General features: G+C 44.0%; 91 protein-coding genes (2 of these 91 running past the window's edge). 42 read left to right on the top strand and 49 right to left on the bottom strand.

Annotation, left to right across the window (positions count from 1 at the left end; genetic code table 11):
* The 8 genes from H6571_10615 to atpB form a co-directional block, all read right to left on the bottom strand.
* Positions 1–617, bottom strand: partial view of a S8 family serine peptidase gene (locus H6571_10615; protein ID MCB9324175.1) — the 5' portion only. 1,129 nt of this gene lie to the left of the window's left edge; only the first 617 of its 1,746 coding nucleotides appear in the window; the start codon lies at positions 615–617; its stop codon lies beyond the left edge, outside the window.
* Positions 618–1,063: 446 nt separating this feature from the next.
* Positions 1,064–1,324 (bottom strand): SemiSWEET transporter, encoded by a 261-nt coding sequence (locus H6571_10620; GenBank protein ID MCB9324176.1) that lies wholly within the window; start codon positions 1,322–1,324, stop codon positions 1,064–1,066.
* Between the two features lie 275 nt (positions 1,325–1,599).
* Positions 1,600–2,502, bottom strand: a complete 903-nt coding sequence (gene atpG / locus H6571_10625) for an ATP synthase F1 subunit gamma (GenBank protein MCB9324177.1) — start codon at positions 2,500–2,502, stop codon at positions 1,600–1,602.
* Positions 2,503–2,621: 119 nt separating this feature from the next.
* Complete coding sequence (locus tag H6571_10630; protein ID MCB9324178.1) at positions 2,622–4,223, bottom strand: F0F1 ATP synthase subunit alpha; 1,602 nt, start codon at positions 4,221–4,223, stop codon at positions 2,622–2,624.
* A 93-nt stretch (positions 4,224–4,316) separates the two neighbouring features.
* A complete protein-coding gene (gene atpH / locus H6571_10635; GenBank protein MCB9324179.1) occupies positions 4,317–4,853 on the bottom strand; it encodes an ATP synthase F1 subunit delta in 537 nt (178 codons plus the stop codon).
* 124 nt (positions 4,854–4,977) lie between these two features.
* Positions 4,978–5,499: a F0F1 ATP synthase subunit B gene (gene atpF, locus H6571_10640; GenBank protein ID MCB9324180.1), complete on the bottom strand. Its 522-nt coding sequence runs from the start codon at positions 5,497–5,499 to the stop codon at positions 4,978–4,980.
* A gap of 93 nt (positions 5,500–5,592) precedes the next feature.
* Complete coding sequence (gene atpE / locus H6571_10645) at positions 5,593–5,787, bottom strand: ATP synthase F0 subunit C (protein MCB9324181.1); 195 nt, start codon at positions 5,785–5,787, stop codon at positions 5,593–5,595.
* A gap of 209 nt (positions 5,788–5,996) precedes the next feature.
* Complete coding sequence (gene atpB, locus H6571_10650) at positions 5,997–7,166, bottom strand: F0F1 ATP synthase subunit A (GenBank protein ID MCB9324182.1); 1,170 nt, start codon at positions 7,164–7,166, stop codon at positions 5,997–5,999.
* A 196-nt stretch (positions 7,167–7,362) separates the two neighbouring features.
* Here atpB and H6571_10655 point away from each other — a divergent pair, with 196 nt between their 5' ends.
* Together H6571_10655 and H6571_10660 are read left to right on the top strand one after the other, a co-directional pair.
* Positions 7,363–7,872, top strand: coding sequence for a hypothetical protein (locus tag H6571_10655; protein ID MCB9324183.1), 510 nt, complete (start codon positions 7,363–7,365; stop codon positions 7,870–7,872).
* 1,106 nt (positions 7,873–8,978) lie between these two features.
* A complete protein-coding gene (locus H6571_10660; GenBank protein ID MCB9324184.1) occupies positions 8,979–9,662 on the top strand; it encodes a PorT family protein in 684 nt (227 codons plus the stop codon).
* Positions 9,663–9,769: 107 nt separating this feature from the next.
* Here the strand turns inward: H6571_10660 and H6571_10665 are convergent, their stop codons facing one another.
* Complete coding sequence (locus H6571_10665; protein MCB9324185.1) at positions 9,770–10,381, bottom strand: SCO family protein; 612 nt, start codon at positions 10,379–10,381, stop codon at positions 9,770–9,772.
* Positions 10,382–10,388: 7 nt separating this feature from the next.
* Positions 10,389–10,850, bottom strand: a complete 462-nt coding sequence (locus H6571_10670) for a hypothetical protein (GenBank protein MCB9324186.1) — start codon at positions 10,848–10,850, stop codon at positions 10,389–10,391.
* A gap of 296 nt (positions 10,851–11,146) precedes the next feature.
* Here H6571_10670 and H6571_10675 point away from each other — a divergent pair, with 296 nt between their 5' ends.
* Entirely contained in the window at positions 11,147–13,492 is a 2,346-nt protein-coding gene (locus H6571_10675) for a TonB-dependent receptor (GenBank protein MCB9324187.1), read from the top strand.
* Between the two features lie 60 nt (positions 13,493–13,552).
* Here the strand turns inward: H6571_10675 and H6571_10680 are convergent, their stop codons facing one another.
* Both H6571_10680 and H6571_10685 read right to left on the bottom strand, forming a co-directional pair.
* A complete protein-coding gene (locus H6571_10680; protein ID MCB9324188.1) occupies positions 13,553–14,413 on the bottom strand; it encodes a T9SS type A sorting domain-containing protein in 861 nt (286 codons plus the stop codon).
* A 155-nt stretch (positions 14,414–14,568) separates the two neighbouring features.
* Entirely contained in the window at positions 14,569–15,123 is a 555-nt protein-coding gene (locus H6571_10685; protein ID MCB9324189.1) for a 1-acyl-sn-glycerol-3-phosphate acyltransferase, read from the bottom strand.
* Between the two features lie 126 nt (positions 15,124–15,249).
* Between H6571_10685 and H6571_10690 the strand changes: the two genes are divergently transcribed.
* Positions 15,250–16,095, top strand: coding sequence for a sulfurtransferase (locus tag H6571_10690; GenBank protein MCB9324190.1), 846 nt, complete (start codon positions 15,250–15,252; stop codon positions 16,093–16,095).
* Positions 16,096–16,354: 259 nt separating this feature from the next.
* On the opposite strand, the gene H6571_10695 is transcribed toward H6571_10690, so the two are convergent.
* Both H6571_10695 and H6571_10700 read right to left on the bottom strand, forming a co-directional pair.
* The gene (locus tag H6571_10695) at positions 16,355–17,116 is read right to left on the bottom strand and encodes a N(G),N(G)-dimethylarginine dimethylaminohydrolase (protein MCB9324191.1); all 762 of its coding nucleotides are present in this window, start codon (positions 17,114–17,116) and stop codon (positions 16,355–16,357) included.
* 157 nt (positions 17,117–17,273) lie between these two features.
* Positions 17,274–18,512: a lytic transglycosylase domain-containing protein gene (locus tag H6571_10700; protein MCB9324192.1), complete on the bottom strand. Its 1,239-nt coding sequence runs from the start codon at positions 18,510–18,512 to the stop codon at positions 17,274–17,276.
* Positions 18,513–18,706: 194 nt separating this feature from the next.
* On the opposite strand from H6571_10700, the gene H6571_10705 reads away from it, so the two are divergent.
* Positions 18,707–19,711, top strand: coding sequence for an SRPBCC family protein (locus H6571_10705; protein ID MCB9324193.1), 1,005 nt, complete (start codon positions 18,707–18,709; stop codon positions 19,709–19,711).
* A 234-nt stretch (positions 19,712–19,945) separates the two neighbouring features.
* Here H6571_10705 and H6571_10710 read toward each other — a convergent pair whose 3' ends face one another.
* The 3 genes from H6571_10710 to H6571_10720 form a co-directional block, all read right to left on the bottom strand.
* Entirely contained in the window at positions 19,946–20,188 is a 243-nt protein-coding gene (locus H6571_10710; GenBank protein MCB9324194.1) for a MoaD/ThiS family protein, read from the bottom strand.
* Positions 20,189–20,286: 98 nt separating this feature from the next.
* Positions 20,287–21,372 (bottom strand): AAA family ATPase, encoded by a 1,086-nt coding sequence (locus H6571_10715; protein MCB9324195.1) that lies wholly within the window; start codon positions 21,370–21,372, stop codon positions 20,287–20,289.
* 95 nt (positions 21,373–21,467) lie between these two features.
* On the bottom strand, positions 21,468–23,390 hold the full coding sequence (locus H6571_10720; protein ID MCB9324196.1) for a metallophosphoesterase: 1,923 nt from the start codon (positions 23,388–23,390) through the stop codon (positions 21,468–21,470).
* A gap of 253 nt (positions 23,391–23,643) precedes the next feature.
* Between H6571_10720 and ade the strand changes: the two genes are divergently transcribed.
* Both ade and H6571_10730 read left to right on the top strand, forming a co-directional pair.
* On the top strand, positions 23,644–25,269 hold the full coding sequence (ade, locus tag H6571_10725) for an adenine deaminase (protein MCB9324197.1): 1,626 nt from the start codon (positions 23,644–23,646) through the stop codon (positions 25,267–25,269).
* A gap of 179 nt (positions 25,270–25,448) precedes the next feature.
* Positions 25,449–26,114, top strand: coding sequence for a hypothetical protein (locus tag H6571_10730; GenBank protein MCB9324198.1), 666 nt, complete (start codon positions 25,449–25,451; stop codon positions 26,112–26,114).
* Between the two features lie 420 nt (positions 26,115–26,534).
* Here H6571_10730 and H6571_10735 read toward each other — a convergent pair whose 3' ends face one another.
* Positions 26,535–30,179 carry a T9SS type A sorting domain-containing protein gene (locus H6571_10735; GenBank protein ID MCB9324199.1) on the bottom strand — a complete coding sequence of 1,215 codons (3,645 nt, stop codon included), beginning with the start codon at positions 30,177–30,179 and terminating at the stop codon, positions 26,535–26,537.
* 220 nt (positions 30,180–30,399) lie between these two features.
* Here H6571_10735 and H6571_10740 point away from each other — a divergent pair, with 220 nt between their 5' ends.
* Positions 30,400–34,032 (top strand): T9SS type A sorting domain-containing protein, encoded by a 3,633-nt coding sequence (locus H6571_10740; protein MCB9324200.1) that lies wholly within the window; start codon positions 30,400–30,402, stop codon positions 34,030–34,032.
* 82 nt (positions 34,033–34,114) lie between these two features.
* On the opposite strand, the gene H6571_10745 is transcribed toward H6571_10740, so the two are convergent.
* Entirely contained in the window at positions 34,115–36,784 is a 2,670-nt protein-coding gene (locus tag H6571_10745) for a carbohydrate binding family 9 domain-containing protein (protein MCB9324201.1), read from the bottom strand.
* Between the two features lie 160 nt (positions 36,785–36,944).
* Between H6571_10745 and H6571_10750 the strand changes: the two genes are divergently transcribed.
* Positions 36,945–39,674, top strand: a complete 2,730-nt coding sequence (locus H6571_10750) for a DNA gyrase/topoisomerase IV subunit A (GenBank protein ID MCB9324202.1) — start codon at positions 36,945–36,947, stop codon at positions 39,672–39,674.
* Positions 39,675–39,881: 207 nt separating this feature from the next.
* The gene (locus H6571_10755; protein ID MCB9324203.1) at positions 39,882–41,684 is read left to right on the top strand and encodes an excinuclease ABC subunit C; all 1,803 of its coding nucleotides are present in this window, start codon (positions 39,882–39,884) and stop codon (positions 41,682–41,684) included.
* A gap of 61 nt (positions 41,685–41,745) precedes the next feature.
* Here the strand turns inward: H6571_10755 and H6571_10760 are convergent, their stop codons facing one another.
* On the bottom strand, positions 41,746–43,197 hold the full coding sequence (locus H6571_10760; GenBank protein MCB9324204.1) for a hypothetical protein: 1,452 nt from the start codon (positions 43,195–43,197) through the stop codon (positions 41,746–41,748).
* Positions 43,198–43,386: 189 nt separating this feature from the next.
* Here H6571_10760 and H6571_10765 point away from each other — a divergent pair, with 189 nt between their 5' ends.
* From H6571_10765 to H6571_10780, 4 genes are all read left to right on the top strand, one after another.
* A complete protein-coding gene (locus H6571_10765; protein MCB9324205.1) occupies positions 43,387–45,069 on the top strand; it encodes a T9SS type A sorting domain-containing protein in 1,683 nt (560 codons plus the stop codon).
* Between the two features lie 98 nt (positions 45,070–45,167).
* Positions 45,168–47,114 (top strand): gliding motility-associated C-terminal domain-containing protein, encoded by a 1,947-nt coding sequence (locus H6571_10770; protein MCB9324206.1) that lies wholly within the window; start codon positions 45,168–45,170, stop codon positions 47,112–47,114.
* A 93-nt stretch (positions 47,115–47,207) separates the two neighbouring features.
* On the top strand, positions 47,208–52,085 hold the full coding sequence (locus tag H6571_10775) for a T9SS type A sorting domain-containing protein (protein ID MCB9324207.1): 4,878 nt from the start codon (positions 47,208–47,210) through the stop codon (positions 52,083–52,085).
* Positions 52,086–52,376: 291 nt separating this feature from the next.
* Positions 52,377–54,320, top strand: a complete 1,944-nt coding sequence (locus tag H6571_10780; protein MCB9324208.1) for a T9SS type A sorting domain-containing protein — start codon at positions 52,377–52,379, stop codon at positions 54,318–54,320.
* Between the two features lie 155 nt (positions 54,321–54,475).
* Here the strand turns inward: H6571_10780 and H6571_10785 are convergent, their stop codons facing one another.
* The 5 genes from H6571_10785 to H6571_10805 all read right to left on the bottom strand — a co-directional run bounded on the left by H6571_10785 (position 54,476) and on the right by H6571_10805 (position 62,333).
* Positions 54,476–55,087 carry a TIGR04282 family arsenosugar biosynthesis glycosyltransferase gene (locus H6571_10785; GenBank protein ID MCB9324209.1) on the bottom strand — a complete coding sequence of 204 codons (612 nt, stop codon included), beginning with the start codon at positions 55,085–55,087 and terminating at the stop codon, positions 54,476–54,478.
* Between the two features lie 114 nt (positions 55,088–55,201).
* The gene (locus H6571_10790; GenBank protein ID MCB9324210.1) at positions 55,202–57,589 is read right to left on the bottom strand and encodes a penicillin acylase family protein; all 2,388 of its coding nucleotides are present in this window, start codon (positions 57,587–57,589) and stop codon (positions 55,202–55,204) included.
* 408 nt (positions 57,590–57,997) lie between these two features.
* On the bottom strand, positions 57,998–58,789 hold the full coding sequence (locus H6571_10795; protein MCB9324211.1) for a nucleotidyl transferase AbiEii/AbiGii toxin family protein: 792 nt from the start codon (positions 58,787–58,789) through the stop codon (positions 57,998–58,000).
* Positions 58,786–59,577 carry a type IV toxin-antitoxin system AbiEi family antitoxin gene (locus H6571_10800; protein MCB9324212.1) on the bottom strand — a complete coding sequence of 264 codons (792 nt, stop codon included), beginning with the start codon at positions 59,575–59,577 and terminating at the stop codon, positions 58,786–58,788. Before H6571_10800 ends, H6571_10795 begins: the two co-directional genes overlap by 4 nt.
* A gap of 215 nt (positions 59,578–59,792) precedes the next feature.
* Complete coding sequence (locus tag H6571_10805) at positions 59,793–62,333, bottom strand: hypothetical protein (protein ID MCB9324213.1); 2,541 nt, start codon at positions 62,331–62,333, stop codon at positions 59,793–59,795.
* A gap of 184 nt (positions 62,334–62,517) precedes the next feature.
* Here H6571_10805 and H6571_10810 point away from each other — a divergent pair, with 184 nt between their 5' ends.
* Positions 62,518–63,063, top strand: coding sequence for a hypothetical protein (locus H6571_10810; GenBank protein MCB9324214.1), 546 nt, complete (start codon positions 62,518–62,520; stop codon positions 63,061–63,063).
* A gap of 217 nt (positions 63,064–63,280) precedes the next feature.
* Here H6571_10810 and H6571_10815 read toward each other — a convergent pair whose 3' ends face one another.
* Positions 63,281–63,778: a DUF1648 domain-containing protein gene (locus H6571_10815; protein MCB9324215.1), complete on the bottom strand. Its 498-nt coding sequence runs from the start codon at positions 63,776–63,778 to the stop codon at positions 63,281–63,283.
* A gap of 202 nt (positions 63,779–63,980) precedes the next feature.
* Between H6571_10815 and H6571_10820 the strand changes: the two genes are divergently transcribed.
* Complete coding sequence (locus H6571_10820) at positions 63,981–64,124, top strand: hypothetical protein (protein ID MCB9324216.1); 144 nt, start codon at positions 63,981–63,983, stop codon at positions 64,122–64,124.
* 118 nt (positions 64,125–64,242) lie between these two features.
* Positions 64,243–64,698: a DinB family protein gene (locus H6571_10825; GenBank protein MCB9324217.1), complete on the top strand. Its 456-nt coding sequence runs from the start codon at positions 64,243–64,245 to the stop codon at positions 64,696–64,698.
* Positions 64,699–64,745: 47 nt separating this feature from the next.
* On the opposite strand, the gene H6571_10830 is transcribed toward H6571_10825, so the two are convergent.
* Together H6571_10830 and H6571_10835 are read right to left on the bottom strand one after the other, a co-directional pair.
* Positions 64,746–65,129, bottom strand: coding sequence for a hypothetical protein (locus H6571_10830; GenBank protein MCB9324218.1), 384 nt, complete (start codon positions 65,127–65,129; stop codon positions 64,746–64,748).
* 127 nt (positions 65,130–65,256) lie between these two features.
* Positions 65,257–65,994 carry a hypothetical protein gene (locus tag H6571_10835; protein ID MCB9324219.1) on the bottom strand — a complete coding sequence of 246 codons (738 nt, stop codon included), beginning with the start codon at positions 65,992–65,994 and terminating at the stop codon, positions 65,257–65,259.
* Positions 65,995–66,241: 247 nt separating this feature from the next.
* Here H6571_10835 and H6571_10840 point away from each other — a divergent pair, with 247 nt between their 5' ends.
* Positions 66,242–66,973 carry an esterase family protein gene (locus H6571_10840; GenBank protein MCB9324220.1) on the top strand — a complete coding sequence of 244 codons (732 nt, stop codon included), beginning with the start codon at positions 66,242–66,244 and terminating at the stop codon, positions 66,971–66,973.
* A gap of 196 nt (positions 66,974–67,169) precedes the next feature.
* On the opposite strand, the gene paaC is transcribed toward H6571_10840, so the two are convergent.
* The 5 genes from paaC to metF all read right to left on the bottom strand — a co-directional run bounded on the left by paaC (position 67,170) and on the right by metF (position 71,872).
* On the bottom strand, positions 67,170–67,928 hold the full coding sequence (gene paaC / locus H6571_10845; protein MCB9324221.1) for a phenylacetate-CoA oxygenase subunit PaaC: 759 nt from the start codon (positions 67,926–67,928) through the stop codon (positions 67,170–67,172).
* A 3-nt stretch (positions 67,929–67,931) separates the two neighbouring features.
* Complete coding sequence (gene paaB, locus H6571_10850; protein ID MCB9324222.1) at positions 67,932–68,216, bottom strand: 1,2-phenylacetyl-CoA epoxidase subunit B; 285 nt, start codon at positions 68,214–68,216, stop codon at positions 67,932–67,934.
* Between the two features lie 136 nt (positions 68,217–68,352).
* A complete protein-coding gene (paaA, locus tag H6571_10855; GenBank protein ID MCB9324223.1) occupies positions 68,353–69,303 on the bottom strand; it encodes a 1,2-phenylacetyl-CoA epoxidase subunit A in 951 nt (316 codons plus the stop codon).
* Between the two features lie 457 nt (positions 69,304–69,760).
* The gene (murQ, locus tag H6571_10860; GenBank protein MCB9324224.1) at positions 69,761–70,564 is read right to left on the bottom strand and encodes an N-acetylmuramic acid 6-phosphate etherase; all 804 of its coding nucleotides are present in this window, start codon (positions 70,562–70,564) and stop codon (positions 69,761–69,763) included.
* Positions 70,565–70,915: 351 nt separating this feature from the next.
* The gene (gene metF / locus H6571_10865; GenBank protein ID MCB9324225.1) at positions 70,916–71,872 is read right to left on the bottom strand and encodes a methylenetetrahydrofolate reductase [NAD(P)H]; all 957 of its coding nucleotides are present in this window, start codon (positions 71,870–71,872) and stop codon (positions 70,916–70,918) included.
* A gap of 299 nt (positions 71,873–72,171) precedes the next feature.
* Here metF and H6571_10870 point away from each other — a divergent pair, with 299 nt between their 5' ends.
* The 6 genes from H6571_10870 to H6571_10895 all read left to right on the top strand — a co-directional run bounded on the left by H6571_10870 (position 72,172) and on the right by H6571_10895 (position 78,066).
* Positions 72,172–72,756: a TetR/AcrR family transcriptional regulator gene (locus tag H6571_10870; GenBank protein ID MCB9324226.1), complete on the top strand. Its 585-nt coding sequence runs from the start codon at positions 72,172–72,174 to the stop codon at positions 72,754–72,756.
* A gap of 9 nt (positions 72,757–72,765) precedes the next feature.
* On the top strand, positions 72,766–73,530 hold the full coding sequence (locus H6571_10875; protein MCB9324227.1) for an outer membrane lipoprotein-sorting protein: 765 nt from the start codon (positions 72,766–72,768) through the stop codon (positions 73,528–73,530).
* Between the two features lie 96 nt (positions 73,531–73,626).
* A complete protein-coding gene (locus tag H6571_10880) occupies positions 73,627–74,856 on the top strand; it encodes an ABC transporter permease (protein ID MCB9324228.1) in 1,230 nt (409 codons plus the stop codon).
* Between the two features lie 64 nt (positions 74,857–74,920).
* A complete protein-coding gene (locus H6571_10885; protein ID MCB9324229.1) occupies positions 74,921–76,138 on the top strand; it encodes an ABC transporter permease in 1,218 nt (405 codons plus the stop codon).
* Between the two features lie 49 nt (positions 76,139–76,187).
* Positions 76,188–76,871 carry an ABC transporter ATP-binding protein gene (locus tag H6571_10890; GenBank protein MCB9324230.1) on the top strand — a complete coding sequence of 228 codons (684 nt, stop codon included), beginning with the start codon at positions 76,188–76,190 and terminating at the stop codon, positions 76,869–76,871.
* A 13-nt stretch (positions 76,872–76,884) separates the two neighbouring features.
* Positions 76,885–78,066 carry a hypothetical protein gene (locus H6571_10895; GenBank protein ID MCB9324231.1) on the top strand — a complete coding sequence of 394 codons (1,182 nt, stop codon included), beginning with the start codon at positions 76,885–76,887 and terminating at the stop codon, positions 78,064–78,066.
* A 160-nt stretch (positions 78,067–78,226) separates the two neighbouring features.
* Here the strand turns inward: H6571_10895 and H6571_10900 are convergent, their stop codons facing one another.
* The 3 genes from H6571_10900 to H6571_10910 are packed head-to-tail and all read right to left on the bottom strand — an operon-like array spanning position 78,227 to position 80,777.
* Positions 78,227–79,489 carry a hypothetical protein gene (locus H6571_10900; GenBank protein ID MCB9324232.1) on the bottom strand — a complete coding sequence of 421 codons (1,263 nt, stop codon included), beginning with the start codon at positions 79,487–79,489 and terminating at the stop codon, positions 78,227–78,229.
* Positions 79,486–80,040, bottom strand: a complete 555-nt coding sequence (locus H6571_10905) for a sigma-70 family RNA polymerase sigma factor (GenBank protein ID MCB9324233.1) — start codon at positions 80,038–80,040, stop codon at positions 79,486–79,488. Before H6571_10905 ends, H6571_10900 begins: the two co-directional genes overlap by 4 nt.
* Before the next feature lie 26 nt (positions 80,041–80,066).
* The gene (locus H6571_10910; protein ID MCB9324234.1) at positions 80,067–80,777 is read right to left on the bottom strand and encodes a hypothetical protein; all 711 of its coding nucleotides are present in this window, start codon (positions 80,775–80,777) and stop codon (positions 80,067–80,069) included.
* A gap of 344 nt (positions 80,778–81,121) precedes the next feature.
* Here H6571_10910 and H6571_10915 point away from each other — a divergent pair, with 344 nt between their 5' ends.
* From H6571_10915 to apaG, 3 genes are all read left to right on the top strand, one after another.
* Positions 81,122–81,985, top strand: coding sequence for a YicC family protein (locus H6571_10915; protein ID MCB9324235.1), 864 nt, complete (start codon positions 81,122–81,124; stop codon positions 81,983–81,985).
* Positions 81,986–82,056: 71 nt separating this feature from the next.
* The gene (gene gmk / locus H6571_10920; protein MCB9324236.1) at positions 82,057–82,623 is read left to right on the top strand and encodes a guanylate kinase; all 567 of its coding nucleotides are present in this window, start codon (positions 82,057–82,059) and stop codon (positions 82,621–82,623) included.
* Positions 82,624–82,696: 73 nt separating this feature from the next.
* Positions 82,697–83,083, top strand: a complete 387-nt coding sequence (gene apaG, locus H6571_10925; protein ID MCB9324237.1) for a Co2+/Mg2+ efflux protein ApaG — start codon at positions 82,697–82,699, stop codon at positions 83,081–83,083.
* Between the two features lie 339 nt (positions 83,084–83,422).
* On the opposite strand, the gene H6571_10930 is transcribed toward apaG, so the two are convergent.
* Positions 83,423–83,842: a RidA family protein gene (locus H6571_10930; GenBank protein ID MCB9324238.1), complete on the bottom strand. Its 420-nt coding sequence runs from the start codon at positions 83,840–83,842 to the stop codon at positions 83,423–83,425.
* A gap of 241 nt (positions 83,843–84,083) precedes the next feature.
* Between H6571_10930 and lpxK the strand changes: the two genes are divergently transcribed.
* From lpxK to H6571_10950, 4 genes are all read left to right on the top strand, one after another.
* On the top strand, positions 84,084–85,151 hold the full coding sequence (gene lpxK / locus H6571_10935) for a tetraacyldisaccharide 4'-kinase (GenBank protein MCB9324239.1): 1,068 nt from the start codon (positions 84,084–84,086) through the stop codon (positions 85,149–85,151).
* A 140-nt stretch (positions 85,152–85,291) separates the two neighbouring features.
* A complete protein-coding gene (locus H6571_10940; protein MCB9324240.1) occupies positions 85,292–86,578 on the top strand; it encodes a 1-acyl-sn-glycerol-3-phosphate acyltransferase in 1,287 nt (428 codons plus the stop codon).
* 38 nt (positions 86,579–86,616) lie between these two features.
* Positions 86,617–87,735 carry a glycosyltransferase gene (locus H6571_10945; protein MCB9324241.1) on the top strand — a complete coding sequence of 373 codons (1,119 nt, stop codon included), beginning with the start codon at positions 86,617–86,619 and terminating at the stop codon, positions 87,733–87,735.
* Positions 87,726–88,370, top strand: coding sequence for a sigma-70 family RNA polymerase sigma factor (locus H6571_10950; protein ID MCB9324242.1), 645 nt, complete (start codon positions 87,726–87,728; stop codon positions 88,368–88,370). The genes H6571_10945 and H6571_10950 overlap by 10 nt, the downstream gene beginning before the upstream one ends.
* A 110-nt stretch (positions 88,371–88,480) precedes the next feature.
* Here the strand turns inward: H6571_10950 and H6571_10955 are convergent, their stop codons facing one another.
* Both H6571_10955 and H6571_10960 read right to left on the bottom strand, forming a co-directional pair.
* Positions 88,481–89,890, bottom strand: a complete 1,410-nt coding sequence (locus H6571_10955; protein MCB9324243.1) for a T9SS type A sorting domain-containing protein — start codon at positions 89,888–89,890, stop codon at positions 88,481–88,483.
* Between the two features lie 218 nt (positions 89,891–90,108).
* Positions 90,109–90,678 carry a hypothetical protein gene (locus H6571_10960; protein MCB9324244.1) on the bottom strand — a complete coding sequence of 190 codons (570 nt, stop codon included), beginning with the start codon at positions 90,676–90,678 and terminating at the stop codon, positions 90,109–90,111.
* Between the two features lie 226 nt (positions 90,679–90,904).
* On the opposite strand from H6571_10960, the gene H6571_10965 reads away from it, so the two are divergent.
* Positions 90,905–91,711: a sigma-70 family RNA polymerase sigma factor gene (locus tag H6571_10965; GenBank protein MCB9324245.1), complete on the top strand. Its 807-nt coding sequence runs from the start codon at positions 90,905–90,907 to the stop codon at positions 91,709–91,711.
* 3 nt (positions 91,712–91,714) lie between these two features.
* Positions 91,715–92,410: a hypothetical protein gene (locus H6571_10970; GenBank protein ID MCB9324246.1), complete on the top strand. Its 696-nt coding sequence runs from the start codon at positions 91,715–91,717 to the stop codon at positions 92,408–92,410.
* A 19-nt stretch (positions 92,411–92,429) separates the two neighbouring features.
* Here the strand turns inward: H6571_10970 and H6571_10975 are convergent, their stop codons facing one another.
* The 4 genes from H6571_10975 to H6571_10990 form a co-directional block, all read right to left on the bottom strand.
* A complete protein-coding gene (locus tag H6571_10975; protein MCB9324247.1) occupies positions 92,430–94,094 on the bottom strand; it encodes a hypothetical protein in 1,665 nt (554 codons plus the stop codon).
* 81 nt (positions 94,095–94,175) lie between these two features.
* The gene (locus H6571_10980) at positions 94,176–94,562 is read right to left on the bottom strand and encodes a hypothetical protein (protein ID MCB9324248.1); all 387 of its coding nucleotides are present in this window, start codon (positions 94,560–94,562) and stop codon (positions 94,176–94,178) included.
* Positions 94,563–94,720: 158 nt separating this feature from the next.
* Positions 94,721–96,241 (bottom strand): hypothetical protein, encoded by a 1,521-nt coding sequence (locus H6571_10985; GenBank protein ID MCB9324249.1) that lies wholly within the window; start codon positions 96,239–96,241, stop codon positions 94,721–94,723.
* 36 nt (positions 96,242–96,277) lie between these two features.
* A complete protein-coding gene (locus H6571_10990; protein ID MCB9324250.1) occupies positions 96,278–96,817 on the bottom strand; it encodes an RNA polymerase sigma factor in 540 nt (179 codons plus the stop codon).
* 154 nt (positions 96,818–96,971) lie between these two features.
* On the opposite strand from H6571_10990, the gene H6571_10995 reads away from it, so the two are divergent.
* The 4 genes from H6571_10995 (at position 96,972) to H6571_11010 (ending at position 102,195) form a co-directional block, all read left to right on the top strand.
* Positions 96,972–97,844, top strand: coding sequence for a bile acid:sodium symporter family protein (locus H6571_10995; GenBank protein MCB9324251.1), 873 nt, complete (start codon positions 96,972–96,974; stop codon positions 97,842–97,844).
* Positions 97,845–98,242: 398 nt separating this feature from the next.
* On the top strand, positions 98,243–98,635 hold the full coding sequence (locus tag H6571_11000; protein ID MCB9324252.1) for an Hsp20/alpha crystallin family protein: 393 nt from the start codon (positions 98,243–98,245) through the stop codon (positions 98,633–98,635).
* A gap of 163 nt (positions 98,636–98,798) precedes the next feature.
* Positions 98,799–99,245 carry an Hsp20/alpha crystallin family protein gene (locus tag H6571_11005; GenBank protein MCB9324253.1) on the top strand — a complete coding sequence of 149 codons (447 nt, stop codon included), beginning with the start codon at positions 98,799–98,801 and terminating at the stop codon, positions 99,243–99,245.
* A gap of 118 nt (positions 99,246–99,363) precedes the next feature.
* On the top strand, positions 99,364–102,195 hold the full coding sequence (locus H6571_11010; protein MCB9324254.1) for a CHAT domain-containing protein: 2,832 nt from the start codon (positions 99,364–99,366) through the stop codon (positions 102,193–102,195).
* Positions 102,196–102,253: 58 nt separating this feature from the next.
* Here H6571_11010 and dnaB read toward each other — a convergent pair whose 3' ends face one another.
* Positions 102,254–103,774, bottom strand: coding sequence for a replicative DNA helicase (gene dnaB, locus H6571_11015; protein ID MCB9324255.1), 1,521 nt, complete (start codon positions 103,772–103,774; stop codon positions 102,254–102,256).
* 331 nt (positions 103,775–104,105) lie between these two features.
* On the opposite strand from dnaB, the gene H6571_11020 reads away from it, so the two are divergent.
* Complete coding sequence (locus H6571_11020; protein MCB9324256.1) at positions 104,106–105,866, top strand: S8 family serine peptidase; 1,761 nt, start codon at positions 104,106–104,108, stop codon at positions 105,864–105,866.
* 153 nt (positions 105,867–106,019) lie between these two features.
* On the opposite strand, the gene H6571_11025 is transcribed toward H6571_11020, so the two are convergent.
* Entirely contained in the window at positions 106,020–106,544 is a 525-nt protein-coding gene (locus H6571_11025) for an RNA polymerase sigma factor (protein MCB9324257.1), read from the bottom strand.
* A gap of 246 nt (positions 106,545–106,790) precedes the next feature.
* On the opposite strand from H6571_11025, the gene H6571_11030 reads away from it, so the two are divergent.
* Positions 106,791–107,309 carry a helix-turn-helix transcriptional regulator gene (locus H6571_11030; protein MCB9324258.1) on the top strand — a complete coding sequence of 173 codons (519 nt, stop codon included), beginning with the start codon at positions 106,791–106,793 and terminating at the stop codon, positions 107,307–107,309.
* A 91-nt stretch (positions 107,310–107,400) separates the two neighbouring features.
* On the opposite strand, the gene H6571_11035 is transcribed toward H6571_11030, so the two are convergent.
* The gene (locus tag H6571_11035; GenBank protein ID MCB9324259.1) at positions 107,401–108,135 is read right to left on the bottom strand and encodes a DUF1963 domain-containing protein; all 735 of its coding nucleotides are present in this window, start codon (positions 108,133–108,135) and stop codon (positions 107,401–107,403) included.
* A 325-nt stretch (positions 108,136–108,460) separates the two neighbouring features.
* Between H6571_11035 and H6571_11040 the strand changes: the two genes are divergently transcribed.
* On the top strand, positions 108,461–108,871 hold the full coding sequence (locus tag H6571_11040) for a 6-carboxytetrahydropterin synthase (GenBank protein MCB9324260.1): 411 nt from the start codon (positions 108,461–108,463) through the stop codon (positions 108,869–108,871).
* 84 nt (positions 108,872–108,955) lie between these two features.
* Here H6571_11040 and H6571_11045 read toward each other — a convergent pair whose 3' ends face one another.
* Both H6571_11045 and H6571_11050 read right to left on the bottom strand, forming a co-directional pair.
* Positions 108,956–109,675: a T9SS type A sorting domain-containing protein gene (locus tag H6571_11045; GenBank protein ID MCB9324261.1), complete on the bottom strand. Its 720-nt coding sequence runs from the start codon at positions 109,673–109,675 to the stop codon at positions 108,956–108,958.
* Positions 109,676–109,749: 74 nt separating this feature from the next.
* Positions 109,750–111,570 (bottom strand): Omp28-related outer membrane protein, encoded by a 1,821-nt coding sequence (locus H6571_11050; protein ID MCB9324262.1) that lies wholly within the window; start codon positions 111,568–111,570, stop codon positions 109,750–109,752.
* A 236-nt stretch (positions 111,571–111,806) separates the two neighbouring features.
* On the opposite strand from H6571_11050, the gene H6571_11055 reads away from it, so the two are divergent.
* On the top strand, positions 111,807–113,144 hold the full coding sequence (locus tag H6571_11055) for an NAD(P)/FAD-dependent oxidoreductase (GenBank protein MCB9324263.1): 1,338 nt from the start codon (positions 111,807–111,809) through the stop codon (positions 113,142–113,144).
* A 27-nt stretch (positions 113,145–113,171) separates the two neighbouring features.
* Positions 113,172–114,569, top strand: coding sequence for a 4Fe-4S binding protein (locus H6571_11060; protein ID MCB9324264.1), 1,398 nt, complete (start codon positions 113,172–113,174; stop codon positions 114,567–114,569).
* 426 nt (positions 114,570–114,995) lie between these two features.
* On the opposite strand, the gene tnpA is transcribed toward H6571_11060, so the two are convergent.
* Positions 114,996–115,343: the 3' portion of an IS200/IS605 family transposase gene (gene tnpA, locus H6571_11065; protein ID MCB9324265.1), read on the bottom strand. The gene runs 84 nt beyond the window's last position; only the last 348 of its 432 coding nucleotides appear in the window; the start codon falls outside the window, past its right edge; its stop codon occupies positions 114,996–114,998.

Below are 115,343 nucleotides of genomic sequence, written 5' to 3' on the forward strand. Positions count from 1 at the left end.
TGGGCTAAGCCTGCTATAATACCCGCCACACTAGTTCCATGGCCATGGTCATCAATAGCTGTAAAATCATTATTGTAAACATTATTTTCATATATAATATAATCAGTTATAAAGCTATGGTAATGATCAATACCTGTATCAATTATCCCTACTTTTACTTTTTGATTTTGTGAAATGGAAGAACAATTCAAAAGTCCTGGATAATCATCGACATACCCCGGAATAGGGGTATAATTATCTGTTGGCAAACTTTCAACTATTTGCCCCAAATCCATTGGTATGCTTGAAACATAATAGTTGAGATCAGTGTCATCAATTTCACTATTACTCTGATGATTCTCTATAATATCCACCACATTATACAAAACAACCTCCACCCCATTAAAATCCGTATACTCAATAGGAAATGATTCAACCTCGACCAAAAAAATGTCATCCCCGATTTGGTCAATAATTACACCATTGATTAGATCCAGGTAATCATCAATGTCCTGCTGGGTAGCTTCATCAGCAAAATCGATGATGATCTGGTTTGGATTGTAGGTGCCCTGGCCTGTTAAAATGGTGACAAAAGAGAATGCCATACACATCGTCAGAAAAAATAGAAGCTTCTTCATAATTTTAATTTTAATTTCATTTGATAAAATCACCTGAATTTTGAGTTAAAAACTAAACGTATCCCTTATATAAGCCGCGAGATGGCCCCATGTGACAAAAAAAGACATACTTTTTTCAATATTTCTGCTTTTTTATGGATTTTATGCACAAAACGGATGTAAAAACGTCGGGAGAGGTCAAAATCGGGAGATCGGCCTAAAGTTAAAAAAAGGAATTGTTTCTCAAAAAGAAAGGAGGGGAATTTTAATTCGATTGGAAAGCAAATAGAGTTATATGCTTCTGACTTAAAGGTACGAAGCGAAATATTACTAAGAAAAAGGATAAAACACGGATGCCCGCAGGACAACGAAATCCCAAAAGAAAAAAAGAAGTGTTTTGAGTGCGATACACCTCCTTGCCCACCCCGGGAAAGCGATCAAAAAAACAAGCAACCGGCAACCCGCCCCTACTTATGCTTTATCTTCAACACCAGAATGGTTCCGATAAAAAAGAAAGTCACCGCATTGGCGATGATCACGGGCAGGTCATGCATCAGAATGCCGTAAAGGAGCCACAGGATGATGCCGACCACCAGCAAAATATAGGTGGGCAGCGACAGGTCCTTGGTGTTCCTGGTTTTGATGGTCTTGAGCGCCTGCGGGATGAAGGCGACCGTGGTGCAGGTAGCTGCGACGAGGCCGAGGACAGTGGTTGCGGTGAATACCATGGTATGTATTAAAAGGTGTTACAAAATTTTGTGCAAGGTAGTACATTTGGCGAGAGTATGGTTTACCGGAAAGGGAAAGATTTTTACCCTGATTAGTAATTTTCCAAACGCCCCCATCTTGCCATCAGCCTGTTATCCGATGAGGAGAGATGGCCATCCACTCACCTATTCCTGCCCCGGCAGGATTTCAGGTAAAATGATTCGGTGCCCACAAAAAAAGGGAGCGAAAAAATCGCCCCCTTTTAGTTGGTGTATGCTTAAATCTGTATCGGTACTTAACCATTGGATAAGGCAGCCGCTCCCCCGACAATCTCGAGGATCTCGTTGGTGATGGCTTCCTGACGGGCTTTGTTGTAGGAAAGTCTCAAATTTCCCAACAATTCCTGGGCATTTTCCGTAGCGGCATCCATGGCGGTCATCCTCGCACCGTGCTCGGAAGCATGGGTGTCGAGTACAAATTTCTGGAATTGCGTCTGGATAATACTTGGGACAAGATGCTCCAATAATGCCTTCTTGTCCGGCTCAAAAATATAATCTGCCTTCATTCCACTTTCTTCTCCGTCTGCCGTTTTTTCAATCTTGGCCACCGGCAGGAATTGTTCTGCCACGGGAATCTGTACTGCTGCATTTTTGAACTGGCCGTAGGCAACGGTTACGGAATCATAAAGTTCTCTGGAAAAACAATCCATGATTCTTTTGGACACTACGGCAACATTATCAAAGCTGAGATCATGGAACAATTCCACGTAATCATTAAAAACGCGGCAATCCTTATAGGCCGGTTTTTTGAAAAATTCGTAGCCTTTTTTACCAATCGTGATAATATCCAGGTGCCCCTTTGCACGTACGTCGGCATATTTATTGTCGATCGTTAAAACAGCTTCTTTGATGATGTTGGCGTTGAAGGCACCGCAAAGTCCCCTGCTGGAAGTAATCACCACCACACAGGCTCTTTCGATGGGTCTTTCTTGCCCAAAAGAAGTATCGATGTCTCCCTCGAGGTTGGAAAGAATATTACGCAACATCTCATTCAGCTTATTAGCATAGGGACGCATTTGCACTATTGCATCCTGTGCTCTGCGCAATTTGGAAGCAGATACCATTTTCATGGCCTTCGTGATCTGCTGGGTATTGATAACGGACTGGATCCGGTCACGTACTTCCTTTAAATTTGCCATATCAGTTTTTAAATTGCTGGTTGTTTACCCGCTGCCCAAGAAATTGCGGAGGTCGTCAAAATCAATGTTATCCAACACCGGACGCCTCCTTCCTCAAGCTCACTATTCAATGATCAATTTTATTTAAACTGTGGAGCGATCTCTTCAGCCACTTTTGTCATGGCAGCGAGATCCGCCTCTTCCAGTTTACCGGCTCTAAAGTTGGCCAGGATATCTGCGTGGGACTTTTCCATCTTCAGGAGGAAAATCTTTTCAAAATCTTTCACCTTTTCTACCGCAACATTTTTCAACAATCCCTTTGTACCGAGGTAGATGATAGCGATTTGCTTCTCTACGGGCAGTGGGGAATATTGAGGTTGTTTGAGGATTTCCACGTTTCTGGCACCTTTATCGAGTACGGCCGACGTGGCGGCGTCGAGGTCGGAACCGAATTTGGAGAAAGCCTCCAACTCGCGGTACTGGGCCTGGTCGAGCTTCAGTGTTCCGGCCACTTTCTTCATCGATTTGATCTGTGCATTACCTCCTACACGAGATACGGAGATCCCTACGTTGATCGCAGGACGAATCCCTGCGTTAAACAGGTTCGACTCGAGGAAGATCTGTCCGTCGGTGATAGAAATTACGTTGGTTGGAATATAAGCAGAAACGTCTCCCGCCTGTGTTTCGATAATAGGCAAAGCAGTTAAAGAACCTCCACCTTTTACCAACGGTTCGCCGTTTTGATCTTTGGCATTGGCCAATGACTCCGGAAGGTCATTCATCTGGCGTGCGATATCATCATCGTTGATGATTTTTGCGGCACGTTCCAATAAGCGTGAGTGCAGGTAGAATACATCCCCTGGATAAGCCTCACGTCCCGGAGGGCGACGCAACAGCAAGGAAACCTCGCGATAAGCCACGGCCTGCTTAGACAAATCATCATAGATGATCAGTGCAGGGCGACCAGTATCCCGGAAAAACTCACCGATGGCAGCCCCCGCAAACGGTGCGAAATACTGAAGCGGTGCAGGGTCAGAAGCAGAAGACGCAACAATAACGGTATAAGCCATTGCTCCGTTTTCTTCCAGGGTCTTGGCCACGTTGGCCACCGTAGAAGCTTTCTGACCTGAAGCCACGTAGATACAAAATACAGGCTCTCCTTTGTCGTAAAATTCCTTTTGGTTGATGATGGTATCAATAGCAATAGCCGTTTTACCTGTCTGGCGGTCACCGATGATCAACTCCCGCTGTCCTCTACCGATTGGAATCATCGCATCGATGGCCATGATACCGGTCTGGAGTGGTTCACTTACAGGCTCACGGTAAATTACCCCTGGAGCTTTACGTTCCAAAGGCATTTCGTATTTAACACCGCCAATTTCTCCTTTGCCATCAATAGGTTGACCCAAAGGATCCACTACACGGCCGAGGTAGCCTTCTCCAACCTGGATAGACGCGATAAGTCCGGTGCGATGTACTCTTGACCCCTCGCGAATCCCATCGCCAGGGCCCATCAATACGACCCCAACGTTATCTTCCTCGAGGTTCAGTACAACAGCACGAACGCCGCTGTCAAATTCTACGAGCTCACCTGCCTGTGCATTTGTCAAACCGTAAACACGTGCAATTCCATCCCCCACCTGGAGAACCGTTCCGTACTCTTCCAATTCTGCTTCAGTGCTAAAACCGGAAAGTTGCTGTTTCAATATTGCTGATATTTCATCAGGTTTCACGTCAACCATATTATTAAAAGTTTAAAGGCTAAAGACTTAAGGCTAAAAATTAAAGTCTTATGATTTACAATTATTTTTCAACACCTTCAACACCTAAGTATTTCAGATGAATTCTTTTTTCAATGCTTCAAGGTTATGGGCAATACTGGCATCATAGATCTTATCCTGAAATTCAATGACAAAGCCCCCGATAAGAGCGGGATCTACTTCTGTGGAAATTTCCACGGACTGGTCGGTTTCAGCACTTGCCATCAATTTAGCTTCAATGGATTTGAGCATTTCCGCGCTGACAGCACTGGCCGTGATCAGTTTTACGGAAGAAATTCCTTTCATTTCACGATACTGAGCGACAAATTCGTCAGCAATTTCAGGCAAATAGGGCTCACGTCCTTTATTGATAATAATATTCAAAAAAGCCATGGTCAGCTCGTCATACTTAGCTCCAAAAAGTAACTTCAGAATATTTACCTTTTTAGTGGCATGAACGATGGGGCTTTTGAGTAAAAGATGAAAATCACGCACCTTTGTGGTAGCCCGAAATGACTGCACATCCTCGAGTACACGCTCAAGTTTGTTCTGCTCTACGGCTAAATCCATCAGTGATTTTGCGTAACGCGATGCTATTCTTTGTACAGACATACTAAAAATATAAAAACCCCAGGCGATTTCCGAAAAAAAGGAGGCGACCGGGACGAGTTTTAAAATAAAAACGGACAGTACTAAATACGGCCCCTTAAATTGAGTATATTTTAAAAAGCGACGGTTAGTTCAATTTCAACTCGTCGGTCATTTTCTTCATGAAAGCATCCTGCTCGGCATCGCCTTTCAATTCTTTGCGGATCAGTTTTTCAGCCATTTCAATCGCCAGTAATCCTGCCTGATTTTTCAAATCAGTAATGGCAGCTTTACGCTGATTATCTATTTCTATCTTCGCGTTGGCTACAATTTTTTGTGCATCTTCCTTGGCTTTTTCCCTGGCTTCTTTGATGATGGCATCCTTAACGGCACTTGCTTCTTTCAAAATAGCTGATCTCTCTTCACGAGCCTCAGCCAGCACACGATCATTGGAGGCCTGAACATTGGCTACGTCCTGGCGGGCTTTTTTAGCTTCATCCAAGGCGTGCTGAATGTCATGCTCACGTTTTTTGAGGGCTTCCTGGATAGGACGAAAAGCTTTCTTACCCACAAACCACCAAATGGCAATAAATATAAGGGATGTCCAGAAGATCAATCCCGGATCCGGCTTGATCACATCAAATCCCGCTAAAAAAATAAACTCAGTCATCGTTTATGATTGTTTTGTTTTTTCATTTTTGATTTTATCCGGACTGACAGCCAACCGCTGCAGCCCGGATAAAGGTCAATTTTTTTGTGCAAATTATCCAGCCAAAAGACCAACAACGATCGCAAACAATGCTGCACCCTCAACGAGGGCCGCTGTTAAGATCATGTTGTTACGGATATCACCTACAGCCTCTGGCTGACGGGCGATAGCTTCCATGGCTTTGCTACCGATCAAACCGATACCAATACCTGCACCAATTGCTGCAATACCAGCTCCAATTGCTCCCATTATTTTGAGATTTTTATTTATAAAAAAAATGTTTACCAAATGTGTACGGCAAATTTTAAACCCACAAAATCCGAAAATCTGTTGAATCAAAAACCCTGCCTAAATATTATCAACAATGTAAATTCAAATTCAAAGAATAACTTTCACTAACCCCAAATCCTCACACTCACTTTATCATTTAAAATTTTACATTTATCATTTAAAATTTCCTAGTGTGCCTCTTCATGGTGGTGTTCTTCAACCGCCGCACCAATATAAGAAGCGGTCAGCATGGCAAAAATGAACGCCTGTAGGAATGCCACCAGCAATTCTATGAGGTTCATAAAAGCGGTAAATGCTCCACCGATCAAAACGCCGGTAGGTGCACCACCCAACTGACCTGTATCTTTAAACAGGAAGATCAACCCAATCAAACTCAGGATGATAATGTGTCCTGCAGAAATGTTCGCAAACAAACGTATCATCAAGGAGAATGGCTTGATGAACAGTCCAAGTATTTCAACCGGAGTAAGTATGATCTTAACCCAGGCCGGAATACCGGGCATCCACAATACGTGTTGCCAATAATCCTTTTTACCGCTGAGATTGACTACCAAAAAGGTAATTACCGCAAGGGTCAGCGTCACCGCCAGGTTACCGGTAATATTAGCTCCTCCAGGGAAAAAAGGAATCAACCCCATCAAATCACAAAACAAAATAAAGAAGAACAAACTCATGATAAACGGCTGATAACGTTCGTAATGTTTTTCGCCAATCATGGGCTTCGTGACTTCGTCCCTGATAAAAACAAAAAAGACTTCCATCAGACTTTGTATGCCTTTGGGAGCCTTTCCTTCATTTACTTTATATCCTTTAGCTACAGCCATGAATAACCAGACCAGTAAAAATGCCGCAAGCAACATTGTAGCTACATTCTTTGTAATAGAGAAGTCATAAAAAGAAGTAATCCCGCCGCCGACAAATCCTCCGTCCACAGTGCTTGGCGGATCCAATTGAAATTCTTTTCCCTCATAAGTGATGAAATAAACTTCTTTTTCTTTTCCGCCTTCTGTACTTTCCATCCGGGATTCGATATGACTTTCGTGCAATGCCACCTCACCTTTTGGGAAGGAAGGATCGGCAATTCTGTTCACCCGGCCATGGTTTAATACGTAACCATCAATAGCCTTATGGCCGTGCTCGAATTTATTGGACATAAAAACAGACCATCCGCTACCGGGAGTATAAAGAAAACAAGGGAGTGGAATATGCACGTTTTCCCATATGTGGAATTCATTCTTATCGGAGATATGATCCAGTACGGTTCCGACAGGATCATAAGCCGCCGCTTCATGGTGCTCTTGTGATGAACCTTTTTCGTGTGACTCCTCCTGTGCCATAATGGGCGCTGCAAAAAAACTCAAAATTAGCCCCAGAAACAGCCCGGAAAATATGTTAAATTTAACCTTCACGATACCCAACTTTATACTGCTTAATGAATAGCTTTTTAAATATCGCCGCAAAGGTAGAGCTTTTGGATAGATAAAAAAATCAAATTTTATCTTTTTTTCGGGGATTTTGTAATTTTGCTCCCCTATGCAAGAGATAAAAGATACACAACCCAAAAAGGGTTTTACGGAATTTATCGGAATATTTCCGGAAATAGAACTTCCCGTGTCGTTGACGGAGGAAGCGCGCCATTTGTTCAGCCTCAAGAACAAGCCGATTCCTGATGAATTAATTGACAGCTTTATCCTCCCTCATGACGATGAGCCCGTAGACGAGTTCACCGAATTCATGGCATGCTTCCGGATTCCGGGAACTGGGGCTTTCCATGCCTTGGTTTATTGGCGTGCCGGGTTATTGAATTATCAGTTCCACCTCATCACTTTTGATAAAAAAGGGGAGTTCATCGACAAGCGGGTAATCGCTGGCACCTACTCCGATGGAGAAACCGTCACCCAATCCATTGCAACCATAGGGGATAATTTGAAGATCATCATCGCCTCAGGACAAAGTGCTGTATCCGAAGATTTGTTTGAAGCGGCCACCAGCACCACTTATATCCTGGAAATCCTTTTGGACGGTGGCATACGTAACGCGTGACCTACTTTTTTTAAACACATAGAAACATAGGACATAAAGCAATGTACTCTCAATGCAGAATCTTTATGTCCTTTATGACTTTGTGGTGAATCTGTTTAACACATAGAAACATAGGGCATAAAGCAATGTACTCTCAATGCAGAATCTTTATGTCCTTTATGACTTTGTGGTGGATCTGTTTAACACATAGAAACATAGGCCATAAAGCAATTTACTCTCAATGCAGAATCTTTATGTCCTTTATGACTTTGTGGTGAATCTGTTTAACACATAGAAACATAGGGCATAAAGCAATGTACTCTCAATGCAGAATCTTTATGTCCTTTATGAATTTGTGGTGAATCTGTTTAACACATAGAAACATAGAGCATAAAGCAATTTACTCTCAATGCAGAATCTTTATGTCCTTTATGACTTTGTGGTGGATCTGTTTAACACATAGAAACATAGGGCATAAAGCAATGTACTCTCAATGCAGAATCTTTATGTCCTTTATGACTTTGTGGTGAATCTGTTTAACACATAGAAACATAGGGCATAAAGCAATGTACTCTCAATGCAGAATCTTTATGTCCTTTATGACTTTGTGGTGGATCTGTTTAACACATAGAAACATTGGGCATAAAGCAATGTACTCTCAATGCAGAATCTTTATGTCCTTTATGACTTTGTGGTGGATCTGTTTAACACATAGAAACATAGGGCATAAAGCAATGTACTCTCAATGCAGAATCTTTATGTCCTTTATGACTTTGTGGTGAATCTGTTTAACACATAGAAACATAGGGCATAAAGCAATGTACTCTCAATGCAGAATCTTTATGTCCTTTATGAATTTGTGGTGGATCGTTTAACACATAGAAACATAGAGCATAAAGCAATGTACTCTCAATGCAGAATCTTTATGTCCTTTATGACTTTGTGGTGAATCCAGCCTGTTCATTCACTATATTTAACTTCCGACAACAGCTTTTAATGCTTTTTCACTATTGGGTAAAAAAGATTCGTTTTTTTATCATTACCATAACAAGTGTTTAACGCCTCTTAACAATTCAACCCCGCATATTGACCTTCGAATTCAATCTATAACTTAAAATAAGGACAAAATGAGAAAAGCAGTTGTTTTAATGACCGTTATGTTGGGGTTTGCTAGCCAGGGAGCTTTTGCCCAATTCTCTGCAGGAATTAAGGGAGGCGTTAATTTCGCCAATGTTTATACTACTGAAGTGCTGGGAAATTTAACGCCAGATTTCAAATACATCGACGAATTCAACTTTGGAATCGTTGGCGAGTTAGGCCTTACAGATCATTTCGCGCTGCAGACTGAAGTGAATGTCATCAAAAAGGGACTAAAATTCAGTGACGGTTTTAATGCCAATGTATTCAACACATCAATCCCATTAGGTGTAACCTCTGAAGCCCGTTTCACCTATTTGGAACTACCTGTCCTGGCAAAGGTGAAATTCGGTGACGGCCCATTGCAGGCCTATGCTATCGCCGGACCTACTTTTGGATACGCTACAGGCGGAAGATTGGACAATAAAGCCAATGTTTTGGTGGAAATAGACCTCGGTTCTATAGATATAAACCTGGATCAGATCAATTATGAAAGATTTGAAGTGGGAGCCCAGGCTGGAATTGGAGCTACATTGAGATTAGGGCAAACCCAGCTTTTCGCAGATGCACGTTATTCCATGGGCTTCACAGAATTATATAACATTCCGGTGGTGGAAGAAAAAGTAAAAAATAAAGGCGTGGCCCTCAGCGCCGGTATTCTGTTCAATTTATAAACCTCTTGTATACCTAAAACCACAAACTAAGGGAAAACTCTTTTCAAATTTAAGAGCCATGAACGCATCACTTTGAGAACGTTCATGGCTTCTTTTTTTGACAAGATTTACATATGCTCCAGCAACCAATCGATATCCTTCATGAACCCATCAACGGATTCCGGATCAGTTCCTTTACAAAAGGATCGGATATGCCTGTTTTTATCCACGAGAATGAACCAGCCACTATGATCAAAACCTCCCGGTGCATCCGGATCTTCAATAGCAATGCTCATGTAGTCGTCGGCAATTTCGTAAATTTCAGATTTGTCGCCTGTCACAAAATGCCATTTGGGCGCACTTACTTCCAGGTTATTAGCGTATGCCTTTAACCTTCCAACGGTATCTCTTTGAGTATCGATGGAATGAGAAAGCAATTCAACCCTGTCATCATCCTTATACCTTTCGTATAGGCGCAACATCTGCTGTGCTGTTTTCGGACAAATCGTTGGACATGAGGTAAAAAAGAAATCTGCCACATAAATCTTCCCTTCAAAAGTAGCATTATTCACGACCATGCTGTCCTGGTTGACGAATTCAAAATCAGGAATACGATGATAAGTGGTATCTCCTGTGACTTTATCGACCTGATGTTGGCCTAAAAATGGCAAAGGTTCTGATACTGAGGGGCCACAAGCCTGGATTGAAAAAGCCAGGCAAAGCATCCAAAAATATTTCATTGAGTTATTATTTTTGTTCCTCTTCTTTAATAAGTGTCCTAACCTGTTTTCCACTAGCCACACTTGCCTTTATTTGTTCTTTTACGTTTGAAACAACCTCTTTTTGTGTCGTAAGGTAAGCCATAATTTCAGCATGGGTTTTGTCCTTTTGAAGATCCTCCAACTTAACCAGATCATGCATCCAGTCCCACATTCCTTTCTCAGCTTCGTCTAATTTTGCTATAGCCATTTCGGCTATTTTTTTTGAATTATCATCCGTCAGTTTATCCTGATTTCCGCTAAGATATTTCTTTAAAGCTGCAATATCTTTCATTTCTGACATTCCTTGATCATGAAATGACATAACCTCGTCCCACAATGCTTGCTCTTCAGCCATTTCGGCTTTAGGATCAGCTTTTGCCTGTTGATTAGCACAAGAGCCAAGAATCATTATGGCCATAGACAAAAAGAAAACATTTATTAATTTCATAACAATCAATTTAATTGTGAATAAAAAGGAAGGCAAAGGTAGGAATTACCCTTTCATTTTTATGTGAATCCCATCACTATTTTAAGAAACCCCCTGTCTGAAGGTTAATTATTCCGAACAATCCCCCCCCAATCAAAAGTCCTCACAACGATTCACCGATTAAATCCTATCATTCATAGGAAAATCAGTTTTCAAAAAAGAGGAATATTGCATATTTGCTTCCTAATATTGATCCAAAACACCTGACACTAAAAATTTGTTAATCCATAGAACTACCCAACTCAATACTTAGAATAATGAAAAAAATCACGCTGCTCTTATTTACCTTATTTCTGGCCGGACAGATATTCGGACAGGAACTCACCCAAACTATTAGAGGGGTCGTCCTCGACAAACAATCTCAATTCCCGCTTTTAGGGGTGAACCTCATCGTATTGGAAAGTGATCCATTGATCGGAGCATCAACAGATGCGGATGGTCGTTTCAGACTCGAAAACGTGCCCATCGGCCGGCACACCGTCCAGGTATCATACCTGGGCTACGAATCCGTTACCATTTCCAACCTGATGATTACTTCAGCCAAAGAACTGGAGGTGATCATCGAACTTGAAGAGAGCATCGCCCAACTCAATACCGTCGTTATCAAAGCCAGCGATAATAAACGGGAGGCCATCAACCAGCTGGCCACGGTGAGTGCCCGGACGTTCTCCGTTGAGGAGGCTGGCCGGTATTCCGGAAGTCTCAACGATCCTTCCCGAATAGCGCAAAATTATGCAGGCGTCAGCGGCGCATCGGATGACAGGAATGACATCATCATCCGGGGCAACTCTCCCACCGGCGTACTCTGGCGCATGGAAGGCATCGATATTCCCAGCCCCAACCACTTTTCAACCATCGGTACCACAGGCGGGCCCATCAGCATGTTAAATATCAATAACCTGAGTAACTCTGATTTCATGACGAGCGCATGGAGTGCTGATTACGGTAATGCGCTCTCCGGGGTTTTTGACCTGAGATTGAGAAACGGGAACAGCGACAAAAGGGAATACCTCGGCCAGGTGGGCTTCAATGGCCTTGAATTGGGAGCCGAAGGTCCATTTAAAAAAGGAGCCCGAGCCTCATATCTCGTGAATTACCGCTACTCTACCCTCGGCGTTTTTAAAAGCCTGGGCATTGACCTCGGCACAGGAGAGTCGGTGCCGGAATACCAGGACGTTACTTTTAAGGTAGATTTGCCCACCGAAAAAGCCGGACATTTTGCCGTATGGGGCATTGGAGGGCTCAGTTACATCAAACTGGATCCTGCCAGTGATCAGGATACGACCAACCTGTTTTCGGAGTTTGAAAATTCGACCTTCAACGCCAATACCGGGATCCTGGGAGCCTCCCATACTTATTTTTTCAACAACTCCACTTACACCAAATTCACCCTCGCGGCAACAGGGGTCCAGACCATCGGAAAAATTGATTCCCTGAGCCAGGAAACCGGACAATACATTCCTACGGTAAAATTCGACAGGAAACAATTGAGATATGCTGCCCATCTTAGATTCAATAAAAAATTCAGCGCCAAAAGCACCCTCAGCGCCGGAGTGATGTATAATTTTTCTGATATAAATTTTATCGATACCGTTTTGTTTAATGGCCAGTTTTTGCCGATCGCCAATTTCCAGGGAACGGCTTCCCTGCTACAGGCTTACGCCAACTGGCAAAATCGCCCTAACGATCAACTGGTCATCAATTTAGGGCTCCATCAGCAATATTTTGGATTGAACGGATCATATACCCTGGAACCACGACTGGGTATAAAATATCAACTAAATGAGCAGCATTCCTTCAGTTTCGGGGCAGGTTTACACAGCCAGCTGCAACCTATTGTCGTTTATTTTAGCCGGGATGATTTTGAAGGAGAGTCGCCCAATATTAACCTCGATTTTTCAAAAAGCATACACACGGTGATCGGTTATGATTATTTCTTCGGGGACAATATGAGGTTGAAAACAGAGGTTTATTACCAGCATCTCTTTAATATTCCGGTGGATATTGAACCTTCTTCATTTAGCATGTTGAATGCCGGCGCGGATTTCACCTTGCCTTCCAGAACTGGAATTAAAAATGCAGGAACAGCCCGGAATTATGGGTTGGAATTAACCCTTGAAAAATTCTTCAGCCAGGGTTATTACTTCCTGGTGACCGCTTCTCTCTTTGATTCCAAATACAAAGGAAGTGATGGGGTTTTGCGCAATACCCTGTACAATGGCCACTACGTTTTCAATGCGCTGGGCGGAAAGGAATTTAAACTGGGAACCAATAAAACGCTGTCGCTCGATTCCAAAATCACCTATGCCGGCGGACGCAGGTATTCTCCTATTGATCTGGAGGCCTCCCGTTATTATGGCAAAGAAATCGTGGTGGATGAAGATGCTTTCTCTGAGCAACTGGAAGATTATTTCAGATTTGATTTCAAAGTCACCTTCCGACTGAATGGCAATAAAACAGCACAGGAATGGTCCATAGACCTGATGAATCTAACCAATCATCGGAATGTTTTTCAACGTCTTTACAGCAAAAAAGCAGAGGATATACAAACCACTTATCAGAGGGGATTTTTCCCAAATGTCCAGTATAAAATTTATTTTTAAACCCGGTGCCTGGTTGCCGGTTATTGAATTTTTCAAACCAGCAACGAGCTACCAGCAAGCCTATTTCACCACCTTTACCACCCTTTCTTTTTTACCGTCCGTAATTTGGAGCAGGTAAATACCGGAAGGTAAATGGCTGATGTTTTCTGAAAACTGATTCCCTCCGTTATGAACTTCTACATGCCTTGACAAAACACTTTTCCCGGTGAGGTCGAGCAATTTCATGGAGAGTGTTCCTGAAAGGTCACTTTCAATAGCTACGTTCATTTTATCCACTACAGGATTTGGAGCAATCGTTACCTTAACGGGCAATAAAGTAGTGGGATCTATTGTGCTAACGTCAAGCGTTTCCGTAAGGATCAAAGTATTGGCCGCGCCATTATCGCCTCCGTTCGTACCATTTCCATTGGCAGCAACACCGCCGGCATAAACAGTCAATTCGCCTACTCCTGCTGCCGGGGCGATCCATTCAATTTCAAAAGTATCGGAAGCAGAAGGCGTTGTGTGTTCAAAATATTGCCTGGAGGAAATGGAGGCCACCCTCGTTCCGGCAGGAGCCGTTCCAAAAGTTCCTACATTGGTATCGTCATTATTTTCCAGCACTATGGATTGGATCCCAAATTTAGATGGCGTGCCCGAATTGGCCATCACCCTGTATCTAAGCGTATAGGTTTCTTCAGGCACGTATTCAACTACCGGGTTACCATCCTGCAACAATTCGATGATTACTCCTGGGTTAAAAGAACCATTATTATGACAAGCGGCGCAGGTAGGTCCTTGGGCTATGGCGTAAGGGCTTCCCGAACGATCCTGCATCCGGGGACCACTGCCTCCTTCCCCGCCGGCCGGTCCGTCCTTAAAGCTGAAGATAAAAACAGTTAAAAGTAAAAAAGGTATAAGGTGTAAAAATTTAAAATTCATAAAAAAGAATTCAATTTTCCGACTATGTTTTCAGAGAAAAGCCGAAGGATTATAAAATAGAATGAATGGAAGGCAGGAAGACCTACGCTTCAATAACGCCCCCTATAAGACCTTATTAATTCAAAATTGTTTAAACGCCCGGTAACGGTAATTTGTCACTCCCCGTACAAATAACTGTTTTCGGGTATCTTGCCCAGTGTTCCTCTGAAATAGTCGTCAATGAATTTGAAATCGGCTTTCGTATCATCGGTAGGATAAAACGGATCGGAAAACGATACCAGTTTGTGGGCATAATCAAATTTGCAAAGGAGGATGGGAACACCCGCCCCTTTGGCAATATAGTAAAATCCGGTTTTGAGTTGGTCCACTTTTTTTCGGGTGCCTTCGGGAGCAATGGCAGTACTGAATTTTTCTTCCCGTTTAAAAATATCGATAACGGTATCTACAAAATTATTGTTCTTGCTGCGGTCGACAGGATAGCCACCCAGCCAGCGAAACAAACCGCCAAAAGGACCTTTGAACAACGAATCCTTTCCTAGATACTTGACATCGATATCCATCACACTCCGTACCAGTAAACCCAGTGGAAAATCCCAGCTCGAAGTATGAGGAATGACCGCAATAACGAATTTATCCGGAATAGGATCAATATCGAATTTCACTTTCCATCCCAATAGTTTCAGTAAAAAACTGCTCAATTTCTTTCCCATTTCAATATTTTTTTAGAAGAATCCTTATTTTTGGCCAGCCCCTCTCTCTCACCTCCCTCCGGCACGCCGAAGGAGGGACTGGCTGAGGCGCGAAATTAGCCTTATTCATACAAATTTAACATTTTAATGTACACAAATATCATCAATGCCTCCGATCTCAAGGCCAACCTTGACCACCCTGACTGGGTGATTGTCGATTGTCGCTTTTCTCTTGCCGATACGGAAGAAGGCCGAAGAAATTATGCTAAAAGCCATATCCCCGGTGCTTTTTATGCTCACCTGGATGACGATCTTTCCAGCCCGATCATCCAGGGCGATACCGGACGGCACCCTTTGCCGGATGTGCAGACTTTTGTTGAACTGCTTTCTTCCTGGGGCGTGGGCGAAGGGGTTCAGGTAGTCGCTTATGATGACAGAGGTGGGGGCATTGCCTCCAGGCTTTGGTGGATGCTGCGTTGGCTGGGTCATGAAAATGCAGCCGTTTTGAACGGAGGATGGCAGGAATGGGTGAAAAATGATTTCCCCACAGATAGTGCAGTCCCTGAAAAAACAAGAAAATCCTTCCACCCGACCCTGAATCCCGATATGGCCGTGCCCTTCGAAAAAGTAGATATCCTCCGGGCCGAACCCGCCTACAGCCTGGTCGATTCCCGCACAGCCCCACGCTACCGAGGCGAAGAGGAACCCATCGATCCCATTGCCGGTCATATCCCGGGAGCGATAAACCTTCCGTTCCCGGAAAATATCGGCGCGGATGGATTGTTCAAATCCCCGGAATGGCTGAAGGCCAGATTCCAGCATGCTTTTGAGGACAAACCCGCTGATCATATTATCTTTTACTGCGGTTCCGGCGTAACGGCATGCCATAACATTTTAGCCTATCATTATGCAGGGCTGGGCGATGCATTGTTGTACCCGGGATCCTGGAGTGAGTGGATCAATAAAGGGGAAATTGCGGAGAAATATTACTAAAGGCTAAAGGGGAAAGACTAAAGGCTAAGGACTAAAAAAATGATGATCTGTAGCATTGTGTTACTAATAGGTGAAGCAATCTTTTTCCGAAATTTAAATATTAAAAAATTAAGTGAAAAAAATAATTCCCGCCTTAGGAGTATCCCTTTGAAGAGAATTGAGTGAAAAATTTTAGTCACTCAAAATATTTCAATATACGCTTCCGATCCTCACTTGCCTTATCATTTTTATGGTACAATTCAATAAAGCCAAAAAACCATCAAAATCGCAGAGAAAGGCAACTCAATCCCCCGTCGAGTTTTTGAAATTCAGACATGTCGAGAGCAAGAACAGGATAACCGGCATGCTCAATCATTTTGCGGGCTTTGGGATAGCCTTCGGGAACGATAACCGTGCCGTTCACCCAAATGGCATTGGCCGCATAAGCTTCGTCAGGTTCAATTTCGAGGATATGGAATGGTTGGAAGACAGCTTTGGCGAGGAATTCACCCGTTGCCAGTAAATTGTTGTTTTCAAGATAAGTCACCCCTGTTTTCAGGTGCAATACTTCTTCAAGGGAAACGACGGATTCCCTCATCCCGTATTTTTCAAGGATGGAGATCACCTGCCGGGCGCCTGCTTCATTCGTACGGCCGCTAAGCCCGATATAAAAATGCGACCCGACCATCATGATATCTCCGGCTTCGACGGTTCCGGGGGCTTCTATGATTTCAATATTATCGTAAAAATGCTCCAGCAGTTTGCTGATTCCGTCGGTTTCGCCCCTTCGGGAAGGGGCACCGGGGCGGGTGATGATGGCACAATGCGGAGTCAGCAAGGCAACATCTTCCACAAAAGTTGAATCCGGGAAATTTTCGTCAGCTTCCAAAACCGATACTTCCAGCCCGCAGGCTTCAAGTGCTTTTATGTATGCTGCATGCTGGGAAAGGGCCCGTTGATAATCAGGAATCCCCAAATTTGCTTCGGTCAATCCGTTTACCAAACTCTTTCCCGGCGTTCTAACGATGGCTCTTTTGAACATAAAACAGGGTCTGGTTAAAGGCTGAATAAATTGAGTACAGGTGGTTATCCCTTAGGGATGGTTCAAAAATAAAATTACATTTTTCTGCGCTGACTCCACTTAAGGGCCGGGGCGGAGGTGTGCAAAAGTGTAAATTTATTTCTACCGCATTATAATACTACTTTCCTTCTTCAGCCCCTAAAGAAAAGACTTCCGAAAGCCCTAAAGTCGGCAGCGGTTCAATTAATTCCGCAGTTCTTTCTACATTATTGACCTGGAAGGATTCGTACACCTTTAATTGTTTTTGATTGGCCAGCTCATTGAATCCCATTTCGTTCCAAACCGAGAGGTTGGTGACCGAACAGTTAAGGAGAGTAGCCAGTTGTTCCGGAGCTTCATCCTCCCCAAGATGATAATATGAATAGGCATAAGGCTTTTCAGAATCATCCTGGCCTTTCATGTGTACAGGGGTCGTCAGGGCCATAGGAAGGGCATCACCATCCTTTTGCGCCAGCAGGTATGCCTCAAAGGCAGGCATGACTCTCCTGGGAAGAATCAGGTAATTGCCTTTTTCATTAGCCGGAATAAAATCTTTTGTGTAAAGCGGGTTCAAGGTGCGAATCACTTCCATAGAAACGCCGGTGACCTGCGCTATTCTGAAAAAACTTACAAAATCATTCAATTCCACGGTCTCGGTCAGTTGAAAATCCAGGGAAGGAAATTCGGGTTCGAGATTGTGTTGGTCATAATATTGTGCGAGGTAAACTGCAGCGATAAAGGCAGGTACATAGTTTCTGGTTTCACGGGGCAGATATTGCCTTAGAGCCCAGAAATCCGTGGTGCCGCTCCTCCTTATGGCAGAATTGACCCGACCGGCTCCTGAATTATACGCCGCCAAAGCCAACGCCCAATCTTCATAACGCTCATAAAGGCTCGCCAAATGCTGCATCGCCGCCATCGTAGATTTGATGATATCTGTTCGCTCGTCAATCTGATCGTTGATGACCAAACCGTAACTTTTTCCCGTCTCCGGCATGAACTGCCACAGTCCGCCGGCCCCTACAACAGAAACTGCCCTTGGATTAAGGGCAGATTCGACAACCGCCAGGTATTTTAATACATCGGGGAGGTTGTTTTCTTTGAGATATTTTTCAAAAATGGGAAAGTACATTGCCGATCGGCCGAGGATGATTTCTGCATTCCGACGGTGTCGAACTACATAACCTTTAATATATCCTTCGACTACAGATTCATATTTTGTTTTGATAAAAGTCTGATCCATGGACTCAATCCTTGCCATGATCTCTTCCTCGTCGTATGCCGGAATTTCCTTATCCGGATTGCCCGCAATCAACTGGGACGAGGCCGTAAAAAGCAATAATAACAAGGGTAACAGGTGGTATTTTTTATAATTCATTTTTCAATTTACTATGCTTGAGTTTTCAAAAGTAGGAAATAAACTTCATACCGCAAAAAGGAAATTTTCATTTTATCGTTTAATTATTTGTTTAAATTTATTGTATTTTAAATCAATTTGTTTAAATTTGCAGTTATTTAACACCACCCGGGTTCGGTTTTTTTAGGGCCGGATCTTAAAAAATGCTAACTGTTATGAAAATTTTAAAAACTTTAGGACTGATCCTGGCAGCCCTTATCGGGCTGATTTTAGTAATTGCCATTTTTGTACCCAAAAGTGTAAAAACTGAACAGGCTATTGACATCAACGCTCCGATAGATGTCGTTTTCAACGCGGTAAATGACCTTTCCCAGTGGGAAAACTGGTCGGCATGGAAAGCCTCCGACTCCACCATGGTCACCACTCTTGGAGAAACCTACATAGGGGAAACGGGCTCTTACAGCTGGAAGGGAGAAGTAATCGGGGAAGGAAATTTAACCATTCTTTCCAGTACCCCAAACGAAGAAATAAAAACAGAAATTCATTTCGGCCCACAGGGGTCGGCCAATGGCCATTGGGTTTTTTCAGCGGCCCAACAAGGCACACATGTGGATTGGGACGTCACGTCACATTTCAAATACCCTTTCAACATCATGTTGCTGTTTATGGATTTTGGAGAAATGATGTCTAAAGAATTCAACAAAGGGCTGGCAATGTTAAAAGACCATGCTGAAAAAAAAGCAGCTGAAATGAAACCCACTTTTGAAATCAAAGAAATGGATTTGCCGGCAAGGTATTATATCGGTATCCGTGAAACGATTAAAATGGAAGACATAACCGCCCACCTTGCCGAAAACTTCCCGAAAGTATTCGGTGCGGTAGCCCAAAAAGGATTGGAAATGGCAGGAATGCCGAGTGGTTTATACTACACCTGGGATGAGGCTACCTCTACTACAGAGCTCCTCCAGGCAGCACCCTTAAAGGAAAATGCCACTATTGAAGGTTTTGAAACGGTTGAATTGCCGGCTTCCAAAGCATTGGTTATTGATTACTACGGAGCCTATGAAGGCATTGGAGCGGCCCATGAGGCCATGGAGGCTTACCTAAAGAAAAAAGGATATACGTCAAGACCTCCAGCCATTGAGGAATATGTCACCGATCCGGGGCAGGAACCCGATCCCGCTAAATGGCTGACCCAATTGGTTTATTATATTAACTAATCCGCTTTTGGGGGCGTTTACTTCAATCATCATGCTGCCGTCCAACACAGGATTGTTAGACTATCGCAGGTTTTAAAACTCAAAATCGTTAATTTTAATTCGATAGGCTGAGCCGTTTTGTTCAGCCTATCGAATCAGGATTTTATGTTACGAGCCAAATCTATAAAGGGAGAAATTGTCTGATAAAAATAAAGCGATATTTTAGTCTCCTTGCGTTTACCGTTCCCTTTAAAATTATCCCCCGCTCACCGGCGGAACGATAACAATTTCACTGCCTTCGCTCAAAATATACTCATCATCCCTGTAGGCTTCATTGACGGCAATGGCAAAAGAAGCCAGCCGTTCGAATTCAGGATACAGATTAAACAGTAAAGCCTTCAGGTCTGCAACATTAGCGCCTTCACGCAGTTCAACTTCTATTTCCTTTCCTTCCACGATATCCCTTGCGATTCCAAAGGTGAGAATTTTCAGCTTCATATAGTTAAGTAAGTACACTCTTTTAAGTGGCCGGTAAAATGATGGATTTTAGTCATCACAAAGGTATAACATTAATTCAAAACTTGCCATAAAAACAATTACATCAAGGCTTTACATGCTTTGTACAAGTCTTTCCATTCATCTCTTTCCCGCAGCACCGTCTCCAGGTATTCCTGCCAGACGGCCTTATCCTGTGAAGCATCCTTTATTATTGCCCCCGAAAGTCCCGCCGCAACATCATCCGCCCCGAGCTGGCCGTTGCCGAAGTGCAACGCCAGTGCCTGCCCATTGTGAATGACAGAGATCGCCTCTGCAGTACTCAGAGTACTCGAAGGTGATTTTATGCGCATCCGGCCATCCTGAGTTTTTCCTTCCCGCAATTCACGGAAAATAATCACCAGTCGACGAATCTCTTCGATAGGAGCGGTAGAAACCGGAAGCTTTAAGGGTTCCCCCAATTTCTCTATCCTGTGTTTCACAATGGTCACTTCTTCTTCCAGAGTGGCCGGCAAAGGCATGACGATAGTATTAAACCTTCGCCGAAGGGCACTGGATAATTCATTGACCCCTCTGTCCCGGTCATTGGCTGTAGCGATGATATTAAAGCCCTGAAGTGCAAGTACCTCTGAATTCAACTCAGGAACCGGCAGGGTTTTTTCGGAAAGAATGGTGATCAGCGCATCCTGTACATCAGAAGGTATTCTCGTAAGTTCCTCTATCCGGGCAATCTTGCCCAGCTCCATGGCGGTCATCACAGGACTCGGCACCAAAGCTTTCTCGGAAGGGCCTTCCGCCAACAGGCGGGCGTAGTTCCAGCCATATCGCAGGGCCTCTTCACTCATTCCGGCTGTTCCCTGTACCATCAGTTTGGAATTTCCGGAAATGGCCGCGGCCAGGTGCTCCGAAACCCAGGTCTTGGCAGTGCCCGGAATGCCCGTAAGCAACAACGCCCGGTCCGTAACGAGCGTGGCCACCGCCATCTCTATCAAACGGCGCGGACCAAAATATTTGGGCTCGATTTCCGTCCCGTCGTCCAGTTTGCCCCCAAGCAAATAGGTGACTACTGCCTGCGGGGACAATAGCCACTGCGGCGGGCATTGCCCCTTGTCTTGCTTGATAAGGGCCTCCAGTTCTTTTTCATAAGCCTGCTCGGCATGCGGCCGCAGGATGGTTAGTTTTGACATATGTGCTGGTTGCTGGCTACTGGTTACTTGTTGCTGGTTGCTTGTTACTTGTTGCTTGTTACTGGGTGCCCGGTTTGAGTTCCACTCGTTAAACATCACCTGATTTTCATCTCATCCACTTCTTCCAGGGTGTCCGGATTCAGTACCTGCATCTGAAGCGACGGGCCATCTACTTTGATGATTACCAACGCATTTTGGGTGGTGAACCCTGATGTTTTGGCAGTCCATGGAGTCTCTTCCTGAGCATAATACGGTGCCCCGGCAGCGCCGTTATTGATCTGGTAAATGGTTCTTGACAGTTTTAGCCTTTTTTCTTCCGGATAATCATCCTTATAAATTGGCGTATCCGGCCCGATTTCAGTACGACAGTAATTGTGTTCATCCCCGGTGAGCATGGCGACCACTTTGGTACTTTTATTGACCAATATATCAAGGTATTCATCTCTTCTTTCAATAATGCCTTTTTCGACTGACTTACCGGCCAGATAGGGTCGCTTATTGTTATTGCCCCCGTACCACATATCATCCCCGACGTGGCCTCCATTGGGGAAAGCCGGAGTATGTTGCGTGACAAAAATGTGATCAATATCCTCATCCTTTTCCAGCATCGCAATGGTATTTTTCAGCCATTCCATCTGGTTATCCATCAGATATCCGTGCATATTGCCACTCGATTCGGGATAAGAAGAAACAGAGGGAGCATAAAAATAATCTGAATTGAGGACAATCATGGCTACATTGTCATAGGTGTAATAATAAACCGTTTCATCATAGGGCGGAAAATCGATTTTAGTCCGATCGGGGTCATACGCTGAATTGTCTTCACTTATAGGGCCGTTATGCGGATTGACAAAATGATCGGCGAAAGCCGCCTCTGCCGATTTTGTTTCAAAAGGAAACTGATCCACCCGAAATTTTTTGGTCGTTCCCTTTTTTTCAAAGTAATAAATCAGGGCCTCATGGTTTCCCATAGTAGCCACCACTGGCAAATAATGTGCGAAAGGAGAAACGGCCTGCTTCCAGTTGGCATACTCAAGGTCTATTTCCTCCCTTTCGGTGGCATACCCGCTGATCAGGTCACCGGTGTACTGACAAAAAGCCACTCCTTGCTGACTGGCAAGAGCCATTATTTTTTTTACGATATAAAAATTGGTGCCTTGCATACTACGCTCGCCGCCGCCATTACCGGCCCTGGAGTCACTGGCATATCCAAAGGAAAATGCGGTTCGGCTTCCCGGTTTTGGCGCTGTTTTAAAATGATATTGCTGTTGATTGCTTCCAAACAATACCTGGTAATCATACCTACTGTTCGGTTTCAACCCCGACACTTCTATTTCATGTTGAAAAACAGGCTTGTCGTCCGAAAAAACATGGCCGCCTACTTTAACATGGCAAACGGTTTCCACATTGGTCTTAAAGGAAATGGTAGCTCCTTCGGAATGCAGTAAATTCACAAAGGGCCCTTCCATCACCGTCGTATCCACCTGAAAAACAGGACCCGCAATAAAAGATACTTTACCATCATAAAAATAATGGCCAAATTTACTGACCACCCTGTACCCCAGCGTACCTTTCCCTGTGTCTTCCCAGCCAACCATATCATACCTGCCGCTAAGTTCCCCTGCAATATCGACGAAACATTTGCCCTTTTCAATGGACGCAGAGGTATTGAAATAAACAGGATAAGGGTGTTTGGAATCGCCATAGGGAATTAATCCATAAACGAGTTTGCCCTCAAATTTAGGATCTTTAAAATCGAAAGCAATGCCAGAAGCTTTGCCCGTCGGTTCGCCCGTCATCCTGGTGAGGGTATAATCAGGAGCCGTTTCTCTTTTGTAATACCTCTCCCCGTCATCTTCAATGTATAATCGTCCTTCCGCATCGGTATGCATGTTGGAATAAACGGAAGGAATCATGACAGAATTATTTATAATGCTTTTCGTAACTTCCTGGCCCTGGAGGAATGTTGCAGGAAGGGAAACGAAAATAATAAACATCAAAAACAAAGTAATTCTCATAAGCGCGTTAATATTTATTTGTGTTTAAAGTTTTTCATAGATTTACAAAAATACAACTATGTTATCAATACAAAGGGGTAATTCACCGGGTTGTTTCTGGAAATTACAGGAAAGTCCGGGCAAAAAAGCCGAAGAACAACCTAAGTCAGAGCTTGTTTAAAAAATTAATTTACACACCTGGAAAAGTACTATATTTGGCTAACGAATATTTACTTTTCTTTTTTTCGGTTATTATTGCTATAAAATCAAATTCATGTCAATCATCAAGGCTCAAATCGTAGATATCCATCAGCGCAAAATTTATGCGGGCGAAGTGCATTTTGAAAATGGCAGGATTACCGCCATCCGGGAATCCGATCACGATGAATCCACTTACATCATGCCCGGATTCGTCGATGCTCACGTTCATATTGAAAGCTCCATGCTGATTCCTTCAGAATTCGCCCGTATGGCTGTGCTCCACGGGACCGTGGCCACGGTTTCCGACCCACATGAAATCGGGAACGTCATGGGCATCGAAGGCGTGCGTTACATGATAGAGAATGGCAATAAAGTGCCTTTGAAATTCTTCTTCGGAGCCCCTTCCTGTGTGCCTGCCACCAGTTTTGAAACTGCCGGCGCCATCATAGATGCCGAAGGCATCAAGCAATTACTGGCCATGGAGGAAATTCTCTACCTGGCAGAGATGATGAATTACCCGGGCGTCATTTTCCAGGATGAAGAGGTCGTGAAAAAGATCAGGTACGCCCACGAAGCCGGCAAACCGGTGGATGGTCACGCCCCCGGTGTCCGGGGAGAAGACCTCAAAAAATATATTTCCGCCGGCATCAGCACCGACCACGAATGTTTCACCCGCGAAGAAGCCCTGGAAAAAATAAATATGGGCATGAAAGTGCTCATCCGTGAAGGAAGTGCCGCCCGCAACTTCGAGGCCCTGATCTCCTTGCTGCCCGAATACCCGGAACGGATCATGTTCTGCTCCGATGATAAACATCCCGATGACCTGATGATAGGCCACCTCAACGAACTGGCCGCCAGGGCCATCGCCAAAGGCAATGACCTCTTCGACGTGCTCAGAGCAGCATCAAAAAATCCCGTCGAGCACTATAACCTGCCCGTAGGCCTGCTCCAGGAAGGCGACCCTGCCGACTTCATCCTGACCAGGGATCTGAAAAATTTTAAAATTGATGCCACTTACATCAATGGTGAAAAAGTAATGGAAAACGGCACCAGTTTCGTCAAAAGAGTCGAGGCGACCATCATCAATAATTTCCATACCAGCGAAAAAACACCCGATGCTTTCGGACTGGAAGCCAAATCCGACAACATCCGGGTCATTCGTGCCATTGACGGGGAACTCGTCACACAAAGTTTCATCACTCCGGCAAAAATCCACCAAGGCAAAGCCCTCGCCGACCCGGACCGCGACCTCCTCAAAATGGCCGTCGTAAACCGTTACTCGGACGTCAGCCCCGCCCTGTGCTTCATCAATGGCTTCAACCTCAAAAAAGGTGCCATTGCTTCCTGCGTCGGGCACGACTCTCACAACATCATCGCCGTAGGCTGCGATGACGAATCCCTATGCCAGGCCGTCAACCTCATCATACAAAACAAGGGAGGAATTTCCGCCGTTTTTGACGGACAATCCCATGTATTGCCCCTCCCTGTCGCAGGTATCATGACCAACGAAGACGGCTACAAAACCGGCCAACTTTACGGAACCATCGATGCCCTCGTAAAAGCTGAAATGGGCTGCAACCTCCGGGCACCATTTATGACCCTTTCCTTCATGGCCCTGCTGGTCATCCCCGAACTAAAACTCAGCGACCTCGGTTTGTTCGACGGAAAGAAATTTGAATTCGCAGCCTTGTTTGTGTAACGGGTTGCTGGTTACTGGTTACTGGTTACTTGTTACTTGTTACTTGTTGCTGGTTGCTTGTTTGCTGGTTTGCTGGTTGCTGGTTGCTGGTTGCTTGTTGCTGGTTAGATCCGCATTCTCACATTCCCCCATTGTTTCCTAATATCATTTTCCTACCTTTGTAGCTTAAATAAAAAGCAATGCTAAAAACCGCCGCACAATTCATATCCATCCTGTTTCACCCGCTGCTAATCCCCACTTACATGCTGGTGTTATTGATGATTGTCAACCCATACCTCTTTGGAGTACACGACATTTCGGAGCAAAACAGCATGCTGCTCATCATTCATACCATAATGAACACCCTGGTGATTCCAGCCTTTGCCATCCTCGTCATGAAACTTCTCGGACTCATCAAAACCTTCGAGATGCAGGACAAGAGTGAACGCACCGGTCCCTATATCATCGCCGGTATATTTTACCTGTGGCTCTTCCGCAATTTCCTCGACAATACCAATGTCCCCCTCGCCTTCACCTCCTTTTTGCTGGGCGCCACCATCGCATTATTCCTCGCCTTCCTGCTCAACATTTTCACCAAAATAAGCGCCCACGCAGTAGGCATGGGCGGGTTGCTGGCCATGGTCATCATCACCATGTTCCAGTTCAGCTACGATACTTTCAACCTTAATCTGTGGTTTGGCACCATCCAGATGAATATGGTCACCGTACTCATGATCACCATCCTCATCGCCGGCATGGTAGGTTCCGCCCGACTGATCCTAAAGGCCCATATCCCCTCCGACCTTTACGGCGGGTACCTCATCGGGTTCGCCAGCCAGATCTTCGCCCTCAGGTTCCTGTTCTAAAAAAAGGATTGCCCCAAAAATACTTTAGTCTTTAACCTTTAGTCTTTAACCTTTTCACCTCCCCGGGGCCATGTCTGCGCTGCGCTGGCCACCGGGCTATCCACTGCGTTACTATCCCTTGTCCTCCTCGCCAGCTGCGGCGACCTCCACTATACGTTCCGGCCAACTGCGGCGCAAAGCTAAAAGCAGGAGTTTTTCCATATTTCATATTCCGGAAGAAGACAGTCTTAAACGACCAAACCCACACACTCCATTGCGCTGAACTAATTGGTTTTGAATGAATAACCACCAAATCCGGGAAAGGTGCAGCGCACCTGTTTGTGATCGGAGATTAAATTTTGATCCAATTATTTAGGATGAAGTCAGAGAATTTCCTCCTTCCTTATTTAAAATCCGCAAATCCTTATCCTGACAGTTCCCCTATCGGCTCACCACAATCTTCTTCGTCACAACCCCCTTTGTCGTTTGCACATTCAAAAAATAGATTCCCGGCACAAGATGTTCTACGCCAAGGCTAAACTGGCGAAGGCTGGCCGATTCTTTTTCCAAAAGCATCCTTCCATCGACATCAAACAAATTCAACTTCACCATTCCCTCCAGGGCAGTATCGAGATGGACAAAAACCACATGCTCAGCCGGGTTGGGGAAAACCGTCACCCCAAAATCCGGAACCAACTCCGCTATTCCAACTGTCGCATTTTCATCGATCTTAATGTTGAATACCTGGGTCGGCGACAAACCGCCCTGACCATCCCGGACCAGGAAATTGAAATGGTCATAAACCTCCTCACCGCCATCATGTACATAAGTAATATAATTGGCATTCACCGCCGTCTGCCGAAACACATCGCCCACGCCAAGGGGTTCATCGATGTAATACAAAGTGCCTTCCGCCGGCAACGAAAGGATCGTATATTCCAGGAAGAACAAATTATCACTGTCCGGATCGTCTACCTCCAGTTCATTCTGGGTAATGTAGTTAAACCCGGCCGGCGGTACGTAAAGCGTATCATTGGTCACCACATAGGGCGACTCGGTTGAATTGCCGGCCGCACAAAATTCAATACTCCATTCCTCCAGGGCTCCTGATGCCCCGAAACCGGATTCTACAACCTTCACCCGCATCGTCCATTCTCCCTGGATATCTTCCCCCTCAAAGGCCGACAAAGACTCAACGGGTCTGAAAACAATACCATCGTCCGGAGGACAGGTGATGTTAAAAGGAGAATCATCGTCAAAGCCAATGCGTAAATTCAGGGTATTACCGCAGTTTTGATCGAACAGGACAACCTCTGTACCCGCCGGACTGATGAGGGTTATTCTCAAACTATTCACAGGCTGATAAACGGCCTGCATATAAGGAATATTCACGTCACTGATGATCCCGGAGGATTCGATAAAAAGCTTGGATTCAATCGTCGGCAATCCAGAACCACTGATATTTTTGGGCAGATCATCCGGTGTATAAGTTTCGCAACTGGTGGTGACAGTCTGGAACGCAAAAGGATCCAGCCAGGGCCCCGGGCCGCATGTGTTTATGGCCCGGATACGCCAAAAAAACAGGTGGTTGGGTTCAAAAAATTCAGCCGGGGTAAGAAGGGTATCCATTAGGCCGAAAGCACTGATGATCACGCTGTCACCAAATAAGGGGGACGTAGATATCTCCAGGTCATAGGTGTCGGCATCTTCAATCGGATTCCAGGAAAAATCAGCCCCCAGAATGATGCCGTTTTCACCATTTACAGGAGTGGCCATGGCCAGGTCACTGAAATCGCTTCTGGTGATTTCAAGGATAAAACTGCGGTAAGTGGTATCTGCCCCTGCTGCCGTCGCCTGAAGGATCACCTCATACGATCCGGAAGGCACTTCAGTCCCCAAATCCAGAGAGAAAGTGCCTGACTGGCCTGGAATAACCGGGTTTTGCTCGTATGTCGCCACCTCATCAGGCAACCCGGCCACCAGTTCAAAATGGACTTCATTGGTAAACCCTACCAGGGAGTCCGTTTCAAAATGGATGTCCACAAGGGCCGGCGTGCACACTTGTTGGATGAATGGCCCCACCTCGACAGTAAAACCAGGCACTGTGGCCGGAACAATCGCAAAATTCTGGTTCGAGATGTCAAAGAATACGTTTTCAAAACTTTCTACCTTAACCCTGGCCTGGTTGGTCAGCACATTCGGGATGGTCACCATGGTACTGCCGTTATTGGGTTGATGATAAGCCAGCAAATACGGATAGGTAAACCCTCCATCTACCGAAAGTTTTACATTGACAAAAGCACAATTGATGGGCGCCACAGTAGTATTCGCCACATCCCAGGTCACCTCTACCGATTCATTCACTTCGTAACTCAATCCGCCTGTATTGGGTGCCGTGACCAGGAATGGTCCGCCGGCATCCGATACCGTGACCACCATATCATCATCCGCCGTACAGCCGTGCAGCAGTTGATTGTCCCGCACGGAAAAAGTAAATTTCATGGTGCGTGCCACCTGCGGCAACACTTCCCAGGTGGGATTTTGGTTGTTGACAATGTCAAATAGCCTTGGAAAGACCCGGCTGGGCGATGCGGTCAAATTCACGGACCTGAAAAGCGGACCACCCGCACTATTACCTGAAGGCGGCATGGTCGCTACCTGGCTATCCATCTGTTCCCAGGTGGAGGTCAGCGATCCAGGGTCTTCCTCGTCATCCGCTGTTCCAATTAGCTCAAAAGGCGTTCCGACCGGGATGGTGTAGTCAAGGCCCGCATAGGCAGTGGGTGGGGTATTTTCACTCACCAGGCTTTCATAACAGGTACTGCTGGTACCAAAAGTCACATTTTGTGCAATTTCGCGCAAGTTAATGATATGGAAAAGGTCATCGCTATTGGGCTGAACATTGGGCGGGCAAATCCCCGCATACCCCATGATGGAAGAGGCACTACCCGGTTCAACAGCCGTATCGGAATTGCGTTGGCAATCATTATTCTGCGTGTGATTGCCCCCGTACTGGTGTCCCATCTCATGGGCGACGTAATCAATGTCAAAAGGGTCCCCAATCGGATTGGAAAGTCCTGTCACCCCCTGGGCTTTCCGATTGGGACTGCAGGGAGAGTTCAAACTGGCAATGCCGCCGCCGCCGGTACTGAATACATGACCGATATCATAATTGGCTGAGCCGATGATATTGTCCACCGTTTCCTGGTTTTGATCGAGCATCACATTGCCATTATTGTTGGTGTAAGGATCGGTGGAAGCACTGAAAAAGATCAGCTCATCCGTATTGGGAATGAGTTCCATGGTAATGGCAGCGTCCCGTTCATATACGCCGATCACCCGTGTCATCGTGGTATTCATGGCCGATAATACAGAAGGAATGGTTCCCCCGTGGTACTGGGCGTATTCGCCGGTGCAGGCCAGGGCCAGGCGGTATTTCCTCAAAATACAATCCCCGGCCAACAATGTTTTTGCTTCGGTGTAATCCAAATCATCAATGCCCTCCTCAACAGAATTACCCTCCACACCACACTGGAACGGAACGGTATTTTGCTTGACAAAATCTTTCTTAAAATAACTGATATAGTGTTCCGTATCTCCCTCTGCATAGGGGTCGATAAAAACAGTACTGTGCCTGCCGGAGAGGATCATGGCGTGAAAACCTTTCAAGGTAAAGTCTAACCGAACATAAGCCGTGGGATCGTCCATCCCCTTTCCGGCAAAAGACTGTATTTCAGGAAAACGGGCAGCCAGGTCCGGATGAAGGATGGGCGCTTTAACGATTTCAAAAATTTCCGACGTGCCGTCCGGCATGGGCAGGGTTATGCGTATTTTTTTGTCTGCTGCCGCTGCCGAAAATTTCATTGGAGCGGTATCCAGAGTCGTTTTAAAACCTTCAAAATCAAGAGAGACGGTACGATAAACCATCGGAATGATCCTGCGGTTCATATGCTGAATTACAAGATTCGCTTCACCGAAATCATTCCAGGGATTGGCCGCCTTTCCTGTGGTTTGTGCCATGAGCCCGCTTAGGCCCGACAAAAGAAAAAGGAATAGAACCAGGGTTGATTTTTTTAAAAATTGCATCGTAAAATTTTGTTTGTATGGTTGTGTTCGATCAATGCCAGTTTGAGTCAAACACAAAAATAATTTATAATTGTATTTCAAGACACTTTTCCCCCTTTTACTCTTTAAACTGTAAGGCAGGCTGCATTTTCAACCTTTTTTATCAACCTGTGTTAATCTAATGATTAGATTTTCATAATTTCGGGAAAAATTTATACCAGTCCATAAACTTAACAGTTAGATGAAACGCATATTACTAAGCCTTGTCCTGATCATTGCAACCATATTTATTGCCCTGCAATTGACCAAAAAAGAAGAAAATCACGAAGAAGGAGAGCTGTCCAAAGCCCTCAGTATCCAGGGGGCTCTCGATGAAGAATTCATACGCACCAAAGATCCAGCCCTGGGCTACATCCCCAAAGAAAGAAAAATCGCTGCTCTCGAAGAAGCCTTCCGTCTGCAGGAAGAGATGAAAACGATGCAGCGCAACAACAGCATCCTCGGATCCCGCTGGCGGGAAAGAGGCCCCAACAACATCGGAGGCCGTACCCGTGCCATCCTGATCGATCAAAATGATCCGGAACGTAAAACGATATGGGTCGGCGGGGTGAGCGGCGGACTCTGGCGTTCCAAAGACATCACCAAATCCGATCCTCAATGGGAGATCATGAGCAACTATTTCGAAAGCATGACCATCGGAAGTCTAGCCCAGGATCCTATCGAGCCGAATTATATTTATGCAGGAACCGGAGAATCTGTTGGCAGCGGCATCGAATTTGCCGGCATGGGCATTTTACGCTCTTCGGACGGTGGCGAAAACTGGGAGTTGCTTCCCTCCACCACCTCTTTCGTGGTTACGCGCTCCCTGCTCGTGCATCCTGAAACCGGCGATGTTTACGCTGCAACGCGCACCAAAGGCATACAGCGGAGCAAAGACCACGGAAACACCTGGCAAAAAGTGGCCGGATACGTTCCACCGAATGACTTTGCCACCAATGACTATTACGATGTTCAATATTCCCTCAACGGATACATTTATGCCTCCACACCCTCCGCAGTAAGGCGCTCGGCTACCGGTGATCCCGGAGACTGGGAAACCCTGACCGGATCCGGGTCCGGTTTTCCCAACGGCCTGAGCAGGGTGGAAATGACCATTGCCAAAACGAGTCCGAATACGCTCTATATTATAGGAGATGCCGGGAATTCTTCCTCCAATGTTTTCATCTCCCAGGACGGTGGGGTATCCTGGTTACAAAGGGCACAACCGCCCATTACCGGGGACGGTTACAGCCAGGCCTGGTATGATCTCGACATAACGGTCGATCCTTTTAACGAAAACCATCTTTACGCAGGAGAAATCCGTCTCAGCCAGTCTTTTGACGGGGGTAATTCTTGGAATAACATCAATAACATTCACGCGGATCATCATAAAATTGTATTTGATGAAGCTCAGGAAGGCATCGTTTATTTAGGAAACGATGGGGGTATTTACCGCAAAACAAACACATCATCCCCCCAGGACAGAAACAAAGGCTACAATGTAACCCAGTTTTATGGCGGTGCCATCCACCCGGAAGCAGGCAAAAATTATTACCTCGCCGGGGCACAGGACAACAGTTCGCTCCAGATACAAGGACCTACCAGCCCCTCTCCAGGGATTAATGTCAGAGGTGGAGACGGCATGCTGGCCCATATCGACCAGGAAGACGGAAAGTACCAGATGGTTTCCAGCCAAAATGGTGGCTGGTCTCTCTCAACAAATTACGGTAGTTCTTTTGATGGAGGACTGAATGTGGCCGGGCGCTGGGTAAACAGCAGTGATTTTGACAGTGAATCGAAAATCCTATACATGCAGAATTATGATGCAAATTCTGATTTTGTGAGGTGGCACGTTGACACAGGTACAGATGAAATGGTAGATTTAAGTAACTTCCAATTTAATCTACAAAATGCTAATGGTAATTTCATATCAACAGTCAGTACTGTGTGCGTAGCCCCCAATGTCTCTAACAGGGTCTATTTTGGCACAGATAATGGGCGGTTGATCAGGGTTGATAATGCAAATGATGATAACCTTTTAGAAGGCACTCAAGTCGGTTCCTTTACCGGGACTGTTTCCTCTGTTGATGTGGAATTCGGCAACCCGGATCACATCCTGGTCACGCTGTCCAACTACGGGATCAACAGCGTTTATGAAACTAAAAACGGCGGGGCGAACTGGATCAGCTCCGGTGGGAACATTCCCGATATGCCGGTTCGTTGGGGCATCTTTAGTCCGATTGATCCCACCCAGGCTTTAATTGCCACGGAGGCGGGTGTATGGGCCACGGAATTGCTCGACGGATCCAATACCATGTGGTTCCCTCCCCAGCAGGAAAAAGGCATCCCGCTCACGAGAGTCGATCAGCTCCGCGTACGTCGTTCCGATAATATGGTGCTGGCCGCCACTTATGGCCGCGGACTGTTTACCACGGATATTTTCATGGAACCCAAGGCAGATATGTTCATCGACCAGGTCGGATACACCAATGTGCCGTTGAAGTTCCTGGGAGAAGAGGCCATCAACGCGAGTTCATGGGCCTGGACATTCGGTGACGGCAGTACCAGTAATGAAGAAAATACCACCCATACTTATCCCAATATCGGAGAATACCCGGTAAGCCTGACTATAAACGATGAACTGACATCAGCCTCCAACGTCAAAATCCTTCCGGATCGTGGCCTTCCTTACGAAATCGGAACAGGAAATTACGGAGGTGATTTCGAAGGTAACACAGAGCAATACGGGGTATTTACCATCAGTGGCTCTTCCTTCAGTAGAGGAAATTCCACCATCGAAGGCAAGAATGGTGTCCATAGCGGGGCCAACGCGTTTGTCCTGGGCATCGATGAACCCTATTACGAAAACGGCACCCATTCGATGATCTACCTCCCTAATTTTGATATGGAAGAGGAAGGCATTTACGAATTCAGCCTGTGGGCAAAATTCAGCCTGAGCAATGGATATGATGGTTTCCGGGTAGAGTATTCAACCGACCGGGGACAGTTTTGGGAACAGTTGGGCTCGAATGAGGATGAAAACTGGTACAACTATAAAAACAACAATCTCGATGGAGCAGGTTTCGACCAGGGGTCTTCTTATTTTTCCGGCTCCAGAAGCACTTTTAAAAATTTCAAACTCAACATCAGCAACCTCTCCGGGAATAAAGACGTAGCCTTCCGCATTGTTTTTAAAGGCGGTACCAGCGGGAATTTCAGAGGCGTGGCCATCGATGATGTGGAGATCACCAAATATGAGGGCGAGTTAAAAACTGATCTGTTGAGCTTCAGCGGAGAATACACCGATCCTACCGAGATTACGCTGACCTGGTTAACCCAGCCGGAATACTATTGTCAGAAATTCGAGGTGGAACGCTCCGTCAACGGCTTTGACTTTGAAGAAATCGAAACGGTTTATGCAGCAGGTGGGACTTCTCCCGATGTCCACACTTATTCCATGACCACCAATGGCCAGCGGAATTTGAATTTCTACCGTCTAAAAGTCATCAATCAAAGCAGCGCCGCCGGGTACAGTTACGAGTTCTATTCTCCGACCATCGTCATGAGAAGAAAACTAGAAGGTATTGAAGTGCAATACTTGTTCCCCAACCCGATCGAGGACCAGATATTCCTGACTTTTACGGATATCCTGGTGGGCGAAACCCTTTACGAATTGTTTGCCGCCAACGGACAACTTATCGCCAAGGGCAACTTACCGGAGGGAGAACCAACCGCCACTTTAAACGTGCCGACCAACCTGGCATCAGGTGTTTATATCCTGAGAATACAGATCGGAGACGGCAACCAGCAAAGCTTTAAATTGCTGAAGAATTAACCATTGGATTTAACGATAAAAAAAGGGAGCATTACCGGGCGGTAATGCTCCCTTTTTTTATCGTTATTGGAATATTACGGCATCAATTCAGAAACCGATAGGTCGCCTTAACCAAAAAAGTATTGTGGATCTTGCGATCAAACAGGTTTTCGGCCAGGCTGGTGAACAGATCTTTGGTCGGATCATCGGAATTGGTCACCCCTTGTGTCCATACCAGGAACAACTCCGAGCCCGGAGTGTATTCCCAGCGAGCCACGAGGTTGGATCTGAATTGCATGAAATTGAAATCGGGGTTTCTAAAGGAATAATCTGTTGTCCCGTCTGTATTTTCATCAACATTATACACGCCATTGGCTTCATCGTATTTGATCTGGGCTTCTGTATAATCCACAAAACGATCTTCGCGATGCCGTGCCAAAGGACTCAACACTTTCTTAAACACGGAATAATTTCCTTTCGAAATAAACGGCTGCCCGTAATATTGAATCGTCAGGTCCGGCGTAATATTATAGTTGAGCCTCAGCGTCATGCTAATGGTGGGCTGATTGATGGAAGACAGCACATAAGTCGTTTTGTCATCCTCGGTGATGGTAGTAACATAAATATCTTCCCGGCGGGACCTTGAGAGGGAGGGGCCAATGGTAAAATTAAAGGCATCTGATGCCACGACGGTAGCATTCAGGCCCACCCCGCGGTACCTCGTTTTAACTTCAAAGGCATGACCAAAATTAAGATTCATATTGAAAATCACCTTTTTGCGGGCATTGGAATACACCCTAAAATTGGCGCCGATACCGATGGGTTTTCGGAAAGTCGGACCTCCCCGCAACCAGTTGTTGGAATTGTCAAGAAACTCCTTGTTGAACCCAGCATTGATGCCCCAGAAATTTTTAAATTCCGCCTGTCCACTCAGGTTAAAGGACTGGTGCAAGGGATTGCCGCCAAAATCCCAACTGGCTCCGTGGGTGTAATTGGCACGCCAGGATCTGAAAATTCCTTTCGGATCAGTTTCGTTATAACCCAACCAGAAATAATGGTTGATCTCGTCGGCATTGTATTGAAAACCAATGTCATTGAGTTCCAGTCCAGGAGACCGCCAGGTCAATCCCGTTTGAAATTTTAATTTACTGGCATATTTACCGATATTCAGATCTCCGCCGTTGCCCGTCAGGTGAGTGGCTTCAGGGTCAAATTCGATGTAATCGGCATCAGGGCGTTGGAAATTATGCTCAAAAGCGCGTTGGGTGCCTGAAATGGCTGTTTTAGAACCCGCCACCCTGCTGAGTACAAATCTTCCGGTCAGTCGCCAGTTCCTGTTGTCCCAGTTATGAAAAAAGTCAAGCCCTCCGGAATAAGCATCGGAGTGCAAAAAGTCGAGTGCTTCCGTTTCAATATTACGCTGTACTCCGGTAAAAATTCCTCCTATCGCCGAATTTCCGTCATTGAAATCCTGCTGCAAACGGGCTACTACATAATTGGTAAAAGGCTCAATCACTTCATGACTTTCCACCCCGCCCTGGTCGATCAGGGCCTTTTCTTTCGCGGTGATGGATTCCAGTAAACCTATTGAAAGACCGTTTTTGGTCTTGCCGCTGAATTTGGCTGCCCCGAGGATGGTGGTAAAATCGGGTTGATCGACAAACAGGTTTTCTCCCGGGTTATTATAAACCCTGCGGTGCGGTGCCGCCCCGATTCTACGGGAATAAAAAAGGTTGTCGGTATTAAAGTTGCCCCCGGCATCAGCATTGGAAATATTGTAATCGAATAAATTTCTGTTTTCAATAAAAAACGGACGCCTTTCGGAGAAGAAAATCTGGAAACCATCGAGCCTGATGGCCGAGGGGTCGGCTTCCACCTGTCCGAAATCGGGATTGATGGTAAAGTCAAGGGTAAGGTCATTGGTAATACCCAGTTTACCGTCGAGGCCGGCTGACATTTTTTTGCCGGTACCCGTAGCAAAAGGATTGCCTTCCTCTTTTTCAAAAGTTTCAAACTGTCCGAGCACATAGGGCTGAATTTCGAGCTGTCTTTTAGGTTTTATATTGGAAAGCCCATTAAGTTCTCCAAAAGCACTGACCCACCGACCCGAATTCTGAGGCAGGTATTGCCAGATGGAGCGGCTTTCATTCCGAAAATCACGCCGGGTCAACTGAATGCCCCAAATTTGCTCTTCCTCCCTTGAAAAACGTAACTGCGACAAAGGGATCGCCACCTCGGCCACCCAGCCACTGCTGTCCACGCTGGTCTTGAGGTGCCAGATGGGATTCCAGCTCGTATCCCAGTCATTGCCGTCGTTGGAAACAAATTCATCTCCTTTCACCCCTGAAACGGAAGCGGTAAAAGAAAAAGCCGTCCTTAAATCATGGTAGCTGTCAATATTGATCTCCACCCAATCCCCGTCAAAGCCATCGCGGCGCGACATCCTTTTGACGATCTTTTCCGGTTCGTCATCATGACACCGGTAACCGATGTACAGGTTTTTATCGTCGTAAAGTATTTTAAAAGAAGTTTCGCTGGTCGGTTCCACCCCATCATAAGGCTGGCTTTGAGTAAAGCCTGAAGACCACTCCACCGATTGCCAGACTGCCTCATCCATGATCCCATCAATTTTTGGTGATTCGCCTTCCACTTTTTTAGTGGTGTAGCTTCTTTTTTCGGTCGAAGGCGTAAAACCGGGATGGGGGCTTTGCGAAAAAAGGGAAAATGAAAGAAGAATAAATACTGTTAGGGTTATGGTCCTGACGGATTTCATAAGTAATAATTTTGCCGGGTGAATAATCAATAGATGATGAGGCTACCGCAAAATTAATATTTTAATTTAAAACAAAAAATGTTTAATTTAAAAACAAAAAGTTTATATAAAGTTGCACATTTTTATTATTTTTGCTCTGTATTTTTCAAATTCAGGAAAGATGAACGAGCAGAACGATTTAAATGAAAACGACGGAAACGGAAATGGCCAGGAAAAGATCATTTCTCTTAAGGGAATGTATGAAGATTACTTCCTGGATTACGCCTCTTATGTAATCCTGGAACGAGCCGTACCTTACGTTGAAGATGGACTGAAGCCTGTTCAGCGCCGGATCCTCCATGCGATGAAGGAGAAGGATGACGGGCGTTTCCACAAAGTGGCCAATATTATCGGGAACACCATGCAGTATCACCCGCACGGGGATGCCGCTATCGGGGATGCATTGGTGAACCTGGGACAAAAAGACCTCTTGATCGATTGCCAGGGGAACTGGGGCGATACCCGTACCGGCGACCGGGCGGCTGCCGCTCGTTACATCGAGGCCCGTCTGACCAAATTCGCCCTGGCCGTCGCTTTTAATCCACAAACGACAGAGTGGCAGCTTTCCTATGACGGACGGAAAAAAGAACCGGTAACATTGCCGATGAAATTCCCTTTGCTCCTTTCGCAAGGCGTGGAAGGCATCGCCGTCGGATTGTCCACAAAAATATTGCCGCATAATTTTATTGAGCTCATCAAGGCCTCCATCAAAATTTTGCAGGACAAACGGGTAAAAATCTACCCTGATTTCCAAACAGGGGGCATGATTGATGTGGAGGATTACAATAGTGGAAAACGGGGGGGAAGGGTGAAAGTGAGGGCCCGGATGGAAATCGTTGAAAAGCACCTGATCGCCATCCGTGATCTGCCTTACGGCATCACAACAGGGGGCCTCATCGACAGCATCATCAAGGCCAACGAAAAAGGCAAAATCAAGATCAAAAAGGTAACGGATAATACGGCCCAGGATGTGGAAATCCTGATCGAACTCGCACCGGGTATTTCTCCTGATGTAACCATCGACGCGCTTTATGCTTTCACGCTTTGTGAAGCTTCTATTGCTCCGAATGCCTGTATCGTCATCGATAATAAACCGCATTTCGTTTCCGTGGAGGATATTCTTCGGGTCTCCACCTTCAACACCAAGGAATTACTGCGCAGGGAACTCGAGATCGAGAAAAATGAACTGGAGGAAAAACTTCATTTTGCCAGCCTCGAAAAGATATTTATCGAAAAGCGCGTTTACCGCGAGATCGAAGAATGTGAAACCTGGGAAGCCGTGATCGATACCATCGATCAGGAATTGAAAAAATATGTAGTCACTCCATCTGACCCACCCCAGGCCAATGATCCACGCATCCGTTTATTGAGAGACGTAACCCAGGACGATATCGTTCGCCTGACGGAGATCAGGATCAAACGGATATCCAAATTCAACTCTTTCAAAGCCGACGAACTGATCGCCAAACTTGAGGAAGCGCTCGAAAAAGTCAAACATCATCTGGCCACCCTGACGGAATATACCATCGCCTTTTTTGAAAACCTGCTGGAACAATTCGGAAAAGGAAGAGAACGCCGTACGGAGATCACCTCCTTTGACGCCATCAAACCTACCCAGGTGGTGGTGAACAACTCCAAGTTGTATGCCAACTTCGAAGAAGGGTTCATCGGACACGGAATGAAAAAAGACGAATTCATTTGCGATTGTTCAGACATTGATGATATCATTGTTTTTCGCAAGGACGGCAAATTCCAGGTTTCCCGGATTGCCGATAAAGTTTTTGTCGGCAAAGACATCATCCATGTGGATGTATGGAAAAAAGGAGACGAACGAACCACTTACAACATGGTTTACCTGGATGGAAAGACCGGACGGGCCATGGCCAAACGTTTCAATGTAAACGCCATCACCCGTGACCGGGAATACGACCTGACCAAGGGAACTAAAAATTCCAAAACCCTGTATTTTTCCGCCAACCCTAATGGAGAGGCAGAAGTCATTACGGTACAATTAACCCAGGCCAGCACTGCCCGAAAGAAGGCTTTCGATTTTGACTTCGGCACCATGGATATCAAAGGACGAGGATCTGCCGGAAATATACTGACCCGCTACCCGGTCCGTAAAATAAGTCTTAAGGAAGCCGGAAAGTCCACCCTTGGCGCACTTAAGGTTTGGATGGATGAGGTAAGTGGCCGCATCAATACAGAAGAGCGTGGTTTGTACCTCGGCGAATTTGATACCGGGGAACAATTGCTCGCCCTTTACAAAGATGGTTCCTACGAAGTGACCGACCTGGAAGTGAATAAAAAATTCGACACCAATGACCTCCAGGAAATTTCCAAATTTGACCCGGACCTCCCTGTCAATGTCATTTACCACGAAGGAGGCAAAGGCTGGACCATGGTGAAACGTTTTGTCATCGAAACCAGTAAACACAACCAACGGTACAATTTTCTTTCCGAAGAAAAGGGCACTAAATTGTATTTTGCCAGCACCAATCCGGAAGCCAAAGTTTCCTATGCCTATAAATCCAAAAACCAGAAACATGAAGCAGAACTCGATTTTGTTTCTTTCATGGAGGTCAAGGGATGGAAAGCATTGGGGAATAAGCTCACGGAATTCAAATTGATCACCGTAAAGGATATTTCTCCCGAGTTTAAGCCGGAATTCAAGCGTAAGGATAAAAAACCTGTGCCTTCAGTAGAGGAAGAATTCCCGGAACAAACCATAGCCGAACAGGAAACACCTGAGCCGGCTCCAAAGCCAAAATCTCCGCCGGATCAAAAATTGCACCCTGGTGATACCATCGATTTTGATGTAGAAGAAGACGGGCAGGGGAAGTTGTTTTAAAAGACTTTTTGTTTTGACTAAAATTCAGGCGAAATTTTAAAGGGTAACTTGAATTTAAAATCATCAAGGCATCGTTAAAATTTCCTTACGCAAACCAAAATCGTTAATCCTTGTTGGTTATTCTGAACAGAATAATGAACAAGGATTATTGATTTAAAACTATGAAGTTTTTTATGTCTCATTAAAAAACGTAAAATTCCAACACCATTGACCACCACCGACTACAAAAACATCGCCGATACCCTGCCCAAACAGCCGGGGGTTTATCGTTTCATCGATGAAACGGGGGTGATCCTGTATGTCGGGAAAGCCAAAAATCTTAAAAACAGGCTGGCTTCCTATTTTGGCGAGCGACAGGATCGGGCGTTCAAAACCCGCAACCTGGTCAGGCATGCCGATCATATTGAATATACCATTGTTGAAACGGAAGCCGATGCCCTGCTGCTGGAAAATACCCTGATCAAAAAATTCCAGCCCCGGTATAACGTAATGTTGAAAGATGCCAAGGGTTATTCTTACATCTGCATCAAAAATGAGCGTTTTCCCAGGCTTTTCATCACCCGCAAAGTCATCAGGGACGGATCCACCTATTTCGGCCCCTACACTTCCCGCACCCGGTTAAAGATTATCCTCGACCTCATCAAGCAATTGTTCCCCCTGCGCACGTGTACCTTCAATCTTTCTGAAAAGAATATCTGGGAAGAAAAATTCAAGGTTTGCCTGGAGTACCACATTAAAAACTGTATGGGTCCTTGCGTAGGACTGGAAAGCGAGGAGGAATACAACGTCAAAATCGACCAGATCAAAAATATGCTCAAGGGGCATTTTAAGGAGGTGATCAGCCACTTTCAATCGGAAATGGAGAAACATGCTCATAACCTCGAATTCGAAAAAGCCCAACAGATCAAGGAGAAACTTTCCGCTTTCCAGGATTACCAGGGAAAATCTACCGTAGTGAGCATCAACATCAAAGATGTGGACGTATTTTCGATCGCTTCCAATGAAAAGGAAGCCTTTGTCAATTACATGAAAGTCGTCAACGGCGCCATCATTCAGGCCCATACCCAGGAGATGGATAAAAACCTGAACGAAGACGAACGCGACCTGCTGGAATATACCATTCCCACCCTTCGGGAACGCTTCAACAGTTTTTGTGATGAGGTCATTGTACCCTTTAAAGTTTCTCTGCCGGATAAAGACATAAAGGTGACTATTCCCCAGCGGGGCGACAAAAAACAATTGCTCGACCTCTCCACCAAAAATGTGAAATACTACCTATTGCAAAAACAAAAACAGGAAGTCACCCAAACCCGTAAACAAACCAGTACCGAAAGAATCCTGAAAACCATTCAATCCGACCTGCAGATGGAAGCCCTGCCCCTGCACATCGAGTGTTTTGATAACTCTAATTTTCATGGCTCCTTTCCCGTCTCCTCCTGCGTGGTTTTCAAAAACGGGAAGCCTTCCAAAAAGGATTACCGTCATTTTAACATAAAAACCGTCGAAGGCCCCAACGATTTTGCCAGCATGGAAGAGGTCATTTACCGACGCTACAGCCGTTTACTGAAAGAAGAACAATCCCTTCCACAACTTGTCATTATTGACGGGGGCAAAGGGCAGTTGAGCGCCTCCATGAATAGCATCAAAAAACTGGGGCTGGAAGGCAAAATGACGGTCGTTGGCATCGCCAAGCGACTGGAAGAGATTTTCTTTCCCGGCGATTCCATCCCGTTGTATATCAATAAAAAATCGGAATCCCTCAAAGTCATCCAGCATGCCCGGAACGAGGCCCACCGATTCGCCATCACCTTTCACCGCAACCAACGCTCCAAAGGATTCCTCACCACCGAACTCACGGGTATTCCGGGCATCGGCCAAAAGACCGCCGATAAACTGCTGAGCCATTTTGGTTCGGTCAAAAAACTTAAAGCCGCCACTTTGAGCGAAATCGCTAAAGAAGTGGGCATGGCCACGGCGAAGAAAATTGTGGATTGGTCCAATCAGCCTTGATCTGATTCAATCATTTTTTGATGGATTTCCAGGGCTGTTTCTGTTTGGAAGGAACAAAAAACTACCCTGTAATAGCCTTGTCTAAATTTTCCATCAGCCATTCTTTAGTAAGTATTGGAGATTGCGTCTCCAGCAATTCCTCCTTCAGTTTTTGTAATTTTTTTTGAAAGTTTTTCCTTTTATGTAATGGTGCTGATTTGAGCAAAAAGACAAACTTCCGTGTATATTTCACAAAATTTTGGGTCATTTTGATGCGGGAAGAAGACACCTTTTTAATGCGAATAAGGTATAACCTGAAACTTTCCAAAAAAGACAAAAGCACCCCGTACTCCTTTAAATTAAAAAAGATTTTAATCTGCATGATTTTTGCATTCATCTGGTAAAAGACATTTTCAAAGTTCACCTTATTCAATAACTCAAGGGCTTCATTATAATTTTGCTGGTAGTAATATAATTGGCCAAGGTTAAAATTGTAGGCATTATTTCTTATTTCAGGACTCAAAAACCCCCGATTTGTATCCATAAAATCCTTCGCCCATTCAAAATATTTTAATTTACAAGCCAGGGTGATGATGTTTTTAAACCACATGTGATGGATTTCCTGATTATCCAGATGAAAACCGTCCTCCATCGCCAACAGATAGAGTTTAAATGTAGTTTCACCATACATTTTTTCATCCATGTTGATTAAATTAATCCCCAGATTTATGGCAAGATCGAACATCAACAGCGTATCGCTTTGATTACATTTATCCCTATCCTTTTCAATCAGGTCAACTAATTTAAAAAAATGTTCCGGTTCCTGTGGCGTCAAAAAAGCCGTCAATATTTCATAATAAATTCGGATCAAAAGAATTTCTCCGAAGTAATCCCATCTTTCTTTAAGGTAAGTCAATAAATGGTTTAATATGCCTAAATCGTAATCATAATCATAGATCATTTTACGATTTAACATATCACAGGCGGACCTAAGCTTTCTGAGAATAAACCATATTTCAAGCGCCCGTTCCGAGTTTTCCAGAAAAACAGGAGAATGCCTCTTATCAATAGTTGAAATATTATAATCATTTAAACGGTCTATTTCTGATAGCTTCAGGTAATAGGCATCGTCTTTCTCAGAACTCTTCTCGATTTTTTTCCTTTCTTTCTTTGAATTAATCTGAAAAAGCCTCCGCATATTTCGCTCCATAGCCCCTTCCACCATAAAAAAGGATTCATAACCACTCTTTTCATAAGCCATCTGTCCCAAATACTTGTTCAACAGAACCATTAAATAAGACATCAAGTCATTTACTTTTCCTTCCTGGTAACGATCGTCAGAAAAAACAACGGCATAAATTTCTGTTTTTGTGATGGTATCCCAACTCCCTTGTTTTTGATAGAAAAAATCAAAAAGAACCATCGTTTCCTTATGCTTATTAAAAAACGGAGAATGTACGAAATCTCCAAAATTTCGCAATTCTTTGGAATTTAATGCCTTCAGGCACTCCACTAGCTTCGTATTTTTTATCAAATCGGTAATTTTTTACTCCAAAAAAAATAGATTATACAAATATAATTAATTCATTATCAATTGATAAAGATTTTTACATTTTGATTTTTAATCCAAAAATTAAATAAAAAGTACAAATTTTGATTTTTTTTAATCCCCAATTTTACTCGCAGTTAATCAGCAGAGTCTGATTTTTAATAAAAGCACTTTATGAAAAATTTAAGCACCTTATTCAACTTGCTCCTGTTTTTTTCAGGAGCCCTGTTGGCCCAATCAGGCGAACTGGATCCTTCTTTTGCCGATAATGGAATTTTCGCCTGGGATATAAACGGGCAACATGACGTCCCAAACGGTATGGCCATCCAGGAAGATGGTAAAATGGTTTTTATGCTATCCCTGGATTATCCAACTGTTTTTAATTTCGACGTTGCCATTGTTCGCCTCAACCAGGACGGATCCATTGATTCCACCTTCGCAGAAAATGGCATTTACCACTACATCAATCCCGCAGCCACTGATCTGGGCTATGGCATCCAGGTACTGGACGATGGAAAAATTCTGGCTTCAGGGGCGCATGGAACCAGCAATGCCAACCCGGAAATGCTCCTGATCAAATTAAATCCCGACGGGACGCCGGACGAGACCTTTGGCAACAACGGTATTGTAATCCAACCCATCGGGACCAGTGAGGATTATGCGTTCTGCTTTTCTTTAACGGCCGAGGGAAAAATCATTGCAGGAGGCATCAGTTACCTGCCCGGTTACAACTACCAAAGAAATGTCGTTTGCCGGTTTAATGCCAATGGCAGCCTGGACTCTACCTTTGCGGATAACGGCGTGTTCCTCTGGAACGATAATATGACTCATAACGACATACTAGATGTAGCCGTCACAGAAGAGGGGGATATCCTGGCCTGTGGCATGAGTGCCCCGGCAGGAACCGATCGTCTTTCCATTTATAAAATTTTGGAAGATGGCAGTGCTCTGGATTCCACTTTTGCCACCAATGGAGAATTGCTGGCTCCTTTTCAAGGCAAGGCTTACGGCATTATTATCCATTCTAATGGCAACATACTTATCGCAGGCAACAACACCAATGTCAATGGTAGCGACCTCCTGGTTTTGGCCTACCGACAGGATGGTTCTCCTAATTTAGATTTTGGGCAGGATGGCATTTTTATCATTGATGCGAACATCAATGATTATGCCAGTGCCTTAATAGAACAACCCGACGGAAAAGTAATAGCCGTAGGTTCATCAGGAGGCGCCTTCCTTTCGCTCCCTCCCGGAGGTTTTTTCTCCGTCAGAATGGATGCCATGGGCAACCTGGATACTTCCTGGGGCGGAACAGGTTATGTGACGACGGCAATGTCAACGGGAATAGGATCCAGGGCGCTGGATGTTGCGTTACAGGCAGACGGGAAAGTAGTGCTTGCCGGAGCATGGGCAAATGACCAGGGCAACGACATGATGGTCATAAGATACGGAAATTTCATCGACGCTGACATGGATGGTTATGGATTGGAGGAGGACTGTAATGACAATGTTTTTGCCATCAACCCCGGAGCAGAAGAAATTCCCAATAATGAAATCGATGAAGATTGTGACGGCATGGATTTAATGGTGGGCCTCCATGAAACTGCTTTGGCTCAACAATTCAACGTTTATCCTAATCCAACCAACAATACCGTTAATATTGATTTTGACCAAGCTTCGTTTACCATCGAGTTTATTGAAATCTATGACTATCAAGGTAAAAAAGTCGAAAATATTACCGAGATCTCCGCTAATAATAATATTACCATTGACCTTTCCGACTTCCCTAAGGGCTTATGGGTATTAACTTTTCATACGAATGCCGGAATTTTCGGAAAACGTGTGGTAAAAATTTAAACTATTTAAGGTGCTTTTATCCGGGCTGCAAACAATCCTGTTAAAGATTGTGCAGTCCGGTATTTTCCAATGATAGGTATACCTAAAACGTTTACATTATGTTAGCTCAAAAATATGTACTTTTTTTAACCATTGTACTTGCTGCATCCGGCATAACAAAAGGACAAAACCTTATTGCCGATCCCGGTTTTGAAAACTGGGACGGATCATTCGGATGGTCTCCGGGTTCCCTTTCCGGTCTTTATGATTGGTACGAAGCCAATGGAACAGCTGATTATCATAACCAGGATCCTATGTTCAACGGGTCAAATCTTACCGGCCTGGAAGATTGCCCGCTGGGAGAAGGAAATACCAATTGTGGTTTCCCCTATGAAGGCCAGGGTGTTTTAGGATGCTGGAAAGGCAATGGCCCTGATGGCTCAAGGGAATGGGCTGGTACTCAATTAATTGAGCCCATGGTTGCGGGCGGCTGTTATAAGATTTCTTTTTGGATCCAAAACAAAAAAGACCATCCGGATAAATTGCTGGCAACCAACCAGTGGGGGATGTTCTTCAATCATACTCAAATTCCTTTTTTCAACCCCAACCTCACCAACTTTGCCGCTATGTCTGACCATTGGGTAGCTTGCGAACAAATTATCGATGGCAGTGATTGGGTGAAAGTCGAATTTGACTACCAGGCCAGTGAGGCTTTTGAATTTGCCTATATCGGTTTTATGGGGGATTATGCCACTTCTTCCAATATTATCTACAACAGCGACTACCTTTTGGGACCCTATGTCTGGATTGACGAGGTCATCGTCGAAAGAATTGATCCACAGCTTGCCCTCTCCGATGATATTTCAATTTGCATGGGGGAGAGTGTGACCCTTGAAGCAATTTCTAATTTTCCGGTCCTCTGGGAAGACAATCAGAGTAATGCCATTTCCCGAACAGTAAACCCGGAACATACGACGACTTTTTATGTGCAGACACAGGATAGCACTTTATGCTCGGTAAGAGATTCTATTGTAGTAACCGTTGTTGGAGACCAGCTGGTCAATTTCATGGGTGTTTCTATTTGCGATGGCGCGGATCCGGTTATCCTCGACCCAACCATAACCAGCGGCTCCTGGAGCGGACCAGGCATAATTGATGAAAACCAGGGGCTTTTTGATCCTGTTTTGGCAGGGATTGGCGATCATTACATCATCTATGATTCAGCCGATGACTGTAGCGAAAACTTTACCATGCATGTTGAAGTTTCTCCTCCTCCTGTGATCGATTTTGAGGCAGATGTCCTGGAAGGTTGCCCGCCCCTCGAAGTTCAGTTTAATGATTTAAGTGCTGTTTCGGGTATTGCTTATACCTGGGATTTTGGAAACGGTGCCATGAGTAATGAATTATTGGCAACATCGACCGTTTACCCTGAGTCAGGAAATTTTGACGTAAGCCTGGAGGTCGTATATTCTGAAAACTGTAAAAGCAGCCAAACCATACCGGGCCTCATTGAGGTTTCGGCCCCCCCCGTAGCCGATTTTACCTATTCCCCTGCGCATCCTTCTAACCTGAGCCCTGAAGTTCACTTTTTTGATGCTTCAACAGGCCTTCTGTCGGAATGGTTATGGGATTTTGGCAATGGAACCACCAGCGATAAAAATAATGCCAATACTGCATTTGTTATGCCGGGAATTTATGAGGTCCAGTTGCTGGTTACTTCTTCGAACGGCTGCAGGGATTCCATTTCACGCAATGTAACGGTTAACAGCATTGTCAATTTTTATGTGCCCAATGTTTTTTCTCCTAACGACGATGGCATCCACGATTTATTTGAAGTATTCACGGTGGGCCCTTTAAAAGATTACAAAATGACCATATTCAACCGGTGGGGTGGTATGGTTTTTCAAAGCAATGATAAAAATACCTCATGGGATGGTGATCTGCCAAACGGTGAAAAAGCTGAAACCGGGGTTTACACCTATTCCATTGAATATGAATACCTTGGACTAACACCAGAAGCCTCTTTTTCCGGCGTTCAGCGGGGAGATGTAATGGTAATCAGATAGCCAGGGGTGTTTTAACACTTGCACAAAAACGCCATCATTCTTAAACACTACCTAAAACAAAAATTATTATCAATCAACAAATTTTTTAAAATTATGAGACTATTTCTACTTTTTTCACTAATGCTTCTGGGCATGTTTTCGTCGGCCGCGTTGATCGGGCAAACGGCAACTGTGCACGTACAAGATGATGCAGCTACCGCTATAGTAGGTGCTTCTGTAACGCTAAACACAACAATCGTTCTTACTGACGATAGCGGAGATGCCATTTTTGCCGGATTAGCCGACGGAGATTACGCGTATACTGTTACTGCAGATTGTTATGTGGCTGGTGCTGGTGTTATAACTATTGCGGGTGCTGATAATTCAGATACCACAGTACTGTCATTAAGTACCTCCAATGATTTGTTCATTAATTTACTCCCTCCGGGTGGGTTTGGTTTTCCTCCATCAGGCGTAACCGTGCGTCTATACAATGATGATCTGTCTTATGATGAAACACTGGTTACCGGTGGGTTTACTGTTTTTTCAAATGTGCCTTACGGTACTTACAACTATACCCTTTCCCAGGATTGTAAACAAACGGTAACCGGTACGACTACTGTAGAGTGTACTCCCGGTGATATTGACGCCCTGGTGGCTGAATTTGGCGTGAATCAAACAACCAATGATTTGTTCATCAATTTAGTTCCTCCGGGTGGTTTTGGTTTTCCTCCATCAGGCGTAACCGTGCGTCTATACAATGATGATCTGTCTTATGACGAAACACTGGTTACCGGTGGGTTTACTGTTTTTTCAAATGTGCCTTACGGCACCTATAACTACACGCTTTCCCAGGATTGTAAAGAAACTGTTGAAGGTACGACTACTGTTGAGTGTACGCCCGGTGATATTGACGCCCTGGTGGCTGAATTTGGCGTGAATCAAACAACCAATGATTTGTTTATCAATTTAGTTCCTCCGGGTGGGTTTGGTTTTCCTCCAACAGGCGTAACCGTGCGTCTATACAATGATGATCTGTCTTATGACGAAACACTGGTTACCGGTGGGTTTACTGTATTTACTGATGTCCCTTACGGTACTTACAACTATACCCTTTCTCAGGATTGTAAAGAAACTGTTGAAGGTACGACTACTGTAGAGTGTACCCCGGGTGATATTGACGCCCTGGTGGCTGAATTTGGCGTGAATCAAACAACCAATGATTTGTTCATCAATTTAGTTCCTCCGGGTGGTTTTGGTTTTCCTCCATCAGGCGTAACCGTGCGTCTATACAATGATGATCTGTCTTATGACGAAACACTGGTTACCGGTGGATTTACTGTATTTACTGATGTCCCTTACGGTACTTACAACTATACCCTTTCTCAGGATTGTAAACAAACGGTAACCGGTACGACTACTGTAGAGTGTACTCCCGGTGATATTGACGCCCTGGTGGCTGAATTTGGTATCAATCAAACAACCAATGATTTGTTCATCAATTTAGTTCCTCCGGGTGGGTTTGGTTTTCCTCCAACAGGCGTAACCGTGCGTCTATACAATGATGATCTGTCTTATGACGAAACACTGGTTACCGGTGGATTTACTGTTTTTTCAAATGTCCCTTACGGTACTTACAACTATACCCTCTCTCAGGATTGTAAAGAAACTGTTGAAGGTACGACTACTGTAGAGTGTACCCCGGGTGATATTGACGCCCTGGTGGCTGAATTTGGTATCAATCAAACAACCAATGATTTGTTCATCAATTTAGTTCCTCCGGGTGGCTTTGGTTTTCCTCCATCAGGCGTAACCGTGCGTCTATACAATGATGATCTGTCTTATGACGAAACACTGGTTACCGGTGGGTTTACTGTTTTTTCAAATGTCCCTTACGGTACTTACAACTATACCCTTTCCCAGGATTGTAAACAAACGGTAACCGGTACGACTACTGTAGAGTGTACTCCCGGTGATATTGACGCCCTGGTTGCTGAATTTGGTATCAATCAAACAACCAATGATTTGTTCATCAATTTAGTTCCTCCGGGTGGTTTTGGTTTTCCTCCATCAGGCGTAACCGTGCGTCTATACAATGATGATCTGTCTTACGACCAAACACTGGTTACCGGTGGGTTTACTGTATTTACTGATGTCCCTTACGGTACTTACAACTATACCCTTTCCCAGGATTGTAAACAAACGGTAACCGGTACGACTACTGTAGAGTGTACTCCCGGTGATATTGACGCCCTGGTGGCTGAATTTGGCGTGAATCAAACAACCAATGATTTGTTTATCAATTTAGTTCCTCCGGGTGGGTTTGGTTTTCCTCCAACAGGCGTAACCGTGCGTCTATACAATGATGATCTGTCTTATGACGAAACACTGGTTACCGGTGGGTTTACTGTTTTTTCAAATGTCCCTTACGGTACTTACAACTATACCCTTTCTAAAAATTGTAAACAAACGGTTACAGGAACGACTACCGTAGAGTGTACTCCCGGTGATATTGACGCCCTGGTTGCTGAATTTGGTCTTAATCAAACAACCAATGGCCTTCTATTCCAGATATTACCTATAGGTGGTTTTGATATTGCTATTAACAATGCATCTATTCGTGTATGGAACGATGATTTAACTGTTGACCAAACGATTACTTCAAGTGATTACAACTTGTTCCCAGACCTTCCTTTTGGCACCTATAACTATTCAGTTACCAAAGACTGTTACGCAACTGTTACTGGAACCACTACGGTAGATTGTGCTATAGATGTTGATGGCAACCCTGAATACAACAGTCAGGTGGTAGAATTGACGCTTATTACTACTCCAAGCACTATTAACAGTTTAGTGTTCTATGTATTGCCTCCAGGTGGTTTAGGTTTTGGTATTAATGGTGCATCGATCCGTGTATGGAATGATGATTTTACTGTTGATCAAACAATTATTTCCAGCGGTTACAACTTGTTTGCCGACCTTCCATATGGTAATTATCACTATTCAGTTTCTAAAGACTGTAACGTAACTGTTACGGGTATTACTATTGTAGATTGTGCTGTAGATGTTGATGGCAACCCTGACTTCGTGAGTCAGGTGGTAGAATTGGGACCCACTACTACTAACAATGTTTTCTTCTTTGTAGGCAATTTCTTCCAGGAACCTGATTGCACCATTACGGTTACCAATACGGAAACTTTCGAGCAGACTTCTATCACAGGACAAAATATCCTCGGTGATTACATTGTTGAAAATCTGCCTTATGGTACTTATAACTATACAGTAAGTAAAGATTGTTTCGTTAGTCAAACCGGTCAAGTAGTGGTGGATTGCCAACCTAATGACGGCGAAGGCAACCAATTAGGCAATGCCGTTTTCTTAGGAGATATGGTGCCGAACACAACCAACAATGTTTTCTTCTTTGTGGGCAATTTCTTCCAGGAACCTGATTGCACCATTACCGTTACCAATACGGAAACTTTCGAACAGACCTCTATCACGGGATTAGATATCCTGGGTAGTTATGTTGTAGAGAACCTGCCTTACGGAACGTATAATTATACCGTAAGCAAAGATTGTTTCGTTAGTCAAACCGGTCAAGTGGTGGTGGATTGCCAACCTAATGACGGCGAAGGCAACCAATTAGGCAATGCCGTTTTCTTAGGGGATATGGTGCCTAATACAACCAACAATGTTTTCTTCTTTGTGGGCAATTTCTTCCAGGAGCCTGATTGCACCATTACCGTTACCAATACGGAAACTTTCGAACAGACCTCTATCACTGGGCTAGATATCCTGGGTAGTTATGTTGTAGAGAACCTGCCTTACGGAACGTATAATTATACCGTAAGCAAAGATTGTTTCGTTAGTCAAACCGGTCAAGTGGTGGTGGATTGCCAACCTAATGACGGCGAAGGCAACCAATTAGGCAATACCGTTTTCTTAGGGGACATGGTTCCTAATACAACCAACAATGTTTTCTTCTTTGTCGGTAATTTCTTCAATGAGCCTGATTGCACCATTACCGTTACCAATACGGAAACTTTCGAACAGACCTCTATCACAGGACTAGATATCCTGGGTAGTTATGTTGTAGAGAATTTGCCTTATGGTACGTATAATTATACCGTAAGCAAAGATTGTTTCGTTAGTCAAACCGGCCAGGTCGTCGTCGATTGCCAGCCTAATGACAATCAGGGAAATCCACAAGGCAATGTTGTTTTCTTAGGGGACATGGTACCTAATACAACCAACAATGTTTTCTTCTTTGTCGGTAATTTCTTCAATGAGCCGGATTGTACTATTACCGTGACCAATACGGAAACTTCCGAGCAGACTTCTATCACAGGGCTAGATATCCTGGGTAGTTATGTTGTTGAGAACCTGCCTTACGGAACGTATAATTATACCGTAAGCAAAGATTGTTTCGTTAGTCAAACCGGCCAGGTCGTCGTCGATTGCCAGCCTAATGACAATCAGGGAAATCCACAAGGCAATGTTGTTTCCTTAGGGGACATGGTGCCTATTACCGTTGACAATTCAGTTACACAAGTGGATGGAACCTTAACGGCCAATGCAACCGGATTGACCTACCAATGGACTTTGTGTGATGGAACGGAAATCGAAGGAGAGACCAATGCCTCTTTTACTCCAACAGTAACCGGAGACTATGCAGTAGTCGTTACGGATGGTAATTGTTCTTCTACTTCTGAATGCATTACCGTAATGGTTAATGGAACAACCTCTTTAAATGCCGGCGATCTGTCTTTTTATCCAAATCCGGTTCAGGATGAGTTAACAATCGATTTCGAGAAAATGGTAAGTGATGTTAAGGTACGTGTCTTTAACATTAATGGACAGCTGATGTTTACTCAAGATTTTCCGGAAACGGAGATGATTAAACTGGATATGTCAAAACTAATTCCCGGAACTTATATGCTTGACTTAACAGTTAAGGGAGAAAGTTTAAAAACTTCCATTATAAAAATGTAAATTATTGAATAAGAGCTCATGCCGGATTTTGTCAGAACGGACAAAATTCGGCATGGCTTCTTTTTTTCGTTAATCAGTGTTCATTATTCAAAAAAAGATTAAACCATCGATTAACGGAAGCCGGATTTAGCCGTTTTACTGTAAACTTTTGTTACCCGGCATTAAATATTCCCCATTTATTATCAGCCAATATACGCTTCAAATTTAATCCGTATTGAACCAAAACGAAAAGCTCATTATTTTCACAGCACCATGCTCTGTTCCCTTTGGCCGAGCAGTAATTTAAAAGTTATGTACAAATCATTTACACTTGTCATTTTATTCCTTTTTGCCAGCCGGTTAATTATAGCTCAGGCTGGAATCCTTGACCCTTCCTTTGCTGATGGCGGGATTTTTAACGTTGACCTTAATGGAAGCCATGATGTGCCCCAGGGAATTGCCTTGCAGGAAGACGGTAAAATGGTGGTCATTTTATCAGAAGATTATCCTGGTGTGCCCAATTTTGATATTGCCATCGTTCGGCTTAATAGTGACGGCACCATTGATAGTACCTTCGCTGACAATGGGATTTACCATTATATAAATCCGGTAGCCACGGATCTGGCTTATCACATCCAGGTATTGGAAGACGGAAAAATATTGGGAGCGGGGGCCCATGGCACCAGTGCTGCCAACCCGGACTTGTTATTGATAAAGCTCAATGCGGATGGCTCTCCCGATCCGTCATTTGGCACCAATGGCATTTCCATCCAGCCTGTTGATGCCAGTGAGGATTATATTCGCAGTTTTGTAGTCAATGAGGAAGGTCAGATTATTGCGGGAGGTTACAGCTATCCTCCCGGGTTTTATGCCGCCCGAAATTTCGTCGCCAGATTTAACTCCAATGGATCCCTGGATTCAACTTTTGCCGAAAACGGCATTTTCATCTGGAATGACAATCAAACCTTTAATCACATCCATGACGTCGCTTTTGCCGAGGATGGCGGCATTCTCGCCTGTGGAAGATCCGCCCCTTTTGGCGCTGACCGTATTTCTCTTTACAAAATCCTGGAAGACGGCAGTGCCCTGGATTCAACTTTCGCCACAAATGGTGAAATGCTGGCCCCGTTCGAAGGCACTGCTAACGGTATGATCGTTCATTCCAACGGAAACATCCTGATTACAGGAAATAGCTCCGCTATAAATGGAACCAATCTTGTCGTGCTGGCTTTTGACCAGGGTGGGGTTCCCATCGCCGATTTTGGTATAGATGGCGTATCATACTTCAGCGCTGAAGACTACAATTATGCCAACTCAATTATAGAGCAGGTAGATGGTAAAATAATGGTCGCGGGAAACAGCGGTGGTTCTATTTTCACGGGCGGCCCTCCAGGGGCACTCTTATCGGTAAGGTTTGAAGAAAACGGAGTTATCGATCCTTCCTGGGGAGAAACAGGTTATGTATTAACACCGATACCGGGCACAATTGGAGCAACAGCCAATGACATCGTCATTCAGCCAGATGGCAAAGTTGTTCTGGCAGGTCAACATGCAGCCGACGGAGGAAATGACATGGTCGTCGCCAGGTATGGCAATTTTATTGATCAGGATGAGGATGGTTATGGCATTGATGTGGATTGCAACGACCTTGTATTTGCCATAAATCCCGGAGCAGAAGAAATTCCCAATAATGACATTGATGAGGATTGTGACGGCATAGCCCAGGTGATCGACCTCGACATGGACGGGTATGATTCTGACAAAGACTGTGACGACATGAATGCAGCTGTCAACCCTGGCGCAACAGAAATACCCTATAACGGGCTTGATGATGATTGTGACGCAACCACCCCGGACGATGACCTCGATGGAGACGGCTTCATTTTGGCCGACGATTGTGATGATACCAATGCCTATATCAATCCGAACGCAACAGAAATTCCGAATAATGACATAGATGAAGATTGCGACGGCATGGACCTCATGGTTGGGGTCAATGAAACGGCTTTATCACAACAGTTTTTGGTTTACCCCAATCCTGCCGGCCAACAGGTGAACATCGAATATGATGGAAATTCAATTATCACGGAGAAAATCCGGATCATGGACCCTTCAGGGAAAATGCTTAAAACCCTGGAGCCCTCAGGTTTTGAGGGTCTTATTCAAATCAACCTGGAAAGTTTCCCTGCAGGTTTATTGATTTTGATCATCCAGACCAACGAGGGCATAGCGGTCAAACGCGTCCATAAACAATAAACCATTCATCGAAAAGAAGTCTCATAATGGGAACGAAGAGCCAGGGTGTCAGTTAGAAATGATGTCCAGGTTCTTCTTCCTTAATGAGCGATCAAATTTACATTGTCCCCTTCTTTACAATGAACTGCCTGTGCAACAATTTCCAGGCAGTTTTTTTATGGCAGCAGCCACCCGTATTTTTCCCAATCTTCCAGGTAATCCACATCAGAAAGTACCGGGAGTTCGTGCCAGGATTTTTCCATTCTCTTTATACGTTCAACCGTTTGGTCAAAAACATGGGGAGTACTCCATTCCATGTTATCAAATAATTCATGTGCAGGGCTTCGCATGCCGAGCAGGTAATATCCTCCGTCCAGGGCCGGGCCGATCACGAAAGGATGGTTGTCCAATTGCTGGAAAGCTTCTTCAATAATTTGTGCATTGATTTGAGGAATATCACTGCCTACGAGGACTGCTTTTTCGTGGGTTTCGAGGGCAGTGAGAAAAGCGTGAAACATTCGGTCACCTAATTCATCTCCGACCTGAGCCATTTTCAAAAACAGGTTGTTGTTCCACTCATCCCCCCGATTCACGACATCCGCATAAAAAAGCAGACGATCCACTTTCAATTCAAGCACCGTTTCACGAGTATGTTTTAGCAAAGCTTTATAAATCTCCAGCGCCTTTTCATCGCCTACCGAACCGGCCAGGCGTGTTTTCACTTTGCCGAGTTCCGGGTTTCGGATAAAAATGATGAGTGCTTCAAGTGAGGAAGGGATAATTGGCATAATCATAAGTTCTGGAGAATGGTAGGTATTTAACCGCAATGTTCGCTAAGGAGGCGCAAAGGCAATGATTACTTTTCGTACTTTGCGCCTCCCATTGCGCTCCTTGCGTTTAAACTAATGTTCTTTCGGTTTAAAAACCAGCTGCTGAGCATTTTTTTCAATCTCCTGCCGGTTCATTTTCTGGGTATGGTATTGCACGTTCACATACATTTCGGCCTGGTCATCATAATGGTCACTCATAATGTTGCCTGATTGTCCGGTGGGATTGATATTGAGGGAATGATCCACGTCCGCAAAGTCGAGCAGGATACGCAGGGCCGGACCGCTTTGAACTTTGTATTGGTCATCGGCGGAAAGGACATGCTCCTGTTTGTTGGGCACCCCGTTTCCTCCTGCTGTAGGAAAAGGCCCGACGTTAAAGATTTTGTCAAAAGGCTTTTTCCGGCCGATGGGATGCACATGCGTCAGGATATTGACATCCGCCCATCTCCATTTACTAAGGTCCCTGCCCAGGCCGGCATACAAATTGGCCGCCGTTTCTTCAAAGGCTAACTTAAAAATGTCTTGCTGGCTTTCACGGACATCAGACGTAGACACATTGTCCCACCAGGGGGAAGCCGGGTTGTTGATGAAATTCGGAATACTGTTTCTGTAGGAATAAGATTTTAATACTTCTTCAAAAGCTAAGGAACTGAGTTCATCGGCCATACACTCAAGGGTCATAAAATAAATGAATTTATTGTACACAATAGCCGCCTTGCTCTCCGCGCCATGTTCACCGCTCCAGCCGTCCATCAGGTTAAGCAGGGTCATTTCGTCCTCCGTCAAATCACTATTTTTGAGCAGGTCCACTATTTTCATCGCATTATCCGCATGGATGGCCGAGGTATAATCTGCATGAATATTTTTCATTTCCTCAATAGTCCAGTCGTTTTTGGAAGAAAGCAATTTCGTGATCCGGTCAACCCGTCCGTTAGGCAGGTAATACCCTGGATAAATGATCCCGTTTACCGGTTTGGGTTCGTTATTGGCAGAAACCAGGAAACCCGATTCAGGATTTTCACTTTGCGGATTTTCCGAAAAATCATAATACCCCAGTAACTCATCGGCCCCGCTGGCGCCATCGAGGAATTGGGCCGGGTTGACATGAGCGGGGCGTTTCGGAATTTTTCCTGACGACCATAAGGCAATGTTGCCGTCTTTATCCCCGTAAACTACGTTGAGTCCGAGAATGTCATTGGTAGCGGCGGCGGCGCGGGCCTCATCGATATTCCTGGCATGTCCCATATCGTAAAACGCCTTCACCGAGTTGTTGGGCAATTCAAACAATGACCACCAAAAGCTGACGGGAGCTTCCCCCATCCCTTCCATCACCTCATTCATAATGGGGCCGTGGCGGGTTTTCTTCACCGTACATTCCACATCGGCAGCCCCTTTGACTTTGATCACTTTTTGTATTTTTTCTACGGCTTGCCAATGGTCATCAACCCACACTTCATCAGGGTTTTCAGGATTGGATTTTTCCAGGTAAAGATCACTGATATCCATCGGAAAGATCGTCATCCCCCAGGAAATATCCCTGCTGTGGCCGATGGCGGCAAAAGGTACGCCGGCCAGGTAACTGCCATAAAAACTAAATCCCGGGTATTCGAGATGGGCTTCATACCAGACTGAAGGCTGGGAAAAGGCGATATGCGTATCATTGGCCGTGATCACCTGGCCTGATTTCGATTTTGAAGAACTGACCACCCAGGCATTACTGCCTTCCCACACGGGGAGATACAGATCGGGAAAAGATCCTTTCAGGGACAACGCATTGTCCGGCAATCCCGCGGAGTCTTGGGTCATGGTCGGCTGATGATAGGAAGCATAGTTCATAAACCAGTCTTTGAGGTATTCCTGGCCATAAACTTTTTCTATTTCTTCCAAAACCAAATCAATTTTAAACCCGTTCGTAAAAGCCATCGCCATATAAATAACGGTGGAATACATGTCTTCCATGGTGTAAGGCTCCTTTTTGATGCCCAACAGTTGGAATTCAAGAGGCATGGTCCCGGTATTGATGAAATGGTTAATCCCGTCGATATAGGCAAACCCTTCTTTTTGCATAGCGGTTTCCCGTGCAGGAAAGGCCAGGGCTGCCATGCGTTTGGCTTCCTCCCTGACGCCCAGGGTCAGAAAGTATTTGTCCGTTTTGACAAGATCGGGCCCTAAAAGTTCAGCCATCCTGCCCGAGATCAACCGCTTAATGAGTTCCATCTGAAACAGTCGTTCCTGGGCATGTACATAACCGAGTGCAAAATAGGCATCCTCTGCATTTTCGGCATAAATATGAGGGATACCGAATTCATCAAATAACACCTCCGTTTCGGCGCTGATCCCTTCAGCCACCAGGCTGCCTTCATATTGCGGTGCCTGTTTATTGAGGTAAACAAAAACTACTGCCACGGCTACAACAAGGAGAACCAGAATAGCAAGTAAGAACCGTTTTAAAATTTTCATGTGTATTAATATTTTTTCTGTGACAAGACACACCTTTATCTGTCAATAGTATATTGTTGTGGTTGATGTTTGGAAGCCATAAACTATATGCCTTGTGTGCGCCTCGAATGGTAAATATATTCTTTTTTCATGAAGGATACAACTGAGCTTACTCTGTTGACTGAGGCGTGAAAGTCTCTTAAATGAATGGGCAACCCTAAGAAGCATTTGCAAGCCGATTCAATTTGTTTTAGTCTTGTTCAACTGACCATCTACCACAAAGCAACGCTTTTGTCATATTTGAGGGGGGACTCCTCTTTAGTCGGGTTGAAGCGGAGACAAATATGTCAATTTATTTTTATCAAAACCACAAAGCTGTCTTCATGTGGTAGTGGTTCCACTAATTCTTCTTATAGGTTTTGGAAATGCTTACATTTTTTCAATCACTTCAGCTTTCAGCCATTCAAAGGCTTCCGACTGGTTATATTCTATTTCCGGTCTTAATATGGCTTCCATGTCGCCTTTAAAGTCCAGATCATTTTCTTTTGACTCTATGTTAAGTAAAAACACTTTTTGACTTGGTGGTTTTTTCTCCGTGGCAAATTCTGTGTACTGTCGAAAGCATTCAAGGATTTCTTCAATGTTTATGTCGATATTTTTCCTGGCATAATCCAAGTCAAACAAGTCACGTCCTTTACTTCTTTGGTACAAGGCCCTTAGTTTGGTGCCGAGCAGTTCATTGATGCTGTAAGTCCGTACGTCACAATGTCCTTCAAACCATTCGCTTTTCACTTCAAAAGGGAAGTCTACCCAGTCAAGCACGTTGAAATGTTCTCGACAATTGATTTCAAGTTTCAGCCGCATCCGAATTGCTTCATACTCAGAAGTAAATCGGTACAAGGCTTTGATACCGTGGCCTTTGTTTTGTGTTTTTCGGGCTTCCTCAAAAAAGGTGATAACTTCCCCAATACGCTCCATTATCGGTTTGATGGGACCTGGCTTTATTTGCACCAGGTCAATGTCTTCTGAATACCGTGGGGCAGGGTGTAAGTAGAGTTTATGCAATGCAGTACCTCCTCTGAATGCCAGATGTTCTCGAAGAAAGTCATCCGAGAAAATTTCCACCAATGCCCTGCTTATGATTAAGTCTTGCTCAACCTGAGCAAATTCTTTCCATGGTGCATGTTCCTGCCATCTCGCTATATATGGTTTGGCAATCATAAATCACTCTCCAATTTAAGGTTTACATCTATTTTCCAACGGTTATTAGCACTTCCTGGTTTCTGATTTTTCTTTGGGCTAAGTAATACCGGATAGTAGGGTTGTTGCTTCAGTTCTTCATATATGATGTCGGCAAAGGTATTCTCCCCAATTAGTTCTTCCAGTAAAAATCCAGCCCTTTGAAGTGAACTTTTATGGCTGTACCAAGAAGTGAGTTCTTTTATGTCAGCCTCATTAATTTCTTCAGTTAGTTCTTCTAATGAAGCCAGCATGCGATTCAGTCCACCAATTTTGGTATGGTGATGGATCAGATCGATAAAAGTGAGCGCTGGAGAGGACACTTTATATTCCCCGGCATCCGATTTTTTAATTTCAATATTGTTCTTTGGCCAATTCCCGGTAGTCAAAAACTGAATATCAAAACTCTTCTTTTTAATGTCAATTAGTTTTGGTATTTCAATAATGAAATAATCTCGTTGTGATTGCTGATGACTCGCTCCATGGATTTTTGCAGCAGAGAATAATCCCACATAATACTTGCGATCAAGGTATTTGAATAGTTTATCAGCATACAACTGAATGGGTAGTTTTTCTGATGAAGAGTATCTGGGAGGGATAATTAGATAAAATCCTTTTCTGAGGCTCAGAATTTCTTTCTTCTCCGTCAATCTTGATATTTCTCTTTTGACGGCAACTGCGGCTTTGGAGGAGTTTGTAGTTACCTCTTCGAGCGAGAAGGAGTATTCCTCAAATGATTGTAATTGCCTTATGTATTCTGAAACAGTCAATCTTAGAAAAATTTTGAGAAAGATACGTTTTTTTGGTAATAATCTCGAATAATTTCTAAAATATTTTAGAATTGGAAAAAACATTCTCTTTTGCTTGCGAAAGTTTAGCCTGTAGTTATTACAGGAAAATGTGCCTGCTTAACGTGTTGAATTTCTTAAATGGGGCATATCTTCCCGCTATTCCCCCACGCTAAAATGCCGGCTTGTGATATTCATCAATCCAAAACGCCCGGCAATTCCACCACAAAGGTGGTTCCCACGCCCACTTCCGTTTCAAAATAAATACGCCCGTTTGCCGCTTCCACAATATTTTTGGACATCGCGAGACCGAGGCCCATTCCTGAATTTTTGGTGGTAAAACTGGGTTCGAATACACGATCCTGCATGTCTTCAGGAATGCCTTCCCCGTTGTCCACTATTTTTACCACCGCACGATTTTCTTCATTTTTCAGCACGATAGCAATGTCCCCGATGCGGTCCTCGGGAATTGACTGCATGGCATTTTTGATGAGGTTGTTGAAAACACGCATCAACTGGTCACGGTCGGCGAAAACACTGATTTGTTCAGAACATATATCCAGGGTGAGCTGGGTATGCACAGGAGCTTCCTTTTGAAACAGCTGGTGAACGGACTCCAGCAAATGGTTTAAAACGAAAGTCGTATTTTCCGCCTGGGGCATCTGGGCAAAATTGGAAAACTCAGTCGCAATTCTGCTCAGGCCGTCAATTTGTTCAATCAAGGTATTGGAAACGCGGTCAAGTAAGGGTTTCGCCTGTTCGGGATCGGCCTCAAAAACACGTTTGAGGTGCTGAAGGTGCAACTTCATGGGTGTCAGCGGATTCTTGATCTCATGAGCCACTTGTTTTGCCATTTCGCGCCAGGCGCCTTCGCGTTCCGATTGTTTGAGTTTGAGGGCACTTTCTTCCAGTTTACCGATCATTTTGTTGTAAGCATTCACCAATTCACCGATCTCATCATCGCTTTTCCATTCCAGCGATTCGTTTGAACTCAGGTTGGTACGTTTGAGCTTTTCAACCAGGCTCACCAGGGGATCCGCCACCCGGTTGGCCACTATTATACTTATCGCAGCGGTGATCAAAAGCAGGAAAACATAAACGTTCAATAAATTTTCCCAAAAACGATACAGGTTCGTTTCCTGGTTTCGCCGATTTACGGAGTCGGAAAGTTCGGTTCCATCAGGGTTGATAGAATTGCGGAAAGAAATGGTAGTCACCAAACCCATAGCAAAAAAAGAACAAAGCATGAGAATGATGATATATAATTGCACCTTATTCCTTAGCGAGGGCCCCCAAAATAAAGGAAATTCCTGCGTAAGCGGAAGAGCCTTGAAGTAATAATTAAGTACAGACAGGAAGATGACCGCAAAAATGAACAGGCTGAACACAGAAGAAAACAAAGTCATCGGGCGGTAAAAGCCCCCTACTTCTCTCCCTATGATCACCGTGGTGTCGTTCAGGCTGCTATAGATCACATTGGAATTAAACCCACTCAAAGTCTCATTCCATCCCCCGGCAGGAGGCAGCATGGTTTTTAGGGTGTCGTTGAGCAATACCTTCCCGTTTTGCCACACAAAACGATCTTTGTAATAGACCGCAAAAACGTAATCTTCCAATTGCTCCAGGTTTTTGTAATGCTCAGCAGGCTGAACATTATTGTTTTCCATGGGGCGAAGGCAAATAATTACCGTATTAAAAGAAGTGGTATCACCGGGAATAGGAAAATGTTTTTGGGTAACATAAACGTATGCGATATCATTTTCAGGAGTGTACAATAATTCGTTTATGGGAGCCTCTTTTATGCTTTTGAGCAAAGAAAAACCTTCTGCCGGGTTTTTGTCCTCGATGAAGGAGTGTCCAAAATTTTCATTCAAAATATACACCTCGTATGCATACACCCGGGAAAGGTATTTCTCCCGGCGCATCAGGGCATCCATTTGCCGCCGAATATTATTTTCTTCAAAGGTAAAAGGCACCGGAGCCGTAAAATACAATACCAGGCTGTCATCGGAAAAAACATCTGCCAGGAAAGGCTCCAATTGGAGCTCAGCGGTGGAATCCCTTAGGACGGACAGTTCTTTTGCCAGCTCCAACCTCGTTTCGAGATCACGATCCAGGTTGTATTTATAAAAAACAAAAGCGGTAAATATAGAAAAAGCGACCATCCACGAAATGAGCCAGGTGAGACTCGTGGTCCTGCTGTCGATATAAAGGTCGAATAATAGTAAGTAAACAAAAGCAATTAACACAGACTGGTAAGCAGGGAAATCCAGGGTAAAAAACGGGACAATAAAGAAACTAATCCCCAATACCGCCAACAGGGTCATCAATCGGACATTCCTGGGCAAGCCCGTCCTGAAAACATCGAGAATCATCCGGTGAGAAAAAATAAAAAAGGCGATGGTTAGCAGTAACGCACTGATGATATGAATATAAGCTGCTTTTTCAAAATGCAATATATTCTCAAAATCAAGGACCACCTTAGACTCATAAACGAGCCATTTAAACTGACGGGTGAGCATAAACAACCCTGAAATGATGCCCAGGTAAATGAATCCTGAAGTCAGCATCCTGAAGGTCTGGGTTGCGTTTTCCGGGATTTCATAGGTAAATCTCCGGTGAAAAACAACGCTGATCCATAAAACAAAAAGACTGCTATTGAGCGCACCCGGATACCAGTAACACAGCATGATGAAAAAAACGGCGATCGCCAATGTCAACAAATAGCGGTTTTTCATTTGTTTTAAACATTTTACGAGACACTCGACTTTTGGTTGCCTGTAAATTTAGGATTTCTTTTGAGAAGCAAGTAAAACGGAAGGTATATTTTAGCAGGTCATCAATTTGTTAAACTTGGACTATGATTAGGAAATATTGCCAACAGCCCTTAATTTTCACTGATTTTCCAAATAAATGCTCCTTATGATGCTAAAACGTTCCTTTATTTTGTTCATTGTCATCTGCTTTTCCTGCACGCCCGAGCAAGAAAATAGCGGACGAGGCAGTAAGGACATTAACGGAAAATGGATAGGCTCTTATACTTTTGAACTGCAGATAAAATCGGGTGATTCCTTCCACGACATCAGCAGCTATTTACCTCCTAAAAGGTTCGACTGCGAAACCTTCCCTCATGAAAAGCAGGATGAAATCTGGTTTTCAAACTTCCATGACCTGGGCGTTTGCGTTTTTGCCAAAGTTTCCGATGATCAGGTTACCATTCCTATCCAAGAGTTGAATACTGACCCGGAATCGTTGGGATTTGGCAGCTTTCCGTATGCGCCTGTCCGTACCGTTTCCGTAAGAGGCTCAGGAGAAATTATCGAAGTGCCCAGAACCGATACGACGCCGGCCGGGTGGGCGGTAACCTTAAATTACCAACTGCTTTACGACAATCAAATCCTTTGGAATGTTTCGGGCCATGCTTTTCAAAATCCGCTTCCCGGAAGCTCCTCAAAGGCCTGTGAATGAACGCCCGGAGGCAGCCTTTTCATTGATTGGTGTTGGTCAAAGAAAAAACATGTAAACTTAGGCCGACATTGGTTACAGGTGATTTGTGAGACTGGTCCTTCAGCCCGGGAACTCCTGGCTGCATCCTGAAGATTTTTTTTGGATGGTTTTCCAAAAAAATTGGAAGGATGCTCATCTGCACCACCCTTTGGGGAGGTTGCATGCATTTTAAATCATATCAGGCGGCTTTCTTCGCAAGATAAATGTATCCCGCCAGCACCACAAACAAGCTTCCAATTATGGTCCAGAGTAATGCCCCGTTTAATGCCCCTTTATGACCTCCTGCTTCTTCCACGATGGCCCAGGTGATATAAGCCATCAGGATCATGGTCCACAAGTTGGTAATTTTGAGCATCATGACTGCCAGGGCATACTGGTAAGCCTTGTTCTCTTCCGTAATTTTGACCGGATAATTATACGTTGACGGGGACATTTTTCCGATAAAATAAAGCAACAAATAAGTACCCAGGGCAATCGCCGGAAGGAGAAAGATCATGGCTTTGCCGCCCCAGGCATCCGGCTCGCCCTGAAGATTGAAATGATGCGGAATGGTTTCCGGCAGCGTACTCCATTTCAACGCTACGTAGATCCACATACCAACCAACAGGAAAAGGCTAAGTAATTCAATCAACCGTTCCTGGTCACCCAGGGGAAGATCATGTTTTGAATTTTCCATACCGTTTTTTTTATAAAATTAATTCCCGGTTCATTTTCACCACCATTTTTTTTGATAAAAATAAAAAAACACTCCTTTCGGGTAACTTTTCCTGTTTCGTAAGGATACAATAACACGAGAGGCCATGTGAATCATGGCAAACTGAACGGCATTGGCCGCCAGGAATTTTTCACTTAAAACCTACACCCAAATTCCGTTTGATATGAAAAAAGGCGTTTTTATTTTAATGACAGCATTCTTTTGTGCCATGACCACTTTCGGGTTCTGGTACGTCTCCCAAAAAGTCATCAACGATCAATTGCGGGCCATTGAACAAAAACTCACCACTGTTCATCTGAATCCATAGGCCGTAAATCAATAGGGTCAGGAAAAGCCAAAAGATTTTTTGGGGGTTATGGATTAGCTTTGGGCAAAAGCCATTAAATTTGAGCCTCATTGTTATTTGCTGATCAATACCCAACAGGATGAATGAACAATTTGCCAACCTGAATGCGACAAGGGCTCTATTGAAGTCTGTCACCAGTGATCTTACCGTGGAACAGCTCAATAAAATTCCCAAAGGATTCAATAATAATATCGCCTGGAATCTCGGCCACATTCTCGTGACCCAACAACTGCTGGTTTACGCACTGACGGATACCAAACCCCTTATTTCAGAAAACCTGATCCAGACCTTTCGTAAAGGCACCGCCCCTGAAAAAAGAGTTTCAAAGGAAGTTTTGGACGAAATCATGTCAGGCCTGGCCACTTCGGGACCCCGGATGGCAGAGGATTATCAAAACGGGATTTTCGGAAACTTCAAGGAATACCCTACCAGTTATGGAATCGTCTTGCACAATGTGGAGGAAGCCATTGTTTTTAATAACATGCACGAAGCCTTGCACCTTGGATATATCATGGCCATGAAAAGGGCGTGGTAGTTTATTAATTTTCAGAGTTTTGAGATGACTCCTCAAGTTGATCACTGCTAATCAAGAAACATTTCCCACAATAGCTGCCGGGCATCTGCTTTCATGCGTTCGTAATTTTCTATTTGTTTATCGGATAACAGCGGCAACAGCTCCCTTTCCTTTTTTTGATTGATCTCTTTCATTTTAAAATAAGCCGACCACCAGCTGATCTCCTGGTCGAGGATTTCCTTTTGGACGATCTTTGCATATTTGAGGTTTAGTGCACGGAAAACAGGAACCTCTCCGGGTTGTAGTGGCAACTCCTTTATCATTTCATCGGTTATGATGGCGCAACGTTTTTCGGGTGTATCGTAGTTTTCCGGGATGGTTTGCCCGGTGGCCACGGACTGAACAGCCAGCCATAAAAACAGGATTGGAATAATAGAAAAATACCCTGACATTTCGTTAGAATTTGGTAACCGGAGCCATAAAGCAAAAAAGGGCAGCCGAAAAGAGGGTGCTTTCCGGCTGCCTAGTCATGCTAAAAGGTACAGATTGTGGGTGAAAGGAAAATGAATCATCACAGGATTAATACAGGTCTATTTGATAGGAGTTGCCATTGACTACCACCACTGCAGCACCATTGCCCTGGAAAATAACTTCTGCATCGAAGCTGAAACTGTGCCCCGTTGTGCTGGTGCCGGAGATGGTCAGATCAGCGGTGCCGCTTTCTATCCTGCGGGTTCCTTTATTTACATTCAGGTTGGTAATCGTCATTTGAATGGTGGAAGTGAGTGAATTTTCATTCCTCACTTTAGAAGTCTGGCTGCCGGAACGGCTGTAAGTTCCGTTTAATACATAGTTGGTCCCCAGAATCAGGTTGTCGAGGTTCCAGGCACTGCTTGAAGCATCTGCTGATTCCATGCGAGTAGTTTCATAAGTTCCCTGTGATTCTCGGCTGAAGTCGAGGTTAACAGGAATTTCAGCATTGTTGCAGTAAACGGTCCATTCCAGGTGATTGCTGTAAGAAGCCGTGATAAAGGCATTGCTTTCAACTACTGTAAAAGTTGAATCAAAGGTAACTCCGCAAGGTTCATTAAAAGTCTTTTCCGCATATTTATCGGCAACTTCGGCCGCATCTTCCAGTTCGCTTACCAGGCCTTCAGTATCCATGGTCAATGCTCCTTCGATCACATCAACGGCATCTTCTTCGGAAATAGTCATTTCGATTACAGGAGTATCGTTCCCTTTTCTGTCGCAGGAGGTAGTGAAAGTCATCACAAAAAGCATAGCAAAAAGTCCAAAAGATTTCAGGAGGGTGTTCATGATTTTTGAATTTTGAATTTGAGTTTTCATAATTAAATTAATGTTTTAGATGAATGAATAATTTTTATTTTGAATAGTTGATACAAAACAAAAGGGTTTTACATCTTAACAGAAATTTATTCAATGAATGGTCAGGCTTTTTCAACGATCGGCAGGAAATTCGGTTGTATTGAAGAAGATTGAGGGTGATTGAAGAAGATTGGACGAAGATTGAGGGAGATTGAAAAAAAATTCCCAACTTTGCGTCATGGAAAGACAGATTCACAACTGGTACAGCCCAAACCTGCAAAAACACATGGATTTAGCGGTTTACGGGCACTACGGCTTCGCTTTACTTTTGATCCCTACTGCGGCGGCGGATTATCTGGAGTATGAGCGTTTTTTGCTTATCGACGCCATTCGCCACTATATTGATTCAGGAAAAGTAAAAGTCTTTTCCATTAACAGCATCAACTCTGAAAGCTGGCTCAATGACAGGATGCATCCACGGGATAAATCCATCAGGCACCAACAATTCAACTCCTATGTCTTTCACGAAGTAGTGCCGTTCATCAGAACGCATACCAGTCAGGATACGCCCATCATTACTTGTGGCGCTTCGCTTGGTGCATTACATGCTGCTAACTTGTTTTTCAAACGCCCTGATCTCTTTGAAGGGGTTATTGCCATGAGTGGCGATTATGACCTCAGCACCTATACCAAAGGCTACTATGACGAGGATGTGTATTTTAATTCCCCGCTCCAATACATGGCCAACCTGGATGACAATTTTTTCTTGCCACGATTGAGGGGGAAAAGACATATTCATTTTCTTTCAGGAACAGGGAATTACGAAAATCCGGATGCTTCCCGACGCATGTCAGGCGTGCTGCATGCCAAAGGTATTCCACACGAACTGGACATCTGGGGACCGGACATGACCCACGACTGGCCCACCTGGAGGGCGATGCTGCCTTATTACCTTGAATCGAGGTTCTGATTGAAGATTGGGAATTGGGGTTTTGGGTTTGTTTAAACGCAAAGGACGCCGGGATGGCGCGGAGCTCGCAAGGAAAACGCTACTCAATACAGGCCAACCCTTATAACATATTACGTAGAACCCAGCAACCAGCAACCAGTGGAATGAAATGACATCCCGATACGTAGTGTCGGGGCAACCAGCAACAAGCCAAAGCCTACCACTCCATTCCCGGGAAAGCCCGCTGCATATACTGCATTTCTGCCAAGAGATGACCGAGGTGCTCGGTATGCCGCCCCAGTTTTCCACCACTTTGCATCCACGGAATGTCCGGTGAAACAAGGGTAGCCTGTTTTAGCACCTGGGTTACCTTTTCCTGGTATAACGGTTGAATACCCGCCAGGTCAACCCCAATTCCCAATGCTGCCATCTGTTCGTCGATTGCATCAGGTAAGCATAATTCTCCCGTGTACATCCAAAGATCATCCAGGGCCTCCTGCATTTTAGCATGGCTCTCTTCAGTCCCATCCCCCAGGCGAATCAACCATTCGGAGCTGAACTTCAGGTGATAAGTAATCTCTTTCAGCGACTTGGCGGCAATGGCGGCCAGCTGTTCATCCTTGCTTTGGCAAAGTTCCTGATGAAAAAGATAGTTGAACACATCAAAAAGAAACTGTCGGACGATAGTTTGTCCCCAGTGGCCATTAGGCTGTTCAACCAGGAGCATATTGTAAAAGGCGTGCTCGTTTCGTAAAAAAGCGAGGTCGTCCTCCGTTTTTCCCTGTCCTTCCATTGCTGCAGCATAGGTGTACAGGTTGCGGGCCTGGCCGATGTAATCGAGCGAAAAATTGGTAAGGGCTATATCCTGTTCGAGAATTGGTCCGTGTCCGCACCATTCTGCCAAACGCTGTCCCAGAATGAGTGCGTTATCCGCGATACGAAGTATATATTTGAAATGAGCCTCCTGACTGTTCATGCTTTAAATATTTTTCACCTCTTTGGGAATAGAATAAAAAGTTGGGTGGCGGTAAACCTTGTCATTGGCCGGCTCAAACATTGCATCATTTTGGTTAGGGCTCGATGCGGAAATATGTTTTGACTCCACCACCCAAATGCTTACCCCTTCATTACGACGGGTATAAACATCACGTGCATTTTCAATAGCCATCTGTGCATCTGCCGCGTGCAGGCTGCCGACGTGTTTATGGTCTAATCCATTTTTACTTCTGATAAATACTTCCCAAAGGGGCCAGCTGTTATCCATGGTTAGGTTTTTAATGGTTCAAGTTGTTTAAGTTGTTCAAGGGGTTCAATTAGTTCAAATTGAGCGAAACGAAATCCTGTACCGTAGGTCGGGAGGGCAGGTTGGTTATTCAACTTCCGTCCATTGCCTTATCAGCTTACGCCGGAACCGCTTCTTCTGCTCTTTTTTTACGTTTTTCGGCCCAGGCCAGTGCTGCTTCTCTTACCCAGGCACCTTCTTCGTGAGCTTTAACCCTGTCGTGCAAACGCTGACGATTGCACGGGCCATTGCCTTTTACCACGGCCCAAAATTCGTTCCAGTCGATCTCCCCAAAATCATAATGACCTCTTTCAGGATTCCACTTCAAATCAGGATCAGGAATGGTTAGTCCCAGGTATTCTGCCTGGGGAACGGTGACATCGATAAACTGCTGGCGCAATTCATCGTTGGTCTTTCTTTTGATCTTCCAGTCCATCGACTGTTGTGTATGAGGGCTCTCATCATCTTTAGGTCCAAACATCATCAGGGAGGGCCACCACCAACGGTTGATGGAATCTTGTGCCATTTGTTTCTGCTCTTCGGTACCGTTACACATTGCGATCAGTAATTCATACCCCTGTCGCTGGTGAAAACTTTCTTCTTTACAGATCCGGATCATGGCACGGGAATATGGGCCGTAGGAGGTCCGCTGCAACATCACCTGGTTCATGATGGCCGCACCGTCAACGAGCCAGCCGATGGTACCGATATCTGCCCAGTTGAGACTGGGGTAATTGAAAATACTGGAATATTTGGCCGTACCTTCATGTAATTGTTGCAGCATCTCATCGCGATCAATTCCTAAGGTCTCAGCGGCGCTGTACAGGTAAAGTCCGTGCCCGGCCTCATCCTGGATCTTTGCCAGCAAAATAGCCTTTCGCCTCAGACTTGGGGCGCGGGAGATCCAGTTGCCTTCCGGTAACATTCCTACTACTTCAGAATGAGCGTGCTGGGAAATTTGCCGGATCAGCGTTTTGCGATATGCCTCCGGCATCCAGTCCTTGGGTTCTATTTTTTCATCGGCATCAATCTTTGCCTGAAAAGCTTTTTTCAGTATTTCCGTCGACATGAATTATTTTTTTTGTGGTGCAAAGATATGTATTTTTTAAAAACGAACAGTTGTTCGTATGGAATAATTAAACAGCCGTTGAGCCGACATTGTTTTTAGCGATCCATTTTTCGGGTATTTCACTCATTCCCGGGTCCTACTTATTGATCCTGTCATTGTTTCTACTGCTTAACCTTTTCCATTCAGACGATGACATCTGTTCTGGGATCGGGCCTGAGTTCCAGCTTCAGGCGGCTGTTGAAGAAGGTATTTATTTTTTAGATAGATTCGACATGCAGAATCATCTTGCGGTTAATTTGAAAAAATGCCCCCAGTATTTGGCATAACTAAAAACATGAGTTCATCCCGGATTTTCAAAAAATTTCTATTTCAGACAGTTTTTGAAAATCCGGGATGACTCATGTTTAATCCCCTTTCAATTAATACATTTTTATATTCCCGTAAAACAACAGGATTATTATCTATCTGCTTCCAGTGCCTTGCGCACACTTCCATGCTCCAGCAACAATTCCCTGGCTTCATCCAGAGGAAGTTTGAGCATATTTTTCAGCATCTTCGCCCCGCGGTCCACGAGTTTGGCATTGCTGAGTTTCATATCGATCATTTTGTTGTCCATCACCCGTCCCAGGCGGATCATGGTAGCGGTGGAGATCATATTGAGTACCAGCTTTTGGGCGGTGCCGGCTTTCATGCGGGTGCTGCCGGTGACAAATTCAGGGCCGGTAATGACCTCAATGGGGTAATCGGCCTTTTCGGCAAGAGGGGATCCCGGGTTGCAGGTGATGCATCCGGTGGTGATGCCGTTTTTCTGACAATCATCCAATCCCTCCACAACATAGGGTGTCGTGCCGGAAGCGGCAATGCCTACCACGACATCCTCTTTATTGATCAGTTGTGTTTTTAGATCCTGCCATGCCTGGGTGGTGCTGTCCTCTGCATCTTCGACGGCCTTTCGGATAGCGTAATCACCGCCGGCTATCAAACCAATGACCCAATCGTCAGGCACCCCAAAGGTAGGAGGGCATTCCGACGCATCCAAAATACCTAGTCGTCCGCTTGTACCGGCTCCAATATAAAACAGCCTGCCCCCTTTTTCCATTTTTTCCACGACCACTTCAACCAGTGCGATAATCTGAGGAAGGGATTTTTCTACCGCCAGGGGCACACTTTTATCCTCCGTATTGATGTGGGTGAGCAAATCCGTTACACTCATTTGCTCGAGGTGTCGATAATTTGAAGGTGATTCCGTTATTCTTTTCACAACAGTGCTTTTCAATGAAGATGTTTAATATTAAATCAATAACTGATGTAATGCACGACAGCATAACAATTGTTCAATCTAATGCCCAATTGAGGAGCCGGCCCGTTGTACCTGATATTGTAATCCATTCGATTGATCGTAGCTTTGATATTATTCCTAATCTTTTTTCCAAATTCTTAAATGCTGCGTAAGGTCAGTCAATAATCTGGTATAAACCAAAGTCCGACAATTTCGCTATTTCATTGGACACGAATCTACTCAGCGGGAAATTTTGAAAACACAAAAACGTAAAAATCAATTGCTCAACAAATCTTCGATGTTTTGTTTTTAAAATTGCTCGCCACATCTGTTTTAAAAAACCTTTTCCATGATGGCCTGGATCGTTTCCGAATCGCCCATAGTATAATAATGAAGACAAGGCACCCCAAATTCCTTTAATTCCCTGGATTGCATGATGGCCCATTCGATGCCCACCTGCCTGCGATCTTCGGGCGTTTTGGCTTTTGTAAATTCATTGACGAGCGTTTCCGGCATATCCACATGAAATAACCTGGGCAGTGAACTCAACTGGTGGATTTTGGAAACGGGTTTTAGCCCCGGAATAATGGGCACCGTAATACCCGCTTCACGGCATTTTTTGACGTAGTCGAAATATTTTTGATTGTCATAAAACATCTGCGTCACGATATAATCCGCCCCGGCTTCAATCTTCGCTTTGGTATTTTTCAAATCCATATCCAGGTTAGGCGCCTCAAAATGTTTTTCCGGGTAACCGGCAATGCCTATGCAAAAATTCGTTTTCGAACCATTGGCAATATCTTCATGCAGGTATCTTCCCTTATTCATATCCACGATCTGTCTGATCAGGTCTATGGCATAAGAATGTCCTTCTTCTTCAGGGATGAACCGGCCATCAAACTGACGGGCATCCCCCCTCAGGGCGAGGACGTTATTGATATCCAAAAAATTCAGATCGATCAGCGCATTTTCGGTATCCTCTCGGGTAAAACCTCCACAGATGAGGTGAGGTACAGCATCCACCCCATAACGATGCATGATGGACGCACAAATGCCGACGGTCCCCGGGCGCTTCCTGATGGCTACCTTCTCAAAATATCCGCTGGAGCGCTTTCGGTAAATAAAATCTTCCCGGTGGTAAGTAACATCAATAAAAGGAGGTTTAAACTCCATCAACGGGTCGAGGGTATCAAAAATGGCCTGCATACTCCCGCCCTTTAATGGCGGAAGGACTTCGAAAGAGGCCAAAGTATGGCCATTGGCTTTTTCGAAATATTCGGTGACTTTCATCTTTAATGCATGTGTTTTGGTTCAAGGTCTTACTTTAGTCAGGCCATATTTTAAAATGCAAAACTACAACAATTCTATTCCTTTTTTTTAACGCTCATCCAAATTTCCACCTTCAAAAGTATTGCTATAATTATAATTTGCTTTCCTCTTAATTTTTAAACGACAAGAAAAGGGTAATCAATAGAATCTTCGATGAAAAATACCATTTTTTCGTGATTTCGATTTTTTTTTCACATAAAACTTGCTTTTGAAGGGTAAAACACCATATATTTGAATGAACGTTCGGTCAATAAAAAAATATGTCACCAAAAACAGAAAATCAATTTGAAGTCATAAGACAGAAAAGTGTCGCCAATATCAAGGAGACTGCCTTGGAATTATTTGCCAAACACGGATATCACAGTACCTCCATCAGCCGCATTGCCAAGGAGGCCGGTATATCGAAAGGGCTGATGTATAATTACTTTGACAGTAAAAAAGACCTGCTTCATGACATACTGCTGGAGACTGTTGAGGTAACCGAAAAAGCAGTAGCGGATGTCATGTCTCCTGATGACACGCCATTTATTCAGCTCAAGAAAATGATGGATGCACTGATCAAAAGTGTTCAAAATGACATAAGGCACTGGAAATTGCTGACAGCACTGGCCGTGCAGACGGATGTCATGGAGGAGTTGCAACAGGTCGTTCAGGAAAAACAGCAGGCCTTCATGGAAATGGGGTTGGGCATTTTCACTCAATTGGATGTGGAAGATCCCGGAATGGAAGTTATGATGTTCGGAGCTTTGCTCGACGGGCTGTTTCTCCATTACCTGAGCTTTCCGGAGGCTTATCCTATTGAAGAAATGAAGGAATATATTTTAAAAAAATACGAACCAAAATAAATTTTAATAATGAAAAGACTGAATTTAATATTCATAACTCTCCTGTTTTTTGGATTAAATTTTTCCGGGATGGCACAGGGAACCCCTACCGCCAAAGAAATAATAAAAATATCGGATGAAAAGGTAAGGGGATTGTCGAGTTATGCGGAATTGTCGATGAAAATCATCCGTCCTGACTGGACACGGGAGATGAAAATGAAAAGCTGGAGTAAAGGGAATGACCTCGCCTTAATTGTCGTTACCGCTCCTGCCCGTGACAAAGGAATGGGATTCCTTAAAAGAGGCAACGAAATGTGGAACTGGCAACCCAGTATCGACCGAACCATCAAACTCCCGCCTTCGATGATGCTCCAATCCTGGATGGGCTCCGACTTTACCAATGATGACCTGGTCAAGCAGTCTTCCCTTGTCGTTGATTATACCCACAAATTGTTGGGCAAAGAAATGGTCGAAAAACGAGAGTGCTATAAAATAGAACTCACTCCGCTGGAAGACGCTCCGGTAGTATGGGGCAAAGTCATTATGTGGGTTGACACCGAAGAGTATATGCAAATGAAAGTTGAATTCTACGATGAAGACGGCTATCTCATCAATACCATGCTTGGGAAAAATGTGAAAATGTTAGGAGGTAAATTGTTGCCTTCGGTAATGGAAATTTTGCCCGAGGATCAGGAAGGCAATAAAACCATCATCGAATATTTGTCGCTGGACTTTAATCAAAATCCAAAGGATGATTTCTTCTCCATTCAGAATTTGAAGCGGGTAAGGTATTAGCCTGGTTGCCCCGACACTGCGTATCGGGATGTCATTTCATTCCACTGGTTGCTATTACTGAAGACTAAATTAAACATCGTTAAATTAACCTATATAATGTTACTAAAATTAGCGTGGAGAAATATTTGGCGAAATAAGCGGCGTACCATGATTACGGCGGCGTCTATCTTTTTTGCGGTTTTGTTCTCTGTATTCATGAACTCCATACAAAAAGGGGCATGGATTCGGATGCTGGACAATGTGGTCAACTTTTATTACGGCTACGGCCAGATTCAAAAAAAAGGATATTGGGAAGATAAATCCATCAATAAATCGCTGACACTAGATGACGATTTGTTGAAACTCAGCGATGAAATCCCCGGTTTAAAAGCATTGGTTCCCCGCCTTGAATCCTTTGCGTTAGCCTCCTATGGCGCTCAAACAAGCGGGATGCTGGTCGTTGGTGTCGATCCCCAACAGGAAGACGAACTCACCAATTTAAAAGGCCGGCTGGTGGAAGGTGCTTATTTTGATAAAAAGGATCAAAGCGTGCTCATTGCCGAAGGAGTAAAAGAAATGCTCAAGATTGAATTGGGTGATTCCCTCATTCTGATCAGTCAGGGATATCATGGCATCAATGCGGCGGGGAAATATCCGGTAAAGGGGGTAGTGAAGTTCAACTCTCCGGAATTAAATAAAAGAATGATCTATCTGCCCCTGGAAGCAGCTCAATATTTTTTCGGCGCCCCCAATCTGGTATCTTCCCTGGCCATGAAACTGGATGACCAGACAAGCCTGCCCGGTGTAATAAAAGCCCTAGATACCCGACTGGATACGGCAAGTGAATACAGGGTCATGGCCTGGAAGGAAATGCTGCCCGAATTGGTCGAAGCCCAAAAGACAGACGCCGCAGGGAATTATGTCATGTTACTGGTTCTTTATGCCATTATAAGTTTCGGAATCTTTGGCACCATTCTCATGATGGCAAAGGAGCGGGAGTACGAATTTGGCATCTTGATCTCCATTGGGATGAAACGCTGGTTGCTGGCGGTTTCGGTATGGCTGGAAATAGTAATATTAGGGCTCTCCGGAGCAGTTTTGGGCCTTCTGGGGGCTGCTCCTTTGGTTTATTATTTCAAAGAAAATCCACTTGATTTTAGCGGAATGTCAGAAGATATGACCGCTGCTTATGAAAAATGGGGCTTTGACCCGATTTTCCCGGCCACCTTTGAATGGCAGATATTTATATGGCAGGCGGTTATCGTGTTTTTGATCACTTCTGTTTTAGCCACTTTTGCGATGTGGAAAATTTGGAGGCTTAATCCAATTGAGGCGATGAGAGGATGATCAAAAGTGAAAAGGGTAAAGTAAAAAGATTAAGGTAAGGCATAACAGCATAAACAATAAAACAATGTTATTAAAAATTGCATGGCGGAATATATGGCGGAACCCTACCAGGAGTTTTGTTGTAATGGGCGCCATTATCGTTGGGGTTTGGTCTGTGATATTTTTGGCCAGTATGGCTTCCGGGATGGCAGACAGTTATGTAAATAATGCGATCGACAATGAGGTCTCTCATATACAAATACATCACCCGGATTTTCCAAAAGACAAAGAAGCAAAATTTTATCTGAAAAATATTCAGGAGCTTATCTCTCAATGTGAAAATGTGGAAGGAGTAAAAGCCGCGTCTGGGAGGTCTTTGTCCAATGCCATGATTGCTTCAGGGAAAAGCACCCGGGGGATTCGTGTTTCAGGAATAATTCCGGAGAAAGAAATCCTCGTAACCGGTATCAGTGAAAAAATAGTAGAGGGAGAGTATCTGAGTGATAAGGGTAAAAGCCCTATCCTGGTCAGTAAAGTAACCGCTAAAAAATTAAACCTGAAACTGCGATCCAAGGTAGTCATTACCATGCAGACCCTCCATGGCGATATTACTGCCGGAGCTTTCAGAGTAAGCGGCATTTTTGAATCAGGAGACAACATTTATGACGAGTCTGTATGTTTCGTCCGGATGGAGGATCTGAATAACCTGCTGGGAGAAAAAGATATTGGTCATGAGATAGCTATAAGACTGGATAACCTTCAGCTTTTGGATACTACTCAAATATTGCTGCAACAGGCTTTCCCTGATTTATCCGTACAATCCTATAAAGAAATTTCCCCGGAACTGGAACTTTTCCAATCGCAAATCAGGAACGCTTCACAAATTTATATGTTCATCTTCATGCTGGCCTTAATATTTGGCATTATCAATACCATGTTGATGACCGTGCTTGAACGGATCCGGGAACTGGGAATGCTTATGGCAGTAGGGATGAATAAGATCAAGGTGTTTTTTATGATCATGCTGGAAACCTTAATGCTGGCTTTAATTTCAGCGCCCATTGGTTTGCTTTTGGGTTATATATTGACATCTCGCTTAAGCAAAACGGGCATAAACCTGGCGCTTTTTTCAAAACAAGGAATGCAGGAATTTGGAATGTCCACGTTCATTTATCCAAGTCTCGAAACTGCAATTTATCTCGACCTCGCTGTAGCGGTAGCCCTTACGGCTTTACTCGCTTCTATTTATCCGGCTTATAAAGCCATAAAATTGAAACCTGTGGAGGCGATCAGGAAGATATAACTGGTTGCTGGTTTAAAAAAAAAAAAATCATCTTATAAATAATTGAACGATGAAAGTTATAGAAACAAAAGATCTCAAAAAAATATATAATCCTAAAACCATTCCTGTTAATGCGTTGCGCGGGGTGAGCCTTGACATAAACGAAGGTGAATTTACCGCGATCGTAGGGCCTTCGGGTTCCGGAAAAACGACCCTTTTGAATATCATTGGCGGATTGGATCGGCCGACGGAAGGCAATGTGATGGTTGGAGGGCAGGATATTTCCCAACTGAGCGACAATCAACTCATCAATTTCCGAAGAAAAAAAATCGGGTTTGTTTTCCAGGCCTATAACCTGATACCGGTTTTAACGGCAAAGGAGAATGTCGAATTTGTGATGCTTTTGCAAAAGAAATCCCAAAAGGAGCGTGATGCAAGAACGGCGGAATTACTTAATGCGATTGGCCTGAATACAGAAAAAGACAGGCGTCCTTCCAAGTTATCAGGTGGACAGCAACAGCGGGTGGCGGTAGCAAGAGCCTTGGCTTCACGGCCTGCTTTCATCCTCGCTGATGAACCTACTGCGAACCTGGATTCTGTTTCAACGACCAATTTACTGGACATCATGTCCCGACTGAATAAGGAAGAAAATATGACTTTTGTCTTTTCCACCCACGATCAACGGGTCATTGACAGAGCAAAACGCGTGATTACCCTCGAAGATGGAATGATCGTTTCTGATGAGACTAAATAAAATACATAAAAGCATGCTGAATCGGATATTATCCCTATTGCCGGGGATACTGTTTTTCGCTTTTCAATTATCCGCGCAGAACGACAAGGTAGTCCTGAGTGGTTATGTGAAAAACATGCAGACCGTCATTTTTTTCAATAACTCCTATCCCAACGCGCAACAAACAGCGTTCACCGACACAGTTTTCCTCGACCAGCTGATCCACCAGCGGCTGAATTTAAATTGGTATCTCAATGACAAATTCACCTTGAAAGCTGGGTGGAGAAACCGCCTTTTTTTAGGAGATTTTGTCCGATCTACCCCTGGATATGCGGAACAGGTTGACAAAGCGTCCAATGATTACCTCGACCTTTCGGTTTTGGTCATTGATCATCCTTCTGTCGTTTGGCACAGCGTACTGGATCGCTTATACCTGCAATATTCATCAGGCGACTGGGAGGTGCGCCTGGGACGCCAACGAGTCAATTGGGGCATCAATACCGTTTGGAACCCCAATGATATTTTCAATGCTTTCTCTTTTACCGATTTTGATTATGAGGAACGGCCGGGAAGCGATGCCGTCAGGGTGAAATACTATACGGGAATTTCTTCCAGTATTGAAGTCGCCGCCAAAGCTGCCGACAACATCAATCAGGCCGTTATTGCCGGGTTGTGGAAATTCAACAAATGGAATTATGATTTTCAAATGTTGGGAGGTTATGCCAAAGACGACATCGTCCTTGGCGGCGGCTGGGCCGGCAACCTCAAAAATGCAGGGTTCAAAGGAGAGTTCAGCTGGTTCACCCCCTTAACCGATAAAAACGAAGAGGATGCTTTTACGGCCACCATTGGCGTAGACTATTCCTTTGCCAATTCCCTTTATCTTAACGGAGGAGCGCTATACAACAGCATGGGTTCTTCTCTGGGAGATGCCTCTACCCTATTCTCTTTTGAATTGTCGGCCAAAAATCTTTACCCTTACGAATGGGCCTTTTTCGGCTCAGCCAGTTATCCATTCACCCCACTGATCAACGGGGGGCTGGCCCTGATTTACAGCCCGGTGAAATCCCAGGCTTTATTTTTAAACCCGACCCTTACCCTTTCCATCAAGGAAAACTGGGATCTGGATTTGATCGGGCAAATCGTTTTTGACAAAAAAGAAAAATATGGCAGCTCCCTGCAGGCTGCTTTTTTGAGGTTGAAGTATAGTTATTGAAAATTAAGCTTTTTACGCCATTGACGGCCTGACTCTGAGTCAGGCCGTCAATGGCGTCCCGCCCCCCTCCCCCTCTATAAAAGCCACGAAATCTAAAAACGTGACGGCAAATAGCTCAATAAATTTACTTTTTAACTTTCCCGGCCATGTTCGGGCCTTCTCAAAAAGCAAAATACAGTTTACCAACCCCGGAAAATTTTGATTGAATATCAAGTTCCGCTTTCCCGGCAGGTACCAGGTATTCCAAACCAAAAGACAGGCCAAATCCTTTATACAACGGAACATCAACCATCAATTTCGGAACCAGGCCTTTGAATTTTTCCGAGAAGGAAATTTCGTGTACGGCCCTCATGCTGCCAAAATAAGGATTTCCTATCACCGTTCGCACCTGCTGTTCCCTGCTCAGATTGAACCGGGCACCTAATCCCGCATGCAGTTTTATGCTTCGGGCATTGAGCAATGTCCGGTAAGCCGAAACATCCAGGGAAAGGCTTTGCTGGGCAATGTCAAGGGTGTCATAATAAGTATCGAAATTATCGGACCAGTCAGGGTACCACTGGTTGGCAACAGCCACGTCCAGGGAATCGTGATAACTGAAGCTTCTTTGCATCTGAACATCCAGGCCAACCAACGTTTTTGAATTCAGACTGTAAAGCATTTGGATCGACTGACCGGCCGCTTTTGGTGTCCGTGGATCGCCCTCCAGGGCAATGGTTTTTCCCAATGGGTAAGTCAGTCCCAAAGCCACACGTCCGTGTAGTTTATTATTCTTTTTTACGTCCACCTCTTCCGGTAGGGCCTCATTGGCCACCAAAACGATTTTTTCCGGAAGGCCGAAAGGATGTTCCCCGGTCACTTCAGCAAGAAGAGTGGGCAACACAATAACCCTGGAGAACGAACGGCTGTAAGGGACTTCATCCTTAAAATCATTACTATTTTCATTCGCAAGTGAAGTTCCCGGGGTGTCCATATTTTCCATTTCGGAATGGTCTGTTTCGTAAATCCGGCCGGGGTCCTGTTGAATCATTGATGGGAATTCCCGGCTGTTGTCAAAAGTCCGTTTAGTCAAAGATTTTGTTGCTTGAGAGAGCGGTTTTTGCACGGTTTCATTTAACAACAACCGGGAAGCATCAACAGGAGTGGAGATTTGATCATTCATCTTCCGTTGCTTTTCATCGACCGGTATTGCCATTTCAGATTTTACAGTTTCCAGGGTACCCGGCTGCTGTTTTTTCAAAATCACATAAGGAATAAGTGCAGCAGCTATCAATCCGCCAAGCGACAACCAAAAGATAAAGAAAAACCGTCTTTTCCTTGGCGGGTGCAATTGTTTAAACACCACTTGCCAGTCTTCCGGGCGGTAGTCAAATTCCTGCGTTTCCGACAGCATGTCTTTTATATGTTCAAATTGCATATCACTCATTCCGTCACTAAATTTTGAGCAGTAATCAATGCTTTCATTTTGCTTTTTGCCCGCGACAAATTGGATTTCGAAGTTCCTTCGCTAATATTGAGCATTTCGGCAATTTCCGAATGTTTGTAGCCTTCCACCATGGCCAGGTTAAAAACCACCCCATAAACGGGAGGCAGGCTGCGGATCATTTCCAGCAAGGAGTGGTAGTCCATTTTGGAAATTATTTCCGTCGGGACGCCTACATTGCCCGCCGTATCCAGGGCAACCGGGGGCGGTCCCTTTCTTTCATAAAACTTCCGGTAATGATCAATGGCACAGTGGACAAAAATTGGTTGTATCCAGTTTTTGAAAGGCCCTTTGAATTCAAATTTTTCTATATTCCTGAAAATTTTCACAAAAGCATCGTTGAATATTTCACCGGCTTCCTCCCTATTGTAGGCATAACGCGAACAAATAGTCAGCCCGTAATTGTAAAATAACTTATACAATCGCTCCTGGTCCGCCGGGTTGTTTTTTTTACAACCTTTAATGATATTTTCAAGGTTTTGATCCACGTTCAATAGAGCCTTTCCATATTTTGGGTTCGTCAATTTCCGATAAACGCATTAAAAGTACCATTTTCCAGTTGGGAAATCTCGGCGTAGCCGCAGGAAAAAATATAACACTTACCGTAAAAGGTACCGGAAACAATCATTCCAAGGTTTGTTTCGAGGACCTGACGAATCTGAAAATGGTTTTCGGGAGTAGGGAAACCCATCGCGTAAGGTTCATAATCAGGATAATCCGTTTCGTAATAAGTAGTAATCACCCTGGCGTAGTGGTCGCCTTCATCATAATCACCTTCGTGGAGGAAACGAGTCTTGAAATCTTCCGGATCATTATAGGAATAAGTGTCCGTTTCCGGGTCAAGGCTGACATAATTCAGCGCCTCTTTCCTGATCAGCTGGATGTAAATGGACCGGCCTTCAGTGTTCGGGAGCGGGTATTCGATGTCGAGTATCAAAAAAACCGAATCCACATCGTAAGGCACATCCGTCCAGGCGAACTGGCCTTCCGCATTAAAATAAGATCCCAGGAATTTTGAATAACGCAATTTACCCGCATTAGCCGGTTCCTGTAATAAATTGGTATAAGTTTCAGAACCCCCTTCCGCCTCGTTGTACCAACTGCTCAAAGCCGTTACTTTTACGTTTAAACCCATGGTAGGCAAAAGGAACGGGGTGGAAATGTTATCGTCGTTGATGTCACAGTTGCCAAAAAGCAAAACAGGAATAGCGAACAGCAATAATTTCTTCATATCAAGGGTGTTTAAATGGTTAATTAATCTTCTGATTACCTAACACGCCGGATTAATAGAAAGGGTTGCGTAGGGGTTAAATTTAGTTGTTTTTTGAGTTCCAGTTGTTCTAATGGAGCGCAGTCACATACCTTACCGCAGGTCGGGAGGATTCAAAGTAATTAAGCGGTTCCTTTAAGTTATAGAGTGATTTTAAAAGTATAAAAATTCTTTTAATACTGGAATTGAATCGGGAAGCATGTTTAAAATTCAGGATTTTTGAAAATAAGCTTACTTCCAATAGCAGAAAAGTTATCTTTACGCATTAAAGAAAAAAATAAAAGAATCAACATATGTTGCTATCAATGACCGGCTACGGGCGGGAAACCCAAACCTTCAAGCATAAAACGATCAATATTGAAGTGCGCTCCCTAAACAGTAAATTCTCTGACCTGCGGTTAAAATTTCCCCAAAATTACAAGGAAAAGGAACATGAAATAAGACGCATCGTTTCCGAAAAAACCCAGCGTGGAAAAATCGACGTCCTGATCGAAACCACCTCGCTCCAGGGGGATGATGAATTTGGATTGAACAAAGCCCTTTTCAGAAAGTATTTTGAAGAATTGAGCGCCCTTACCGAAGAGTTGGGTGCCCCTCGTGAAGACCTGACGGCAGCGATCATTCGTTTGCCCAATGTAGTCGCTACCGAATCTAAAAGTATCGATGAAGAAGAATGGGAATTTGTGTTAAAAGTTCTTGATGTGGCCCTCAATAACTTCAAGCAATTCAGACTCGCAGAAGGCGCCGTGCTGGAAGAGGATCTGAAATCCAAAACCAACAGAATCATCGAATTGCTGGAAAAAGTCGATCCATTCGAAAAAGAACGCATTGAAAAAATCCGAAAGCGCATGCGCCAAAATCTTGACGACTTCTTCGGCAAAGAAAATGTGGATGAGAACCGCTTCGAACAGGAAGTCATCTTTTATCTTGAAAAAATTGATATCTCCGAAGAAAAGGTCCGCCTGGCTCAGCATTGCAAATACTTTTTGGAAGAATTGGATAAAAAGAACACCGGCAAGGGACGCAAACTGAGTTTTATCAGCCAGGAAATGGGCCGGGAAATCAATACCCTCGGCGCAAAAGCCTATTCATCTGAAATCCAGCGTCATGTGGTAGATATGAAAGACGAACTGGAAAAAATCAAAGAACAATTGGCCAACGCAGTATAAAGATCATTATATAAAATGGCTTAAAAATAAAACCCGGCCCTTATTACTAAAGAGGCTGGTGGAATGTATTCATGAGGAAATTAGTAATTTTTACGGCACCTTCGGGAGCAGGCAAAACGACTATCGTCAGCCATCTGCTCAGGAAAATAGACTCCCTGGCCTTTTCCGTGTCGGCAACTACCCGCGAACGGAGACCCAATGAAATAGATGGAGCATCCTATTATTTTTTAACTCCGGAATCCTTTAAACAAAAAATTGCCCAAGGGGATTTCGTGGAATGGGAAGAAGTCTACAAAAATCAGTTCTACGGCACGCTAAAAAGTGAGGTGGAACGATTGTGGGCAAATGACAAAAATATTATCTTTGATATTGATGTGCAGGGTGCGATGAGTATTAAAAAGGCTTTTCCTGACGAATCCCTGACGATATTTGTAAAACCGCCGAGCCCGGATGTACTCCTTAAACGCCTTGAAGGGCGAAAAACAGAAACTCCGGAAAGCTTGAAAAGACGAATTGAAAAAGCCTCTCTTGAACTGGGGTACGAAAAAAAATTCGATACCATCCTGGTCAATGACGATCTCGATTCGACGCTAAAAAAGGCGGAGAAAATTGTAAAGGATTTCATTAAGGAAAACTAAGCTCTCCGACATGTGTTAATTTTATTACGTTTAAGAAATTTTAATCAGATACCAAAACGGAAATAACTTTTCAATGAATACGCTGATCACAGATGGTATTGAAATAAGTGTTGAAGCTTTTTATCAAAAGGACTACTCTCGTCCTTCCAAAAAGCGTTATGTATTCAGTTACCGTGTCCGAATTTTTAATTTCAGAGAAGATTCCGTACAGTTGCTGCGTCGCAAATGGCACATCTTTGATTCAGCCGGTTTCATCCGCGAGGTAGAAGGAGAAGGCGTCATCGGGGAACAACCGATCCTTCCTCCTGAAGGCAGCCATGAATACGAATCCTGGTGCCCGCTGACCACTCCAATCGGAAAAATGGACGGCAGTTTCCTCATGGTCAGCCTTGAAACCAACGAAACATTCTCCGTCCTCATCCCGGAATTTCGCCTCATCGCACCGTTTAAATTAAACTAAGGATTGCTGTTTGTTCGTTATTTGATCTAGAGACCATACCTTCGCTACGCTCGGCACCGGGCTATCCACTGCGTTACTATCCCTTGTTCTGTCGCAGATCCCGTACACGATAGTGTCGGGACTCATCCTTGCGCCGACCTACGCTATCCGCTCCGGCAAGAAATACTCAAAGAGGAAAGTCAAAAATTCAAGTCTAACGATTCAATTCCGGTATTAAAAGAATTTTTATACTTTTAAAATCACCCCATAACTTAAAGTAACAACTTGAACAATGCCGATCTGCGGTACGATGTCGCTACGCTCCATTGAAACCACTTGAACCATTGAAACCATCCATCCTCAAACCACCGCAATACACTTCAGCTCAATGGCAATGGGTGTGGGCAAAGAATCAATCCCCACAGTAGTACGGCACGGTTGATTGTCTTTGAAGTATTCCGCATAGATCCGGTTGTAAGTGTGAAAGTCGCGCTGCATATCGGTGAGAAAAACAGTTACATCCACAAGATCCTCCCATTTGGCCCCGCTGGCCTCCAGGACGACTCTTACATTCTGAAATACCGAGTGGCATTGTGCTTCAAAATCAAATTCAGTGAAATTTCCGGCAGCGCTTCGTGCCAGCCCCGGAATTTCATCGTTTTCCGGACGGCGTGGGCCTATGCCTGATAAAAACAATAAATTCCCCACTTTACGTGCATGAGGATAAAGGCCTACCGGCTTCGGTGCATTTGCAGCATCAATTTTTTTATTTTCTGACATAATTGGTTTATTAAGCTTAATTTGATGACAAATTTACCGCTATTTCCAGGTAAAAAGGCAAAAATCCGCCCGGTATGATAATTGATACCCCTTGCTAATCAGAACATACGGCCTAACTTTGCTGTTTCACTAATGAATAAAGCTTGATTCCCAACCAGAAACGAGCAACCAAACCAGAAACGAGCAACCAGTAACCAGTAAAGTAACCAGTTTCCAGTAACCAGCAACCAGTTTCCAGCACATGATTCAAAATATACTCGCAAAAATCTTACTGGCCCCCTTTTCCCTACTTTACGGTTTGGGCGTTAGCCTCAGGGATTTTTTCTATCGCCAGGGGTTATTAAAATCCATTGAATTCAACCTGCCGGTGATTTCTGTGGGGAATCTTTCTGTCGGCGGAGCCGGAAAAACACCACACATAGAATATCTCATCCGTCTTTTGCATGAATACCTGAACATTGCTACCCTAAGCCGGGGTTACAAACGCAAAACAACAGGATACATTGAATTGCACCCTTCGATGACGGCAGAGCAGGGAGGTGATGAACCTATACAGTTTAAACGAAAGTTTCCCGATGTGATGACGGTCGTTTCAGAAAACCGCGCCTTTGCCATTCCCAAATTGCTGATGACCCGACCTGATATTGAACTGGTGCTGCTGGACGATGCTTTTCAACATCGCTCCGTCAAGCCAGGACTCAATATTTTGCTGACTGAATTCAGCCGGCCTTTTACCAAAGACTTCCTGCTTCCTTCCGGTCGACTGAGAGAATGGCCATCTGCTTATGAACGTGCAGATATTATCATTGTCAGCAAATGTCCCCCGGAAATATCCTCCAGGCAGAAAGAGGAATTCAGGGAGATGATCAAACCCTTTCCTCACCAGGAATTGTATTTTTCCTATTACGATTACGATCCATCCTATTATATTTTCAATACAAAGTACAGGGCCGATTTACAACCGGACTGGGACGTTCTCCTGATCAGTGCCATTGCCCGGACGGACTACCTGCTGGATTACCTGAATAGCAAAGTGAACTCGGTCAAAGTACTCGAATATGAGGATCATCACCTGTTCGACAAGTTTGATATGGCCAACCTTAAAGCCCGATTCGAAGACATGGAATCCGAAAAAAAGATCATCCTCACCACCGAAAAAGATGCCATGCGCCTGGAATTGCACAAAAAATTCATCATTGACAGCAAATTACCTGTCCTGGTGCTTCCCACGCAGGTAAAATTCCATGACGAGGACGGAGACCGTTTTGATGAACAAGTTCGGGAATACATCAAAAATTTCACCCTCTAAAAAGTAAACCCAAAGAATTCCTTCCCTCTTTGAAGCATTAGAGCATTGTAGCATTCTTCGGCCCGAACAAATCCAACAACCCTTTTTGTAGCTATCCTGCTTTTAATTACCTTCACCATCAAATTATTCAAACTCAATCCATGTTGCTGAATCTATTGTACGATTTTCTCAAGATTGTCGTTTTGTTGATCCTGCGTATTTTTTATCCTTATACTACGGTGATCAATAAAGATGGACTCAAATTTGACCACCCAACCATTGTCGTCAGCAACCATCCGAATACCCTGCTCGATGCAGTAGGGGTGGCGGCCCGGGTAAAAAAGAGGTTGTTTTTCCTGGCCAATGCCAGTCTTTTTGCACATCCTGTAGCGAATTGGTTACTCAACAGGCTTTATTGCATTCCCATCATGCGAAAAGAGGATGCGGAAAAAAAGAAAGTAAACAACAACGAATCCTTTCAGCGAAGTTTCGATCATCTCGCCGGGGGCGGCTCAATGTATATCGCCCCTGAAGGCTCCAGTTTTATGGAACGCCGGCTACGCCCGATAAAATCAGGAACGGCCCGGATAGCCCTAGGTGCAGAGGCCGACAATGGCTGGAACATCGGGGTCACCATTCTCCCCATAGGGCTTACCTACTCCGATCCCCATAAATTCGGTACCCGGCTGGTGTTTAACGTCGGTGCAGCAATCCCGGTTGGTGATTACCGGGAAGATTTCGAAAAAGACCCGTTAAAAGCAACCACCAGCCTGACCCAATTGCTGCAAAACAGAATGCAGTCCCTGATCACCAACACCATCGATGACGAAGAGGATGAATTATTAAGAAAACTGGAAACCATCGACCTCTCCGAGTCAAATAACCTGGAGCAGGTCTTTGCCAATACCCAAAACCGCATCACCTGGTTAAGAGCCCTGGAAAAAGAGGCCTGCCAGGAGATTAAAGAAAAGACCAAAGAATATTTTGAGCTACTGGATGCAAAAGGAACCAACGATAAAGCCGTCTGGCTTCAGAAAAACAAAAACCTGGTCGGGCAATTTGGAATGAGGGTCATTTTGGCCATACTTGGTTTACCTTTCTTTTTGTACGGTAGCCTCAATCATATTTTTGCGGTGGGAATCCCGGCTCTGGTTACGAAAATGGCCCGGCTTTATATCGGGTATGATTCCACCCTGAAATCCCTGGTCGGGCTTTTCACCGTTCCTCTTTTTTATATATTGCAATACCATTGGGTAAAGTCATGGTTTGATGTTTCGGTTGCTGCTGTTTACCTGATCACCCTTCCCCTGGCGGGATTATTTGCATGGAAGTTTGCTTCCTTTTTAAAATTGACCTGGGCGGTCTTCCATTTTACAAAATTGAGGAAGATGGAAAAATTACCCCTGCTGAAATCTCGTGAAACCCTAAAGGAAATGATCCAACGGTAATCACATAAAGAAAATAAAAGGGCTTCAAAAAAATAACCTTGCAAAAAATAATTTTAATTCTTTTCCTGGTCTCTCTGGCTGTTCAGTTATTTTTTTGGCTGGGGATCTTTTCCCGCCTGGCCTTCTACAAAGCTGGAAAGGCAAACACGCCATCAAAGCTGGGAGTGCATAAAAAGCCGGTCTCTGTGATCATCTGTGCGAGAAACGAAGCCGAAAACCTGAAAAAAAATTTGCCTTCTATCCTTCGCCAACACTACGATTGCTTTGAGGTAATTGTAGTCAATGATAATTCTTCCGATAATTCTTTGGAAATTCTTTTGGAATTTCAATTTAAATTTGACAACTTTACAGTCGTTAATCTACAACAGGCTACACTACCTGGGAAAAAAGAAGCTTTAAGTGCGGGAATAAAACAGTCCCGTTTTGACATTGTTCTACTTACCGATGCCGATTGCAGGCCCTCCAGTGAATACTGGATCGAAAAAATGCAGGAGGCAATCAATGATCCCATTGAAATCGGTTTAGGACACGGTCCATTTTTTTTTGAAAAAAGCTTTTTAAATCTTTTCATTCGCTTTGAGAGTATTTCCACCGCTATCACATACCATTCTTTTTCATTAGCAGGCATTCCTTATATGGGTGTTGGGCGTAATTTGATCTATCGTAAATCACTGTTTGAAAAAACAGGCGGTTTCCAAAAACATGCCCACCTGGCTTCCGGCGATGATGATTTGTTCATCAATGCCGTAGCTCATAAAAGTAATACTGCACTCATTTTAGAGCCCACCGCTTTCGTTTTTTCCAAAGCAAAAAGCAGTTGGCCAGGCTACTACTATCAAAAAATTCGACATCTCACTACAGGAAGTAGGTACAAACTGCAACACAAATTGCTTCTTGGTGCGCTTTCAGCGAGCCATTTTGCATTTTATGCCGGTTTGTTCATCCTGCTTTTCAACAACAGCTATCAGATGATAGCCTTAGGTAGTTATTTGGTGAGAATGACAGTAGTACTCTGGCTAAGCCGGCGAATGTTGAAGATCTACAATGATCTGGGTCTTTGGAAATTTTTCCCCTTATTCGACGTCTTATTCATTTTTTACTACCTGATTTTCTCGCCTGTTTTATTAACAGGAAACACGAAAAAACAATGGAAGTAGTTGCAAAAACTAACTTATCAAAAAAAGCCCTTGAGGATTACGAATTGGTAAAAAAAGCGACCAATGGCGACCAAATGGCCTACAGTATTCTCATGGATCGTTACCGCAATTCGATTTACCATCTTATGCTGAAAATGAGTGGCGATTCTGAAGATTCACACGACCTTACCATTGAGGCCTTTGGAAAAGCTTTTATTAAATTGCCTTCTTATGTGCCGCGTTATGCTTTCAGCACCTGGCTGTACAGAATTGCTATTAACAATTGTATCGATCATGTCAGGAAAAAACGCTTCAACATTATATCAATTGACGAAACGTTGTTTGAGGACACCGACCTGACTTTTTCCACAAACATGGAAGCTTATTGCCTCAACCCTGAGGATGAGATCATCCGGGAACAAAGGCTTTTTCTGATTCGAAAACTGGTCAATCAACTCAATAAAAAATATCGCCTCATGATCGAGTTGCGTTTTTTTGAGGAGCTGAGTTACGAAGAAATCGCTCAGGAACTGAGCATTCCTCTCGGAACGGTAAAAGCCCAACTCTTCAGAGCAAAGGAAATATTGTTTGAATTGATCCAGCAACCGGGGGCAAGTGCTCATTTTGATGCCACTTACGTCAAGGCTGCCGTTTAAAAATATCTTCATAATAATTTCCCTCAATGGAAATAATAATAGCAATTATTTAGAAAGGCCCGCTTTTGGCGGGCCTTATTTTTTTCAGGCAGGTTAAATAAAATATACGATCAGCCCTTCATTACTTTCCGCACCAAAACGGATTGATCGCCTTGGGTAATTTCCAAAATGTATAACCCGTTTTTCATCTCCGGCAAATGAATTTTCCCATTGAGAGGGATGACTCTTGAAAATACCTGCTTGCCCGACAGGTTGTAGAGTTTTAGTACCGCTCCTTCCATATTCTCCTGCGATGTTATGCTCAGCGTATCCGAAAAAGGATTGGGACTCACGGAAATTCGATCCTGGTCCGACAAAAAAGGCACGTCATTGACATTTTCGCTAAATAACCAGGCATAGGCATCCGGAAACTCCCGGCGCCAGTACCATTCACTATGCTGACCGTCAGGATGAGTGACCACCAACACCTCTTCCGATCCAAACCCGGCATTGTGAAGGGTGGTTTCCATGGCTTCCAGCTCCTGTACAAGGGAAGCACTTTCCTGTTCTCCGCCAAGTAGATAAAATTTCATGTCGTACTGCTTGCCCGTAGTCTGTACATGAGTGTACACTTGATCTGAAAACCAGAAGGAAGGAGAAAAAATACCCGCTTTACTGAAAACATCCTGGTGTTCAACTGCCGCATAAAAAGAGATGAGTCCCCCCAGGGAACTTCCCATGATCCCTGTATTGTTCCGGTCGGATTTTGTCCGAAAATTTCCATCAACATAAGGCTTGAGGGTCTCCACGATAAAATCGACATATTCGTCTCCTTCCCCGCCGCCATATTGGTTATTCACCCATGGGGAATATTCATCAATACGGTGTCCGCCCCCATTATCAATACCGATCACGATGACCCCCTGGTCGCCGTTTTCAAACAATGTATTGAGGGATTCATCCACCTCCCATTCTCCCGAAAAGCTCGTATTTGCATCAAACAGATTTTGTCCGTCCTGCATATACAAAACGGGGTAGGTTTTGCTGGTGGTTTCGTAATCCGGGGGCAGGTAAAGCCATATCCTTCGGTTACGGTTGAGTTGGGGAATCTGAAAGTCTTCTGAAAGGATATAAGCGTTCCAGGTCAGCGTTCCGTTACTGCCTCCGTTACCTTCCCAACCGGCAATACTGAGATCAACAGATTGTTGCCCACCTCCGTAATAGAGGGTTCTGTTAGGGATAAACTGGCCCTGCGCATTGCCTTCTACGGTGGGCCAGCTGCCTCTTGTAAATTTAAACTCCAGGTTACCCACCGAAGGAGAGAAGGTAACATGATAAGCTCCGTTACCATCATCAGTCAATACATAACCGGAATCACCAGGGTTCCAGTTATTAAAATTCCCGGCGATATAAATGTCATCATTTACGGGGGTGTTGCCCGGTATGGAGGTGACATTGATCGTCAATTGAGCGATTAATACCTGGCTGATGAAAAGCATCATAACCAGCCAGCCATTTTTGAGGATTGAAAATTGTACCATTTAATTAATTTAATTCCGTTTAGGATTTTTGAAAAGGCAAAGGTATGCCTGTTCTCAATTTATGATGCAAAAATCAGGTACAGTTTCTCATCGAATGTAAAAAAAGGAGAAGAAATTTCAAATAACCAATAGCAAAATGGAATTGCCGTTAAAAAAGTTTTCATTGGGTCGCTTCAATTACTGAAAAAGTCTTCTCCCGAACCATGTTTGTAATTCTTTTACAATCGTCGTGTTATCCCAAAACTCAATAGTGAGATGCCATACCCCACTTCTCCGAATAAACTCGTTTTGGGTTTTATCAGGAACCTTGCTCCCAGGAAAGCCGAAGTCATGAAACTTCCTTTAACAGGTTTAAAATTCAGATGTTTTTTAAGTAATGTGATATTACCGCGTAGGATATCAACATGGGAAATCGTATAGGCAAAATTCATTCCCCCGTAAAGATCCCACTTTTCAAAATAAGTGGAATGCACGGCGAACCTGCCCCCTACCAGGTAGAATTTGTTCTGGAATTGTTCAAAATCCCCATCATTCATCAAATCGGCAGCACTTCTCACCCGTGTATGTCCCGCGATAAGCCCGACACTGTAACGTTCATTGAGGCGATAGTTCATTCCCAGCATTACCGGGGGAAATTCCGTGTGTATCTGATCCTTGACAAAAGTCGGGATCACCCCCACACTGACAAAGCCTTCCAAATACGGGTATCTTAATTTTTCACCCTGAGCTAATGCAGCGTGTACCGTTAAAATGCATATAACCAAAGAGAGTACATTTTTGATTTTCATGGTTTTTTATTTTTTATTTTTTTAAAATATGGTTTTAAAACCGGTTACCTATATAAAAGCCGCGAGATGCCTCCGTGTGACTTTTTTATGCTAACTTTTTTCAGACCTCCGAGACCTGGCGGCGGCGGGCTGGGCGCTGAAGGGAGGAGGGCAGGCGAAAAAAAGTTGAGCTTTTTTTGTCACGTTTGGCAAGTTCGCGGCTTTTATATAGGAAAGGATCATATTCATGAGTACATACAATATGGAAAATATGGGACCTTATATCATGACGGTGAAGCAATTCGGAAATTCATTTTTACCGGTTTTGCTGGACAACCTGGTGAAGGAATATCACTTCCAGAGGGAAGATGCCTTATTGGTAGGCAAAAGTGTGCTCAAAAAACTGGAATGGAAATTTTCCGAGAATAAAAGGCAGCCTGTTCAGGTTTTTCAAGAAGCAATAAGTAATATTGTAACTCGAGAAACCAACAAATACAGGCGGTTAATGGAAAAAAATTTCGGACTATCGGAAGACGCTTTTAATGAAATGATAGAGAAGATGCAAAACGGAGATGAAAGTTTGTTTGAAGTCATTTTTCTCTCTCATTTCGAGTTTTGTCTGTCTTATATACAAGCCAAATACAATGCAACCTACGAAAACGCATATGATTCTTCTATGAATGCCATGTTATCCTTTTGCAGAGGGCTAAAGGAAGGAACTATTTCCTATGGAAATTTACAATTCCTTTTTACCCAGATGGCCGGGCAGTTCTACTTTAAATGGATTCGTAAAGAAAAACCTAAAGAACCCCTTGAAAACATAGATATCCCGGAAGAAGAAGATTCCTTCGATGAAGCAAACCTCAATACTCTAGACAAGGCATGGAATCTTTTGGGAAAGGATTGCCGGCAACTGCTTGAAAACTTTTATTACAGAGACGATCAACTCAAGGAAATAGCCAAAAAACATGAAAAAAGCCCATCGGCCATGCGCAAACAAAAACAACGTTGCATTGAAAAGCTGAGGGAGTATTTTAAACAAATGAATCATTAAATTATGGAAAGTTCAAAAAAATTTACGGATGAAAATCTCGAAGGAGAAGCATTGGAAGCTTACACGGAACAGTTTCTGCGCGCAAAATTCGACAGGGACCGAAAAAATCGCTGGGCCAAAATGCTGGCAGAAAAACACGGAGTCGCTCCACCTGTACGTGGACAGGTCAAAAAGAAAACCCGCACCCTCTATCTCTGGATAGGTGCGGTAGCGGCCGCCATTTTGCTTTTGTTCATTTTCAAACCAGCCTTTTTACAATTTCCAACGGGAGGGTATCAACAAATGGCCGATAATTTTTTGCAGGAAGACTTTTTTCAAAACCAGGACATATCAAAGGGAGAACTGAATATAGCACAATTGAAGTTAGACGCTGCCTCCGCCTATAACCGAAAAGATTTTACGACATCAATTGATCGTTATGAGGAGCTGTTATCCTCGGGCCAGGCTGAATCTCAGCACATTTTTTTCCTCGGCTTAAGCTACCTGTATGGAAAAAATTATCCAAAAGCCATTGAAATGCTCACGCTTTTTCTAGAAAACAAAGATACCCTCAACTTTAAACAGGAAGCTCAGTGGTTTCTGGCTCTGGCCTACCTCAAAAACGAAGAACCCGATAAAGCCAGGACATTTTTAAAAATGGTCAAAGAAGGCCACTGGAATACTGAAAAAGCAACGCAATTACTCGAAGCCCTGGAATAATCAGGTATATCAGGCTGATTTATACCGCTACGGCCGACAAGGATTTATTGACAAAATACATATCGATTTGTCCTTTATTCTTGGCATCCACTTTGCCCCGGTATTCGCAATCGAACTTATACCGAACCAGGTTGAAGGTTGATTCTGAAATATTGACTTTTCCTGGTAAACTCTTGGATTCCATCCTGGCCGCAATATTCACGGTATCCCCCCAAATGTCGTAGGCAAATTTATTCACTCCCACAACCCCGGCAACCACCGGACCGGTATGTATACCAATTCGGGCTTCAAAATAAGGCCGTCCCAAACGTATTCGTTCCTGCTTATGTTCTTCCAGGAATTCCTGGATTTCCAGGGAAGCCCGCACAATATTATATGGAATGGATTTTCGATCGCTCAACCCGCTGGCGCACATATAGGCATCTCCAATGGTTTTGATCTTTTCGATATCATCGTATTGAGAAATAATAAAATCAAAGGCTTTAAAACAGGAATCGAGTTCTTCCACCAATTCTTCAGGAGTAAGCTGTTCGGAGATCTGGGTGAAATTTTTGAAGTCCGTAAAAAGAACGGTCACCTCATTGAATTTCCGGGCCTTGGCTTTTCCGAATTCTTTGAGCTCGCTGGCAATAGAGGCCGGCAAAATATTGAGCAATAATTCATCGGAACGTTCACGTTCCTCTTCGATCAGTTTATTTTTATCAGAAAGCATATTGGCCGCTTTTCTTTTAGAGCGATAACGGGCATAAAATAAGATCAACAACAAAAACAAAAAAACGGCGGCCACAAGTGTCTGGTTCCTTAAGTTCCTGCTTTGGGTAGCCTCAAGTTCACTTTTCTGGGCGATCAGCTTGCTTTGTTCGGCCTCCAATGTGGCTTCAGTCAGTGCTGTTCTTTGTTCAAGGGCTTCCCGCGACAAACTCTTTATCTCCTTCTCTTTCTTTTTGGCTACTTCCTCTATTTGTTTTTTTTCTTCCGCAATCGTCAATATTTCCTCCTGTTTTGCAGAGATTTCCTGTTGCTTTTTTTCATTCGATTGCAGCAACTGAGCCTGCCTTTCTTCCAGTACGGTTTTATCGGTGGAAAGCTGGTCGCTCTGAAGCTTTAAATTATTGATGGCAAAAGTTAGCTGATCCTTTTCCTTTTCAAGTTCCCGCTTTTCCTTTTCCAATTGAGCTTTTTGACGTTCAAACTTGCTGTCCAGATCACTCATCGTCGTTCCTTTCTGACTAAAATAGGTAAAGGCTTCCTGGTTTATTTCGTAAGCCCTTCGGTAATTACGTTCCTTTACGGCCACCGCACTTCTTTTGGTAGTGGCCTGGATGAGCAAATCCGAATACCCTGCCGCCTTGGCAAAATTTTGGGTACTTTTGAACCACACCTCGGCATTCCTTGAATCCCTGTCCCGCTCATATCCCTTTCCGATCACATACGCAGACCGGGCGGCCATCCCGTCGTTGCCTTTTGAAATGGCCTGGTTGTGGGCAGCCTTTCCATAATCTATACTTTTGTCAGAATCAACGCGTAGATAAGCTTCAGCAAGCTGGAAATTCAACACCATCTTTTCCTCTGTTGACGTTGCTTCACTTAATGATTTCTCCAGTTCTTCAATGGATGTATTTTGTCCATAAACAAAACATGACAACAAAAGAAAAAGAAGGCTGTAAATGAATTTCATTTTCATTAATATTTATTTTTCCGGGAGACCGGCTGACAAAAATACGAAATAGTAAAAAAAATATTGTAAAAACACGTAAATACTCTCTCAGTTACCCTTTTTAGAAGTATCCCTTTGCATCAATTCCAGGGATGAATCACGAAAAAAAGGTTTTACGGGTACTGAATCTTTGATAGGAATTATTTTTGGCAACTCGGGTTTATCCGGAATGAGAGGTCTGTTTGAAGTGTCTCTATTCAGTCTTGCCTCAACCAAAAGGATGGAGTCCGCAATTACTCCGGCTGCTTTAAGAACTTTCTCCCTGCAGGCATTTCGTTTTTCTGACTTATATTGTTCCACCCTTTCATTAAGCTTTTCCAGGATCACCTGCTCACGCACCGAACTTTCGTTCTCCTGTGAACAGGAAAACAGGAAAAAAGCAAGGACACCAACCAATAAATAGGTTTGAAGACGCATATCAGCGAAGTATGACATTTATAGGCCCAAAAATACATAAATCCGGCCATTAAGTCTCTTGTCAATAATTTTTTCGCTAAAGTTTAAACGTCGTCCAGAATGTTATGCAAAAGTATTGGAGTAGCAACAGTCTTTTAACGGCCCTCCTGTGGAGCTCAATCCGAAACCAAAAAAAATTAAAAACGATAATAGGCTCCCAACTGCAGCCCGACCCCATACAACTTATTGGAAAAATCTTCAGTGGATACGACAGGGGTTACACTTTTTCTGAAAACGGGCTCAACAGAAAACCGAACAGAAGGACTCAGGTCATAGGCCAGATTTGCACTTAAAACCAAATCAAATCCCGTCTTTCGGGTCTCAGTAAATTGCCGGGTGACTCGCGGTTGATTGTACCGGCGGAATCTCATATTTTTGGAACTGATTTCGGCTTCCAGCACAGTGGTATTCAAAATGTTCAGGGCCAACCCGGTTTGAACACCATACTTCAGTCTTTTGGTGCCCCATTCATAACCAACCAAAAGAGGAATATTTACAAACTTCAATTTTTGCCGGGTGATGACATCCAAAAGGATATTTTGCCCCTGGCTGAGTTGATCGCTGGAAGATCGGCGAAAATCTACTTCCAAATCAGCACTCCCATAAGAAGATGGAACACTCAGCGCGTAGGTGCTTTGGTACTCATCCCCTACCTGAGTTTCAATGGAATGATCATACTCAATCCGGAAAATCTGCCGGGAAATCAGCCCCGCTTTAAAAAGCCCGAGACCTGTACTGATTTTCCAATGATCCCCTATCAGAATTCCAAATTTGATGCCTGCCTCATTGGACCATTGTTCTTTTTCAAATGATCTGAACCATAACGGTCCTCCCGAGGATTTGGTAATCCCGGAAGTCAAATTCGGTGCAATGTAGCCCCCCGCGTAAAAAGACAATTTTTTTACCGGGATGACAGGAAGTGCAGTTTCCTGTATCCCGCCAGGGAACAGCTTAATCGGTCGCTCAGGTACATAAATAAAAGGGATCGGCAACGCCAACCGGGAAACCATCACTTGATCATTCAATCCACTGCTTCTAAATTTTTCCGTTTTTTGAATATTCTCATCGTTTTTTCCTGATTCCGGAAGATCAATCCCCGCCATGTCGTTTTTACCGTTCTGTGCCGATGCCGAAAAGATCGTTTGGTCCGGCGTTTTTGCCATTTTATTGATCCGTTTATTGGTTTTTTCTGTAACCGGAAAGGCTGACAAATCCTCTTTTTTTAGAGGAGCTGCCGAAGAAGGAGAGATTTGTTTTGTAAAAGAAGATTCCTGAGGAATATCCGTATGGTCTTCAGGAGATTCTTCTGTTTTATCAGAGATTGCCCCTATGGTTTCGGGGGTAATGTTGTCTTTTTGTGAAGCCTGATTGAGTAATTCAATTTCCTGTGCCTGCAAGCGAATGTCTTCATTGAGTGCTCTGTTCTGAAACCATAAGAAAAGGGTCGAACCCAGCATACCAAGTAACAGGATGCCCAATAACAATTTTGTCCGGGAAAAGGAAAAAATCCCTCTGCCCACAGGAGTGGCGGCCTCGATCCTGCCCCATAAATCATCCGAAGGGATATCCCATCCGTCCGGTGCCGGAGCATCGGGAAGATTTTCAAATTCCTTCCTGAAAAATGAATCCAAATTGTCATTATGTAAATTTTCTTCCATAGCGGAATTTCTTTGTCTTTATGATGAATGGGGCCTTTAACCCACTAAATTTCTTTCAAGCATTTTTCTGAGCATGGCTTTTGCCTTGGATAGTTGAGACTTGGAAGTACTTTCCGTAACCTCCATCTGTTCCGCTATCTCCTTATGCGAAAACCCTTCTATTACATACATATTGAAAACGGCTCGGTAGCCCGGCGGTAATTTTTGAATTAATTGGGTAAGTGCTTTGGCCCTGAGATCGCTCAAAATGACTTCGTCCGCCTGGTGAGTGTCTGCGATTTCGGTAATTTCAACCGTATAGCCTTGCCTGTTTTGCTTTCTGATATGTTGCAGTGCCGTATTGACCATCACCCTTCTCATCCATCCCCCCAGAGCGCCTTCTCCCCTGTACTGGTGAATATCAGCCATGATTTTCACAAAACCATCCTGTAATATATCCTCAGCTTCCGGACGGTCTTTGGCATAACGAAGACATATACGAAAAAGAGAAACCTTGTACAATTCGTACAATTGTCGTTGGGCTTTTTTGTCTTTTTTTACACAGCCGTTAATGAGTTTTTTTTCGTCGCTCTCCAATTAAAAGTATTTTTATCCTGTTCCCTTTGACACAATGGTGCATAAACGTTTAAAAAGGTTGCCTGAATTTAAGCATTAAAAATTCAACTTTCTTTAATAAATCCGCAAAAACCTCTTTTCTTGTGGGTGGATCAAATCAGCAAATCGTTCTACCATGGTTTCAGTTGACATATTAATACGTTTTATCCTGGCCCTCGTCATGCTGGGGGTGGGAATGTCGATTGAGGCCTCCAATTTTAAAGGAGTATTTCAACGCCCCAAATCATTCCTCCTGGGACTTTTTTCCCAAATGGTGGCCTTACCCGCCTTTGCTATCCTGATGGTTTACCTGAGCCCGCTGTCCCCAGAGTTTAAAATAGGGATTATTATTTTATCTCTTTGTCCCGGTGGCAATATGTCCAACTATATTTCTTACCTGACCCGGGCCAATACTGCCCTGGCCATCTCTCTTACCACCATAAATGGCCTGCTAACGGTCTTTACCATCCCGCTTGTCAGCAACTGGGCTTCAAGAACCTTCCGGGGCCAAGAAGAATGGTTCTCCCTCCCCTTTCTTTCCACGGCCATGGAAATTTTTCTGCTGATCCTGCTGCCTGCCGCCATAGGTGTTTTAATCAGATACTTCCGCCATGAACTGGTGGAAAAAATAGAAAACCCCGTAAAATGGATTACTTACCTTTTGCTGGTCATCATGTTTTGTATATTGTTTTTCGGACGCGAGGCACAGGGCGGATTGAATTTGACTTTTGAGGATATTTATAAAATCCTGCCGTTCACCCTGGCACTCAATTTTTTCGGCATGCTGTTCGGTTATTATTTTGCTAAATGGAACAAACTCTCCAAACGCAACGGCATCACCATTTCTATTGAAACAGGGCTCCAGAATACAGCCCTCGCACTTTTGGTCACCGGCACCCTGCTCAACGACAGTGAAATGGCCAAGCCTGCCCTGATCTATGCCGCTTTTAGCTTTTGGACCACCCTGGGATTCGCCTATTTTATGAAAAAACGAACAGGATTAAAATAAAAAACCAATTTGAAAAATTCCTGAAATGCTGCATTGTTTAAGGTTCGAGCGGTTCCAAGAGTTCCAAGGGAGCATAGCAAAAACCCTACCACAGGTCGGGAGAGTGCCTCAATCTCCTTCAATCTGACTCAATCTCTATATACTCATTCTTCCCGGAAGCATTAAAAAGTGATTCGTTACCAATATTCCCAAAACCACCTGGGAGCCCAATTACTACCCAAAAGGGCTAAAATTTAACACCATGCGCCATTATGTCATGATACATCAATCTATTTAAGCCATTTTGTCACAAAGAATACTACTTTCCTGCCTACCTGGCTTCACTATCTTCATGGCACAAATATTGACCCCGGGAAAGTGTATTCATTAATTATTAAATCAATAAAAAATCAGATAAAATGTTAGTTGTAAGACCTACTTCAAGACCACAGGCAAGACCTGTTTACACAAGACCTCAGCTGGTAGATTTGAATACCAATGTAAAAGTGAATGTTATTGAACTGGAAACGGAATACCAGTTGGAATTAGCTGCGCCGGGACTGACCAAGGCCGATTTTGAGCTGCAAGTTGAAAAAGAATTGCTGACTATTTCTGCCAAAAAAGACCAGGCTCCGCAAGAAGGGGTTAAGGTTTTGAGAAACGAATTCGGAAAATACGATTTCAAACGTTCTTTCCATTTGGCCGATACCATTAATACTGAAAATATCACCGCTTCATACACGAATGGCATCCTTAAAGTCGTTTTAGCTAAAAAGGAAAAAGAAGCGCCGAAAGTGGTAACAGTGAAGTAAAGATGTTGATCTGTTTATGTTAGGAACACTTGAAGTTTAAAGAAACTACAGGAAATCGGAAAGTAATTCACATAAATGAGTCGGAAAATTAAATTGACAAAAATCTGACAATCAAAAGAAATCTTTCCAATCAAAGCATTGTTTAAAAATTAGATTATAGATTATGAAATTTGATAATAAAAATAATCCCTTTGCCAAGGCAGGGATATTCGGAGAACTCCTAGATGAGTTTTTAAATACAGACATCACCAAATTTATGGGGGTTGATCTGACGGCTTCAAATCCGAGAGTCAACGTGTCTGAGTCTGCCAATGATTTCGTTATCGAGTTGGCAGCTCCGGGACTTGAGAAATCCGATTTTGACCTCAATATAGTGGAGGGCCGTTTAAAAATCAGTGTGAACAAACCACTCAAAGAAGAAGACGATAAAGATCGTAAATTTTTGAGACGTGAGTTCAACTACAATACGTTCACCAGAAGTTTTTCACTTCCGGAATCGGTTGATGCGAATGCCATTTCAGCAAAATACGAAGGAGGAGTGCTGTTCATCACTATGGCGAAGAAAGAAGAAAATAAAGCTGATTTTTCGCGCAAGATCAACATTTCGTAGTGAACGAAAGATAAAGTTAGTTAATAGGGTTTTAGGTGTTTATTTGGGGGGTCGGATTATTTCCGATCCCCTTTTTTATGTCCCGCCCCAAAATTTTCTGTACCTTTCATGGAAAAAAATGCGTCACGCGTTATTTTTCCTTTTACTTCCTTTGGCTTTCTGTCTGCCTGCTCAAAATACAACCGGGCAGGAAGATCTCTATGCTGCCCTGATCGATCGCGCCCGCGAATTTGCGCTCGCCGGCATGCGTGACAGTGCCTGGCAAATGACCTTAAAGGCTGCGAATGTATGGGAATCCTCTGATGCTTTTTTCGGATACCTGGAAGCTTTTGAAGAGACGGCCACCTTTTATATTTCGGAAGAAATGATGGAGACCGCTGGCAGAAAAGATTATAAAACAGCTGCCGAATATTTTGCCTTTGCCCTGGAGCAATTTCCCCTCCCTTTTGATCAATACAATGCACCAGAGGCTGAATACCTCGCCGACCTGAACGCTATGCTGGGCAATGCCTACAAAAGAACCAGTCGCATACTGGAAGCCAAAGCTTCCTACCAGAAAGCCTTTTCCGGTTACAGGCATCTCGACAGCCTGTCCTACGACTACGATAAAAGATGGGTTGCGCTTTTCGTCTATAAACCGCTGGCCAATATTTATACCCGCCTGGAAAACTATGAAAATGCCGCCTCTCTCCTGCTCCTGGCCCGGTCCGTACTGGAAAATTCAGGCAAAAAAGGAGAGGCCGCACAGGCAGCCATAGACCTGGGAATTCTATACGCTACCACAGAACGCTACCAGGAGGCCGTAACCCTCTTTGAACAGCAATTTAAAAACCCGGACCTTTCCGATTACATTAGGGCGGTTCTGCTCCTGAACAAGGCCCGAAGCCTGATGCAATTGTCCAGAACCGATGCCGCCGTGAAAGATATCCAATCGGCCATTTCGGTATTGAAAAAAGGCCACTGGAATAGTACCCTTATGGATGCCTATCATGTTTTGGGACAACTTCAGATTCAGAAAGGAGATACCCAGAACGCCAAAGAATCTTTGAACAGGGCCATCATTTTAAGCCGGGAAGTTTTACCGACCAGGAGCCGAAAAAGATCAAAAATTTACGCCAGTACCGGTGACCTGTATCTTAAAAACAATGAGCTTGAAACCGCCTTGCTCTATTATCAAAAAAGTCTTTTTGCCGTTTTAAATAATATCGATTCAACGGATGTTTCATCCATCCCCGACAGTAAGGACCTCTATGCCGAAAATTCCATCCTGACCGCCCTCGACGGAAAAGCAGTGGCCTTTGAAAAATGGTACGAAACTTCGGGAAACACGGATTTTCTCCTCAAAGCGTTAAAAAATCTACAGGCAGGATTTGAAGTAGAGCACCTGATTCAAAATGCCCAGCAACATTCTACTTCCAAAATTCAGTTTCAAAAACAAAACCAATCGAGGAGAGAGAGAGCCATTGCCATATGCGCTACCCTGAGTCGGGAAACTGGAGAGGAGGCTTACCTGGACATTGCTTTTCAGATCGCAGAGGCGAGCAAAGCCGCAGTTTTACTGGAATCTGTGAGGGAAAATTTGGCTCGCCGGCAACTGAAAGGCACCCAGCAACTGCTACAGCAAGTGAAAGAAACGGAAAAAGCCCTGGCCGCTATCGAAAGCGAACTCCTGTCCGTGGAAAACCCTGAAAAAGAAACATTCGATGAATTAAATGAACAAAAAGTCTTTCTCTCGCAACAATTACTGACCTTAAAAAATTCTTTGGAAGAGAAACATCCCGAGTATGCTAGCCTGAATGCCCGGGAAAAGGTCGTGGCTGTGGCCGAGGTGCAGAACACCCTCCTAAAAACCGGGGAGGAAGTATTCGTCGAATTCTTTTGGGGAACAGGTTTTTTGTACGTTTTTAAAATAGAAAAAGAAGCTGGTATTACCTTTTTGAAAATACCCCTTGATGACGATTTTCAAAACACGTTCACTCAATTTTTGGATTTGTTCTCGGCTGAGAACAGATGGAAAATGGGGGCGGAGGCTTTCCAAAGCGCCGCTTTTAGTTTGTATCAAAAAATATACGCTCCGCTGCAGATCGAAACCTTTTCAGGAGTAACGGTGGTCCCTGACGGGCTTTTGGCTTTCATTCCCTTTGAAGCCCTCGTTACAGAATGGAAAACAGGTGCTTTTTTTAAAAACCTTTCTTATGTGATGCTCCGCCAAAACATCAGATATGCCTACTCATGCAGCGTTTTACAACAACAGCAACAGGCCGTTCCTTCGGGAAAAACATTCCTTTTTATCGCCCCGGGATTTGCGGACGGGCAACTGGGACTCCCTGCCCTCGATGCTTCAGATCTGGATATTGGGCATCCACCCGGATTAAAAAGGCTAATGGACAATGAGGCCACCCGGTCAAATTTCGAAAAAGAAGCGACCTTAAGCCGGGTGATTCACCTTTTCACTCACGCCGAGGCCAATCAAAACGACCTGCAGCCCAGGGTATTTTTTTTCGATGAGGCCCTAACCTTACCGGAAATTTACGCCCTGGATCTTTCGGCAGAACTCGTAGTCTTAAGCGCCTGCGAAACCAACCTGGGAAAACTCGAAAAAGGAGAAGGCGTGATGAGCCTGGCCCGTGGATTTGCCTACGCCGGTGCCTCCAGCCTGATCGCCAGCTTATGGAAGGTAAAAAACCGGCAGACAGCGGATATTTTTTCTTCTTTTTATAAAAACCTGGAGGCCGGAAAAAGTAAATCAGAAGCCCTTAGAGATGCGAAACTGAGTTTCCTTAAACAAACGGATGACATCCATGCCTCCCCTGCTTACTGGACGGGATTTGTCTTTATCGGAAGTGACATCAATGAAACGCCGGAGCCGGAAATCAATTATCTATTGCTTGCCGGGGTGGCTCTTATGGCGGCAGGAATCGTTTTTTTTATACGAATACGAAAAAAATGATGGCGATACCGGAAGGTCCTTTGAAGCTTTTCTAAAAATCCTCGTTTTTTACTTTGGCTTAAAACGGAATATCCTCATCATCATTCATTTTTGAAGGACGAGTGATCATATTGGATTCCGGAATTTCGAAAGTGTCTCCCGGCAGATCGTTAAAATTGGGATCTTCAAGATTAGAGAACCGGGCAAATTCGTCTGTAAATTTGAGTCTGGCCGTCTTTAGGGCACCATTCCTGTGTTTTGCAATGATGAATTCCGCAACGCCCTTGAGCGACATCCCTTCCTCATCTTCCAATATCTGGTAATACTCCGGCCGGTAGATAAACCCTACGATATCGGCATCCTGCTCTATGGAACCCGATTCCCTCAAATCCGACAACACAGGCCTTTTGCTTCCTCCCCGGGTTTCCACCGCACGGCTGAGCTGTGAAAGCGCGATCACGGGAATGTTAAGTTCTTTAGCCAGTCCTTTAAGTGATCTGGATATTGCACTTACTTCCTGTTCACGATTGCCTTTTTGATTGTCCGACCCTCCACTCATCAGCTGCAAATAATCGATGACAATAAGAGAAATATCATGTTGCATTTTAAGCCTCCTTGCCTTGGCACGCAGCTCAAATACGTTGATCCCCGGGGTATCATCGATAAAGATGGGAATTTCACTCACCCGTTCGATGGCCGTCTGCAATTGCTGCCATTCGTAATCTTCCAACTGACCGGTACGCATTTTAGACCCGGGAATCTCAGCTTCAATGGAAATGATCCTCTGGGCGAGCTGCAGGCTTGACATCTCCAGGGAGAAAAAGGCAACGGGTTTGTTGAATTCACCTGCGGCATTTTTGGCTGCCGAGAGCACAAAACTTGTTTTACCCATACCAGGTCTTGCGGCAATGATGATCAGGTCAGAATTTTGCCACCCTGAAGTAACCCGGTCCAATTCGACAAATCCGGTAGGCACCCCGGTTAAACCATCTTCCCTGTCTTTGAGTTCTTCAATTTGCTTCAGTGCCTTACTTGCCAGCGTGCTCATGCTGTCGTAAGAACGGCTAAGGTTTTGTTGGGTAATATTAAACAAACCCTGTTCAGCATCGTCAAGCAATTCAAAAACGTCCGTCGTATCTTCAAATGCATCTTTGATGATCTTGGTGGAAACGGTGATCAACTCCCGCTGAATATGCTTCTGGGAAACAATCCGGGCATGATATTCGATATTCGCTGCCGAAGCCACCCGGTTGGTCAATTCAGCCAGGTATGCCGGGCCGCCAACGGACTCAAGGTCTCCTGTTTTTTTGAGTTCTTCCATGACCGTCAGCAGGTCGATGGGCTGCATGCGCTCAAAAAGCCGCAACATGGCTCTGAAGATCAGCTGATGGGCATCGAGATAAAAACTTTCTGCCCTGATAATATCCATAACCGTGGTAAGGGCATCTTTTTCCAACATGATGGCACCGAGTACGACTTCCTCGAGGGGAATAGCCTGTGGTTGCACCTTGCCAAAAACATAATCTGACAGATCAGCGTTTCGACCGCGTCTCTTCATTTGAAAATCACTTTTGATAGGTGTATTTTTTTTCTCGGACATGTATGTTTTTACTTTTTTACGATTTTACCCGGCATTGGATAATGCCCCAGCTTATTTCAACAAAACTACGGGTAAATTTCGAAGAATAGAAATCCTTTTTTTCGGCCAATGTGGAAAATCATATACAGGTGTGGATAAAAAATGGTTTTAGGACCATATTCCAATTTATTGACCCGATCCTGCCCTTTTGCACTAAAAAACAAAGTTTAAATTTGTGGAAAACTTTTTAAAAATGAATCGTAAATGCTCCCCATCTTGCAAAATGATTATGGGTAAACCATAACATTCATTTATTTATTTCGGATTTTTGTGCTTCAAAATAATTTTACCCATGAAAAAAATAGTTGGATTAGTCGTACTGCTCGCTTTGATTGTTGCATGGCAATATCCCCAGGACAACGACCAATGGAAAAATAAAATAACGCCTTCTCTCCTGCTCAAACTTGAAAATGGAGCCACAGCAGACTTTTTGATTATAATGAAGGAACAGGCAGATGTCAGCAAAAGCCGTTTCATACACAACAAAGAGAAAAAAGGCACTTTTGTATATCAAAAACTAAAACAACAGGCCGAAATCTCCCAAAGAAATATCCTGACATTCCTTGCCACACGTCATGCGCCGGCAAAAAGCTTTTTCATCGTGAATGCCCTTTATAGTAAAGGAGACCTCGAACTGGTTCGTTCCATCGCTCTGAGAGAAGATGTCAAAACCATCGAAGCCAATCCCTGGATGCAGCATGAAATTCCTTCACAGGATCATGAAACCAACAATCAGCGACTTGGAGTCGAATGGGGTATTGAAAAGATTGGGGCAGACCAGGTATGGAACATGGGTTATACCGGACAAGGGGTGATCGTAGCCGGTGCAGATACCGGGGTGGAATGGGAGCATGAGGCGATTATTCAGCACTACAATGGATGGAGCGAATCCGGCGTGGATCACAATTACAGCTGGCATGATGCCGTCCATGAGATGAGTCCTTTAAATAGTGATACGTTGAACCCCTGCGGATTCAATTCTCTGGTTCCCTGTGATGATCATAACCATGGAACCCATACGGTAGGCACCATGACCGGAGATGACGGTTTGGGCAACCAGATCGGGGTGGCTCCGGGAGCCAAATGGATCGCTTGCCGGAATATGGAACGCGGCTGGGGCAGCCCGGCAAATTATATAGAATGTTTCGAATGGTTCCTGGCCCCCACCGACCTCAACGGGGAAAATGCCGACCCATCCAGATCTCCTCATGTCATCAATAATAGCTGGTCATGCCCCCCTGAAGAAGGGTGTGATCCTTCCAATTTTTCCGCCATGGAAATGACGGTCAACAACATAAAAGCAGCCGGAGTGGTCGTAGTCGTCTCTGCAGGGAACGAAGGATCTTCCTGTGGTTCTATCCAAAATCCGCCAGCTATTTTCGAACCTTCATTTACGATTGGGGCTTTCAGATCCAACGATACTATTGCCAACTTCAGCAGCCGAGGACTGATAAGCGCTGATGAAAGCATGAGAATGAAACCTAATGTGGCTGCTCCGGGGGTAGGCGTAAGGTCGTGTATTCGTGGGGGAGATTATGCGAGCTGGAACGGAACCAGTATGGCAGTGCCCCATGTCGCCGGTATGGTGGCACTGATGATCTCCGCGAATCCGGCCCTGGCCGGAGAGGTCGATATCATTGAAGATATTATTGAGGCTACAGCCATCCCGATGGTGGCAGAACAGGAATGTGACGGAGTGGCCGGGGATGCCGTACCCAATCCCGTTTACGGGTATGGCCGGATCAATGCGCTCGCAGCGGTGGAGCAGGCTTTGTTGTTTACGGCAGTGGAAGCTCCTTTGGAAGTAGAACCTCTACTTGTTTATCCAAATCCTTTTACAGATCACCTGGAACTGACCCTCGATCATCTGACCGAGCCTGTGGTGCTCAATATATTTTCCTCAGCAGGAAAATTGGTGTTCAGCAAGTCGTTTGAACAACAATCTTTTCTCTATGAAAGCATTAGCATGGAAAATCTTCCGAAAGGAATGTATTTCTACCTTCTTGAAGGGGAAAACATTCAACAAACAGGGAAACTCGTCAAGGTAGATTAGCGATTAAATAAAAATAAAAAAGGTCAGAAAATTAATTCCTGACCTTTTTCTAAACCGCTTAATGAATTGGGTCATTTTCATGTCCCGAAATTCTATTATAAAACGACTTTATTTATAAAAAATTATAATTGAAGAGATTTAATTTATAAAAAATTAAGCTCTTTCCATCATGGCGCTGTCATACATCTTTTGCAGCTTTTTACGGGCAAAGAAAATACGACTCTTAATGGTCCCCAGCGGTGAGTCGAGCTCTTCAGCGATCTCATCGTATTTGAAGCCCTGGTAAGCCATCATAAACGGCTTGCGGAAATCATCAGGCAATACATCAACCATTTTCATCAATTCATTGTAATTCATATCCCCTTCTCCATCATTTCCCACTGCATTGCCACCGGAATTGAGGTAATAGTTATTTGGAGTTTGATCGATGATCAGATTGCGACGCATTTTTTTTCTATAATTATTGATAAAAATGTTGCGCATTATAGTAATGGACCAGGCCTTAAAATTAGTTCCCTGGTTGTATTTGTCTGCATTGGTAATAATTCTCAGTGCAGTATCCTGGTACAAATCTTCTGCATCGTCAACGTTTCCCGTCAACTTTAAGGAGAAAGCTCTCAAAGAATTACTGATCTTGTCAAGTTGATCTTGAATTTGGTTTTGCAATTGAATTATCATAGTCGGTGATTTTTTGTAATTATTTTTAACAAATCTAAATAAAAAAAAGAAATTTTGCAAAAAAAATTGTCTATTTAGAATCGTTTTTTGTTAAACAATCGCAATAAAGACAAAAAAGTGACATTTCAACGTGTAAATGTTAAATTTTTTAACAAAATTCAACTTTTTTGCGCTTCATTGTGTACTCTTATTAGATGCTCTTTTTGTAAAAAAGATGCACAAAAAACTTGTTATTAACAGATTATTATGAAACAGGCCGAAACAATAGTCCAAAATTTCCTTCCTGCCAACCTGCGTTTCCTCAGAAAGCAGTTTTGCCTTAGCCAGGAAGTTTTTGCCGAACGGATAGGATTGAACAGAGGAAACATTGCTTCTTATGAAAATGGCACTTGTCAGCCCAAGATCTGTAATCTGAAGAATTTTTCTCATTTTTTCCAGGTCTCAATAAGTGATCTTACAAGCAAGGATCTGCGCAGACCGGGCGCCTACGAAAATGCCATAAACAATTACAACAAAAAATCGATTTGGGAATTAGAGGTCATTGATACTTACCTGATCAAAGCCGAAGAAACAGATCGTCTGCTGGAAAGCCTGCATACTTCTTTCTCCATGACCGCCTCAAAGTTGGAAGAACTGCCTCGTGACATACAGTTTCTTGTACTCAATTTCGAGCAGATGTTCAAAGCTTCCAAAAAGATTGTGGCTACACATAAGGATCTGCTTGAGTACCTTAAAAACAAATCGTGCATTACCGGGGAGGAATAACTTTTTGTGGTTGAATAGAATTTTCAACCTGGCAATGTCTATTAATTTTCAGGATTTACATCGGAGTATTGGGATTTTGAAAAACTTCATCCTAATGACAATCCCAATGGTACATCACCCTGGAAAAATCTTTTTTGATAAGATCTTCTTCCGAAATAAAAAAATTAGCCGTTCCCATATCTCCCCACATGCTCTCTATCTCCACATCAGTATCCATCTGAAAAAGTAAAAGCATTGGGTTCTCTTCTTTCCGGGGATCTTCCTGGGAGAAATGGGCATATCCTCCGATTTTGTGCCCTTCTGCACTGACCGAATCATTGTACGTGCCATAAACATCCCATTTGGCTTCACCAAACTGGTCGAAAAAATCAGCAGGGAACCGTTTCCAAAAATGATTATCGGATATAGGAACGATTTCACTCGATTTTTCAAAGGCCATCCCGAAACAGTTTTGATCATAAACCGGCAGCTCATCATAATCGCGGAGTTCTGAAAAATCAGTTCTCAGGCTGCTTTCATCTTCTGACACATCAGGAAAATAAAGCACCCGGAACTTATCCTGGCGGAAAGGATCTTCACCATTCAGACCGAAAAGTGCATCGTCGAAAATATAAAACTGTAAAATTCCTTTCTCCGGGAAAGGAGGAAACGCCGGCACCTCGGCAAAGTTGATCTGGGCGAGGAAAAATAATTCATCACCTTCCGCTGTACAGGGAAAGTCAACCTCCTTTGGCAGATAAGGGCTTCCGCCGAATTTGCTGTTCCACAATTTCGGCTCCCCATCTTCAATGGGCTCGATTTCGATAAACTCCGTTTTGGAGTCCATTAATTGATCTTTAAATGGTAAGATCTCTTCGGGTAAATAATATTCCATTTCCATACGGCAAATATAAAAAGGATAATGATAATTATTAAACGGAGGAAACCTCCTCCTATGCACACCAGATTAGTCAGATTAAATAAAAAACATAAATCGTTAATTATCAATATTTTAAATAAAACAAATACATATAAGTCTTTTTAAAAAAAACCTTAAATAAAAATCTTTGTTTTACCAACAACAGTATTCGGATAAAGTGTTACTCTTAATACCACCAATTAGAATACTTTTTAGTTTTAACTTTAGCATTTAAAATTTGAAATTTCCAAAGATGAGGGTTTCCGTTTTCAGAAGAGCACATTTCAATGCAGCGCACCGGCTTTACAATCCCAACTGGTCGAATGAAAAAAACGACGAGATATTCGGATTATGCAACAATGCGAATTACCACGGGCATAATTATGAACTAGAGGTTAAAGTGACCGGTGAAGTAGACCCTGAGACCGGGTATGTCATTGATGTAAAAATCCTTAAAGATCTGATCTATAAAGAAATTGAATTGCGCTTTGATCATAAGAACCTGAACATGGATACCGTAGAGTTCAAAAATCTGAATCCTACTGCTGAAAATATCTGTTATGTTACCTGGACTATCCTTCGCGAAAAACTACCTGAAAAATTTGACCTCGTGGTAAGGCTGTTTGAAACACCCAGAAATTACGTGGAATATCCGGCTACGTGAATACTGGATAATTTTTTGATTTGAAAAATTTAAAAACCCGGCGCCAGGATAAAAAACATCACATTAGGTAGAACAAAAATCCTTTTAAGCTTTTGGGGATCGTTTGAGTAACCGTACCGTTCTGAGTGTTTTGGCATTACTGTCCATCAACTCTACGAGGTAAAGCCCGCTGGGAATGGAAGTGATGTCGTATTTTTTGCCGCGTTCAGCAGAATAAGTTTTGACACGCTGCCCGATGCTGTTGTACAAGGTCAAAGAAGAAACGAGTTGATTGGGCGTCAACTCAAAATAGTCACGTGCAGGGTTAGGAAAAACCTTTACATTCCTGATGTTTAAAGCCTCTTCCTTTTCCATGTGTTTGACGCTCATGTAGTAAACCATAGTTTCCAAAACAATGGAAGGATTTTTGGCATCCACAATGTCAATGGCATAGGTCGCTGTTCCGGCACGGCCGTTAGGATAAATATAAATGGTCAAATCGAATGATTCTCCCGGTTCAATGGTCATTGATTTCACGTATTCGCTATCCGTATAACCGCTTTCGTCGGCCAGATAATAATTGTCCCGGTCTGAAATTTCGGCCTGCCACTCATAAGGCTGATCCCACAAAGTCTGTATCCATTTGATCTGGATGGAACGATTTGAATTATTGGTTATCTTACCGGGGAGTTCCAGCTCTGCATTAAAATCAGAAAGATCAATCACTACTGTTTGTTCAACAATGGAAGGGGTGGCAACGATTTTCTGTGCCTGAGCATGAATTGAAAAGAGTACTAAAATGAAAACCGGTAAAATATATTTCATAAGCCTTATTTTTTAACTGTTTGTGACACAAAATTGGCACAAAAAACTTGCATTGTCAACTATTTAATAAATCATTAACGCAAAAGGACCACTTTTCGGCTCACACTACCTTTTGGGCTGCTTAGCTTAAGAAAATAAATGCCGGCCGGCAAAGTTCCTGTGTCAATATGACCTTTAAAAACCCCGGAAACGCTTGTTTCTTCCGAGGTGTAATAACTTATACGGTAGTTAGCCGAAAAAAGTTGTATTTTTAACAGGCCAGGATCATTCATTAACATTTCGAAGTCTAGCCGATTTCCGGTAACCGGATTGGGAAAAACGACCAGGTTTTTAAAATTAATTTGATCGTCAATTGGCGTAGTCTCCGTACCAAAAGAAAAGGGTTCGTTTTTTTCAGCCCCGAATTCTCCTCCGGTAAAAATGATATTGCCTTCCTCATCCTGGAGGTAATAAAACCCATAACCGTACTGACAACATAATCCGTCGCCATAATCATCAAGAATCCTGAAATTATAACATCCGGCCTCAGGCAATTCAATTTGTTGGGAGAAGGTCTGATTGTCGCCGTAAGCACCCGGGTCAGAAGGTAGTCCTATTTGGGAACCGCCTCCATTTTCGCCTACATTTTCATTGCCTCCTGAAGCGATTACCACATCATTATGATCGGTTATTTCCCAGTAAATATCAAATCCAAATCCATCTGTTTTAAGTTCCAGGGTAACCGAAGAAGTGGCACTGGGCGGAGCAAGTTTAAAAGTCGTGCTGACCGCGTTGTTATCATAATTCTCATCCGGAAAGTCATTAGGGGCGTGAACGGCCACGTGGATATAATTTTCTTCACCCGAATAACCATTGAAAGCTATCGCCGGAAGGTGAATTTCTTCCGTGCCAAAAGTATTAAGATGACCACTCCATTCGAAGGGGTGCACAGTCTCCTCATTGATCCAATAATCGATATCAAGAGAAGTAAGCGGCTGGTTTCCGTCATTGCGCAAAGTAAACACCGGAGTAATTTCATTGCCGCAGACGATTTCAGGAGAAGGCAACAACAGGGCATTGGCGTCATGGGAATGCTGGACGATAAACTCAGGCACCACGGATACGCCGTTTAAAATGTTTTGATGGCTTTCGGCCACAAAAATGACCAGTTCCATATTGGGTGAGTCAAAAAGCACCCCACGATAATCCGTTGGCAACTGATACATATAACTACGTGATTCAAAGTGCCCCTGGCTGGTATTATAAACCGGATCCCCCCACTGACCGGTGATCATATCTCTCAACACCTGATTATGCTCATAATTTGCTCCTTCATTTCCGCCCAGTTGGGGGCCGTATATTTTATTTTGCAAAAGGGCAATATTCAGGTAATTGGTTCCTGCCGCACTCGATCCGGTATAATAAATTTCAACAAATATTTCCAGTTCATTGGTCTGGTAATCTACCGTTGCTTCGGCAGCTATATTGACAATGGAGGGCTGATTGAGTACTTGTTGAACCGCCGCGTCCCAATGCCCGCGTCCCAGGGCGGTGGTTCCTGAATTTCCCTGTTCCCAACCTGTAAACACCCGTCGGTTAATCGTGCCGGCCGGATAACCGTTCAGCCCGGTCTGATTAGCATAAAGCGTACCGAAATCTGACCTGAAGTCAGGATCACCGGGTTCAGGATTGGCATACAATCCCTGATGAATACTGATCCTGGAAACCTGTTCAGGATTGGCGGCCACCATAGATTCCGCCAATTGATTGCCTTCAGGGCAATAAACACAGTAAATCCCTCCAAATTCTTCCAATATGGCTTTTTTATTCTGGGGACTGGTACTTACAATGGTTTGACCGGAGCACAGGCTCCAAACCCCAAAATACAAAAGAAGCAAGCTTACCGTTTTTTTCATTCATCCAGCAATTGAACTGTAAAGATGCTGATTTTAAAGGCATTCCACAATTATTTTTCCGGGAACAAAAGCCTTGGTCTTTTATTTGACCAATTCGAAAGGCGCAATTGTCTTGGTATAGACAACTCAGTCAATTACTCGTTGTACTACACACTGAACAAAATAATAAAAGGTTTTCAATAGCATAAAATTTCTAACTTTATCCAGCTTTTTTATTTACCTGCAAAATCCAAAACATGCATATTGCCATTCTTGGAAACGGGATCAGCGGAATCACCGCAGCGCGTTTTATTCGAAAACTGAGCGATCATAAAATTACGGTTATCTCTGCCGAATCTGACCATTTTTTCTCCCGGACAGCACTGATGTACATCTACATGGGGCATATGAGATTCAAGGATACTCAGCCCTATGAGCCTCATTTCTGGAAAAAGAACCGCATTGACCTAAGGAAAGGTTATGTTGAAAAAGTGGATGCTCAAAAAAAACAGCTTCTTTTTAAGGGAGGGGATTTTCTGTCATTCGACAAACTCATCATTGCCAGTGGTTCTAAGTCCAATAAATTCGGGTGGCCGGGTCAGGATCTCAAGAACGTGTCAGGATTGTATTCCCTTCAGGATTTGGAAGCCATGGAAGCCGGAAGCAAGGATCTCAGCAGGGCCGTGATCGTCGGCGGAGGGCTGATCGGCCTTGAAATGGCAGAAATGTTTATGTCCAGAAATATTCCTGTCACCATGTTGGTCAGAGAGGCAAATTACTGGGATATCGTGCTACCAAAAGAAGAATCTCAAATGGTGAGCGATCATATCATCGAACATGGCATTGATCTTCGTCTTGGCACCGAATTGAAAGAAATTGTGGATGACGGCACCGGGAAGGTTTGTGCGGTCATTACCAATAAGGGAGAAAGAATAGACTGCGGTTACGTTGGCTTAACTGCCGGCGTGAGTCCTAATATTGATTTTCTGAACGGGAGTGGCATAAATACCCAAAAAGGAATTGTGGTAAATGAATTCCTTGAAACCAATCTTCAGGATATTTATGCCATCGGTGATTGCGCTCAGCTAGCCGATCCCCGACCTGGCCGCCGTCCCATTGAAGCGGTCTGGTACACCGGCAGAATAATGGGCGAGACGGTGGCCCACACGATCTGCGGCCAAAAAACCCTGTACGATCCGGGCGTCTGGTTTAATTCTGCCAAATTCCTTGACATTGAATACCAGGTATATGGCAACGTGGACACCGAAACAAAGGATAACCATCAGGCAATATTCTGGCAGCACCCTTTGGGAAAAAAAAGCATTCGGCTCGTTTACGAAAAAAATAAAGACTCTGTCATCGGATTCAATTTAATGGGTATCCGTTACCGACATGAAGTTTGCGAAAAATGGATCAAAGAAAAAACGCCTTTAGAGGAAGTACTCACAAACCTGAGCCTTGCCAATTTTGATCCTGAATTTTTCGATGAATACGAACCGGAATTAATCAACATTTACCGGCAACAAACCGGGAAAAACCTGGAATTAAAACAAAAGAGGAATACCAATGCAGTCCTCCAGTTTTTAGGTTTCTAACCTCCATTTAAAATTTCACCTTGTAATATGTCTAACAATCAAGTAAATAACAGCCTTTCTATAGCCAACCCTAATCCTCATGGCGTGAGCATGGGTGAAAAAGCAGGAATGACTACCGCTATGATTGGGATTTTGATCCTCTTCATGGCCTTTGCCGGTGTCAATTTTCCATCCAAACCGATCTTCCTAAGCCTTTCCATCCTGCTGATGGCAGGCGGGATCATTGTTTATGCCCGGGCATTATATCTCAACCATCCCGAAGGGATTAGAAACAGCGGGGTATGGAGGAAGTCCCTTTCCGGAGGCGGGCTAATCGGCTGGAGCATTGGAATTTTACTGACCGGATTTTATATTTTGCTGTACTGGTTCCCTGAAATGCTGGGGCAAGGTAGCAGTGGTGCTTCCAATACCGGCATTATCGCTCTTTTTGATCCCCTAAGCATTTTGTTAAAAGGGAAACCGGCCAGCCAGTGGTTCGTTTACGGAACCCTGTATACCGTTGCCATCCTGGCCTTTGGATACAAATTCATTTTGAAATACCGGCACAACAGGTACCAGGTCGTCAGGACGATATCCGTGATGTTTTTTCAGCTCGGGCTGGCTTTTTTGATCCCTGAAATTCTCGAAGGCCTCAACCCTTCCCTGGAGTATTTTGATAAAGACCTGAAAAATATGTGGCCCCTGAACTACGATTTCTTCTACTCCTGGCACCTTAAAAACAGTCTTGACGGCGGAAACCTGGGGATGTTTTTTCTCATTTTCGGGATTGCGATGTTTTTGGTCATCTCCCCTATCCTGACTTATTTTTATGGAAAAAGGTGGTATTGTTCATGGGTTTGCGGCTGTGGCGGCCTTGCCGAAACGGCAGGAGATCCTTTTCGCCAATTATCCAACAAGTCCATCAGCGCCTGGAAGATCGAACGTTGGATGATCCACAGTGTTTTGGCATTGGTTATTATCATGACCACTGTTACACTGTATGGCTATTTTTACCAAAAAGGCAGCGTTTTCGGGCTTAACATTTACTCCTATTTCCAAAAACCTTATGGATTTTTCATCGGAGCAATATTTTCAGGAGTAATCGGGGTGGGGTTTTATCCAATTCTCGGGAGTCGGGTTTGGTGCCGGTTCGGCTGCCCGATGGCGGCCATTCTAGGATTACAGCAACGTTTTTTCTCCCGTTTCAGAATCACCACCAACGGAGGGCAGTGTATCTCCTGCGGCAATTGTTCCACTTATTGTGAAATGGGCATTGATGTTCGAGCCTATGCACAGAAGGGGCAAAATATTGTGCGGGCATCGTGTGTGGGGTGTGGGGTATGCTCAGCTGTTTGCCCGAGAGGAGTATTGCGCCTGGAGAATGGCTCTGTCGATATCAGCAAAAGAACCACTGCTTTGAAAGCCATCCATATTTTAGAAAATTGAAGGCTCCGCCCTGAAGGACGGAGCAATTGATATTACTCCCTACTCCTCCGAACTGATGGACGGAGCAATGGATATTACTCCCTATTCCTCCGAACTGATGGACGGAGCGATGGATGCCAATTACTCTCAAGCTGATGGACGGAGCGATCGATATTACTCACTACTCCTCCGAACTGATGGACGGAGCGATGGATGCCAATTACTCTCAAGCTGATGGACGGAGCGATCGATATTACTCCCTACTCCTCCGAACTGAAGGACGGAGTGATCGATATTACTCCCTACTCCTCCGAACTGATGGACGGAGCAATGGATATTGCTCACTACTCCTCCCAATTTATGGACCTACAAATCATTTGCCACGGTCTTCAGGCCGTGGCAAAATTCAACATCCCGGCAAAGGGCTTTAGCCCATTCTTTCTGAGTTTAAATAAAAATTTCAAAACCATATTTTTTAATAAATTTCTGGTATTCATCTTCAAAAGTCTTATTTGCATGATGTTTTTCCTGGTTTTGAATATACCTGCGAACAGCATTAATTTGAGAATGACTAACGGAGCCTGCAAAATATTCATCCTGCCAACCAAAGTATTTTTCAGTCAATTTATTTTTATTGATCCAAAATGAGGACTCTCCTTTTAGAAGCTGAATTATGGATGCAATATTATGAGTTGCGTCCATTGAAATAAGACAATGCACATGTTCCAGATGGCCATTAATATGATCAAGGTGGATATTTTTATTTTTTGCATTTTCTCTAATGTGTTGAAAAAT

It is taken from the genome of Lewinellaceae bacterium (assembly GCA_020636105.1).
GTDB lineage: Bacteria > Bacteroidota > Bacteroidia > Chitinophagales > Saprospiraceae > BCD1.

Excerpts from the sequence above, each read along its gene's own strand:
- H6571_10620 (MCB9324176.1), bottom strand. The coding sequence starts at position 1,324 with ATGGTATTCACCGCAACCACTGTCCTCGGCCTCGTCGCAGCTACCTGC.
- atpG (MCB9324177.1), bottom strand. The coding sequence starts at position 2,502 with ATGGCAAATTTAAAGGAAGTACGTGACCGGATCCAGTCCGTTATCAAT.
- H6571_10630 (MCB9324178.1), bottom strand. The coding sequence starts at position 4,223 with ATGGTTGACGTGAAACCTGATGAAATATCAGCAATATTGAAACAGCAA.
- atpH (MCB9324179.1), bottom strand. The coding sequence starts at position 4,853 with ATGTCTGTACAAAGAATAGCATCGCGTTACGCAAAATCACTGATGGAT.
- atpF (MCB9324180.1), bottom strand. The coding sequence starts at position 5,499 with ATGACTGAGTTTATTTTTTTAGCGGGATTTGATGTGATCAAGCCGGAT.
- atpE (MCB9324181.1), bottom strand. The coding sequence starts at position 5,787 with ATGGGAGCAATTGGAGCTGGTATTGCAGCAATTGGTGCAGGTATTGGT.
- atpB (MCB9324182.1), bottom strand. The coding sequence starts at position 7,166 with ATGGCACAGGAGGAGTCACACGAAAAAGGTTCATCACAAGAGCACCAT.
- H6571_10655 (MCB9324183.1), top strand. The coding sequence starts at position 7,363 with ATGCAAGAGATAAAAGATACACAACCCAAAAAGGGTTTTACGGAATTT.
- H6571_10660 (MCB9324184.1), top strand. The coding sequence starts at position 8,979 with ATGAGAAAAGCAGTTGTTTTAATGACCGTTATGTTGGGGTTTGCTAGC.
- H6571_10665 (MCB9324185.1), bottom strand. The coding sequence starts at position 10,381 with ATGAAATATTTTTGGATGCTTTGCCTGGCTTTTTCAATCCAGGCTTGT.
- H6571_10670 (MCB9324186.1), bottom strand. The coding sequence starts at position 10,850 with ATGAAATTAATAAATGTTTTCTTTTTGTCTATGGCCATAATGATTCTT.
- H6571_10675 (MCB9324187.1), top strand. The coding sequence starts at position 11,147 with ATGAAAAAAATCACGCTGCTCTTATTTACCTTATTTCTGGCCGGACAG.
- H6571_10680 (MCB9324188.1), bottom strand. The coding sequence starts at position 14,413 with ATGAATTTTAAATTTTTACACCTTATACCTTTTTTACTTTTAACTGTT.
- H6571_10685 (MCB9324189.1), bottom strand. The coding sequence starts at position 15,123 with ATGGGAAAGAAATTGAGCAGTTTTTTACTGAAACTATTGGGATGGAAA.
- H6571_10690 (MCB9324190.1), top strand. The coding sequence starts at position 15,250 with ATGTACACAAATATCATCAATGCCTCCGATCTCAAGGCCAACCTTGAC.
- H6571_10695 (MCB9324191.1), bottom strand. The coding sequence starts at position 17,116 with ATGTTCAAAAGAGCCATCGTTAGAACGCCGGGAAAGAGTTTGGTAAAC.
- H6571_10700 (MCB9324192.1), bottom strand. The coding sequence starts at position 18,512 with ATGAATTATAAAAAATACCACCTGTTACCCTTGTTATTATTGCTTTTT.
- H6571_10705 (MCB9324193.1), top strand. The coding sequence starts at position 18,707 with ATGAAAATTTTAAAAACTTTAGGACTGATCCTGGCAGCCCTTATCGGG.
- H6571_10710 (MCB9324194.1), bottom strand. The coding sequence starts at position 20,188 with ATGAAGCTGAAAATTCTCACCTTTGGAATCGCAAGGGATATCGTGGAA.
- H6571_10715 (MCB9324195.1), bottom strand. The coding sequence starts at position 21,372 with ATGTCAAAACTAACCATCCTGCGGCCGCATGCCGAGCAGGCTTATGAA.
- H6571_10720 (MCB9324196.1), bottom strand. The coding sequence starts at position 23,390 with ATGAGAATTACTTTGTTTTTGATGTTTATTATTTTCGTTTCCCTTCCT.
- ade (MCB9324197.1), top strand. The coding sequence starts at position 23,644 with ATGTCAATCATCAAGGCTCAAATCGTAGATATCCATCAGCGCAAAATT.
- H6571_10730 (MCB9324198.1), top strand. The coding sequence starts at position 25,449 with ATGCTAAAAACCGCCGCACAATTCATATCCATCCTGTTTCACCCGCTG.
- H6571_10735 (MCB9324199.1), bottom strand. The coding sequence starts at position 30,179 with ATGCAATTTTTAAAAAAATCAACCCTGGTTCTATTCCTTTTTCTTTTG.
- H6571_10740 (MCB9324200.1), top strand. The coding sequence starts at position 30,400 with ATGAAACGCATATTACTAAGCCTTGTCCTGATCATTGCAACCATATTT.
- H6571_10745 (MCB9324201.1), bottom strand. The coding sequence starts at position 36,784 with ATGAAATCCGTCAGGACCATAACCCTAACAGTATTTATTCTTCTTTCA.
- H6571_10750 (MCB9324202.1), top strand. The coding sequence starts at position 36,945 with ATGAACGAGCAGAACGATTTAAATGAAAACGACGGAAACGGAAATGGC.
- H6571_10765 (MCB9324205.1), top strand. The coding sequence starts at position 43,387 with ATGAAAAATTTAAGCACCTTATTCAACTTGCTCCTGTTTTTTTCAGGA.
- H6571_10770 (MCB9324206.1), top strand. The coding sequence starts at position 45,168 with ATGTTAGCTCAAAAATATGTACTTTTTTTAACCATTGTACTTGCTGCA.
- H6571_10775 (MCB9324207.1), top strand. The coding sequence starts at position 47,208 with ATGAGACTATTTCTACTTTTTTCACTAATGCTTCTGGGCATGTTTTCG.
- H6571_10780 (MCB9324208.1), top strand. The coding sequence starts at position 52,377 with ATGTACAAATCATTTACACTTGTCATTTTATTCCTTTTTGCCAGCCGG.
- H6571_10785 (MCB9324209.1), bottom strand. The coding sequence starts at position 55,087 with ATGCCAATTATCCCTTCCTCACTTGAAGCACTCATCATTTTTATCCGA.
- H6571_10790 (MCB9324210.1), bottom strand. The coding sequence starts at position 57,589 with ATGAAAATTTTAAAACGGTTCTTACTTGCTATTCTGGTTCTCCTTGTT.
- H6571_10795 (MCB9324211.1), bottom strand. The coding sequence starts at position 58,789 with ATGATTGCCAAACCATATATAGCGAGATGGCAGGAACATGCACCATGG.
- H6571_10805 (MCB9324213.1), bottom strand. The coding sequence starts at position 62,333 with ATGAAAAACCGCTATTTGTTGACATTGGCGATCGCCGTTTTTTTCATC.
- H6571_10810 (MCB9324214.1), top strand. The coding sequence starts at position 62,518 with ATGATGCTAAAACGTTCCTTTATTTTGTTCATTGTCATCTGCTTTTCC.
- H6571_10815 (MCB9324215.1), bottom strand. The coding sequence starts at position 63,778 with ATGGAAAATTCAAAACATGATCTTCCCCTGGGTGACCAGGAACGGTTG.
- H6571_10820 (MCB9324216.1), top strand. The coding sequence starts at position 63,981 with ATGAAAAAAGGCGTTTTTATTTTAATGACAGCATTCTTTTGTGCCATG.
- H6571_10825 (MCB9324217.1), top strand. The coding sequence starts at position 64,243 with ATGAATGAACAATTTGCCAACCTGAATGCGACAAGGGCTCTATTGAAG.
- H6571_10830 (MCB9324218.1), bottom strand. The coding sequence starts at position 65,129 with ATGTCAGGGTATTTTTCTATTATTCCAATCCTGTTTTTATGGCTGGCT.
- H6571_10835 (MCB9324219.1), bottom strand. The coding sequence starts at position 65,994 with ATGAACACCCTCCTGAAATCTTTTGGACTTTTTGCTATGCTTTTTGTG.
- H6571_10840 (MCB9324220.1), top strand. The coding sequence starts at position 66,242 with ATGGAAAGACAGATTCACAACTGGTACAGCCCAAACCTGCAAAAACAC.
- paaC (MCB9324221.1), bottom strand. The coding sequence starts at position 67,928 with ATGAACAGTCAGGAGGCTCATTTCAAATATATACTTCGTATCGCGGAT.
- paaB (MCB9324222.1), bottom strand. The coding sequence starts at position 68,216 with ATGGATAACAGCTGGCCCCTTTGGGAAGTATTTATCAGAAGTAAAAAT.
- paaA (MCB9324223.1), bottom strand. The coding sequence starts at position 69,303 with ATGTCGACGGAAATACTGAAAAAAGCTTTTCAGGCAAAGATTGATGCC.
- metF (MCB9324225.1), bottom strand. The coding sequence starts at position 71,872 with ATGAAAGTCACCGAATATTTCGAAAAAGCCAATGGCCATACTTTGGCC.
- H6571_10870 (MCB9324226.1), top strand. The coding sequence starts at position 72,172 with ATGTCACCAAAAACAGAAAATCAATTTGAAGTCATAAGACAGAAAAGT.
- H6571_10875 (MCB9324227.1), top strand. The coding sequence starts at position 72,766 with ATGAAAAGACTGAATTTAATATTCATAACTCTCCTGTTTTTTGGATTA.
- H6571_10880 (MCB9324228.1), top strand. The coding sequence starts at position 73,627 with ATGTTACTAAAATTAGCGTGGAGAAATATTTGGCGAAATAAGCGGCGT.
- H6571_10885 (MCB9324229.1), top strand. The coding sequence starts at position 74,921 with ATGTTATTAAAAATTGCATGGCGGAATATATGGCGGAACCCTACCAGG.
- H6571_10890 (MCB9324230.1), top strand. The coding sequence starts at position 76,188 with ATGAAAGTTATAGAAACAAAAGATCTCAAAAAAATATATAATCCTAAA.
- H6571_10895 (MCB9324231.1), top strand. The coding sequence starts at position 76,885 with ATGCTGAATCGGATATTATCCCTATTGCCGGGGATACTGTTTTTCGCT.
- H6571_10900 (MCB9324232.1), bottom strand. The coding sequence starts at position 79,489 with ATGAGTGATATGCAATTTGAACATATAAAAGACATGCTGTCGGAAACG.
- H6571_10910 (MCB9324234.1), bottom strand. The coding sequence starts at position 80,777 with ATGAAGAAATTATTGCTGTTCGCTATTCCTGTTTTGCTTTTTGGCAAC.
- H6571_10915 (MCB9324235.1), top strand. The coding sequence starts at position 81,122 with ATGACCGGCTACGGGCGGGAAACCCAAACCTTCAAGCATAAAACGATC.
- gmk (MCB9324236.1), top strand. The coding sequence starts at position 82,057 with ATGAGGAAATTAGTAATTTTTACGGCACCTTCGGGAGCAGGCAAAACG.
- apaG (MCB9324237.1), top strand. The coding sequence starts at position 82,697 with ATGAATACGCTGATCACAGATGGTATTGAAATAAGTGTTGAAGCTTTT.
- H6571_10930 (MCB9324238.1), bottom strand. The coding sequence starts at position 83,842 with ATGTCAGAAAATAAAAAAATTGATGCTGCAAATGCACCGAAGCCGGTA.
- lpxK (MCB9324239.1), top strand. The coding sequence starts at position 84,084 with ATGATTCAAAATATACTCGCAAAAATCTTACTGGCCCCCTTTTCCCTA.
- H6571_10940 (MCB9324240.1), top strand. The coding sequence starts at position 85,292 with ATGTTGCTGAATCTATTGTACGATTTTCTCAAGATTGTCGTTTTGTTG.
- H6571_10950 (MCB9324242.1), top strand. The coding sequence starts at position 87,726 with ATGGAAGTAGTTGCAAAAACTAACTTATCAAAAAAAGCCCTTGAGGAT.
- H6571_10955 (MCB9324243.1), bottom strand. The coding sequence starts at position 89,890 with ATGGTACAATTTTCAATCCTCAAAAATGGCTGGCTGGTTATGATGCTT.
- H6571_10960 (MCB9324244.1), bottom strand. The coding sequence starts at position 90,678 with ATGAAAATCAAAAATGTACTCTCTTTGGTTATATGCATTTTAACGGTA.
- H6571_10965 (MCB9324245.1), top strand. The coding sequence starts at position 90,905 with ATGAGTACATACAATATGGAAAATATGGGACCTTATATCATGACGGTG.
- H6571_10970 (MCB9324246.1), top strand. The coding sequence starts at position 91,715 with ATGGAAAGTTCAAAAAAATTTACGGATGAAAATCTCGAAGGAGAAGCA.
- H6571_10975 (MCB9324247.1), bottom strand. The coding sequence starts at position 94,094 with ATGAAAATGAAATTCATTTACAGCCTTCTTTTTCTTTTGTTGTCATGT.
- H6571_10980 (MCB9324248.1), bottom strand. The coding sequence starts at position 94,562 with ATGTCATACTTCGCTGATATGCGTCTTCAAACCTATTTATTGGTTGGT.
- H6571_10985 (MCB9324249.1), bottom strand. The coding sequence starts at position 96,241 with ATGGAAGAAAATTTACATAATGACAATTTGGATTCATTTTTCAGGAAG.
- H6571_10995 (MCB9324251.1), top strand. The coding sequence starts at position 96,972 with ATGGTTTCAGTTGACATATTAATACGTTTTATCCTGGCCCTCGTCATG.
- H6571_11000 (MCB9324252.1), top strand. The coding sequence starts at position 98,243 with ATGTTAGTTGTAAGACCTACTTCAAGACCACAGGCAAGACCTGTTTAC.
- H6571_11005 (MCB9324253.1), top strand. The coding sequence starts at position 98,799 with ATGAAATTTGATAATAAAAATAATCCCTTTGCCAAGGCAGGGATATTC.
- H6571_11010 (MCB9324254.1), top strand. The coding sequence starts at position 99,364 with ATGCGTCACGCGTTATTTTTCCTTTTACTTCCTTTGGCTTTCTGTCTG.
- dnaB (MCB9324255.1), bottom strand. The coding sequence starts at position 103,774 with ATGTCCGAGAAAAAAAATACACCTATCAAAAGTGATTTTCAAATGAAG.
- H6571_11020 (MCB9324256.1), top strand. The coding sequence starts at position 104,106 with ATGAAAAAAATAGTTGGATTAGTCGTACTGCTCGCTTTGATTGTTGCA.
- H6571_11025 (MCB9324257.1), bottom strand. The coding sequence starts at position 106,544 with ATGATAATTCAATTGCAAAACCAAATTCAAGATCAACTTGACAAGATC.
- H6571_11030 (MCB9324258.1), top strand. The coding sequence starts at position 106,791 with ATGAAACAGGCCGAAACAATAGTCCAAAATTTCCTTCCTGCCAACCTG.
- H6571_11035 (MCB9324259.1), bottom strand. The coding sequence starts at position 108,135 with ATGGACTCCAAAACGGAGTTTATCGAAATCGAGCCCATTGAAGATGGG.
- H6571_11040 (MCB9324260.1), top strand. The coding sequence starts at position 108,461 with ATGAGGGTTTCCGTTTTCAGAAGAGCACATTTCAATGCAGCGCACCGG.
- H6571_11045 (MCB9324261.1), bottom strand. The coding sequence starts at position 109,675 with ATGAAATATATTTTACCGGTTTTCATTTTAGTACTCTTTTCAATTCAT.
- H6571_11050 (MCB9324262.1), bottom strand. The coding sequence starts at position 111,570 with ATGAAAAAAACGGTAAGCTTGCTTCTTTTGTATTTTGGGGTTTGGAGC.
- H6571_11055 (MCB9324263.1), top strand. The coding sequence starts at position 111,807 with ATGCATATTGCCATTCTTGGAAACGGGATCAGCGGAATCACCGCAGCG.
- H6571_11060 (MCB9324264.1), top strand. The coding sequence starts at position 113,172 with ATGTCTAACAATCAAGTAAATAACAGCCTTTCTATAGCCAACCCTAAT.